The organism is Bacteroidota bacterium, from assembly GCA_020161395.1.
Lineage (GTDB): Bacteria > Bacteroidota > Ignavibacteria > Ignavibacteriales > Ignavibacteriaceae > UTCHB3.
Map to the genome: position 1 here is coordinate 57,672 of JAIUOE010000007.1, position 115,343 is coordinate 173,014.

The window sequence follows — 115,343 nt, forward strand, 5'->3', positions numbered from 1 at the left end:
TTGGTTACAAGGTGGAAGCAAGAGAAAAAAACCTTCTTCTGTCACTCGGATATTCACATCCTATTTACTTCATCCCTCCAGATGACATCACTTTGCAGGTGACCACACCTACACAGATAATCATCAGCGGTATAAACAAAGAAGCCGTCGGACTTGTAGCGGCAAAAATAAGATCGTTTAGGAAGCCTGAACCTTACAAAGGAAAAGGTATTAAATACTCCAATGAAACAATCAGAAGAAAAGCCGGAAAAACAGCCGGTAAAAAATAAGCGGAGCTGAAGTAATGAGTAAAAAGAATTCAAGATTAAAAATAAAAACCAAAATCAGAGCGAAAGTTTCGGGAACTCCTGAAAGTCCAAGACTGACAGTAACCCGCAGCCTCAATCAGATTTATGCACAACTGATAGACGACAGTGCCAGTGCAACAGTGCTTGCTGCTTCCTCTCTTACTAAAGAGTTGCAGGAAGACATCAAGAACGCTAAAGGAAAAACCGCAAAATCGAAAGTGGTTGGCCTCTTCCTTGCTAAAAAAGCACAGGAACAGAACATCACTTCGATAGTCTTCGACAGGAATGGCTACAGATATCACGGCCGTGTGAAAGCCCTTGCCGACGGACTTAGAGAAGGCGGATTACAATTCTAAACGATTGCCGAGTCGTCTAACGGCAGGACAGCGGCCTTTGGAGCCGTATGTGGAGGTTCGAATCCTCCCTCGGCAGCAGAGATAATTAGAGAAACGGAGTTAAAAATTTGAAGAGCAATAGAAATCAGAGCAACGACGGCTTTAAAGAAAAAGTTGTTCATATAAACCGTGTTGCCAAGGTTGTTAAAGGCGGTAGAAGATTTGGTTTTAACGCCATTGTTGTTGTTGGAAACGGAAACGGGCTTGTTGGTATCGGACTTGGTAAAGCCAATGAAGTTACTGATGCCATCCAAAAAGGAATTGATGATGCAAGAAAGAACCTGAAACAGGTACTTATTGGGTCTCACACATTACCACATGAAATCATCGGCAAATTCGGCGCAGGAAAAGTTATGCTTAAACCTGCAACTCCCGGAACCGGTCTTATCGCAGGTGGTGGAGTTCGTGCTGTTCTTGAAGCAGCCGGTGTTCAGGATGTCCTTACCAAATCACTTGGTTCAAGTAATCCCCATAATCAGGTAAAAGCTACTTTAGCAGGCTTGTTGGAACTTAGAAGCGCAAAAGACATTGCAGCTCTCAGAGGTCTGTCTGTTAAAGAGATGTTTACCTTATAGATCGGAGAGAAAAATGAAATTAAAAATAACTCAAACGAAAAGTGTTATCGACAGACCCAAAGATCAGAAAGCTACTATTGAGGCTCTTGGGCTGAGCAGACCTAACAGGTTTGTTGAACACAACGATACGCCTCAGATCAGAGGAATGATAAGAAAAGTAGCACATCTTGTTAAAGTGGAAGAAATTCAGGACTAAAGAAAAATGAGTTATCTTAGCAATTTGAAGCCTGCAAAAGGCGCAGTAAAGAAAAGAAAAAGAGTCGCCCGCGGAGCGGGATCGGGACATGGTAAAACAGCAACCAGAGGATCGAACGGTCAGATGTCGAGATCTGGTGCAAATCACAGAGCATGGTTCGAGGGTGGTCAGATGCCAATCCAGCGCCGTGTTCCTAAATTCGGTTTTACACCTCCGTTCAAAATCTATTATCAGGCAGTAAATTTGTATGATATTCAGAAGCTCGCTGATGCCGGCAGGCTTGTTGAAAACACCGTTACAATCGAGATTCTTCTTCAGACAGGAATTATTTCCACCCCCAACCGCCCCATAAAGGTTTTGGGAACAGGAGATCTTAGTGCAGCAGTTACAGTAAACGGACATCAATTCAGTAAATCGGCAATCGAAAAAATCGAAGCAGCCGGTGGCAAAACAGTAACAATCTAGACTGAGTATCAATGCAGCGTTTTATCGAAGTTATCACAAATATATTTAAGATCGAAGAACTCAGGAAGAGAGTTTTATACACTCTTCTTATTCTTTTGATCGTAAGAGTGGGTGCACACATAGCACTTCCCGGGGTTGACAGCAATCTCCTCAAGGAAGCTATGCAAAGACAAAACAGTGATTCACTCTTTGGTCTCTACGATCTTTTTGTTGGCGGCGCTTTTAAGAACGCAGCCATCTTTGCATTGGGTATCATGCCCTACATCTCCGCTTCAATTATTTTACAGTTGGCAGCGGCTGTTCTTCCTTCAATCGCCAAACTTCAACAGGAAGGTGAAGAAGGAAGGAAAAAAATTAATCAGATGACGAGAGTCGGAACTGTTCTCATCGCAGGACTTCAAGCCTGGGGAACAGCCTTTACTCTTAACAGCACAGCCAGTGGTGGCGGTATTGTGGCTCCCGGAATCGATCATACAATGTGGCTGATCCAGTCAGTTCTCATCCTCACCGCCGGAACCATCTTTATGATGTGGATGGGTGAACAGATTACTGAACGCGGTATCGGAAACGGTATATCTCTTATTATCTTTATCGGAATTATCGACAGATTGCCTTATGCCTTTCTTGCTGAATATCAGTCAGTACAGGCGGGTGGCAACCTTATCATTTCATTGATCCTGATAATCTTCCTCGTTTTCGTGATCGCAGGTGTAATACTTGTAACACAGGGAACAAGAAGAATACCTGTGGAATATGCTAAAAGAGTGGTTGGAAGAAAAGTTTACGGCGGCGTAACGCAGTATATCCCTCTCAGGGTTAACACTGCAGGTGTAATGCCGATCATCTTCGCTCAGGCGATCATGTTCATTCCAAACACACTGCTTTCATTTTTCCCTGACAGTGAGTTCATACAGTCGATTGCCGGATATTTCAACTATACATCATTTGTATATTCATTTTTCTATGCAATTGTTATTATCTTCTTTACCTACTTCTATACAGCAATCGCATTCAATCCGAAGGAAGTTGCCGACAATATGAAGAGGCAGGGTGGATTTATTCCGGGTATCAGACCTGGGAAACAGACTGCTGAATTTATTGACAATATTCTTACAAAGATCACCCTCCCGGGTTCAATCTTCCTTGCTGCGGTTGCCATATTGCCTGCATTTATTTCCAGGTTCAATATTGCTCCAACATTCGCACAGTTTTACGGAGGAACAAGTTTGCTCATCGTTGTTGGTGTGGCACTTGACACAATGAATCAGATTAACTCCATGATGGTCATGAGACATTATGACGGATTCATGAAGGGCGGGAAGCTGGTAAGAAAAAGATCGTACTGATAAAGTGATCCATATTAAAAATGCCAGAGAGATCGATGCCATCCGCGAGAGTTGCCGGATAGTGGCAGAGACACTGAATCTGGTGAAGAAAAATGTAAAGGTCGGGGTTACCACTGAAGAGCTGGACAAAATGGCTGAAGATCACATCTTGAGCCGTGGAGGCACTCCGGCATTCAAAGGGTATCGCCAGACAGGGACCCCCCCGTTTCCGGGTACTTTATGTATCTCAATTAACGATGTTGTTGTCCACGGTATACCGGGCAGCAGAAAAGTTACGGAAGGGGATCTGGTTTCGATCGATGTGGGTGTAAAGAAAAACGGTTTCTACGGAGATGCCGCACTTAGTGTTCTCGTTGGTGAGGATACCAAAAAGCAAAATCTCATGGATGTAACTGAAAAATCTTTATATCTGGGGATTGAGCAGGCCGTGGAAGGCAATCGTGTTCACGATATTTCTTACGCAGTTCAGCAGTATGTCGAAGCCAACGGCTATTCTGTTGTAAGAGCATTGTGCGGGCATGGTGTCGGCAGGTATCTTCACGAAGACCCTTCAATTCCGAACTACGGAATAAAGGGAACCGGGAAGAAACTGAAAAGCGGCATGACACTGGCTATAGAGCCAATGGTTAACACAGGTAAATATGAGGTATACGAATTGAGTGATGGCTGGACAATAAAAACAATTGATGGATTGCCATCTGCTCATTTTGAGCATACCATTTTGGTAAACGGAACAAAACCGGAAATCTTAACCATAGAGTAAATGGCAAAACAAGGACCAATAAAAGTTGACGGAGTAATAACCGAGACTCTACCTAACGCAAGTTTTAAGGTAAAGTTAGAGAACGGGCACGAAATCCTGGCTCACATCTCTGGTAAGATGCGTATGCATTTTATCAAGATTCTGGTAGGCGATCGTGTGTCGATAGAGTTATCCCCGTATGATTTGACTAAAGGAAGAATAACTTACCGGTATAAATAACGGAGTATTAGATGAAAGTAAGAGCTTCAGTAAAAAAAATATGCGAGCATTGCAAAATAATCAAGAGAAAAGGGACTCTCAGGGTTATTTGCAAGAACCCAAAGCATAAACAACGACAAGGATAGAAATTTTTTTAAGGAGAAATTTAATTGGCACGTATAGCTGGTGTAGATTTACCAAAGAATAAGAAGATTTATTACGGCCTGCAGTACATTTTTGGTATAGGTCCGTCAATAGCTGACGAGATACTGCAAAAAGCAGAAATCGACCCTGACAGAAAAGTCGGTTCACTTACAGAAGATGAAGTAGGTAACATTAGATCCGTTATTCAGGCAGATTTTAAGGTTGAAGGTGCGCTGCGCTCTGAAGTTCAGCTCAACATCAAACGCTTAATAGATATCGGTACTTACAGAGGTTTGAGGCACAGAAGAGGTCTTCCTGCAAGAGGACAAAGAACCAGAACCAATTCCCGTACGAGAAAAGGCAAGAGAAAAACGGTTGCAGGCAAGAAAAAAGCTGCTGCTAAGAAGTAATTGAAAATCGGAGGATTATTAATTGGCTAAAACTACCAAAAAAGTTAAGAAAAAACATGTAGTCGATGCGAACGGCATCGCTCATATAAAAGCATCCTTCAATAATGTGTTGGTCACTCTGACTGATATATACGGGAACACCATTTCATGGTCGACCGCAGGAAGGAACAGTTTCAAAGGTTCGCGCAAGAATACACCATTCGCCGCGCAGGTTACCAGTGAAGCTGCAGCCAAAGAAGCCTATGACATGGGCTTGAGAAGAGTAGAAGTAAGAGTAAAGGGCCCCGGTGCAGGTAGAGAATCTGCTATAAGAGCTTTAGTAAATGTTGGTTTCGAGATCACATCGATTAAAGATATTACACCGATACCACACAACGGTTGCAGGCCACCCAAAAGACGAAGAGTTTAATTTTATTATTGGAGAGTTATTAAATGGCAAGATACACCGGTTCGGTTTGTAAATTGTGTAGAAGGGAGAAGCAAAAGCTTTTCTTGAAAGGGAGCAAATGCTTCTCTGAAAAGTGTCCGTTGGAAAAGAAAAACTACCCTCCGGGTCAGCACGGCACCTCAAGAAAATCCAAAGTTTCCGAGTATGGTATTCAGTTAAGAGAAAAACAGAAAATCAAAAGAATTTATGGTGTCCTCGAAACCCAGTTTAGAAACCTTTTCGAAAAGGCTTCGAGACAAAAAGGTATTACAGGTACCAACATGCTTCAGCTTCTTGAAAGAAGGCTGGATAATGTGGTTTTCAGATTGGGTTTTGCTCCTTCGCGTAAGGCTGCCCGTCAGCTCGTTCGCCACAGACACATCCTTATAAACGGATTTATCGTTGATATTCCTTCTTATACCCTGATGCCGGGTGATGTGATCAAGGTAAAAGACAAGAGCAAACAGTTGGACATCGTCCACAATTCTCTAAAGAGAGTAAAAGACAATGTGCATCCATGGTTAACAGTGGACAAAGCAACCCTGAGCGGTACTTTTGTTAATGTTCCCGAAAGAGAAGACATACAACTTAATGTGAACGAACAGTTCGTTGTAGAGTTGTACTCTAAATAACAAAAAAGAAATTTTTAGAGGTTTAAATGAGTGGATCATATCTAAAAATACCGGAAGCTGTAATTTGCGAAGAGTCATCGTACAGCAATACTTTTGGCAGGTTTTTCCTGCAGCCGCTTGAGAGAGGCTACGGTGTAACCGTTGGAAACTCTCTTAGAAGAATATTGATTTCTTCACTGCCGGGTGCAGCGTTTACAGCAGTAAAGTTTGGTGGAGTACTTCATGAATTCAGTACAATCCCCGGTGTTGTAGAAGATGTAACTGAAATTATCCTTAATCTGAAGCAGGTCAGATTAAAGTTATTGAATAAAAAACCGGCAAAGATCGAGTTTACGGTTCAGGGACCGAAAGTGATAACAGCCGCAGACATTCAAAAATATACCGCAGATCTGGAAGTGTTAAATCCTGAATTGCACATTGCAACGCTGCAGGAAAATGCAAAGTTCGAGATTGAACTTCGTGTTGGCAAAGGTAAAGGATATGTTCCGGCTGTGGAAAACAAGTCAGCCGAATATCCCCTTGGCACTATTGCAATCGACTCAATTTATTCGCCAATCGTTAATGCCACATACGAGATTGAAAATGTCCGTATCGGTGACAGAAACGATTATGAAAAATTGATCATGAATGTTGCAACCGATGGATCGATAACACCGGATGACGCTTTAACACAAGCAGCTAAAATAATGAGAGATCACTTGCAGCTCTTTATCAACTTTGATATTGAACAGGAAGAGAGCCATGAAGAAGTGAAGAAGGATTCCGAAAGAGAAAGAATCAAGAAAATACTTCTTACCAATGTGGATGATCTTGAATTAAGTGTGCGCGCTCATAATTGCCTTAAAGCTGCGAACATCAAAACCATCTCTGATCTTGTGGCAAAAGACGAAGCTGAAATGTTGAAATTCAGAAATTTCGGCAGAAAGTCACTCGCAGAATTGATGGAAATCGTTGAAACTCTGGGCTTGGAGTTCGGAATGAATATCGACGATTATATTAAAGAAGACAGCAGTTCAAACTAATCCGGATGAAGGTTTAAGAAATGAGACATCAAGTTAAAGGCAGAAAATTAAAAAGAACTCACAGCCATAGAAATGCGTTGTTGAAAAATCTTGCAGCATCCCTCTTCTTGCACAAGAGGATCGAGACCACTATCGCTAAAGCAAAGGAATTAAGATCTTTTGCTGAACCTCTTATCACAAGAGCCCGCAAGGGAACCCTTCACGATATGAGAATAGTGATGAGCGCTCTCAGACATAAAGAAGCTGCCAAGGAGCTTTTCAATAATGTGGTTCCTGCCGTGGGCGATAGAAAAGGTGGTTATACCCGCATCGTTAGAACTGCAGTAAGACTTGGTGATGCCGCACAGATGGCTATCATCGAGCTGGTTGACTATAACGAAGCAGCAAACCAGATGGCTCAGCAGAGACAGGAAGCCCGTGAAGCTGCTGCTGCCACCAAAAAAGAAAAGGAAGCTGAAAAAGCATCAGCGGAGTCTTGATCTTTTTCCTAAATTATTTTACAAGAGTAATCCGGGTTCGGATTACTCTTTTTTTATATGTTTGAATCAGTACAATTTACCGGATCATACAACGATATCTCAAGCCTTAAAGAGAGGCTGCCCGAGATAGTTATAGCCGGAAGGTCAAATGCAGGAAAGTCTTCCTTCATTAACCATCTGACCGGTAAACCGGGACTTGCACGAGTCAGTTCGACTCCGGGGAAGACCCAGACGCTGAACTATATCAAAATAGATAATTCCTTCTATTTTGTCGATCTCCCCGGCTACGGATATGCAAAGGTGAGTAAAAAAGAGCGGGATGCGTGGGGAAGGTTCATTCTAAAGTTTTTCAATGAATCCGACATGATCAAACTTGTAATCCATCTGGTCGACAGCAGGGTCACAAAAAGTGAGCATGATATCGATTTTCACAATTTCTGCAAGAGCCTGAATGCAGCTTATGTCATACTTTTGACCAAGACCGACAAACTGAATCAGAGCGAACTGAGCCGGTCGATGAAGCAGGTATCAGAGACTTTCCCCGGACTAAAAATGGGAGAGAGCATTTTCCCCTACACAATTAAGTCGGGAAAATTCAAAAAAAATATTATTTCAGCAATAAAAGATCATCTGAACAGATAAAAATAATCTAAAATTTGATTATCTCATCGATCAGGATTATTTTTGAAGGTCAAAGAGTTTTATAATTTCGATGAATAAAAAACCGCTCATAAAAATAGCCTTGATCGCACTCGCTCCGGTGCTTTTTTTGTTACTGTTCATTATTGGTGATACAGTTACCAGAATAGTAATGGGCGTAATACTGGTTGTAAACCTTCTCCTTCTTTTTGCCGTGTTAAAAAAGGAAAAGGAACAGAAAACCTTTGATCAGATTCTTAACGACACTCCTAAACAGGAGCCTGAAATCGATGATTTTGACGGTGGAGCGGTAAAAGTCACGGGCGTTTATAAACCCGATGCACCCAAAAAAGAATCGGCTTTCAAGCAAAATACTGCTACCGTAAAAGACCCCCCAAAAAGATCCAATATCATTACACTCAGTGATGAAGAACCAACGGATATCAGCGAAAAATATTTTGAAATAACCAATGAAGCTGCTCCGGGGGTGGAGAACAACAAGGCAACGATCAGCTTTTTTCTTGATAAAACGATTAAACTGATTCGTGAGAATCTTCTTTCACACTCTGCCGTCTTCTTCTGGCTGAATCCTGCCACCCGAAAACTGAATCCTGCTGCTTATGTAGTCGGAGTCAACGATTTCAGGGCGATGTCGATCCCGGTGGAGAGCGATCTTTTAAGTCAGGTGGTTAGCTACGAAAAGCCTGTTTATCTCAACGGAATAAAAGATGAAGATGAGCAGAACCTCATAAAATACTACAATTCGAAACATGGCATCAGGAGTTTTGCAGCGGTGCCTGTGTTTTTCGACCGTAAAATTATTGCTGTTCTGGCAATAGATTCGAAGGACCCCGAAGCTTTTGGAACTGAAACACTGTTCGCACTTGGAAGGTATGTCAGAATAATTACTCACATGCTCTCAATTGTTCAAACAGGATTTCTCGAAGGTCTCGCTGAAAAAAGACTGAAAGTGTTAAATGCCATAATCGACCAGTTGCTGGTATCCACTTCTGTGGATGATATTCTTGCGGTATTCGAGCAAAGGTTGCGTGAACTAATACCGGCAAAGGTGATTTACTTCCTCGATTTTTCCGGTTACTCGAAAACCCTGAAAATATCGCGGGTGTTCAGTACCGATGGAGTTCCCCATTTTGTTGAAGGAACTGAAGTTGAAATTTCAAATACCCTGGCGGGAATACAACTCTCGAATCAGGGACCTTTGTACTATAAAAACCTTGGTGAAGAAGAGATTCCCCGCTTTTCAATAAACGAGGAAAAGGCTGAACAAGGGTCTTTTTTTACGGTTCCTTTGAATGTGAACGGGCAGTTACTCGGTATCCTTTGTTTGGAATCTCCCGAGAATAATGCCTTTACATCTGCCGAGACACGATTTGTAGCCAGGATCAACTCTTTGCTATCTTATGTGTTCTATAACCATTCCCTGCAGATGATGTTACGGAATGATGTGTTGTATGACGCCGAAACTAAAACTCTCAATAAAAAATTCTTTATGGAGAGAGTGGATCAAGACCTCTACAGAATTCAGCAGTTCAAGCTTCCGGGGTCACTCGCGCTCATTGCTGTGGATAAATTTCCGGAGCAAATGGAGCTTTTCGGAGGCGATATTTCCTCCAAACCATTGATAAGGCTCTCTGAATTCATCAAACTTGATGTGAATCAAACATCAGTAATAGGTAAACTTGACAAAGATGTCTTTGGAGTTTTCTTTTTTGGAAAAGACGCCAAGACATCATTTATGTGGGCTGAAAGGCTTAAAACAAAAGTTGCAAAGCAGTCTGCATCAACACCGGGAGCATCCGGCGGATTTACAATTTCTATCGGGATAGCACCGGCAGACAACAAAAACAGTTTCGAGGAAATTTTCCAGCCTGCTCTTCTGGCTCTCCAAAAGGCACAGGATGGGAATGGCGGAAAAGTTTGCTCTTCAATTTAGGAGACAGAGATCAGAAATTTTATCTTTATAGTGCTTGATGGAGTTGGTATCGGTGAATTACCCGATGCTCCCAACTACAATGACCAGGGGAGCAACACCCTGATAAATACAGCTTTAAAAAACGGCGGATTGAACATCCCGAATCTCCGCTCACTCGGACTGGGCAATATTGCTCCGGTACCCGGTGGTGCTCCCGCCGGTGCTCCCGTGGGAGCATTTGGAAAGATGCTTGAAGTCTCTAAAGGGAAGGACTCCACATCGGGACACTGGGAACTCGCCGGGATCATCTGTCCGAAGGATTTCGATTATTTCCATGGTGGATTTCCGCCTGAGATAGTGAATCATTTCCTTGATGCCACAGGATGCAAGGGAATCCTTGGTAATAAAGCTGCATCCGGTACCGAAATTATAAAAGAGCTGGGTGAGGAGCACATTAGAACCGGATACCCGATTGTCTATACTTCAGCCGATTCGGTATTTCAAATTGCTGCTCATGAGGAGCATTTCGGATTGCAGAGATTGTATGAAATATGTGAGATATCACGAAATGAAGTGCTGAAAGACTATTTTGTTGGCAGGGTTATTGCCCGCCCGTTTGTCGGAGAATCTGCGGAAACATTCAAAAGGACAACCAACAGAAGAGATTATTCCCTCGATCCTCCGGCAGAGACAATGCTGGATCATCTGATGAAAAATGGAATAAAAACCACAGGAATCGGAAAAATCGGAGACCTTTACAACGAGAGAGGTCTGGCTGAAATAATACACACGAAATCCAACGATGAAGGATGTGCTGCAACTCTTAGAGCCATGAAAGAAAACAACAACAGTTTTATAATGACCAATCTCGTGGATTTTGATGTCTATTATGGTCACAGACTCGATCCTGCAGGTTTTGCAAAAGCGCTTGAAGATTTCGACCGGTTTCTTCCTGAAATTTTGACAAACATGGATGAATCGGATATTTTGCTTTTGACTGCCGATCACGGAAACGACCCGACAGTTACATCGACCGATCATACAAGGGAATATGTTCCTGTGATCATTACCGGAAAAGGAGTGATACCCGGTGAGCTGGGTGTCAGAACTACTTTCGCAGATGCAGGGAAGACTGTTTTGGACTGGTTCGGAATCGATGCTCCGATAGCCGGTACGAGTTTTTTACCCGGCAGAGGAACGAACGGTTAGTCGTTTCGTCTAAACTGTTTGAACCGGTTGCGGGCAGGAATTAAAATCCCGCAAAAATTGTTACATAAGACAACCTGTAAAACCCGAAATTCGAGGTTAAATTGATTATTGGAAGAGTAATTGGAACGATCTGGTCAACGAAAAAAGATGAGAACCTCGTTGGAGCAAAATTTTTGATCGTCCGTGAGCTTGATTTGGAATTAAAAGACAAAACGAATTTTGTAATAGCCGTTGACAGCGTAGGAGCCGGAGAAGGTGAAGTGGTGCTTGTGGCAACCGGAAGCAGTGCCCGACAGACCAATATAACAAAGAACAAACCGGTTGATGCTGTAATAATGGCAATAATCGACAAACTCGATAAGACGGATTAGATGTTCCTCGCAAAAGTGATCGGAAATTTGTGGGCTACCAGAAAGTATGAGAGTCTTGAAGGCTCCTCTTTTAGAATTATTCAGCCGATTAATGCAGATCACCAAAAAACAGGAAGCCCGATTATTGCAGTTGATACTGTTGGTGCAGGTCCCGGTGAAGTTGTGGTATATATTACCGCTTCTGAGGCAGTAATACCTCTTCCGGTTGACATGGCACCTGTGGATGCGTCAATTGTGGCAATAGTTGACTCATTATACACGAATAAGAATTTATAACTTTTGATTAACCTTTAAAAAAGAGAGGTGGTATCGGTGAGAATTACGAAGCAATATACGAACCGTGAGAGCCAGTCGCTTGATAAATATTTACAAGAGATAGGCAAAGTAGATTTGCTTACTCCTGATCAGGAAATAGAACTTGCCATCCGTATCAAAAACGGAGACCAGAACGCATTGGAAACCCTTACAAAAGCCAACTTAAGGTTCGTTGTATCGGTTGCTAAACAATATCAAAACCAGGGATTGTCGTTAGGTGATCTTATCAACGAGGGAAACCTTGGCTTGATAAAGGCAGCAAGAAGATTCGATGAGACCCGAGGATTCAAGTTTATTTCGTATGCTGTGTGGTGGATTCGTCAGTCGATCCTTCAGGCACTCGCTGAGCAGTCGAGAATCGTGAGACTTCCTCTGAACAGAGTGGGAGCCCTTAACAAAATCACAAAGGCATACAGCCAGCTCGAGCAGGAGTACGAGAGAGAGCCAAGAGCTTCCGAGATTGCCATAGAAGTGGACATGGATGTCAATGAAGTGGCAGATACGCTTAAAATTTCCGGAAGACATGTCTCTGTAGATGCACCTTTTGCACAGGGTGAAGACAACAGACTCCTTGATGTATTGCAGAACGACCAGCATCCGCAGCCTGACTATACTCTGATGTCTGAATCTCTCAAAAAAGAGATCAGCAGGGCGCTTTCTGCACTCACCGAAAGAGAAGCGGAAGTTATCAGGCTCTATTTTGGCTTGAACAAAGAACACTCTCTCACTCTTGAAGAGATCGGAGAGAAATTCAGTCTGACTCGTGAGCGGGTAAGGCAGATCAAAGAAAAAGCCATCAGGCGTTTACAAAGGAACCCGAAAACAAAAAATTTAAAGGCTTATCTTGGTGCGTAGCTTGCGCTTATTCCTCTTATTATTAACAGCCGGCGGGGTACTCTTCCTGACCGGCTGTTCTGGTTTATCTTCTGCTCCCGGAAGGGGGAAAGATGTCGAAGTGAACAAACCTTCCGGCAATCCGGTACAGGATGCCTCAAAAAGAAATGCTGATACAATTGTCACCAGCCCTCTTCCCGATAACAATGAAAATAAACGGGTCCCCGATAAAACTGACCCGCAATCCGACGACACATACTATTATCTTCCTGAGAATGAAAATATCTCCATGGAAGAAATTATTATGCACAATGTGGAAAACCTGTCGGAGAAACAGAAGCAGAACAGCGACAAGCTGATAATGAATATTATCAAATATTTCGGCACTCCGTATGTTTGGGGTGGAAATACCCGTAACGGGCTCGACTGTTCTGGTTTTACGAAACTGGTGTTTCAGGAGGCATTTGGTCTTTCCCTTTTCCGGGTTGCCCGCGATCAGTTCACTCAGGGAGAAGCCATCCCGGCTCTCGAAGACTTACAGCTTGGTGACCTCGTGTTTTTCGATACCCGTCCCTCTTCCAGGCCCGGACATGTAGGCATCTACCTCGGCAACCGTCTTTTTGCCCACGCCAGCACAAAGCAGGGCGTTATAGTCTCTTCATTTGATACCAAGTACTACAATGACAAGTTCATGGGAGGAAGAAGATTTAAAGAGTTGTTTGAGTCGGAGTAAAAATCTTTCTTGGAATAAACATATTACAATCATCTATATCGCAATGTGGACTCATCCTTGAACCGCTAAAGAAATAATTAACCTCACTTTCCCATCTCTCCTTTATTTCCGGCTTTTATTGATCTAAAGCACAGGAACAACATTTGTGCTGACAAATACACCTCCCGAGGCTCCTGCATTTTATATTAAACCATGAAATTAAATTTTTTGTCATAAAAATGAACTTAAAAAAATGTTAAAAATAATGGAGAATAAAATGTTAAAATCATTCACTAAAAGAGTGTTGTTCCTTTTCACACTCATCGTGATTGCGGGAATGACAGGTTGCAAGAGCAGCGACAACCCGGTTCAACCGACAGATGTAAATGTTGAGGCAATGCAGAGTATCGCTTCAGAGGACAGTACAGTACTGAATTTTGAAGCCAACTGGCAGGATGATATTTCCGGCGAAGTGGCAAAAACGGCTTCGGGCTGGGTCACTTTGGATGTAAAGAGAAAAATCAATTCTGTTACAAGAAGTTTTCAGATTCGTGTAGTTGGGGATTCCGCTCTGGGTATTGCGACCTTTACCTTTAACAACACTCTTGTTATCAGAGCAAAGAAAGACAGTAACAGCACCACGGACACAACTCTTCGGAAAAATTACACTGCTGTAGTGAAGAGAAACCTGGTGTTCGAGAAGGTTAACAGCTCCAACAATCCAAGAAACAACTGGAAGCTCGTTGCATGGTCTGCGGTACAGGGCGGAACAGCAGCCAGCATCTCAAAAATTCAGTCGCTTCAGATTACAGCCCCCGGGATTGTCCCGATCGATGTAACCTCACCGAACAATCTTTATCTTGCCCGCGGAATTGCCAGATTCAAACAGTTGCCCGTTTTCGACAAAAATTCGGAGGTCACCCTGACGCTTAAGGTGCTCTCGACCACAGATGACCCGGACTATGTGATTCTGAACTACGGGGCAGACAACAGAGGAATCAACAAAAACAAACAGGTTTTTCAGTTGGTCTCAACTGTTTCAAGCGGCACAAGCTACATCAAAACCTATCGTGCAGTAATGAACACAACCAACTATGCAGGTTATTTCCACATGGTGATGGATGTGCTCACAAAGAAAGCTGTTGCGGATGATTCCACACCTGTCGAGAGTGATGTATGGTCACTGCCATATGGTGTGAAGAACCTTTAAATATCCTGCTCAACACAACTTCGAAAAGAGAATAATGTAGATAAAAAAGGCTGCTCAAACCGGGCAGCCTTTTTTTTGTTTGAGATACTAATCTATTTCGCCATTTCAATCATCATATCGAGCTCTTTGAGCAACAATTCCTCATTGTCTTCAAAGCCGATCGATTCAAATTTTACTCTGCCGGTTTTGCTGATTATGAATTTTGTGGGTATTCCCGACACTTCGAAATCGGTGATTACTTTATCTTTTTCGTCCATCACGACATGGAAGGGGTAGTTGTTCTTTGTGATAAAATCGGAGGCATTTTTCTTTTTGTCCTTCACATTTTCCCATGCATTCACAAAGAGGAAAACGACATCAGGATTTGAAGCGTATTTTTCAACCGCTTTTTTCATTACCGGGAATGAGGCGAGACAGGGACCGCACCATGTAGCCCAAAAATCGAGAATGACGGTCTTGCCTTTTAGTTTTGAGAGTGTCACTTCCTGACCGTTCAAATCAAGCAGGGTGAAATCGGAAGCAGGGTAGTCGAGCAACTCTTTTTTGAGCTTACCGGAAATAACTTCGTCAGCCTTTTTGTTTAGTGTTGTCATCAAATCTTTTAGTCCGTTCTCTCCACCATTCTCAGCAATATAAAATGCAGTCAGCAGGCTGTCGAGTTTTGGATTCGATTTAGCTTCCGCTTTCAGATTTTTCGCGATTTCAAGGGCATCTTTCCTTTTTCCTGAGCCGGCAAGAGCATCCAGATATTCGGGGATAACCGACATATCCTCCATTTTTGATGCTTCTACTGCAAGTTTAAACATCTCAAGAGCATCGGCACTTTTACCGAGTTTTTTGAACGCCAGACCTCTGGTGTATGCAATCATCGCCAGAGTGGAATTTAGTCCATCCCTGTAGGATGATTCGGATGTTGAGAGAGGTTTGTTTTTAAACTCTTGTTGCTCCTTAACCGTCTTGTCAAAAGCCACTTTGCTGATAGCCAGCGACAGATCAGGTTTTGCATCCTTTTCATTCAGATATTTTTTTGCAAATTTGTTGTAGAAAAACGCAGAAGGCTCAAAACCTGATGAAACAATCTCTTTTTCCACTTTCGCCCATTCGAGGTCTTTGGAGAAAGCATTAAGGTATGCATCGGTAACAGCAGTTGCAAACTTGCTTTCAGGCATCTCTTTCAGAAACTGTAATACAAGCTGTTTTTGGGTTTTTAAGTCAGCTTCCTTCCTTATTTTCTGCACTCTTGCCTGAACAACGAGGTCATTTTTGGGAAATTTCGAAGAGAGAATCTCCCTGTATTTTGTGGCGGTTTCTGCATCCTTTAATATTTCATGACCTCTGACAAGGGCGACAAGGTGCAGTTCATCGAGGTCTTTTTGTGTCGAGAATTCTGCCATGTCCATTCTTACCAGACTGTCGGAAATGTCGGCTTTAACCCTTCTCAGGAGACTGACATAAACAGGATAGTATTGAACTTTCAAACCGGGATTTAAAACAAAATCGTTGTTTATGAGTTTGAAAAGCTCATTGTTTTTCAGACTCATTTCAGCCAGATCCCCGAAATTCCTCATAAAATCCACATACGCTGCATCGGAACCCTTCACTTCATCGCCGTTCTTTTCGTAGAGTGGAATCCGGAATCCTCTTTTTTCATTGTTTTCGAGTGATTTAGATCCTTTAAAGACGACAACAAGTGATTTGGTACCCGACTCGGATTTGAATTTTCCTCTGTATGAACTGCCGTCTTTGGTCATCACCACTTCCTTGGCTACGGGTTCCTTTGATGAGTGTTCGAAAATGAGGAGTGTAATGGAGGCCTCTTTTTCGACATGACTTCCGCTCGCATCAAATGTTACGGTTACTTCTCCACCTGCGACAGGTTTCGATGGTTCGTATGAGAAATTGGTTGAGACCGGTCTGTTTGTTGTGCATGACAATGTAAGAACAAAACTTAACAAAGCCGGTAACAGGATAAATTTGAATTTCATTGAATCTCCAAAAAATGATCTTTAAAATTAATACTTAATGATGGAAAAATCGTGGTATAAATTGGTTGTTAAACCGCAAAGGACGCAAAGAACGCAAAGAGGGGTAATAGTTATTAATTTTGATTTATTAGTTATAAATTCTGTAAACTTAGTTCAGGACGAGACAAATAATACCTAATCCCTGATACCTAAGAATGAGCCCTTGTGGCGACATGTGGGTAGAAGTATGAGATCAGAGGTTTGATGTATGAGCCCTTCGGGCGACATATGGGTAGAAGTATGAAGTCAGAAGTTTGAAGCCCTTCGGGCGAAATGTGGGTAGAGGAAGGAGATAATTAATCAGTAAAACGGTAAATTGAACCGCTGATTTTTATTTTTTGTAACAACCGGAATCACCCCCAAATTGAACTTCGAAATCCTATATCATCTTGATGCCGATCAGGTAGCATATACTGTGCTGGATGTGGAGACTACTGGGCTTGACCCGCGGCAGGAGAAGATTATCGAATTTGCCGGGTACAGGGTTGAGAAGGGGGAGATTGTCGACAGTTTTTCGACTTTTTTGAATCCGCAGCGGAGGCTTGACCCTTACATAACCATGTTCACTGGTATCAGGGATGAAGATCTGGCGGGTGCACCTTTGTTTGAAAATATTGCATCGAAGTTGATGGAGTTTCTGTCGGAGTCGGTGATAGTGGGACATAACATTCAGTTTGATGTGAAGTTTTTGGAGGTGGAATTTCTGAATGCAGGGTATGAGAAATTTAATCCCGTAACTTTTTGTACTCTAAGGGCTGCCAGAAGGCTGTTTCCTCAATTAAAATCGAAAAAGCTGGAATCGGTGAGAGATCATCTGCACATTCCTCCGGGGGTAACTCACAGGGCGTATTCCGACGCAATAGCAACTGCAGGCATCTTTATAGAGGTAAAGAAAAAACTTGAGCGACAATTTCAACTCTCCACTTTAAAAGATATCCTTGGCTTTCAGTATATACCTCCACGGGACATTGCCAGAAAATTTCCTCAGACGCTTTCCGAAACAGAATTTGACATCCCGGCGATTCCGGATCTTCCGGGAAATTACTGGTTTGTTGATTCCTCTGAAACGGTAATTTATATCGGTAAATCAAAGTCACTTCGTAAAAGGCTGTCCTCCCACCTGATGGACAATGCTGCGGGAAAGAGCAAACTCATTTTGGGAAGTGCGACCATATTGCGGTATGAAACCACTTCAACCGAGGTGATGGCTCTGGTAAAAGAGGCTCAACTCATCAAAAAGACAAAGCCGAAACACAACATCCAGCTTACGAACTACGGGAATAAATATTTTATTCGTGTTTCTCTGAGGCACCCCTATCCAAGACTTGAGCTTGTGAACAAGTTTGAACTTGACGGAAATGACTACTTCGGTTTGTTTGGTACGAGGAAAAAAGCAGAAGAAGTGATGGAAATTGCAGAGAAATCTTTTCGGTTGCGTACATGTGACCAGAAGGAGTTTTCCAAATCGAGAGCCTGTTTTATGGCGACAATTGACCGGTGTGTTGTTCCCTGCGAAAAGGATAATTATGGTGAATACAGAGAAGAACTTCAGAAATTTTATGATTTTATGTCGGGCAGGAAGAGTGATCTGCTTTCAGAGTTGATACAAAGGATGTCCGCATTTTCTGCAGAGCTGAAGTTCGAACAGGCAGCAGAGGTAAAGAAAATTGTGGATTTGCTTCTGCAGCAGGTTCATAAATCATCTTTGTTGCGGGAGCCGGTAAATAAAGCCAATGTGTGGATATCTGTTTCGGGAGACGGGGGAGTAATGGATCACTTCCTTTTGCTTCAGGGGAAAGTATATATCCGGAATTTTTCTTCAGGCGGTTATGATAATTTCGAAAATGCCCTTGATGACTGGTTTGAAGGAAATGAAAGACTTGATTTGCAACCAACCGATGAAGACTATGAAAGAATGAGAATTATTCTTAACTGGGCAGCACAAAACCGTGACCGGGTAAAGATTTACTATCTTACTGAATATCAAACAAAGATTCAGCTTTTCAAAAAAATGTCAACTGTCGCATTGAGGCAACCGGAATACCGGGAAATATCGGGAGAGATTGACATTACGAGGTTAAATCTTAATATATGATTTACAGATCAGGAGATAACTGTTTTCAGATTTTTGAAACCGGTACGGCTGACAGGGAGCTCACTGCCATTCTTCAAAATTACCCTGTAGTTCTCATTTCCGTCGTTTAAAACTTTTTCGAGAAATGACAGATTGAGAATAATCGATCTGTGAATTCTCGAAAAAACCTTCCCGTCGAGTTTCTCCTCCAGATTTCTAAGTGTCCCCTTTTTCAGGAATTTTTTATTTTTGGTGTGGATGGCGACATAATCATCCATCGCCTCGAAAAACAGGATGTCCTCAACCTTAATAATCACGAAATCGCCTTTGTCTTTCACCGAAATGGTGGAAATGAATGGAGCGGTATCCTTCCTGAGATTTTCAAGTGATGCAGCGTAGTCGGAATTTATGTTTTTGACGGCGATTCGTGAAATCAGTTTATTGACAGCATCGATAAACCTCTCGTATTCAACAGGTTTCATGAGGTAATCGACGGCATTTTTCTCGAATGCTTTTACGGCAAATTCATCGTATGCGGTTACAAAGATGATAAAAGGGGGGTTATCGAGCAGTTCGAGCAGACCGAGTCCTGATATGCCGGGCATCTGGATGTCGAGAAAAACAACATCCGGCTGCAATTCATTAATCAGAGACAGGGCTTCCATACCATTACGAGCCTCACCGGTAACTTCCACAATCCCCGAGTCGATGCAATATTTTTTGACAAGCGACCTTGCGAGGGATTCATCATCGACAACAAGAGCTTTTAATTTCATCTGTTCTCCACGGGAATCAGAATTGTAGCTGTATATGAATTTTCTTTTTTCAAGACTGTGAATGAGCCGTTATCCCGGAAGTGGAGTCTGATTCTGTCCCGTACATTTTGCAGCCCTACACCCAATCCGGTTTTTTTTGCAGCCTGGACACCGTCAAGTCCGTTTCGGATCTCAATTTTTAACATTTCATCGATTAATTCAGCATTTATATCTATCTCAACCGGAACAGTTGAAGGTTGAACACCATGTTTGATGGCGTTTTCAAGAACCGGCACGAGAATATAAGAGGGGACCGGCACCATTTCAGAATCTTTTGAAGTCGATATTTTAACTATCATTTTATCATCAAACCTGACCTGTTCGATGTCGAGGTAGCGCTTAATATTTTCGATTTCCTCATGAAGTGGTATCAGTTCCCTGTCGTGTGATGCGAGAGCAAGTCTGATAAATCCGGCGAGTTTTTCCGTCATCACCACCGAAAGTTTGGGATCGATGTGTGTCAGAGCCGAGATCGAGTTCAGGCTGTTGAAAATGAAGTGGGGGTTGATCTGGAGCTTCATCATGTTCAATTCGGATTCGAGAAGTTTAGTTTTCAGTGCTTCCTGATTTTTGATGTTTTCAATATTTTTGAAGTAAGCCTGAATAAGATAGATGAAAGCAGTGAAAGTAAAGTAGAGGATCAGTCCAATAAAGAAGCGGGTGATAAAATTCTTCTGGAAGAAAGACTGATAAGCGGCATCACTGATCAGAAGGTTGAAAATAATCAGTTTGGAAGCAATCACCCAGAAAACGGAGACGATTATACCGGCAATCAGGTGAATCACGATAAATTTTATAAGCCCGTCGAGTTCAAATTTCACGAATCGACAGAGTTGCAGCAGTCCGCCTGAAAAACCGGTCAGAAGCATTGTCGAGATAACGGAATCGGTTATTGCCTGAAGGACAGTAATTCCGGTTGTATAATGGAGGTAAAGGGTGGAGACTGCAGCGAGTGTGATCAGCAGTATTATAATATTCAGGGCTTTTTTTGTCAAATTCTTTCAGCCGGATTAAATAAATTGAACTCGTGAAATATAACTAAAAACGGGAGTTTTTCTGAAAAACAAAAAGAGGCTGCCTTTACGGGACAACCTCTTCTGCAATCAAACAACAATTCAAACCAACAATTTAGAAAACTTTCATTTCTCCACCACCGAAAAGGACAAGTCCCTTGATGATGAGGGTTTTGTTCTCATCAACATCGTCCATTTTCGAATAGTTATATTTTTTGCTGGAGAAACCACCAAAAAGTGAAACGACATCAATTTTTACATTCCAGTTACTTGGCACTGTAAGGTCGCATCCGCCAAATATGACAAAGAGATCGAGGACATTTTCGCCGTCGGAGAGTTCACAGTCACGCATAAATAACTCGGAGCCGCCAAAAATAATTGTTATATTTCCGCCCCGGAAGTTTTTGCTGTTGATTATCCTTTTGCTTCCGCCGAAGACCGATACCTCCTCTATAACATCATATTCCGAGGTATACTGTTTTTTGTAGTCATCAGTGCCGCCACCGAGTTCAGCTTCCCTTTGTTTCTCGACATGCCGGTAGATTATGTAGAAGCCGAGAGCGAGCAGCATGACCGGGACGATAAAATCCGAGTAGTCAAGATTGAAACTTTTGATCACTATACCTGCGGAACCGAGACCCATCAGGAGCCATGAAAGTGATTTTCTGCGTGAGTTCACGAAGAGAATAATTCCGATGACCAGAACGATGGTCGGAAGTGAAAAGAGGATATCGTTGATTCGGTAGCTTATGATATCCACCTCTTTGAGGAAGTAGAGGATACCGAGCACTATGAGCCCGACACCGATAAAAACCCGGGCTGTTTGTGATTGAACTTTAGCCATGACAGTTCTCCTTCTGTTGTTCGTTTGGATAATTCTCAAAATTTTCTATGGGATATTAGGGATAAATTGAAAGAGGACAAAAGGAAAATCGGTGAAGCGGTGGAAGAAGTCGGTGAAAGGGGATTCACAAAAAAAATATCTTTCGATTTTGCATCAAAATCAAAAGTGGGAAAAATTTAATTTGTTTAAGTCCCCGAAGAGGGTTAATTTTCGATACCAAAATCTGCCGGCTGACAGATAAATGATTCCCTGCCGCCCGAGTCGCAAAGTGACAGAGGCACCAATTCATAACGATTTTTTAAAGATTAGCATTCACTAACCTCGCGGGAATTTTTTTAAACTTTTTTATACGATTAGTTCAACTAATTAACAGGATTTATTTTTATTTATGAAGATTTCACGACTGTTTACCAAAAATGAAACAGATGTACAAAATTTAATTGAATATGTACCACGCAATTCGGAAATACGCAATCCTGACGGGAAAATGATATTTTCGATGCAGAACATACTGGTGCCTTCAACCTGGTCGCAGGTTGCTGTTGACATTCTCGCACAGAAGTATTTTAGAAAAGCCGGAGTGCCGAAACTGCTCAGGAAAGTTGAGGATGCCGGGGTTCCTGAATGGTTGTTGCCATCAGAACCTGATACTGATAATCTTGCGAAATTGCCCCAAAATGAAAGATTTACATCTGAATCAGACAGTCGTCAGGTATTTCACAGACTTGCAGGAAACTGGACTTACTGGGCATGGAAAGCCGGCTACTTTAAGACAGAAGAGGACGCAAAGACCTACTACGACGAGATGTTCTACATGCTCGCAACCCAGATGGCTGCACCCAATTCACCACAATGGTTCAATACCGGATTAAACTGGGCTTACGGAATTACAGGACCCTCACAGGGACACTTCTATGTGGATTATCAGACCGGTCAGCTTGTTTCCTCCGATGATGCATATACTCATCCGCAACCGCACGCATGCTTCATACAGTCCATCAGTGACGATCTTGTAAACGATGGCGGAATCATGGACTTATGGGTTCGTGAAGCCCGTCTGTTCAAATACGGATCGGGAACCGGCACAAATTTCAGTCAGATTCGCGGATCAGAAGAACCACTCAGCGGAGGCGGCAGGTCTTCAGGTCTGATGTCGTTTCTGAAGATAGGTGACAGGTCGGCGGGAGCGATAAAATCAGGCGGTACCACCCGCAGAGCTGCCAAGATGGTGTGTCTCGATCTCGATCACCCTGACATCGAAGAATTTGTAAACTGGAAGGTTATCGAAGAGCAAAAAGTTGCATCGCTGGTTACCGGTTCAAAGCTGAACAACCTTCACCTCAACAACATAATGAAAGCCTGCTACGCAGAGCATCCTGAGAATGACAGATTTAATCCGAAATTAAACATTAAGTTGCAGAGAGCTGTAATTGAGGCTAAAAAGGCTCTTATTCCGAATAATTATATTGAGAGAGTGATACAACTCGCTAAGCTCGGTTACAAATCGATAGAATTCCCGATTTACGATACCGACTGGAATTCGGAAGCCTACACAACCGTTTCAGGACAGAATTCGAACAACTCAATCAGAGTAACCAACGAATTCATGACTTCCGTTCTTGAAGACGGTCCATGGAACCTCTACTGGAGAGTTGAGAAAAAGAAAGCCAAAAAGGAAAACAGGAAACCAAAGCCGTCAAAAGTGCTTAAAGCCAGAGAGCTGTGGGAAGACATTTCGTTTGCTGCATGGAACTGTGCCGATCCGGGTTTGCAATTCCACACAACAATTAACGAATGGCACACCTGTCCCGAGGATGGAGAGATAAACGCTTCCAATCCCTGCAGTGAGTATATGTTTCTCGATGACACAGCATGTAACCTGGCGTCATTGAACCTGTTGAGATTTTACAATCCTGAAACAAATAAATTTAACATAAAAGCATACAGACATGCTGCCCGTTTGTGGACAATCACGCTTGAAACAAGTGTGTTGATGGCGCAATTTCCGAGCAAGGAAATAGCTCAGCTTAGTTACGAGTTTAGAACACTGGGACTTGGTTACGCCAATCTCGGAGCGCTGTTAATGCAGCAGGGTATCCCTTACGACAGTGAGGAAGCTGTCGCCATTACTGGTGCCTTGACTGCAATTATGCATTTCAGCGCCTATGCCACCAGTGCTGAAATGGCAAAGGGATTTGGTCCATTTGTAAAATATGAGAAGAACAAGGATCACATGCTCCGGGTGATGAGAAATCATCGCCGTGCCGCCTACAATGTACCTGTCGAGGAATATGAAGGATTGACAATAAAACCGATGGGAATCGACCCGACGAAGTGCCCTTCCGATCTTCTTGAAGCTGCTAGAGAGGATGCTGACCGTGCCCTTGACCTCGGTACAAAACATGGTTTCAGAAATGCTCAGGTTACAGTAATAGCTCCAACAGGTACTATCGGAATGTTGATGGACTGTGATACAACGGGCGTTGAACCTGATTTTGCATTAGTGAAATTCAAAAAACTCGCCGGCGGCGGATACTTTAAGATTATCAACCAGTCGGTACCCCCGGCACTCAAGAAACTTGGCTACAACGAGCATCAAATCGATGAGATCATCAAGTATGCAGTCGGTGCAGGATCTCTGACAGGATGTCCTTATATCAATGCAGAATCGCTGAAATCGAAAGGATTCACCGATGAGACCATCTCGATTATCGAGAAACAGATGCCGTCGGTCTTTGACATTTCCTTTGCATTCAACAAATACACCCTGGGTGTTGATTTCCTGAAGAAGCTTGGAGTGACCGAAGAGGAGATGGATTCTATGGATTTCAATCTTCTGCGGAAACTTGGTTTTTCAAGACAGGAAATCTCATCCGCAAACGATTACATCTGCGGTACGATGACCGTTGAGGGTGCTCCCTATCTGAAATTCGAACACTATCCCGTTTTCGACACCGCGAACAAATGCGGCAAAAAAGGAACGAGATTCCTGAAAGCGATGGCACACATCAAAATGATGGCTGCGGCTCAACCGTTCATCTCGGGTGCCATTTCAAAAACCATCAATCTGCCTTACCACTCGACAGTTGATGATGTGAAAGATGCCTATATGCAATCGTGGAACCTCTGTTTGAAGGCAAATGCTCTCTACAGAGACGGATCGAAGCTTTCACAGCCGCTCAATTCACTTATTGACGATGACTTCCAGGAAATTTACGAATCTCACGAAGAAAACAACATCGTAAAGGTCGCTGAACGAATTATTCACCGTTACATCGCAAAAAGAAGAAGACTTCCCGATCGCAGAAAAGGATACACCCAAAAGGCAAAGATTAACGGGCAATCGCTCTATATCAGAACGGGTGAGTATGACAACGGACAGATTGGAGAGATATTTATAGATATGCACCGTGAGGGAGCCACTGTAAGAAGCCTCCTGAACAGTTTCGCCATAGCAATTTCACTTGGCTTGCAACATGGTGTACCCCTCGAAGAGTTTGTGGATGCCTTTGTTTTCACAAGATTCGAACCATCAGGAGTTGTCACAGGAAACCAGAGGATCAAGTTCTCAACCTCGGTGATTGATTACATCTTCCGTGAACTGGCAGTTACTTATCTGAACAGATATGATCTTGCACATGTCAGTGCAGATGATCTCCTTTCATCAACCAAGGTAAGCAAGGCTAACGAGGATTTTGAGAGTGAGGAACTTGTCAGCGAGAGCATTTATGAGCTCGAACCAAGGGATTCCCCCGGCTACAGTTCAAAACTTGCAACCTCAGAAACGAAGGACACTACTTCAAAATTTCTGAACAAACAGTCGACAGCCATTAAGCATCAGGTTCAAAGAGCCATTGAAAAAGGTTATACCGGGGACATTTGCACCGAATGTAACAGCATGACTATGGTAAGAAACGGAACCTGTCTGAAGTGCATGACCTGCGGATCAACAAGCGGATGCAGCTAATGCAATAATGCAATAATGCAGTAATCCAATAATGCAGTAATATTTGGCTCCGGAGATTTTGTTTTCGGAGCCTTTTTTTAATGCAGCAATGCAATAATCCAATAATTCAGTAGTGGGGGCCGATCAGGTTTTACGGGACAAATTTATAGCCGGCGGAGTGGATCGTAACAAAGTGTTTTGGATTTGAGGGGTCGTCCTCGAACTTTTTTCTTAGGGAAAGAATAAAATTGTCAATTGTCCGGGTGGTCGGAAAACTGTCGTAACCCCAAACTTCATCCAGCAGTTTGTTGCGGGAGAAAATCTCGTTAGGGTGTTCGAAGAAGAATTTTATAAGTTTATACTCGATGGGTGAGAGGGGGAAAACCGCACCGTGTTTGCTCAAAGTCATCTCTTTGTCATTCAATATCAGGTCGTCTGAATGATTGGATTGGATTTGCGGGGATCTGTTTCCTGTCCTTCTTAAAACTGCTTTAATTCTTGCAAGAAGATCATTGATACTAAAAGGTTTGGTGATGTAGTCATCGGCTCCAATATCGAATGCCAGTACTTTGGTGACCTCGTCATTTTTACTGGTGAGCATTATAACGGGGATGTCGGAATTTTTCGCACGGAGCTCTCTGCAAACTTCGATACCGTTCATTGTCGGGAGCATCTGATCGAGCAGAATCAGATCACAGTCTCTTTTAATCGCCATACTCAAACCTTCTTTGCCATCTCTTGCCGTTGAAATTTCATAATGTTCAGATTCAAGTATGTCGGTCAGGCTAAGGCTGATCGCGGGGTCATCTTCAATCAGGAGAATTTTCTTCATAACATTCCTTAAAAAACAGTTTAATAATTGTTCCTTCGCCGGGCTTGCTTGTCACTTCGATTTTTCCCTGATGAGCATCGACGATATTTTTCACGATTGTTAGTCCAAGCCCTGTCCCGGGGATTTTTTTTGCTGTTGAGACGCCCGTCCGGTAAAAAGGATTAAAAATTTCTTTTATTTCACCTTCTTCCATCCCGATGCCGAAATCCCTGACAGTTATACAAGCTTCGCTGCCTGATGAAACCAGTGATACATCAATCAAATTATTGGGTTTCCCAAACTTCAATGCATTCGAAAATAGATTAATCAGACACTCCACCAGGGCATCATGGTTTCCGTTAATCCTGATTTTCCTTTCGGAAATCGAAGTATTTAACTTAAACCCTTCACTTTTTATCTGATACTTCATCAAGTCGAGAGAGTTTTGTAATGAATCATTAAGTATCAGAGGTGCCATTACAAACTGTTTAACACCCCTTTCCATTTGAGAAAAATGGAGCACATTGTCAATCAGTCTGGTAAGCCGTTCGGTTTCTCCGGTAATAACATCGAGATAATGGTTTACCTTATCCTCAGGGATGTTTTTCTTCCTTCTCATTTGTTGGGCAAGGAGATTGATGGAGGTCAGAGGGGTCTTCAGATCATGGGAGACAGAGGAGACAAAAAGGGATTTTTGTTCGTTAAGTTCGGCGAGTTTCTCGGCTTCAAGCTCTTTTCTGATCAAAGATTCCTTCAGGGATGCAGCTTCGATGGCATCGATTGCTGACTTTGCGAGTGTTTCTATAAAATCGATGTCATCCCTCGAAGTTTTAAATTCCGATTTTTTCTCCCCGAGCAACACGACAGCATGAAAGTTTGCAGTGTGCGCATTTTCATTAATGATCACTTTTACTTCATCACCAAACGGCAGCGGACTTATATCTTCGAAGTTAATGCCCTGTTCCAAAGCATCCCTGCGGGCATAGATTTTTTCTTCAAGTCGCACATTTTCGGGAAATGTGAATTGGGAGTCACTATTTTGATAGAGCAGGCGCGGGGAGGAGTTTTCCTGCAGCAACGAAATCGCAAAAAATTTATAAGGGATGTTCTTCACGATAAAATCCCCAAGACAAATTCCGATCTCCTTGACCGTGATTGCCGATTCCAGGAGATTACGGAATTGCACCACCATTTCCTTGAAGTTATAGTGCACCATGAAAAAATTTTTATTCACCACCACTTGCACCCTGGTCTTAAGCGGCTGAAAGAAGAATGCCAGTATAAGGGTTGTGACAGTGGCAAATTCGAGTTCAAAATCCCTGGTGATATAGGTGGAAACCAGGAAGAGTAATACAAAATAAATCGCTGAGAGAATTGAAACAACTGAAGTGTAGACTATACTTCTATTTAAAATAAGCTGAATATCCAGGAAATGGTATTTAACTATTGAGATGGTAAAGCAGACAGGAATTGAGAGCATCAGCATTGAAACGACCGACTCGGGGATAATTCCACTCCCGGTTAACCCCTGAGGGATTACCCAAAGCAATACAAAAGCGAAAGGACCGATAAAATATCCGGTAATCAGCCAGAGAAGCCGCTGTTTATCTTCCCGGGTAGTCGATTTCCTGTAAGAATTTATAAAAATCGATGTTGAGGCGATCACGAGCACCACAGTCGCAGTTCTGCTGATGTTAAACCAGTCGATGTAGGCGGAAAGGGTTTCCTGGGTCAGGGAAGTTTTAACCGAGAGATATGAAATAAAATTGCCGAAAGAAACCGCAAAAGCGAAGAAATAGAGCAGAAAAAGGAGATATCCCGGGTCCTTCATTCTGTTCGCCGGATAAACCAGTGCGAAGTGAATAAAAAATACCGGAGTAACGACATAAGAGAGGTGGAAAATTGCTCTTGTTACATCAGCCAAAAGGGGAATGTCAACCTTCGCAGATCCCCATGTTGTAATCACAATTGCTGCAACTCCGAAACAGCATAAAAAGAAGAGTTGAGCGTGCAGGTTTCCGGGCTTTTTAATCACCACGAAATTGCCGATAAGAATGAAGATGAGTGCGATAATTACCTGAACGACAACATGAAACAGAGAATAGAACGGCACCAGAATATAGTTTTTAGTGGTGATTTTATCTCCGGTGAGAAGAAAAAGAGAAATGTGGTCACCCGGTTTGAAAAAGTCGCAAATAATTTCAACTTCCTCTCTCTCGTGAACAGAGATACTGTTAACAGCAAGAACTGTGGTTGTCTTTTCGAAAGCCGGGTCTGCAATGACCAATTTCTCTGTTTCGTTTACAAGGGAAACGGGAAGATCAGCCTTTGAAAGCATTTGCTTTGTTGCCGGTATAAAGAAAGAAAGGACGAGCAGTTGGGCAAAGATACCTGCCACGAAGAGAGTCCTGTTACCAGTCATTAAAGTCTCGATTAAGTCATTCCCAAATTATATTTTTTTCCTTTAAAAGTCAATTCCTGCCGAAAATATATTTTTGGTTCCCGATCCCTGCACCGGGAATCAAAAAGACTCAAAGGACCTACTTCACCAAAATCATTTTTTTAGATTGGACAAAAGATCCCGCAGACAATCTGTAGATGTAAATTCCACTCGGAAGGTTTTTGGCGTCAAAGGTGACCTTGTGCTCACCTGCACCCTGTAACTCGTTTACCAGTTCCGTTACCTCTTCTCCGATAGAGTTAAATACTTTCAGGTTCACAGTTGAGGTTACAGGGAGCATATATGTAATAGTGGTCGAGGGATTGAAAGGGTTCGGGTAGTTTTGCAGGAGTCTAAATTTCTCAGGGAGGAAACTGTCACCCGTTGATTCCTCGCTCATCGCGTTACCCGACACGGGATTAATTACCCCCTGGGATATTACATATTCGGTCAAAGCCTGAAATTCTGTCAGTTCAGAATAAAGTGTATCAACATCAAAAGGTATCATGAATAAATTCTGCATTGCCATTAAGAGGAACTCATTCATGACCAGGTTATATGACTGAGATGGATCGATTGGTTGTCCGTTAACCGTAATCGATGTAATTCTGGATCCCGGAGGATTTTGTACATTCATTCCGAACGACAGTCCTGCGGTTTGAGGTACAAACTCATCGTCGGTTGCTATCATGCTGACAACATTCTCCATCGCGTACCAAAGATTCGCACCTGAGATATTGATTTTTGCAAGCCTGAACCCAAGATTATTGACGGGGTTGGCGCCGTATCCTATGCATCTGAAAAGGTCTGCGGGAACGATGGGTCCTGCCTGAATCGGTTGCGAAGTGGAACCACCAACAGTAATTGCGATATCAGCTCCTGTTTTCCATTTAAAGGCAGTGGTCACAAGATTACCGACGGCTGTATTATGGTGGGTTGAAGTATCGGTCAGATTAGTATCAATTTCACTAAAATATCCGGAAGCCACACCAACCTGGGTTCTGAACATGGGCCCGTAAACCTGTTCCAGTTGAGAAATAAGAGTATCGATTACTGCCTTGGTTACCGGTTCTTCCGGTATATTCTCATCCAGTGGAATCAACTGAAAAAGTGGAGGTTGAACCGATCCCTGACTGACAACCACATTGATTTTTCCAACATAACGCAGGAAGGCATCTGCCTGGAATGCGTAGGTCTTGCCGCCGGTAAAAAGATTCACAATCTCCACTGGTGCATCAAGTTTAAGGTGGTCGTGACTCGAGATAACAATATCGACACCGGGTACCATCGCAAACAGTTGTTTGTCGATATTAAGTCCAAGATGTGAGAGGCAGATGATAATTTCGCAGCCCGCATCTTTTAATGCCGTAATCTGAGTCATCGCACAGGCAGCCAGCGCCGAGTCGGATTCAATAATTTTGACATAACCGGGTTGAGAAAAGTAGTTTGCACTTGGCGTAGTCAGTCCGAAGATCCCGACTCTTAATCCGCCATATTCCTTTATGGCATAGCCTTTTATATAGTTATCCAATCCTGTGTTGGTCTCATGGGGGAATTGAACATTACTTGAGATGATTGAAAATGGTGCCCCCTGTGGAAAAGCAGTTGCAAAAATATTAAACAGGTTATCGGGACCGAGATCGAATTCGTGGTTACCAACCACCATTGCATCCAACCCTAAAGCTCCCATTAGCTGAAGTTCCGGTACACCAAAAAACAGTGAAAAGAAAGGGTCACCTATAAAGGCATCGCCACCATGCAGCGTAAGAACATTTGTTTCGGTCATTTTTGTCATCCCGATAACAGAGGCAGCTCTGGCGATCCCGCCAATTTTGCCTGACAAGTCAGGATTTCTTGGTGCCTGCGGGGCGAGGTTCGTATGGGTATCATTAACAAACAGAATTGTAAGGCTGTCTGTAGCGAATGAGAAATTAAAAAGTCCTCCAAGGAGGGCAACTACTAAAAATGTGCGTGCTTTCATTGGGATAATCTCCGTTTTTGTTTGGGTCAAAATTAATTTGTACCGCAAAAGGAGATGTCACCGGAGAGTAAAGAGATTGTAAAAACTGAATGGCAATCTCTTTACATCTTTTTGACAAGTTTGTGACAACAATTCAGAGGACATCACTTAATTTGCCATTGTCAATTGTGGAGTTTTTATGAAATCATCGCAAATAATCCCGGACCGGCAATATCTTCTGGAAATCATCAGGATGTATGCCGGTATGTTGATAAAGCGGGATTCTTCGAGTATCCGGAATGCAGTGGGAAAATCGCTGTCGATAAGGGTAATAAGTGCGAACTACAAACTCAGAAAAAAACTCCACTTCAGTAAAATGATCCTGCACAACGGCAAATTTTATTCATCACTTGCCGTTCCCGGTATTCCTTCTGAAGCGTATGCAAATTCGGTGAGAAACGGAGTTTTTAATCTCCTTGATGAACGAATAAACAAACCGCGTCAGATTGATACTGCCCTCCTTGCGATAACCTCGAACTGCCCTTTGAACTGCAGTCATTGCTATGAAAAGGCGAACATAAACAGCTACATTTCGCTTACTAATGATGACTGGGTGAGAACTGTCAGGTTGCTTCAGGAACACGGTTGTGGAGTAATCGTGCTAACCGGTGGAGAACCGCTGAGTGATTTTGAGCGATTGCTCACAATTCTCAAGAGTGGTGATAAAAATCTCTCCGATTTTCACATCCATACCTCCGGAATGACCGTGACAGAAGAGAAAGTTGTTCAGTTAAAGGAGGCGGGACTGACAGCGGCAGGAGTTGGAATTGATCATTATGATGAATCAAAAAATGACAGGCTTCGGGGAAAGGGTTCCTGGAAAAGTGCTCTGAAAGCGATTGATCTTTTTGTAAGGCATGACATCCTCACCTATGTGAATTTTTGCGCTCTGAAGGAGATTGCAAACGAGTCCGGATTGATGAAATATGCAGAATTTGTCAGGGACAGGGGAGTTGCTCTGATTGAACTATTGGAACCAAGAGAATGTGGAGGTTTCAAGGGGGATCCTTCTGTGCTGTTGGGGAGTGGTGAGAAATCCGCACTTCTGGATTTTATGAAAAAAATTAATCTCGATAAAGATTATCTGGATTATCCCGTTATCTACTATCTTGCCCACCTTGAAGGGAAGGAAGGGCTGGGTTGCCTCATGGGAGGCATTTCACATTTCTATATTGATTCCGCCGGGAATATCAACCCTTGTGTTTTTATGCCCGTGACCTTCGGTAATATTCTAAAGGAGGATATTCGCGTCATCCTGTCGAGGATGAGAGAGAATATCCCTTACCCGCTAAAGACCGATTGCCCTGCGATTGCGATTTCAAAAGAGGTTGCAGCAGACGAATCCCACCCTGTTCCATTCGAAAGAGTTGCCGGTAAATTCAAGGAGCTCTTCCGTTAGCATCGAAAGGTGCAAAATGAATAATAAGACGATCACAACTGCAATCCTTATAGTTATTTATGCATTCCAGCTCACCGGATGTTCCATCTATTCCACATCTGTTATCTCAGATTACAAAAAAATCAAAGGGAATGGTCTGCTGATTTACAGCGTGAAAACCAAATCGGGGAAGGAGCTAAAATTTGACAAGGCAGGCGGAAGATTGGTTGATTCACTTTGTATAATAAAAGGGGTGACAGAAAATAAAGACACAGTTAATATAGCTGCTGACAGCACAGCCACACTCCTTGTAAAAGAGTATGACCAGGTTGCTTCATATCTGGTAAATATAGCAGGGGCAGGCGCATTGGTTGTGATAGCAATTTTGATAATAAATCCCCCTGTTTCGATGCCTTCTGTGTTCAAGTAGTTCCAATTATTAAAGTGAGGCTTAAAATGTTTCGGAAAATTTTTATTTCATTACTGATGGTCACTACCACACATTATTTTCTTGGATGTGCTGTGTATAACCCCGGGAAGGAATTTGATGTCGTAAAACTTGAGGGGAAAGATACAAAAATCACCAAAGTTGTGATGCCCGATGGTTTTACATACTCGTTCAAAAAAAATGGTGCAACGGTGGTTTTAAAGGGTGCCGGTGTTTCCGGAGTAAACATGGAAGGGAAACCTGTGTTTTTCCTTGCTGAACAAATAAAAGAGGTTTACCGGACAGACCCTCCTGCTACCTTCACGATTGAACAAATCAAGGCGGATACAAGCATTTTATTGTCGGGCCTTCAGTTGAAAAACGGTTCAAAGATGATTTTCGGTAAAGGGTTTGGGCAATACAGGAATGCAAACCTTTTAATAAAGGGTTTTAGTGATGCCGACAGTCTGGTAGAGATACAGGCTCTTGATGCTTTGTATGTGACGGTCGAAAAATTTGACGGACTTATGTCGCTGGTGGCCACTGTGGGACTTATTGCCGCAACCGGACTTGTCATAATATTGATTGCCCTGGCGGCGAAAAAGTCGTGTCCATTTATCTACTCGTTTGACGGAGAAAAATATGTATTCGATGCCGAACCTTTGGGAGGAGCAATTTCGAAGGCGTTCGAGAGAACGGACTATACAAAACTCGAAAATCTCAAAGAGGTGGATGGCAAATATAAACTTAAGATAACCAATGAAGTTTATGAGACGGAATACATCGATGAGATGAGCCTTGTTGCGGTGGATCACCCTGAGCACACCATCGCGGTAATGAATAATGACGGTGAGGTTTTCGCGCTTCAGGAGGGAGAAAAAATCAGCTATGCGAATGATGAAAAAGGGAATGATCTGAAACCGTTTTTGATCGAGGATGACATGATCACATGGCAGACCAAAATGCCTTTCAAAGACAACACTGTGACGAAGCACAAGATAAAATTTGGGTTTAAGAAGAGACCAGGTGCCCGAAAAGCGTGGCTGGTCTATAATGTAGGAACTACGCACTGGGGTTCGACGATGATTTCCGAGATGCTTGAACTTCAGGGAAAGAATCTTGATGAGCATTACCGGAATCTTGACAAAAAAGGAGAGTACTTAAAAACCACAATGAGTTTTCTTCAGCGGGAGGAACTGTATGAGATGAATTTGCTGATGAAGGAAAACGGTGAGTGGGCAAGCAAAGGCATTTTACAGGGTGGGGGTCCGTTCAGGACAGAGAATAGAGTCCTTGAACTTGATTTGTCGAAGGTGAGCGGAGAGATGGTTGAGTTTGAAGTAAATCCACCCATTGGATTCTGGACACTTGATAATTTCTCACTCTGTTTCGATGAGCCGGGATCAACAAAAGCCACAGAATTGAAGGTGGCAAAGACTGTCACTCATGATGGAAAGGATGTTTCATCCATTGTCAGTAAGAGTGATGAGACATATCATCAAATGCCGACTACGGGTGACTGGTTTGCCGCAGAGTATGATGCACCGAAGTTAAAATCCGGAATGGCAAGATCGGTGTTTATGAAAACAAAAGGCTGGTATAAGATCGACATGCCGGCATTGGATAAAGATCCTGATTTGTTGACACTCTTTAAGTTGGTGAGCAAACCGGGTGAAGTAATAAAATTCTCAAATGAAAGGTACCAGAAATGGATACTCTCAGTAGAAAAACAGACAGAGCAGGTTACTCAGTAATAAACCGGACGGTGTTCTTTTTCGTTTTACTGACTTTGCTCATTCCGGCACAGGAGGTGAAGGATTATTCAAGTTATCAGAACAATTTCGCTTTCGATCCCGTGATAATGGTTGACAGGAATGGTGTCCTTTCAAGAGGTCTCTTTCTCGATCTCGAAGGGGATTCTCTGAAACTGCTGCTCAACTCAAAGATTCAGAAAGTTGCAATCAGTTCGATAAAATTACTCAAGATTGACTCGAAACAGACAAACAGGGATAACATGCTGAGTCTTGGCATAGCGGGTGCGTTTGCATGTCAACTTTTGTTGAAGAAACCGGACTGGCAGTCCGACAGGTTTATTCAATCTGACGGGTTGTGGGCTCACATGCTGGTAGGGGCTCTTGGAGCTGTTGCCGGCGGGCTTGTTGGAATCGGGATAGACATGGCGAACAGTGACAAGGAACTTGAGTACGATTTGGAGAATCCAAAGGATGTACAGAAGATGAGACACGATATTCTCAGAGCTTCTGAAGAAACGAGTCTCAACTTCCACTATGAAATTGCCAAGGTGTATGCGAGATCCGATCCGGCCCAAAGGCAGGGGACAGGGAATTACTACAGTTATGATGATATAACCCTGAATGTTTTCAGAAGTGTGAGGCTGACATACGATATTAATGAGAAAATAGATGCAGGAGTGGCAATTTATTCAGCAGCAGAACCAAATCTTAAATACTCGTATGGTTCGCAAAACACATATGGAAATGAAGAGATGTCTAATCGTGTTTACGGATACTATGCAACAGCATTCTACAATCCATTTCCCGATGAGCCAAAAAAGAGAATAAAGGTGAAAGCGGGAGCTGGGGCAGGCTTTGCAGCAATCGACTATACAATTGCAAGAAGCAAAAGCGTCTATGATCCAGTAAAATATACCACTACTGTAACAAGTGAGTCGGCATCCCTGAATAAAACCGTCTTCAGCGGATTTCTTGCTGTTGATCTCAGGGCTTATCCATCATCAAAAGTATCAATCGCTTTGACAGGCGACTATATCTGGATCCCTGAAAAAACCATCCCGTCGAATTTACCGGGTGAAAGCGGCAAGTCATTCAGTAATTTCAGTCTTGGTCTAAGTTTGGGATTACATTTTTAGATCCGGTAAAGTTGACGAAATTAAACTAATTGTTTATAAATTGCATTTATCTTTAAGTCAATTATAAACGAACGGAAAAATGTTTTCAATTTTGTTGTCAATCCTGCTGGTATTTTTGATTGGAGCAGTAGTAACTCTTGCCGAGGCTGTACTTCTTGCAAATCCGGGTGAAGACTGGGTTACAGAAGATGATGAAAATGCGGGGATGGTGGAAAGATTCAAGGGATCTGCCGAAAATATCTACGAAACCGCCGAGATAGTGAGATATGCAGTCTTTGCTGTGGGTTTGATAATTATAGAAAGTTTCCTTATCGACTGGCTTCACGATGTAGGCATCGATTTGAAAGGCTATGGCTGGTGGGTTCCTGTGCTTTTTTCTGCGGTTCCTGTGGCATCACTTTTTTGGCTTTTTTCAGTTTACATTCCGCGGGGTTTTGGTGAAAAATTCGCCGGAAAGTTGTCCCCTCTGGTTTATTATGTACTAATCATTCTCGATATCACCGGAAAAGTATTTACTAAAACTTTGAAATATATAGCAGGGCTTTTTCTGAAACCCTTCAATGCCATTCCCAACTATTCTGTAACACTTGTCTCGGAAGAACATATAAAAAGGCTTCTTGATGCCGGACTGAAGAAGGGGGAGCTTGATGAAGAGGAACATGAAATCCTGGAAAATGTGCTGGAATTTAACGATTTGACAGCATACGATGTTATGATTCCGAGGACTGAAATGGCAGCCGTGGAGCTGACAGGCGACCCTGAGACAGATTTTAAGGAAATAATAAGAACCGGCTACAATTCAGTCCCCATTTTTGAAGATTCGCTCGATAATATTACCGGCATCGTGAATGTAAAAGACCTTATGCGATATTACATTGTGAACAACGACTATGAGATAAAAAGGGCAATCCGTCCACCCCATTTTGTTCCCGAGACCAAATTTATTTCCGAGATTTTAAAAGAGATGCAATTAAAGGGTATCAGGGCTGCGATAGTTGCAGACGAGTATGGCGGTACTGAGGGGATAATAAAACTTGAGGATATTCTCGGTGAGATTGTCGGCGATATAACCTATACAACCGAAGGGGAGCCAGCCGAGATAACATCCTTGCCGGACGAATCATTTCTGGTACTTGGTAACATGAGCATTACCGATTTGAACGATCACCTCGAAACGGAATTTCCGGAGTCGGATGAATACAGTACATTTGCCGGATTCGTTTCTGACATTACCGGAAAAATACTTAACCCCGGTGACAAGGTTGAGTATAATGAATACACCATCGAACTGACCAAACGGGTCAAAAATAAAATGGCAGAATTCAGGTTGGTCAGAAACCGTTAGGAAACACTGACTTTATAAGATTAAGCAGTTCATCCTTCCTGAATGGTTTTGCAAGATAATGGCTGCAACCCTCTTCAAGGAAAGTCTCCTTGTCGCCGGCAAGGGCAAGGGCGGTAAGAGCTACTACTGGAGCCTCTTTATATTCACTCATCTCCCTTAATCGTCTTGTCACCTCTATTCCCGAGATTCCGGGTCCCAGATTGATATCCATCAAAAAGCCGTCATATTGCTTTTCCTGAGCCATTTTAAGGGCAATTTCGCCCGATGATGCACAATCGATGTCGCAACGATTACGGAGGAAAAGAGTAATCAGGTCCTGATTCATCGGTTCATCCTCCACATAAAGCAGGCGTGGAAGTGCCGTTCTTATTACATTATCTCCGGGTACCGGAGTTGATTTACCGGGTGACGATTCATGGGGGAGATTCTGATCGACTGATTCTTCCGATACCGGGAATTTTAATGTAAAGACAGAACCGCTTCCGAAGGTGCTGGAAACGGATATTTTACCGTTCATTATTTCAGTAAACTTTTTCGAGATAGTGAGCCCGAGTCCGAGGCCCTGGAACCCCCTGTTCAGCCCTTCGCTTGCCTGACGGAACTCGTCCCAAATTATCTCAAGTTCCTCCTCTTTTATGCCAATCCCGGTATCGATGACACTTACAGAAACCCATGAGGAATCGTCCATTTTTTCATTCTCAATTTTTATGGAGATCTCGCCTTTGTTCGTAAATTTGAAGGCATTGTCGAGGAGGTGGAGAAGAATTTCCTCGAACAGGTGATCATCAATAAGAACCGATGTGTCGCCCGCGTTACAGATCAGAGTAAACCGCAGGGATTTTTCAGTCGCAACACTTTTATTGGATGTAAAAACTCTCTCTGCGAGCAATTTCAGGTCGCATTTCTTTAGTTCCAGTTTCTGAATGCTGTTCTCGATCTTGGAGAGATCGAGAATGGAATTGAGAGTGTTTCCCAGTCTTTTTCCCGAGGAGTAGATTTTATCGATCAGCGTCTGCTGGTAGTCGGATAATCTCTCCTGTTTCAACAGTTCTGCATAACCTACAATACCTGTGAGGGGAGTTCTGATTTCGTGGCTCATATTCGCAAGAAATGAGGATTTTATTTTGCTGATCTCTTCAGCTTTAAGTTTTGCTGCAAGAATTGCCTCCTCGTATCGTTTTCTATCAGTAATATCAAAAGCAACGAGGACGAAACCTTTAAGTCTGTTGCCGTTTTCGAACAGAGGTGAACCCGAGATCACCACAGGCAATTTTTCCCCGTTTTTCTTCACCATTTCCATTTCAGTTTTCGGGAAAAACGGCTTGCCGTCTTCCACAAGGTGATTTTTCCAACCGGCAAAGAAATCGAAATCGAACAGCCGGTTGAGCTTCATCGATTTAAGTTCAGTTTCGGAATATCCCAGAATTTGTACTGCAGAAGTATTCACATTTGTAATGGCGGAATCCATATCGATGACTATCAAAGAATCGTTTATCGAGCTGAGGACACTCTCGAGGTAATTCTTCGATTTCTCGAGTTCAATCTTTTCGAGAAGTTCATATCTCTTTTTGTCGAGATCGAGGAAAATTCTCACTTTGGTTGTGAGGAAGAACGGGTTAAAGGGTTTTGTAACAAAATCCACCGCACCCGACTCATATCCCTTAAATACATGATACTCATCAGAATAGACGGCAGAGAGAAAAATTACAGGCAGACTTGCTGTTTTCTCTTCACCTCTGATATACTCAACGAGTTCATATCCGTCCATTCCCGGCATTTGAACATCCACTATCGCGAGTGCAAATTCGTGATTTAAAATTGCGATGAGAGCATCATTTCCGCTTCTGGCTCTTATTATTGTAACATCCAGCTCATGGAGCACCTTTTCGAGTGAAATTAAATTGGACTCGATATCATCAACAATAAGGATTTTTTGTTTATACATGTTTCTGCCTGAACAATTTTTTTAGTTTTCTGATTTATTTTTTTCCATAATAAATAGTGCGATTTCATCGATTGTGAGGATAAAATCGACTGCTCCGGTCTCAATAGCAGCCTGTGGCATCAGGGCAAACTCTGCGGTTTCGGGGTTTTGTGCCAGTGTGATCCCGCCCGCTTCCTTAATCTCCTTAATGCCTTTTGCACCATCATCATTCGCACCTGAAAGGATAATCCCCAGGGAATTCTCTCCATAAACCCAGGCGGCACTCTCGAATAGTACATCAATCGAGGGCCTGGAGTACTTCACTTTTTCGTCGGTTGAGAGTGATACTGTTGCATCGCTCTCCAAGAGCATATGATAATTTGGAGGCGCCACGATCACCAGACCGGGTGAAATTATCATTTTATCTTCAGCTTCAACCACCGGTAACACAGATCTTTTCCCAAGAATATCGGAAAGGAGACTCTCCTGATACGGGCTTGTATGTTGCACAATCAGCATCGGAATGTTGAATTTCGCAGGCAGTTTAGACAGGAGCGAAATCAGTGCATTAAGCCCTCCTGCTGAAGCGCCAATCACGATTATACTTGAAAAAGTCCGAATTTTCAAAGGTTGTCTCTTTAAGTGATATATCGTTTTTGAAAAATTCTTTCCTTGTCCTGCACGACAACGAACTGATTCGCCACCGAGCTGAAAGTGATTGACTCCTTTGTGCCGAGGCAGAGAAAACCACCAGGAATGAGGCTTTCCGCCAGGAGCTCGAGTGCCCTGTCCTGCAAATCCTTGTTGAAGTAAATCAGCACATTGCGACAAAAAATCAGGTGCATTTCACCAAAACTTCTGTCAAGAACGAGATTGTGATTCGCGAAAGTAATATTCTTTTTAAGTTCTTTAGTAAAAGTGATCGAATCATATTTAGCGGAGTAATATTCCGAAAATGAATGAGCGCCTCCGGCATCCTGATACGATTTGATGCACTGTTTCATGTTATCAATTTTGTAAATACCGTTTTTTGCCGTTTCAAGTGCGGAATCGTTGAAGTCTGTTGCAAAAACAGTGCAACGGTCGTAGATTCCTGCTTCTTTCAAAAGTATGGCGGTGGAATAAACCTCTTCCCCTGTTGCACAACCTGCGTGCCATATTTTGACATACGGGTGAGTTTCCAAAAACGGGAACACCTTCTCGATCAGTTTGGCATAGACAAAGGGGTCTCGAAACATTTCCGTAACAGTAATTGAAAAATGATGTACAAGATCTAAAAAAAGATCCGGCTGGTGGAGAATTTTTGGAATCACCTCCGAGATATTCTGGAGACCAAGATGGGACATAAACAGCCTTGCCCTTCTGAGGAGGGATGAGCGTGCATAGTCTCTGAAGTCATAACCATATCTTCGGTATATCGCCTCGAGAAGGAGGTTTAATTCGATGTTTTCCAGTTCTGATTTATTGAACATCAATGCTTTCCACGGAAAATTTATCTGTATAACCAGACTCTCATTATTGAAAAGAGTCTTTCTATATCAACGGGTTTGGGAAGATAGTCGCTTGCACCGGCAGCAATGCAGTCCTGATAATCTTTTTTCATGGCTTTAGCCGTAACTGCAATAATCGGGATGTCGTAGAATTCTTCCTTTTCCCTGATCCTTCTGATTGTTTCGTATCCGTCCATCTCGGGCATCATTATATCCATAATTACGAGATCAATATCCGGTTCGGAGGAGATAATCTCGATGGCTTTTCTGCCATTTTCAGCCTTCAGAATATTCATGCCTTTGTCGGAGAGAAGTTTTGACAGAGCAAAAACATTCCTCATGTCGTCGTCCACTATCAATACTTTTTTTCCTCTGAAGAGCTGGTCGGTTTCATGCAGGTCGAGGATCATTCTCTTTTTGTTTTCGGGCATTTTGTTTACAAGTCTGTGCAGAAAGAGAGAAGTTTCATCGAGCAGTCTTTCTTCGGAACGGACTCCTTTGATGATAATGGAATCAGCATAATTTCGAAGTTCGGCATCCTCTTCCTTGGAGAGGTCCCTTCCCGTATAAACAATTACCGGAGGAAGATTAGATTCGAACTGTTCCAGTGACTGGAGGAGCTCGAAGCCTGTCATGTCGGGCAACCCAAGGTCGAGAATCATCAAATCAAAGTGACCGTCGGCGAGCAGTTCGATTGCCTCACTCCCGGTTTCCACCGTTGAAATCTTTACATCCGAGTCGCCGATAAGTCTGGAGATGCTTCTTTGAAGATTTATGTCATCTTCAATAAGAAGGATGTCCTTCACTTTTTTATTGGAGAATTCCTCTAGCCGTGTAATCGCATCATCAATATCTTCTTTTGCAACCGGTTTGGCGAGATAACCAATGGCTCCCTTGTTCAGAGCTTCCCTTACGGTATTGGCACCGCTTACTATATGTACAGGGATGTGCCGGGTTTTCGAGGATTCTTTCAGCCGGGTCAGAATATCGATACCATTGATATCGGGGAGACCCAGGTCGAGGAGGATAGCCATGGGCAGAAATCTCAGTGCCAGTTCCAGACCTTCATAACCCGTAAGTGCAACTATTGCCTTAAGATTTTTCTCTTTACATTCCTTAAGCAAAAGTTTAGCGAAGTCCGGGTCATCCTCAATAATTAAAACGACCTTGTCCTTTTCCGTGATATCTTTTCTGTCGTCGTTTACCGAAATTTTATGCGGTTTTTCAACTTTAACCGGGGGAATAACAACTTCTTCGGGCTCCTTCGGCTTCGGCAAAGTCACTGGCTCGGCGGCAATTTTGGGAGTATTCAGTCCCGGGAACTTGAGAGGAAGGAAGAGTGTGAAAGAGGAGCCGGTGCCGGGGATACTCTCGACCTGGATTTCGCCACCGAGGATATGTGAAAGCTCTCTGGAAATCGAGAGACCGAGTCCGGTGCCGCCAAACTCGCGTGATGTTCCGCCATCAGCCTGCTGGAATGCCTCAAATATTACTTTTTGCTTTTCGAGCGGGATGCCGATACCGGTGTCGGCAACAGTGATGGCAACACATTCATTTCTGTTCAATCCGCTTCGGAAGAGATTATCTGAAGCCTTTGGCATGTCGATTCTGACAGTGACCTTCCCGGTTTTGGTGAATTTTATCGCATTCGAGATCAGGTTCTTTAGAATTTGTTCCAGTCGTTGCTTGTCAGTTTCGATTGAATCGGGTATGTGCTCGCCGATGGAGAGATCAAATTCCAGTCCTTTATGAGCCGCAGAATGTTTGAAAGTTGACTCAACATTTCTTCGTATAATTTCAACCGGGACCTTCTCAATATGGAGTTCCATCTTGCCGGCTTCAATTTTTGAAAGGTCGAGGATCTCATTAATGAGATTGAGGAGGTCAGAACCGCTTCTGTAAATCACTTCAGCCGATTCCACCTCATCTTCAGTGAGGTTGCCCTTTTTATTGTCACCGAGCATTTTTGACAGTATAAGAAGACTGTTGAGGGGGGTTCTCAGTTCGTGGGACATATTTGCCAGGAATTCTGATTTGTATTTACTGGCGATCGCGAGTTCCTCGGCTTTTATTTCAAGTTCCTCTCTTGCTAATTGAATATCTGCTTTCTGTTTCTGCAGGGATTCGTTTTTCTCTTCGAGTTCTTCATTTATTACTTCGAGTTCTTCCTGTTGCGATTTCAGTCTTTCCTCGGAAAATTTCAGGGCGGTTGTCTGCTCTTCTAGTTCCTCATTGGCAGCACGGAGTTCTTCCTGCTGCACTTCGAGTTTCTCGTTCGAGCTTCTTAATTCCTCCTGTTGCACCTGAAGTTCCTCTGCGAGTTGTTGAGTCTTCATAAGGAGATCCGTCAGCGATTCTCTCGATTTGGAGGAATTGACAGCGGCTCCTATAATGGCAGAAGTACTTAACAGGAACTCGATCTCCCGGGTGGAAAATATTCCATATTTCCCAAGTTCGACTATGCCGTAAAGTTTTTCTGCATAAACAAGGGGGAAGAGGAAAATTTCACTCGGCAGCGATTTTCCCGTGGCAGATGAGATAAAGAAATGGCTGTCTTTAACATTCCTGACATGAAGATGGCGGCGTGAAGCGGCACATTCCCCGGTGAGACCTTCTTTGAATTTAACCGTATTATTAGCCCGTTCGACATCGCTGATAGCGAAACCTCCTGCCAGCGTAAGGTATTCCTCATCGCTGTCAGTCACATAGAAAGCACAGATAAATGCACCGGTGTATTCACTAAGAAAAGCAGAAACCTTGTCGGCAAGTTCCGTAACTTTTGGTTCACCTCTTAAAGTATCGTTGAGACTGTTTATTCCGGATTTTTGCCAGTTCTGAATTTCAGCTTTGGCAGTATAGTCACCAAGCGAGTCGGACACCTGATTAATTATCCTGGCAAGCGATCCCAGTTCATCCTTCGAATCGTAGTCGATTTTGGAGTAAAATTCCCCCTGCTCAATCAGTTTGACTTTTTTACTTATCAGATCGACCGGTTTCCTGATCCCTCTTGTTATCAGGTACCCCGTGATACCGCTTGCAAGCATAAGGAGAAGAAGAAAAAAATAAGTCAATACCTTGGTATCCTCTTTCACCACCTCCGAATTTTCGTAGAAGGCTTTTGCTTTGTTGTTTGCAAAATTCAGGACATCCTTCAACTCGATTTCAAATAATTTTACCAGTTCTTCCCGTGCGACGAGCAGTTTTTTCGCACGGGCGACATCATCGGATTCAATGGCGGTTATGAGTTGAAAACGGCTTTCAGCAAGTTTTGAATATGCATACTCAAGATCATCCAGGTCTTGTTTGTCACCGAGGTATCTCTCTTTTAAAACCGGAAAATATGAAAGAATACGGTGATTGGATGAATCAATTTCGGCAATCAGGGAGTCGTGACTTTCCGGGAAAATTACCATTTTATTCAGGATCCTTCGCATTCTCTCTGATTCAATGTTTATCATCTTGATTGTATTTGTAACTGTAAAAGGGTGTCTGTAGAGGAGAGTTGTCTGGTCTGAGAGAATATTAATGTTGTAAATGGAAACAACAAGTGAACAGAGGATCAGAGAGATTACTATAGAGAATCCAGTTGCCAGGCGGGCACCGATTTTAAAGTCACGGAACTTCATGTTTTTGTCCTGTGTGTAGATTGGAAAGTGACCAACAATAATAATTAATAATTTTCACAAATGCAACAGAAATATGATTTTAGATATCATTACCGGATGGTTTTTTGCAGAATCATCTGCATACGGTGAAATGCTTTTTAACCTGCGAAAATTAATGCTGGAGAAAGATAGTATATTTGTTAAAATCCTTTAAAATTGCTATATTTGTAATCTGATTATTCGCCCTACGGACACAGGGCGTTTTTTTTTAGAAAGCAATTATGATTGACGCAATCAACAGAATAAAAGAGATATGCCTTCAGACAGTTGAAGAGCACGGGATGCTTTTCATAGATTTTGTAATGAAGGGTGAAGGCAAGGTAAAAGTTGTCGAATTGTACATCGACGGGGAAGAGGGTGTGACTGCTGACATTTGTGCAGCCGTCAGCCGGGACATCAGCAAGATAATCGATGAGGAAGACCTTTTTGAGGGACCTGTCAGGTTTGATGTTTCATCACCGGGGGTCAACAGACCACTGGTGCATTTGAAACAGTATAAAAAGCACACCGGCAGGGAATTCGAGGTAACCTACTCGGAAGGTGAAGAGAAAAAGAAAATAAAAGGGAAACTGCTTCAGGTTGAAGATGACCTTTTAACATTTGAATTAAACAAAGAATCACGAATTATTGGTTTTCAGAATGTTCTGAGTGCCAAGGTTAAAGTAAGTTTTTAGTGGAGGAAGAGAAATGAACGCAGACATAGTTGAATCGTTTGCGGCGATGGTGAGAGAAAAAGGAGTGGACAAGGATGTGCTTCATGGAATAATTGAAGACATCTTCGGATTGCTTGTTCGTAAAAAATATGGTGAAGAAGCAAACTACTCCGTAGTTGTTAACATGGACAGAGGCGACATCGAAATATTTCTTGTGAGAGAAATAGTCGAAGAAGTCGAGAATCCTGAAAAACAGATCAGTCTCGAAGAAGTGAACAGACTTGGTAATGAGGATGAGCTTGATGTAGGTGATGAGTATGTGGAGCAGTTAAAGCTGGCAACCTTCGGGCGCAGACTCATAAATCTTGCCAAGCAGAATCTTAACCAAAGGATTCGTGAAATCGAGAAAGAGATCATCCTGAACGAGTACAAAAGACTCGTGGGTGAGATCGTCATCGGCGACATTTATCAAATCCGCAAGAATGATGTTCTTGTAAACCACAACAAAAATGAACTTATGCTTCCCCGTGAAGAACAGATTCCTCACGAGAGATATTACAAAGGCAACACAATCAGAGCGATTGTGAAAGAGGTCAGAAGAGGGAAGAGCGGACCTGAAATTATCATTTCCCGTGCCGATACTGAACTCCTCAGAAGACTTATTGAACTTGAAGTGCCTGAAGTTTACGATGGAATAATCGAATTGAGAAGAATCGCCCGTCAGGCGGGTGAGAGAGCTAAAGTGGCTGTTGAATCGATGGACAAGAGGGTTGACCCTGTCGGTGCGTGTGTCGGTATGAAGGGTGTAAGAATTCATTCGATCATAAAAGAGCTTGCCGGCGAGAATATCGATGTTTTTGCATATTCTGATGATCCTGTTATCATGATCCAGAGAGCACTGGCACCCGGGAAACTGAAATCGATTGAGCTCGATGAAGTAAACAAAAACGCTGTGATTTTTGCTGAAGCATCACAGGCGGCGATGATAGTTGGAAGAAATGGAGTGAATATCAGACTTGCTATGCAGGTGACCGGATACAACATCGACTTCCACCGGATTGAAAAAGACATTGAAGATTATGAAGATGGAGTGGAACTTATTGAGTGCAAGCGTGAGCTTGGTGCCGAAGTTTACGAAACTCTTATAAACAACCGGCTTGATACTGTAAAAGATGCAATAAAAGCCGGAAAAGAAAAACTGCTTGAGATTTTTGAGGATGATGAGGAACAAGTTGACAGAATTTTGGACATCCTCAAAAACAGAATGCAGGATTAGAAAGATAGGATCACAGATAGATGTCTGAACCAAAAGAGCAAAAGATTAGAATTCACAATTTTGCGTCGCAGTTCAATGTATCTGCACAGGCTATTGTTGAGTATCTCAAGAAAAAAGGATACGATGTAAAGACCATCAACACTCCTCTGACTCCCGTGATGCTCGAGGATGTGAAGGTGCAGTTTAAAAAAGATATTGAACGGGCTGAAAAACATTACACAAAACTGGAAGAGTTCAACAGAAAACTCTCCGGCGTAAGCGATAAACCTCCGGTAAAAGAAGAGGTGCCTGCCCCTGTTGAGGAAGTTGTCAAAACAGAAACAGTCGAAGTGCCTCCTGTGAAAGAGGAAGTTGTGGTCCCCGAACCTGTTGTCGTTGAATCTGTGACACCTGCTCCCGTGGTAACGGTTGCGCAGGAAGCTGAAGTGAAGGAGGAGGAAAAACCACCTGTTGCACCTCCTGCAACAGTAACTGAACCTGTTCAGGTGAAACCTGTTGAGGAAGTTGTAGTTGAAGAACGGGTATCTCCTGAAATAGAAGCTCTGATAAAACCCGATGAGCCTGAAGAAACGGAGCCAACACCCGAAAAACCAGCCGAAGACAAGGGAATCCCCCCCAGAAAATACAGTTTCGATCCCCGTACCGGAAAGCAGATGGGTCTTAAAATTCTCGGAAGATTCGAGGCTGAGACACCTAAACCGAAGAAGGAAGAACCAAAGCCCGAATCGATCGTAAGGACGGAAGAAAAACCGGCTGTCGAGTCGTCAGAGGATGCGGAAAAGAAAAAAGCCAAGAAGAAAAAGAAAAACAAATCTAAAAAGAGGGAACAGGTTATAGAAGAAACCGAAACGGTTAAGAAAAAAGCCAAAGTAAAGAAATTGGAGATCGATCAGAAAGAAGTTCTGGAATCGATCAGAAAAACCATGCTTACCACAGAAGACTCTGTAATTTCCAACAGAGCCTCGATGCGTAAAAGAAAACGCAAAGAGAGAATGGAAGCACAGGAAAGACTCGATGAGCAGCGCAGGATAGATGAACAAATTATCAGAGTAAATCAGTTTATGTCTGTCTCTGAACTTGCAAATGTTATGGGTGTAAGTGTCGGAGAGGTAATCTCGAAGTGTATCGCACTTGGTCTTATGGTTTCGATAAATCAGAGGATTGAGCTTGACACCATCACACTTGTTGCCGATGAGTTCGGGTTCGAAGTTGAGGTGGAACAGGAATATACAAACGATGTTCTTGAGGATATCGGAGACAGTGAAGAAGAACTTGAACCAAGATCCCCCGTGGTAACGATCATGGGACATGTGGATCACGGTAAAACCTCCCTTCTCGATTATATAAGAAGTTCGAATGTGGTAGCCGGCGAGTCGGGTGGTATCACCCAGCACATCGGTGCCTACAAAGTTGAAGTTAACGAAGGCCAGTATATAACATTTCTGGATACACCCGGTCACGAAGCGTTCACCGCGATGCGTGCCCGTGGAGCTCAGGTAACTGACATTGTAATTCTGATTGTAGCCGCAGATGATGCGGTAATGCCCCAAACAGTGGAAGCTATTTCGCATGCTCAGGCTGCAAATGTTCCGATAATCGTTGCTATCAACAAGATTGACAAGCCGGGTGCAAATATTGAAAAGATAAAGCAACAGCTTGCCGACCGTAATGTGCTCGTTGAAGAATGGGGCGGAAGATATCAAAGTGTTGAAATTTCTGCCAAACAAGGTTTGCATATCGATGCACTTCTTGAAAAAGTACTCCTTGAAGCTGAAGTGCTCGACCTTAAAGCCAATCCGAACCGCGAGGCAAGAGGCGTTGTAATCGAGTCGCAGCTTGACAAAGGCCGAGGTGTCACCGCAACAGTTCTTATTCAAAAAGGAACACTGAGACAGGGAGATATCTTTGTCTGCGGTAACCAGCACGGTCGCGTAAGAGCGATGTTTGATGAGAGAAACAAGAAAATGAATGAAGCCCCGCCTTCTTCACCCGTACTCGTACTCGGATTTGAAGGTGCTCCACAGGCAGGTGATCAGTTTATTGTAGTGGATACTGAAAGAACAGCCCGTGAGATCGCTATAAGAAGACAGCAGTTGAAGAGAGAACTCGACAGCAAGCAGGTTCATCATATCACTCTGGATGAGATCTCGAGACAGATTTCAATCGGTGGTGTAAGTGAACTCCCAATCATCGTAAAAGGTGATGTGGATGGATCAGTGGAAGCTGTTTCCGACTCGCTTATGAAACTTTCCACAGAAGAAGTAAAAGTAAGAGTTATTCACAAAGGTGTCGGTGCGATTTCTGAAAGCGATGTTCTTCTTGCAAATGCATCAAATGCCATCATTATCGGTTTCCATGTGAGACCTCATATGAACGCAAGAAAGCTTGCGGAGACTCAAAAAGTCGATATAAGAATTTATAACATCATCTACGACGCCATCAACGAAGTGAAACAGGCTCTCGAAGGAATGCTCTCACCAATACTTTCCGAAGAAATTACCTCTTCAGTGGAAGTAAGGGATACATTCAAGGTGCCGAAAATCGGAACTGTTGCAGGTTGCTATGTCATCGAAGGTAAAATTACCCGAAACGACAGAATCCGTGTGATCAGAGACGGACTTGTGATCTTTACTGGCGAGATTTCCTCACTCAAGAGATTCAAGGATGATGTAAAAGAAGTGGATACCAACTATGAGTGCGGTATCAGTGTTCAGAATTTCAATGACATAAAGACCGGCGACATAATCGAAGGCTTCAAAGTTGTTGAAACCAAGAAAAAACTCGAATAATTTATTGATCTGTAAGACGGAATCGAGGTACTGAGATGGGACACAGAGTTGCACGACTTGAGAGTCAGATAAAAGATGAATTGAGCATGATTATGCTCCTCAGGTATCATGACAGGGAATTTGGACTGATAACCATTACGGCTGTAAAGCTTAGTCCCGATCTCAAGGTGGCAAAGGTATATTTTTCGGTGTTCGATAAAGAACAGAGGAAGAATGCCCTCGAAAAGATAACCGCGGAGATACCTTCAATAAGACATGAACTTGCTTCTAAAATAAGAGTGAGATTCATGCCTGAATTAAGGTTTTTCGTGGACGATACTTCCGACTATGTTGAAAAGATCGAGGGACTTCTAAAACAGATACACAAGAATGATAACCAGACCGGTAACGAGTTACAAGGAAATTGATTTCTCTGCCGGTCAGACTATACTGATTGATAAACCGTTGGGGATCACATCATTCGATGTGATCTACAGACTGAGGCGGGTGCTTCATCTTAAAAAGATTGGACATGCCGGCACTCTCGACCCAAAGGCTACAGGTCTTCTGATAATATGTACAGGGAAATCGACCCGTAAAATTGAGAGTTACATGGGTCTTGTGAAGGAATATACCGGAACAATTGTGCTGGGTGAACAGACTCCTTCGATGGACACCGAAACCGAGGTGCACATCAGAAATGAAAGCTCGCACATCAAGATCGATGACATACTCAGGGTTGCTGCCGGGCTTACCGGTGAGATTGATCAACTGCCTCCAATGTATTCCGCAGTAAGCAAAAACGGGCAACGGCTCTATACTCTCGCCAGAAAAGGTGAAACAATAGAGAGGGAAACCCGCCGGGTAACGGTTGAGGAATTTGAGATAACTTCCTGGGAGCATCCTGTGGTCTCTTTTCGTGTGGTTTGCTCAAAAGGTACATATATCAGGGTTTTGGCACATGACATGGGTGAAAAACTCGGTTGTGGGGCTTACCTGTCGTCCTTAAGAAGGACAGCGATCGGTGAATTCAGAGTGGAAGATGCGGTTACTATTGAATCGTTCAGAGAGATATTCAATGCAGATACAAGAGATGTGAGCTGATGAAAATTTATCGTGACCTCAGCGAAGTTCCAAAGTCAGACAAGACAGTGCTGACCATAGGCACTTTTGATGGCGTTCACAAGGGTCATCAACTGCTTCTCGATATTTTAATGACGAATGCCAAAAAGTCAGGCTGCAGGTCGCTTCTGATTACCTTCGACCCGCACCCGAGGCAGGTGGTTTTCAAAGGTGGTGACATTAAATTGCTCACAACCACAAGTGAAAAATTGCGTATTTTTGAGAACCTCGGAATTGATGAAGTTTTTATCATCAATTTTACACTCGATTTTTCGGAGCTGGACGCAGATTCCTTCTTCACAAAGTTTATATTAAATGGCACCGGAATAGAAGAAATAATTGTCGGATACGATCACCGTTTCGGAAAAGGGAGAAGCGGTGACGAAAATTTCATTAGAAAGTTAGCAGATAAAACCGGATTTAAAGTAACATATGTTGAGGCTGTAATGCAAAATCAGACCAATATCAGCAGCACGCAAGTAAGAAAACTCCTCGCCGAAGGCAATGTAAAAGGAGCTGCGGAACTGCTGGGACGCGAATATGAGATATTTGGAGAGGTTGTTCACGGTGACAAAAGAGGCAGAGAGCTCGGATATCCGACGGCTAATCTTGAGTGCGACTCCGAGAACAAGTTGCTTCCCGCCAACGGCGTTTACGCTGTAATGGTGGAAGTGGAAGAAAAAATTTACAAAGGCGTTTTGAATGTTGGAAGAAGACCGACATTCAACCTGAAGGACCTTGCTGTTGAAGTTCATCTGATTGAATTTCCGGGCCACGACCTATACGGAAAGACACTTCGCGTGAAATTCATCGACCGTATCAGAGGAGAGATGAGGTTTATTACAAAACAGGACCTCGCAAACCAGATAGACAAGGACAAAAATTCCGCTGTCGAAGTTTTAAAAAGTTTATAAACATTTAATTAATTGGCTCCGGTTGTTTCTGGGGTCGAATCGAACAAACAAAAACAGGAAAACACAATGACTAATCAAGAAAAACTTGAGATAATCAAAAAGTATGGTGAAAACGAAAAAGATTCAGGGAAGACCGAAGTGCAGATAGCACTTTTGACAAAGAGAATCAATGACCTGACCGCTCATTTTCAGGCACATGCAAAGGATCACCACTCGAGAAGAGGGCTTCTTATGCTGGTAGGCAAGAGAAGAAGATTGCTCGACTATCTTATCGCAAAAGACATCAACAGATACAGAGCAATCATAAAAGAATTGAATATTAGAAAGTAAGGCTTAAATAATGATATACACAAAAGAAGTTGAAATAGGCGGAAAAGTACTAAGCTTTGAAACCGGAAGATTTGCCCGTCAGGCAGCCGGTTCAGTGATGGTCAGATATGGCGATACGATGGTATTGGTCGCCGCCGTGGCTTCTCCCAAAGCACCTGAAGGGATCGATTTTTTCCCTCTTCAGGTTGAATACAGGGAAAAACTTGCCTCAGTAGGAAAATTCCCGGGTGGATTTTTCAAGAGAGAAGGAAAGCCATCGGAAAAAGAGGTACTGACATCAAGACTTATCGACCGTCCTATCAGACCTCTGTTTGATGACAGCTACAGAAATGAGACACAGATCGTAGCAACCACACATTCGTTTGATAAAGAAAACGATCCCGATGTAATTGCTATCGTTGGTGCTTCAGCCGCCCTTGCAGTATCGAATATTCCTTTTCTTGGTCCTATCGCAGGAGTAAGAGTCGGAAGAGTAAACGGCGAGTTTGTGGTTAATCCAACATTCGAACAGGTTGAACAGAGTGACATCGAGCTGATTGTAGCAGGAACAGACGACTCGATTATGATGGTGGAAGGCGAAGCTTCGGAAGTATCTGAAGAAGTGATGCTCGAAGCATTGAAATTTGCTCAGGAGCAGATCAGGAAAATTGTAACTGCCATCTCCGAACTTGCTGCCGAGTGCGGCAAACCAAAGATGGTCGTAACACCAAAGGAAATTGATCAGACACTTCTTGAAGAAGTAAAAGCCCTTGCATATGACAAACTTAAATCTGCAATCTACACTGTCATGGCAAAACAGGAAAGAAGTGATGCTTTCGATGCAATTTTTGCAGAGACAAACGAAGCGCTCGCTGAAAAATATCCAGAGCAGGAAAAAACAATAAATACATTTCTGCACGATTTCCAGTATGAACTGATTCGCAAATGTATTCTTGATGAGAATCTTCGCCTTGACGGCAGAAAAACACACGAGATCAGACCAATCACTGTCGATCTCGGCATACTTCCCCGCACTCACGCTTCTGCACTCTTCACAAGAGGAGAAACACAGAGTCTTACAACACTTACCCTTGGATCAAAAAATGATCAGCAGACCATCGACGGTTTGCTGGATGAGACTGTGAAGAGATTTAATCTTCACTACAATTTCCCTCCATTTTCAGTTGGTGAAGTTGGAAGATACTCAGGCGTTGGCAGAAGAGAAGTGGGACATGGAAACCTTGCTGAAAGATCACTCAAAAGAATGATCCCTGCTGAAAAGGATTTCCCGTATGCACTCCGTCTCGTAAGTGATATTCTTGAGTCAAACGGTTCATCATCCATGGCAACAGTTTGTGCCGGATCGCTCGCCCTCATGGATGGCGGTGTTCCTGTAAAAAAAGCGGTTGCAGGAATTGCGATGGGCTTGATAAAAGAAGGTGATCAGTTTGCCGTCCTTTCCGACATTCTCGGTAACGAGGATCATTTTGGCGATATGGATTTCAAAGTTGCAGGTACTGATGAAGGTATCACCGGATTTCAGATGGACATCAAGATAAAGGGTGTTTCGTTTGAAGTAATGGAGATAGCTCTTAGACAGGCAAAACAGGGAAGACTTCATATCCTCGGAATAATGAACAGTGCAATATCAGCACCAAGACCGGAACTTTGTTCCTTTGCCCCAACTCTTGCCACACTTCAGATTCCTACTGAACTTATCGGTTCGATCATAGGACCCGGTGGAAAGACAATTCAGGGCATGCAGAAAGAATTCGGAGTTGATATTTCGATAGATGATGACGGAACAATCCAGATTGCAGGTCCAAATGCAGAGTCAGCCAACGGTGCAGCTACAAGAATAAGACTGATGACCACTCAACCGGTTGTAGGCGAAGTTTACGACGGTGTCGTAACCAAACTCATGGAATTCGGTGCGCTGGTGGAAATTCTCCCCGGTAAGTCAGGACTCGTGCACATATCCGAAATAGATATGAAAAAAGTGCATAAAGTTACCGACTACTTCAAAGAAGGCGATAAAGTTAAGGTAAAACTTCTTCGCATTGAGGGCGGGAAATACAGTCTGAGCCGCAAAGCTCTTCTTAAGGAAGCAGCCGCAACTGCAGAAGTTAAACATAACGAAGAATAAATTTATTGGATGTCCCCTGAAGAAGGGGACATCCTCATCAATCACCAAGTTTTGAAAAGAATGATCGAGTTTCTCGGAAACTTCATCTTAATGTTTTATTACCTTGAACCCGAACCCAAAAGGCTCGCGGGTGGCGTACATCTAAGTGGAATTGGAATATTTGCAGTAGTTCAAAACCTGTTAAATACAAAGAGTTTAACTACCTATGTTAAAAGAAATTATTATAAATTCATCGAACACACAGACCCGTGTGGCGATAACGGAAGACGGGAAATTAGTAGATTTCTTCGTCGATTACTCCGAAAACCGGAGGATGGTTGGAGATGTGTATCTTGGCAAAGTAGCCAGGGTACTTCCCGGCATTAAAGCAGCATTCATTGACATCGGCATGAAGCACGATGGTTTTCTCCACTTTTCAGATATTGGAGAGAAAACCAAGGAACTTCAGGCAATGATTGATGAAGAGGATGATGAAGACGATAATGTGGCACGGGTTGCCGCAGACGAAGAGAATGCCATCGTCCAGACAAAATTCATAAATGGTGTCCCCATCTTGCAGAAGGGGGAACCAATCCTTGTGCAAATCACAAAAGAGCCCGTAGTCAATAAAGGCGTGCGGGTGAGTTCGGCTATTTCAATACCGGGCAGATTTTGTGTTCTCCTCCCTTACGACAACAAGATCGGTGTTTCGAAAAAGATTACGGACTTCCGCGAAAGAAAGCGCCTTCGTATTATTGCGAAGAGTCTTCTTCCCCAGAATTACGGTTTGATCATCAGAACTGTTGCCCGCGGTCAGGCGGAAGAGCAGATTAAAGATGACTTGAGAAGCCTCTTGAAACTTTGGAAAAAGATTCAGGAAAAGGCGAGAAGTGGAACCCCCCCTGCCATTATTTATCAGGATGTCTCGACCACTTCAAGTGTCATCAGGGATCTTTTCACCTCTGACATCTCAAAAGTGTACATCGACAACAAAAAAGTATTCAAAGAGATTAAAGATTACATTGCAGTCTCGCAGCCTGAGTTACTCGACAAAGTTGAACAGGTCCGATCAGAGGAACCGATCTTCGAAGCTTTCAAGGTTGAGGAGCAGATAAAAGAACTTTTCGCTAGAAAAGTGGCAATGAAGAGTGGCGGACATATCGTAATCGAGCATACGGAAGCGATGGTTGTAATCGATGTAAACAGCGGAAAATATGCAGCCAGCAAGGATCAGGAGTTGAACTCCCTGAAAACCGATCTGGAAGCAGCCCGCGAAATTGCGCATCAGTTGCGTTTAAGGGATATAGGCGGTTTGATCGTTATCGACTTTATCGATCTCGAGGATGAAAAGAACAGAAAGAAAGTTTACGATGAGCTCAAGAAAGAGTTCAGAAGAGACCGCGCGAAGGTATCCATTCTCCCTATGTCCGACTTTGGCCTTGTTCAGATAACCAGACAGAGGGTAAGACAGAACATCATGCAGGCTCTAACCGAGACTTGTCCCGTTTGCATGGGAACAGGCTTGCTGACGAAGAAGTCGCACCTCATTCATGAAATTGATGAATGGCTCGGTAAATACAGAACCGAGGCACCACATCGTTCGATTATTATTAAATGCCATCCATTCGTAGCGCAGAAACTCAAGGAAGGGTTCCCGAGTACACTCGCAAAGATGCAGATGAGATACATGCTTAGAATCAGAATTGAAGAGGATAATGCATTCAATTCAGATCAGTTCAAAGTTATTGCCCGTAAAACCAAACAGGATTTAACAGGGATTATAACAGATTTGTGATTTCCGGTTCCTCAATTTAGTATGAATTGAGAGAAAGAAATTTTATATTTATAGATTTGAAAAACGAAATTATAAGTACAGGTAAATCGTGAAAAAGACCAGACTTTATTCAGAACATGTGAAACATGGTGCCAAATTGGTTGAATTCGCCGGCTACAGCATGCCGATTCAGTATGAATCGATAATTGCCGAGCACAAGGCGGTAAGAAACAGCGTGGGGCTCTTTGATGTGAGTCACATGGGCGAAGTAATTATCGAAGGTGATGCTGCATTTGAATATGTACAGAACCTTACGATAAATGATGTATCCACACTCTTCCCGGGCAGAGTTCAGTATTCTGCAATGTGTTATGAGGATGGCGGTATCGTGGATGACCTGCTTGTTTACAAGCTTGATCAGAAAAAGTTCATGCTTGTTATCAATGCATCAAACATTGAAAAAGATATTGAATGGATGCACAGGAACAATACTCATGGAGTGAGCATTAAAGATGTAAGCGATGAGTTTACTCTTATTGCTGTTCAAGGTCCATATTCCAAAAAAGTGGTTGAAGCGGTATTTGGCATCAAAATCGATATCGAGTATTACCACTTCACTTATGGTGAGTTTGCGGGAGAGAAAGTTTTGATTTCGAGAACCGGTTATACGGGTGAACTTGGATACGAACTTTACTTCACAGGGGATGAAGAGATGGCATGCAAGTTGTGGGATGCTTTGATGAAACACGGCAATGATTATTTTATCAAACCGTGCGGACTTGGATCCCGCGATTCTCTCAGACTTGAGATGGGTTTTTGTCTTTACGGTAACGATATTGATGCGACTACAAATCCACTCGAAGCGGGTTTGGGCTGGATCACCAAACTGAAAAAAGAGAAGTTTACCGGTAAAGATTCTCTTCTGAAAATAAAAGAAGACGGTCTAAAGAGAAAACTTACACCCCTTGTTTGTCTCACAAAATCATTTCCGAGACACGGTTATGAAGTAATGGCAGGCGATACAGTTGTTGGTAATCTGACAAGCGGGACAGTAAGTCCTGTGCTCGATCAAGGAATTGCTCTTGCGTACATAGATGTAAATTACTTAAATTCTGACAGCAGACTTGAGATGATGGTTAGAGGGAACAGAATCCCTGTAAGCGTTACAAAGCTGCCCTTCATAAAGAAATAGACAGGGTTAAGATGCGAATTAATACTATATTGACTCCGTTAATGGTGGAAGAGCTGTATTTTGCCGGAAGGATAGCTGTCGTGATTGATGTACTGAGAGCGACAACAACAATCACCACGGCTATCATGAATGGTGCGAAAGAGATTGTGCCGGTGGGCTCACTTGATTTCAGTAAGATAGCATCCGCAAGTTCTTTTGGCGGAAGGACCATGAGGGGTGGTGAAAAGAATTCGAAGAAGATCGAGGGATTTGACCTCGGGAACTCACCATTTGAATATGTCGAAACCGTCGTAAAAGGGAAATCAATTGTCTTTTTTACAACGAACGGTTCCAAAGCCATCGTAAAAACCAAGTATGGAAGTGGTACCCTGATCTGTTCATTCCTTAATGTTTCAAAAGTTGCGGAAGTGCTTGTGAACCTTGGGAAAGAGTATGACATAGTTTGCTCGGGCAGACATGGAGATTTCAGTCTGGAAGATACTGTTTGTGCCGGAATGCTGATAAGTGAATTGCTCAAATTAAAAAATGATCTAACACTTTCAGATGCTTCAAAAGTCGCATTGGATCTTTACGAGAAGTACGGTTCCGATCTGCGGTCTCTCTTTGGAGTAAGCGAGCACGGCAAAATTCTTGAGACAGAAGGGTTTATTGAAGACCTTGAATACTGTGCACAGACCAACATTACCGACATCGTTCCTGTATTTGAGAATTCTTCGATTAAACTTTATGACCCTGCACATCATTTAACAAATAACTGATCCGGCACAGGATGAGCGGAAAAACGAAAAAAGACAGCGGCAGAACTTATTTTGAGTTATCGCAGGAGAAGAAGAAAAGGCTGTTGGGTCTTTTCATCATTTCGTTTTCCGTTCTCCTTTTTCTGAGCATCCTTTCATTTTCTCCCGCGGATGATCCGCAGGTCAGAAATGCATCGGTGAAGGCACTCCCCACAAAAAACTGGCTGGGAATAGCCGGAGCCTACATTGCCCTTTTCTTTGTCAAATCAGCATTCGGATATTTCTCCCTCGTCATCCCTGTAATCACCGGGATGTGGGGCTTTGTGCTGTTTAAAAAAGTTGATATTCGCAGACTGATTTACATTACCAATTTTCTTTTAAGTTCGGCTTTTATTCTCGCATCATTCTGGGGAACGGTTTATGCACTCGGTGGTATTGTCGAGGATACTGCGGTTATTCTTGCAGGCGGGCTTGGGAAGACCATGGGCGGACTCGCATATCAGTTTCTCGGAGGCATCGGGTCGGTCACACTTTTTGTAGTTCTTATGGTCACGGTACTGGTCATTACTTTTGATTTAAAGATTGACAGGTTTTTTGTATTTCTTGCCGACAAGGGAAAAGATGCATTCGAATCGGGTGTGAATAAAGTGAAGGAAAAATCGGAGAAGGTTTCTTCACAGAGAGAGGAGAGGAAATCGTCTCTCGAAAAAAGTCAGGATAAAATCAGCAAAGTGATCAAAGGGGAGAAATCGGAAAAACCACCCGTTTTTGCCGATGAACTTGAATTCGAACAGATTATCCCCGAACCGGTTCAACCGGTCAGACCGAAGCCTGTTTTTACCACTTCCGTCAAAACAAATCCCGATATTGTACCTCCACCCCCAAAAGTTGAGAGAGCTGTTCCTGAAGCAAGATTTTCGACAGATGATTATAGCATCCCTGACGGTGATTTTCTCATTAAGGCTGATGACTCGGGTCATTATGCCGAGGAGGCGGAGCTCGAGAGTAAAAAAATAAGATTAAAAGAAAAGCTCGCACTCTTTGACATTGAGATTGAAAAAATAGATACCACTGCAGGACCTGTGGTTACGCTGTTTGAAATTGTCCCTGCTCCCGGGGTGAAGATCAGCAAAATTCTGTCATTGGAAAATGATATCGCTTTGGCGCTTGCGGCAAAAGGAATAAGAATTATTGCTCCGATGCCGGGCAGGGGTACCATTGGTGTTGAAATTCCTAACGATAATCCATCTATTGTGCTCGCCGGTTCGGTTTTACCAGATCTTAAGAACAGCAAATGTTCCTTGCCGATAGCCCTTGGAAAGTCGATTTCGGGACAGACTTTTGTGGATGACCTTGCACGGGTGCCCCACCTTTTGATTGCAGGAGCCACGGGATCGGGAAAATCGGTTGGTGTAAATATGATTATTGCATCGCTCCTTTTTTCAAAGTATCCATCCGAAGTGAAGTTTGCTATTATTGATCCAAAGAAGGTTGAGCTTTCTGTCTATGAGACATTAAAGCACCACTTCCTCGTAAAATCTCCCGATATCAGTGAGTATATAGTTTCATCGCCTCAGAGTGCGGTAATTTTGCTTAAATCTGTTGTGCTTGAAATGGAGCTCCGTTACGACAAGCTTTCGAATATCGGAGTGAGGAATATAGTTGACTATAACAACAAGATAAAGACAGGCACTATCAAACCAAAAGGGGATGATGATGCCTTGCTCCACAGGTTTATGCCTTACATAGTGGTTGTGATTGACGAGTTGGCGGACCTTATGATTACAGCAGGCAAGGATGTGGAAGAACCGATTGCCAGACTTGCTCAGATGGCAAGAGCGGTTGGAATCCACCTTGTAGTTGCAACTCAGAGGCCTTCTGTTGATGTAATCACAGGTGTTATTAAAGCGAATTTCCCCGCAAGAATTGCATATCAGACCGCCCAAAGAACCGATTCGCGTACCATTCTTGATATGAACGGTGCCGAACAGTTGCTCGGAAGAGGTGACATGCTTTATTTGCCTCCCGGCACTCCAAAACCGATAAGAATCCAGAACGCCTACATCACCACTGATGAAATAGAAAAACTGATCGAAGTGGTTTCAGAGCAGCCGTATCCTGATGAAATTTATGAATTGCCTTCGCTTATCGACAAAAAGGGAACTGATGCCGGAGCGTTGAATGATCTGGATCCGCTCTTTACCGAGGCTGCACAATCTGTGGTTCGAAGTCAGCAGGGTTCTGTCTCTTTCCTTCAGCGGAAATTGAAGGTTGGATATGCAAGAGCTGCAAGAATAGTTGATCAGCTCGAAGCTGCAGGTATCGTTGGAGCAGGAGAGGGAAGCAAGGCAAGGGAAATACTGGTTGAATCAGATGATGAACTTGAAACAATATTGCGGAATCTGTAGTAAACCATGAAAAAGGATATTTTTATGAAAAGCAAAATTTTTATTCTTGGCTGGGTGATTGCGGGCATGTTCATGCCTCTTGTTGCTCAGAATGCTACAATTCAGGCAATTCAAAAGAAATTCAACAGTCTTACCGACATTTCAGCATCATATCAGCAATACAGCGGTAAAACGCTTGTTGCCAAAGGTACCTTCTCCTATAAAAAAGAGAACAAGGTCAGACTGACATTTGGAAACAACCTGATAGTCAGTGACGGTAAAACGAACTGGAATCATGACAAAAAGCAGAACAAAGTGATCGTCACAAAAGTAGATAACAAAGCGGTTTCTCTTCTGAGTGTCAATAAATTGATTAACAACACTCCAGGTGACTGCGATCTGTCGGGATCGGGAAATACCGTTAAGATGACTCCCAAAAAAGGGAAGCAGCTTGGATTCAAATCGGTTGAGATAACAAAAGACGGGCAGGATCTGATTTCATCTATAACTATTGAAGACAATTCAAAAGTTTTGATGAAAATAAATTTTTCAGGATATTCACTGAACAAAGGAATACCTGACAGTGATTTTACTTTCAAACCATCCGGAGATATTAAAGTAGTTGACCTCCGCTAAGAAGAAATTCTTCTCACCCCGCGACATAATTGTATATGTGTTATCATTAGGGCTTGCTGCTCTCTTTTTATATTGGGCATTCAAAGGTGTTGATACCTCGCAATTATGGGGTTTTATAGAGGGAGCATCAATCTGGTGGATTGTGGCTCTTGTTGCTTTTCAGATGGCGGCTCACTGGTTCAGAGCTCTCAGATGGAAAGCCATTATGGAATCCCTGAAGCCTGATGTAAATTCGTTTAATCTTTTCGGAGCCGTTCTCATCGGATACGGTCTGAATAATATAGTCCCAAGACTCGGAGAATTAGGCAGGGCAGTAGCTGCAGGAAAATCAGAGAATATGTCGAAAACCTCCATTCTCGGAACTGTAATTGTGGAAAGAATAATCGATATTCTTCTTTTCGCATTTGCGGTTATTTTGAGCGGATGGATATACGAGGGAGATATTTACTCCGGTGAATTGAGCTGGCTTAAGTTGACCATTACACTTGGTACAGGTGGATTTCTTGCACTTATTGTGTTTGTTGTTCTCCTTATCAGGTACAAAGAGAGATTTTCAGAGTTTATCACTTCGTGGATCGGTAAATTTTCACCCAAAGTTTCCTTGAAACTCGAAGAGATTTTTCATAAGATGATAATCGGCTTTTCCTCTCTTAAGACCACAAAAAGCTACATCAAGACGATAATCTACAGTGTTCTGATTATGCTCGGGTATGCCGCAACAAGCTGGGCAGGATTTCATGCACTTGGACTTGATACAAGTTATTCACTAGGGCTATCTGCTGCATGGATTATCATGAGTATCAGTTCGATAGGGGTAATAATTCCTACTCCTGGCGGCATAGGAAGCTATCACACCATAACTAAAACAGCAATGCTTATGCTCTACGGTTGCCCTGAGGCACTGGGTCTCGCCTATGCTACATTTCTGCATGGAGTTACATATATTCTCCATTTGCTGGCTGCAGTCATATTTCTCATTTATTTCAAGTTTCGGCTTCCGGGCGTTCACACAGAGGATATAATAGATATTGAAGATGATTAAATTTCCAATAAAACCGTTTGTTTTCTTTTTTCTTCTTACGACTGGTCTGTTTGCACAGTGGGAAGGAAGAGTCAGCATGGGGTTGAACATGACAAGTTCCGCCAACCTTCGTGATTATGTAAATGAAAATTTCGCCTCACCCGGTGATTACATGGCAGACATAAACTCCATGATCGAATTCTCAGGCGAAGCAGGATACAGTGCCGGGGATAAACTTCAACTTGCTGTCGAAGGGGCATACGCCTTCAATTCGTTTACGAATATTACCATGAACGGGAAATATGAATTGAATTACAAATTTATTTCTCCGACTGCCATGGCATACTACATGATCAAGGGTGACGGATACAGCTTCAAACTGGGCGGTGGAGTCGGACCAAGATTCCTGGTCGTAAACGAGATAAAACCTTTTGTAGTGACCGGTCTGGACTATACTTCCACCGGATTCGGAGTGGTATTAAAAGGCTCGGGATCGACGGCTTTGTCAAAAACAGTTTTTGCATATATAGGTGCGGATGTAAGATATGATGCCGGCGGAACTCCAAAAAACAACGGTAACAGTCTGAAACACCGCGGGAGCGATCTTTCGATCAATTCCCTATCGTTCGGGCTTAAATTAGGAATTTCTTTTACTTTTTAAGGAATTAAATGTCAATTCTCGAAGCAATAATCCTTGGCATAGTACAGGGAATCACCGAATTTTTACCAATATCCTCAACTGCGCACCTTACCATCACGGGTAAGATGCTCGGGTTGATAAACAATAATAAACCTGAAGAATGGACAGCGATCATTGCCATAATCCAGCTTGGAACACTCGCTTCAATTCTGATATATTTTGCGAAAGATATATATAACATTGTCATAGAGTTCTTCAGGGATAACCTGGTACAGAGGAAAAGCTTCAAAGTGCAGTCGTTGAATGCAAGGCTTGGATGGCTCGTAATAATCGGAACACTTCCGGTCGTAATAATTGGTTTGGGCTTTAAGGATATTATTGAAGGAGCCCTCACCAAGAATCTTTATGTTATTGCTACTTCCCTGATTGTTTTGGCGATTGTACTCTTTATTGCAGAGAAAACTGCGAAATTCAAAAAAGGGATTGAAGATGTCGGGATAAAAGAAGCCATCGTGGTTGGAATTGCACAGGCTTTGGCACTTATTCCGGGGTCATCCCGATCCGGCACAACAATAACCGCCGGACTTTTTATGGGTATGAACCGTGAAGCAGCAGCCCGTTTCTCTTTTCTGCTAAGCATTCCTGCCATACTGGCGAGTGGATTGCTCCAGCTAAAGGAAGGTCTGAAATTCCTGAACAACGATCATTTATTTACCATAGGCGTGGCAACGGTGGTTTCGGGAATCAGCGGTTATCTTGCAATCGATTTCCTGCTAAAATTCCTGAAGAAAAACTCAACGAACCTTTTTATTGTTTACAGAATTGTAGCCGGTCTGATAATACTGGCACTTTTAGCTTCAAAAACAATTACACCATAACGGAGAAGTGAATGCGTAACCTTTTATTGGCAACTCTTTTTGTGCTTATCAGTTTTACGGGCTGTGCCCAAAAGAAAGAAAACACGGCTTCAGACAGACCTGTTTTTAATTATGACACCCTGACTGTTGCGGTAATGAAAACCAACATGGGTGTTATCGAGATACAACTGTATCCAAAAGAAGCTCCAAAAACAGTTGAAAACTTTACCACTCTGGCAACTCAGGGATACTATAACGGTATCATTTTTCACCGTGTGATCGAGAATTTTATGATTCAGGGGGGTGATTCCACCGGTACCGGGATGGGCGGAAGATCGATATATGGCGGCGATTTCGGTGATGAGTTTGTAATGGGACTCGTTTTCGACAAACCCGGATTTCTCGCAATGGCGAACAGGGGTCCGAATACCAACACTTCACAGTTTTTCATTACAACAGGCAAGACCGACTGGTTGAATTATAAACACACCATATTTGGTGAGGTAATCACCGGATACGATGTGGCTGAAAAAATCAGCAAAGTCAAGAAGGGCCCACAGGACAAACCCGTTGAGCCGGTTGTAATTCAAGAGATTAAAATAGAGAAAAGGAAGAAAAAATGAGTAAAGTAACTGCAACCTTCAATACGAGCATGGGTTCTTTCGAAGTGGAATTGTATGCAGACAAGACACCAAAAACCGTGGAGAACTTCACCAGTCTGGCAAAAAAGGGATATTATGATGGTGTTATATTCCACAGAGTAATAGCAAATTTCATGATTCAGGGTGGTGACCCTACCGGTACAGGTCGTGGTGGTGAGAGCATCTGGGGACCGAAGTTCAAGGATGAAATTGTAAAAGACCTCAGGCACACAGGACCCGGAATCCTCTCGATGGCGAATGCCGGTCCTAATACCAACGGCAGTCAGTTTTTTATAACACTTGTTCCGACACCATGGCTCGATGGTAAACATACAGTTTTTGGTAAAGTGATCTCAGGAATGGATGTGGTTGAGGAAATTGGAAATACCGAAACATTCAAGCCTTTCGACCGTCCCGTTACAGATGTGGTAATTAATTCGGTTACTGTCGTTGAGTAAAAAATTTCAGGCACCGTTAATTTCACTTGTTGCCCAGGATATCCGGGCAAAGAAATTAAAACCTGTTTATTTTTTTTACGGCAAAGACAGTTATGAAATTGAAAAAAGGACTCAGGCAATACGGAAATTCGTGGAGCCTGAGATTCCTTTTGAATTCGACATACAGATGTTTCAAGGGTCGTCAACCAGTGTAGACGAACTGCTTGACTTTTGTCAGTCATTCCCTCTTGCCGGCGACAGACGACTGGCGATAGTGAAGAACTTCAATTCGCTGAAGTTTGACGGGCGGAAGTATAACTCACATCTGACAGGTTACTTTAAAAATCCGTCTCCTCACACAACACTTGTTATGTTGTATGATGACGCTGCATTCCCCGATAAAGAGCCCTACAAGACTCTTGCTGAACTGAACTATGTGTTCGTGGCAAGGACACCCGATTTTGATGATCTTGTTGAATGGGTATCTGCAACTGCAAAGCTCTCTGGTAAACGGCTGGAGAAACACGATGCGGAATTGCTTGTCAGTCTGACCGGCGATGACAAACTGATGATCGAGATGCAGCTCGAAAAACTGATCGAGTTTTCAGGAGAGTTCGATGAGATATCTGCAGATATGATAAAACGCTCGGTCGCCCCGACCAAGCAGTTCACCATTTTCGATTTTATCGACAAGGTTTTGATAAAAGACAAACCTGCGGCACTCAGGCTTCTCGGCAAGATCCTGAATCAGGGGGAGCCAGCACTTCTTATCCTGTTTCACCTGAACCGTCAGTTTTCCACAATTCTTGCAATGAGGGAGTCACTCTCTGCGGGCAGGAACGATTTTGAGGCTGCGTCAGAGGCAGGCATTCAAAAATGGCAACTCGACAAGTTGAAACCGGCACTTAAAAAATTTTCGTTTAAGGATTTAAGCCTTGTCTATGCAGCACTTCTAAGGGCTGACATAGCCTTAAAAAGCAGTGATACTGATGAAAAAACGGTCCTCTTTACTGCACTAAACGAAATTTTAATTTAAAAATCTTTATCTTAATTCCGAAATATTCAAAATTTCTCCTCTGAAACATTTTCCTAACAAGTTGAGTATAAGATACATTGAGCGACAAAAGGTTAAGAGATCAAACTGATGAAGAGTTGATTCTCGAATTCCAGAAGACAGGCGATACAGATATTTTTGAAGTGCTGGTTCAGCGCTACAAAAATCCGCTGTTCAACTTTGTGTTCCGTTTTTTAGGTGACAGAGATTCCACCGCAGATGTGGTTCAGGAGACTTTTATAAAGGTTTACAAGAACAAGGATTCTTACAAAACCTTTGCAAAATTCTCCACATGGATTTACACAATTGCCGGTAATCTCGCCAAGACAGAGCTTCAAAGGAGAAAGAGGAAGAATCAGGTTTCCATCAACTCATGGGGAGAGGATGAGGAAACAATGGAGCTTCCGGACGGCGGACCCCTGCCTGACAAGCTGGTCGATATGGGAATAAAGAACAAAATGATTCAGGAAGCTCTCTTAAAATTGCCCGAAGTCTATCGTGAGATGATAATTTTACGGGATATTCAGGAGTTGTCTTATGAAGAAATAGCCGAGGTGATGGATATCTCCATCGGAACGGTTAAATCGAGGATAAACAGAGGTCGTTCTCAGTTACAAGAGTTATTGAAAGATATTTTTAAGGAATGAGTTTTTATGGAGAACAACAACTTACTTAATGATGATGAGCAGTTCAAGGAACTGAGGCATCTTCTGAAGGAGATGCCGAAGCTTGATGCTCCTCCCGGATTTGAAGCGGATTTGATGCGAAAGATCAATTCCGAGAAATTCGCAGCGGCAAAACCCGGTTTGTGGGAAAGAATAACAGCTTTTATAAAACCTGTACCATCTGCAGTGGCTGTCGGTGCAGTGGCAATAGTGGCAGTGGTTCTGCTCGTTAACCGGCCCGGTGATGAGATAATGCCGAAAACTGATGCACCGGTTCCTCAGAATCAAACTGCAGCGACTGATTTTTCGAAGTCGGGGAGTAATCAGGATAAAAGTCCCGAATTTGAGAGCAAGGAGCAAAGAAAACCGGTTGAAAAGGCTACACCTCCACCACAGAAAGCCTATGCCTCCAACGATTACAAAAGCAACGAAACCAAAGATGGTGTGACTGCTGAAAGAGGCGGGGCATCCGATCAGCCCGCGATGACCAGTGCAGCGGTTCCAAACGGTGCAGTTGCCGTTGAAGCTAAACCGGAGAGCCTTAAAGCAAAATCGAAATCCTTCCCCAAATCAGGAAATGTTACAGCGCTGCAGAGTGCAAATCAGATACAGAAGAAGCTTGATTCGCTGAAGAATCAAAACAGAGATACAAATATCAAAAATTGATGGAGTTAGAGACCTAAAATTTTTACATATTGTGACAGAAATCGCTTCATTTCAGTTTTTAAACCTGAAAGAAGCGTTTTTTGTTTTAAAGGTTTGTTTTAATAATATATTGGTATTATATTGCTCCTCAATTTAATCGGAGATTTTAATGAAAAATGTAATATCACTCGGTGTGGTATTTTTAATAGCGGGTGCAATATTCTTTGAACTGGATTCACGCAGTTTCAGAGTTACTCAAATTCCCAACGGTTCCAAGTTTTCATGTGCAAACTGTCATGTTTCAGCTGCTGGCGGCGGAACCCGTAATCAGTTCGGTCAGACAATAGAGAATGCATTTTTAGTGAATGACAATGTAATGTGGGATGCCACACTCGCAAGTCTCGACAGTGACGGAGACGGTTTCAGTAACGGCGTTGAGTTACAAGACCCGAACGGCTCGTGGAGAACAGGTCAGGGTGATCCGGGTGTTTTTGCGAATGTTACCAATCCGGGCGACCCTAACAGCAAACCGGCACCAAATGCCATAAAAGAACTGAACGGTACACCTGAAGGATTTGCACTTTTCAATAATTATCCGAATCCGTTCAATCCTTCCACAAGGATCAGATACTCGGTGCCGGTTGCCGGAAATGTCAGTTTGAAGGTCTACTCTCTCAACGGCGAGACAGTCTTCTCGCTGGTTGATCAATTTCAAGAGGCAGGCACATATGAAGTTGATTTTACAGCGGTTTCAGTTGCGAGCGGAGTTTATTTTTATAAGCTTGAATCAGCAGGAAATGTTCAGGTAAAAAAAATGAACCTGATGAAATAACTGCTTTTTTTAGAAATTTAAACAGGATGAGCAAAATTTGTTTTACTCATCCTGTTTTTTTTGTTATTTCCTGTCGAGAAAAAGCCAGTAGATGTAGTCGGTCATTTCAGGTGTTCCACCAAGCTGGCGAAAACGGGATGCGTTCTGTCCTCTGTGGTAGTGGGAGTGCATGGCAACCTGATTAATTGCCTCAAAAAATGAAAAGCCGTCACCTGCATCCTTGAACCATGGAATACGAACGACATTATTCATTTGTTCATCAGTCAGATTTGAGACAAAAGAAAGAAGCTCCTTCCCGGTATTTTCACCGAGTTTTTTAAGGTCCTCCAATGTAAAGTCAGTTGATCTTTTCCTTTCAAGCGGTTTGCCCGTGAGAATTTTAAGAAAAGCAAACTGAACAAAATGTATATGGAAAAGTCTTTCAGAAATTTCCTTGTCTTCGAATGACTCTGGTTTTCCTTCCATCATTTTCCAGTGTATAGCGTCAGCCCAGGCCATGTGTTTCATTAAATTTATGAGGTGTTGTTTCATCTTGTTTTTCATTAATGTGATAAAATGCCGGGACTAATTTAAGAAGAAATCAGGAATCTGTAAAGTAATACCGGAAAAGTATTAATTGTGTGTTGATTTTCCTGTAAGTAATTTGTACATCATTAATTAAAAGATTTCTTCGATGAAAAATCTGTACAAATTTTTACTTCTCTTCTCGTTCTCCTCTCTCTTTTTCTCATTTGAGTCTGAAGCTCAGGCAGTTCGCAATCCCGTTCTTGAATACTGCACGGGGACATGGTGTCAGTATTGTCCCTGCGGTCATACAGTGATACATGATGTGATAATGCTGTACAATCCGAATACTGTGGTTTTGGCATATCACGGACCAACAAATTCCAGTGATCCTTTCAGGGTGTTTGCGGGAAACACGATCATTTCAGCCATGGGTTTTTCGAGCTATCCGACAGGAATTGTGGACAGGCTAACGGCTCCACAGAGTAGAGGTGCCTGGGCAGGACAGGTATCGAACCGCTCTTATGCCCCTCCAAAGGTAAGCATAGATGGATTCATCGGCTTCGAAAAGGACAGCAATAAAATCCATGTGAGAATAGTGGTTAAGGCACTCGCAGCTATTGCTGAAATCCCTGTAATCAACTTTATTCTGACCGAGGACAAACTTGTTGCCACACAAACAGGAAGTGTGAGCGCCGGTTGTATAGGCGGGGCAGACTATATCCACGATAATGTTGTCCGCTCAATGTTGAATGGAGCACTCGGAAATGAACTTGCGAAAAGCGGCTGGCAGATTGGCGATTCATCTGTAGTCGACACTTTTTATTATGTTCCTTCCAATGTCGCATCTGTGAACAATCTTTCGCTTAATGCTTTTGTTTATTCCAAGAAATCACCGTTGAATCAAAGTGAAATTCACCAGGCAAGGAAGTGGAAACTCTCCGACTACCCCGTGGATGTGAAGGATATTTCAAATCTGCCGGTTCCCAGTGAATACACCCTTGGACAGAACTATCCCAACCCGTTTAACCCCGGTACAAAGATATCGTTTTCCATTCCGAAGTCAGGATTTGTTTCGCTGAAGGTTTACGATCTGACGGGGAAAGAAGTGGCAAACATTCTATCAGGTGAACTAAACAGCGGGAATTATTCCGTTTCTTATGATGCTTCAGCTCTTCCTTCCGGTGTATATTTTTATCAGTTGCAGGCAGAAGGAGTGAAGATTAGTCGGAAAATGAGTCTTGTGAAGTAGTAGAATTTTCAGAAAAGATAATTCAAGCAGCAGCGGGATGAAACCGTTGCTGCTTTTTTGCTTACTTACCCCAAAATCAACAGACCGGTAAAGGTTACGGCGAATCCACTTTAATAACTATCCTTAAATCCGTAGATTGCGGAGTTAAATTTTAAGGATTTCTAATGACTAAACTTAATCTCGGTTGCGGGAAGGATATTCGTCCGGGTTATGTCAATCTCGATGTGGTTGACTACGGCGGTAACGATATTCATGACATAAACACTTTTCCCTATCCCTTTCCCGAAAATTATTTCGACGAGATATATTGCTCACATATTCTGGAGCATATCGACAATTTTTACAAGGTAATAAATGAATTGTATCGTATCGCAAAACCGGATGCGACAATGATAGTTTATGCCCCCTTCTTTCTGAATACCAAATATTTCGGAGATCCCGACCATAAAATTCCGTTTTCAATCAGGACATTCGATAACTATGAGTACATCGGAAACAGAAAACTGAAGTTCTATGAGAAGTGGAAGTTGAATCACCGCACGAACTATGAGGGGCAGGCACAGTTTGAGGTGATAGAGAAGAAATTCATAACATCCCATTTTGCAGCATTAAAATGGATGGATTTCTTTGTCAATATTGAACCCGTGATGTATGAAAGATTTTTCGGAGGGATTTTCTCTCCCGAGGAAGTATATTTCAAGCTCAGGGTTGTAAAAGGAAAATAATCGCAATTCAGTCTCAGGGTTGCAGGTTCAAAGCAATCCTTTATACAAAATCCATCAATCAAAAACCAAGCACCAATAAATGCGACAAGCACCATTCAGACCATTTGATCTTCAGGCTCATTATGAACCTGCAGGAGATCAGCCAAACGCCATAAAGGAACTCACTGAGGGAATCGGGAGGGGTGAGCAATACCAGACACTTCTCGGAGTGACGGGGAGTGGCAAGACCTTTACAATGGCAAATGTGATTGCCAAACACAATAAACCAACTTTGGTGATATCCCATAACAAAACCCTGGCAGCACAGCTTTATGGTGAATTGAAATCGTTTTTCCCGAATAATCCGGTGGAATTTTTCATCAGTTACTACGATTACTACCAGCCCGAAGCTTATGTTGTCAGCAGCGATACATTCATCGAAAAGGACTTCTCCATCAACGAAGAGATCGACCGGCTCAGACTGAAAGCCACCACTTCACTTATCGAGGGGAGGAACGATGTAATTATTGTGGCATCTGTTAGTTGCATCTATGGAATTGGTGCTCCTCACGAGTATGCAGAGCAGACCATTTTCCTGCACAAAGGGGATGTTGTAACGAAAAAAGCTCTGATGCGGAATCTTGTGAACATCTACTACTCGAGAAACGACATGGAGTTTATGCGGGGCACTTTCAGGATGCGGGGTGATGTTCTCGAGATTATACCCGCTTACGAGATTGAAGAAGCTCTTCGCATTGAATTTTGGGATGACGAGATCGAGAGAATCTCCGTTATCGAACCGATTACAGGGGATGTACTAAGGGAGATAAAAGAGACTGCCATCTATCCGGCAAAATATTTTGTTACTAATCCCGAAAAACAAAAACTCTCCCTCGTACTAATCGAAGCGGAACTTGAGGAGAGGCTCGCCGATTTCAGGGAGCAGGAGCGATATCTCGAAGCACAGAGGCTTGAACAGCGGACACGATTCGATCTTGAAATGATAAAAGAGGTTGGCTACTGTGCCGGAATTGAAAACTATTCAAGGCATATGGACCTCAGGGAAAAGGGAACCAGACCCTACTGTCTGCTCGACTATTTCCCCGATGACTTCCTCATGATAATTGATGAGTCCCATGTTACGGTTTCACAGATAAGAGGGATGTACAACGGCGACAGATCACGAAAGGAAACTCTCGTACATCACGGTTTTCGTCTCCCGTCAGCGCTTGACAACAGGCCCATGCGATTCGAGGAATTTGAAACCAAGATGAGAAAGGTGATTTTTGTTTCTGCTACCCCGGGTGATTTTGAACTGGAAAAGACGAACGGAAAGTATGTCGAACAGATCATTAGACCGACCGGGTTGCTTGATCCTGAAATACAAATCAGACCTGTAAAAACACAAATTGATGACCTGATCTCAGAGATCAGGGTCAGAGTACAGAAAGGGGAGCGGACTCTCGTAACCACTCTGACGAAGAAAATGGCGGAAGACCTTTCCGATTATCTCTCAAAAATTGGAATTGCTGTGAGGTTTATTCACAGTGACATCGATGCACTTGAGAGGGTTGAGATACTTCGGGATCTTCGTCTAGGTGATTTTGATGTTCTCGTTGGTGTCAACCTTCTGAGGGAAGGACTCGACATGCCGGAAGTGTCTCTTGTTGCAATTATTGATGCCGACAAGGAAGGATTCCTGCGGAGTGCGAGATCCCTTATGCAGACTGCGGGCAGAACTGCAAGAAATGCAAACGGGCTCGTTATTATGTATGCAGACAAGATAACCGATTCGATGAGACTTGTAATTGAGGAGACTGAACGGCGCCGCAAAATACAGACGGAATACAATAAAAAACACGGAATCACTCCAAAAACGATGTTTAAGAGCATCGAGGAGATTATGAGTTCCACTGCAATTGCTGACATGCGCAAAAAAGATTATGACCATTCGAGTTCACAATCACAGTTTTCCAAAGTTGCTGAGCCAGTCCTCAAGTTTATGAGCATTGATGAACGAAAAGCGATGATAGAAGAACTGACGGTTGAGATGAGAAAAGCAGCAAAGGATCTCGAGTTTGAAAGAGCGGCTTTCCTGAGAGATGAGATCGAGAAACTGAAAAAATCGATTCCGGAGAGAATAGATATTTAGTTATGAGTTATGAGTTTTTAGTTATGAGTGTTTGCGGGTTGACTGATAATAGTTTTTAATCAATTAGAAAAATGAGTTTATGAAGATAATGAAATTTGGAGGCTCTTCGGTAGGGAGCCCTGAAAGAATAAAAAATGTAATTGAAATTGTGAGAGCCAGAAGGGAAGAGAATATCGCAGGAGTGGTCTTTTCGGCTTATTCGGGCGTTACAGACAGTCTTATAAAAATTGCGAATCTGGCACTTTCGCGCGATAAAAGCTATGTTTCGCTTTTTGAGGAACTGCAACAGAAACATATTGATTTTGCGAAAGAGCTCGTTTCTGTAGGGAAGGAACAGGACCTGTTGATTGCGGGGCTGTCATTGAGGCTTACCGAGCTGAAGGAGATTCTCGATGGAATTTTTCTGATCAAGGAACTGACACCGAAAACACTCGATTATGTCCAAAGTTTTGGTGAACTTCTCTCCTCCTACACGATTACGATAGCCTTCAAAACTTCAGGTATTGATGCTGAATTCCTTGATGCGAGAAAGGTGATCAAGACCGACAATAATTTTACAGGTGCACAGGTTTTGAAGACCGAAACATATTACTACATCAAAGAGGAGTTTTCGAGGAACAACAAACTCAGGGTGATTACCGGTTTCATAGCTTCGACACATGAAAATGAAACCACGACCCTCGGAAGGGGTGGTTCCGACTACACAGTCGCAATATTCGGAGCAGCTTTGGAGGTGGATGAGATCGAGATTTGGACTGATGTTGACGGAGTTCTTACTGCAGATCCGAGAAAAGTTACTGATTCGTTTATCGTAAATGAATTATCGTACGAAGAAGCAATGGAGCTTTCTTATTTTGGTGCAAAAGTGATATATGCACCCACAATTCAGCCTGCGATGGATCTGGAGATTCCGGTTAGAATTAAAAACTCATTCAATCCTGACCACCCCGGCTCGATAATAAAGAAGACCCCCGGTAAAAACACAAATGAGATTACCGGACTTGCAAGCATCGATAATATCGCCCTGCTTCGAGTTGAAGGAGGTGGCATGGTGGGTGTTACAGGAATTGCCGGCAGACTTTTCAGAACACTCGCCCTCAACAGAATTAATGTGGTACTGATTACCCAGGCATCTTCAGAGCATTCCATTTGTGTGGCTGTTGAGCCTAAATCAGCATCGATTGCAGTAAAACATCTCGCAAAAGAGTTCGAGGAGGAGATCAGATCAAGGAAAATCTCCACGGTTGAGAAAGAGGAAGGTTTATCGGTAATTGCAGTCGTTGGTGGTAACATGCGTCACCGTCACGGGGTCAGCGGAAGAGTTTTCAAAACCCTTGGCAACCATAAAATAAATGTTCACGCCATTGCACAGGGGTCTTCGGAACTGAATATATCGTTTGTAATTTCAACGACCGAGCTGAAGGAGGCAATGAACGCCCTTCACAACGAGTTCTTCTTCAAGGGGAGAAAGGTTTGGAGCATATATGTAGCCGGTCCGGGAAATGTCGGATCAAAATTTATCAGTTTCCTCGGGCAAAAGAAGGACCTGAATGACCATATCGAGTTGAAAGGGATTATAAACTCAAAAAAGATGATCTTTGCGGATAACCTGTTGGCTTCTGACGATATTCCCGGTTCATTGAACAACTCATCCGCACAGGCGAACCGAAAGGAATTTTTAAATGCTGTCATCGGTGACAGAAATCCATTCAAGATATTTGTGGACTGCTCAGCGAGTGAGAAGGTTATCGATTTTTACGCACCGTTTCTGAAAGAAGGTGTGAATATTGTGGCAGCCAACAAGATTGCAAATTCGTCATCCCTTGAAGACTGGTTTGAACTCAAAAATCTTGCAAAGGAGAGCAAGGCGAGGTTTTTATACGAAACGAATGTGGGAGCGGCACTTCCCGTAATTCGCACGATGAAAGACCTGCTTGGTACGGGTGATGAGTTGATAAAAATCGAGGGCATCATGTCCGGATCTGTCAACTACATTTTGACAGCCGTGTGGAACGGGAAGGATTTTTCCACCGCACTTGGTGAAGCAAAGGAGATGGGATTGACCGAACCTGATCCTGTGATAGATCTTTCAGGTATGGATATTGCCAGAAAACTTTTGATACTTGTCAGGGATGCCGGATTCAGATATGAGTTGTCTGATATCGAAATCACCCCTCTCGCAAAACGGAATGTGGAGAATGAAGTTGAGTATCTTGATATCGATAAAATGGTCGGTGAAGCCCGTGCTGACGGGAACAAAATAAAATTTATAGCATCATTTTCAGAAGGAGAACTCAAGGTTTATCCGAAAGTCTGTACGCCCGATGACCCGCTTTTCGCAGTAGACGATGTGAAAAATGTTTTCATATTTTATACAAAGAGATACAACAAATATCCATTGGTAATCATGGGACCCGGTGCAGGGGTTGACATTACCGCTTCGGGTGTTCTGGATGATGTACTGAAAGTGATAGGACTTTAAGATGACTAATTCGACTCCCCACAGGCTGGTAAGGAAATTTGCAAGGGCATTCGCACCTGCTACCGTGTCAAATGTGGGTCCCGGTTTCGACCTGACGGGATTCCCTGTTTTTGGAATTGGAGACGAAGTTGAAGTGAAACCGAACGGGACCGCGGTCTCCCGGATAGTTTCAATTATTGGAAACGACAGCCTGAGCTTGGTTCTTGAAGAAAATACTGCGGGTATGGCGATTAAAAGTTTTCTGGCTGAAAATGCCCCCGGGGAGGGGGTGGATATCACGCTGCACAAGAACATGCCAATCGGGAGTGGCATGGGGTCGAGTGCTGCGAGTGCTGCCGCGGGAGTTGCTGCTGTAAATGCGTTGCTTGAGGCACCACTTCCTGCTGAAAAACTGATAAAGTATGCTCTTGATGGTGAGATGGTTGCATCGGGGACGCGGCATGGTGACAATATCATTCCGTGCATTACAGGTGGATTCATTTTAATTACCGGTCTGGAGAATTTTGAATTTATTAAAATTGACCCCCCTCCCGGGCTTGTGGTAATGCTGATTCATCCGCAGGTCGAGATTAAAACCAGTCATGCAAGATCGATTCTTCCTGAAATGATACCGGCAACGGATGCGATCAGGCAGACATCTGCGGCTATGATGCTTGTTACGGGGCTCTTAAAAGGTGATTATGCGCTTATAGCCGCGGCTTCACAGGATTTCATTGCGGAACCATACAGATCAGATTTGATACCCGGTTATCACGGGTTGAAGCGGGAAATTTTATCGCACGGAGCCTGTGCCTTCAACATATCAGGATCAGGTCCCACCTCGTTTGCTTTTTTTGATAATGAGAATAAAGCCGGGAAATTAATACCGTGGATCAAAGATTATTATGAAAAACTTAAAATTGAGGTGGATATTTTCATCTCAAAAGTAAATAACAATGGCGTCAAAGTTTTGGAGGTTCGATGAGATATATCAGTACCCGAAATCCGCAAACTCAATACAAATTCAAGGATGCACTCTATCTTGGGATGGCTCCCGATGGCGGACTTTTCCTTCCTGAGAGTATTCCGCACCTTCTTGAAGAACCGGACGAATTAAAAGAACTTTCGCTGACGGAACTTGCTAACCATTTCCTGAATCCATTTGTTACTGGAATAAGCGAGAGGGAGTTTACGCGTATTGTTGAGCGTACATTCAATTTTGATATTGAAATTAAACATGTCTCCGGGAAGATTTGGGTTGCGGAGCTTTTCCATGGTCCCACCCTCGCTTTCAAAGATTTTGGTGCAAGATTCCTTGCAAATGTGATGTCATATTTCCTTCACGAAGAGGGGAAAAGATGCAAGATTCTGGTAGCCACTTCGGGTGATACCGGAAGTGCTGTCGCCAACGGTTTTCTTGGTATGGACTGTGTTGATGTGGTGCTTTTATATCCTTCGGGTAAAGTCAGTTGGACTCAGGAACAACAACTGACCACTCTCGGGAAGAATGTTACAGCGCTGGAAGTGAAGGGAAATTTTGATGACTGTCAGAGACTGGTAAAAATGGCATTTGCGGATGAGGAGTTGAGGAGCAGGGTCAATCTGTCGTCTGCAAACTCGATCAGTATTGCGAGACTATTGCCTCAGGCAGTTTACTATATTTACACATACCTCAATCTTTATGAAAAACTTGACAATATAAACTTCGTTGTACCGAGCGGGAATCTTGGTAACATTACTGCCGGATTGATGACGAAATTCGCGGGCTTGCCCGTGAAGAAATTTTACGCTGCTCTGAATAACAATGATGTTTTTGCAAAGTATCTCGAAACTGGAGAATTCGTTCCTCAGCCGACAATTCAGACCCTTTCGAATGCCATGGATGTGGGAAACCCAAGCAATCTTGAAAGAATAACTTCGCTATACCATGGTGATCTTAACGCTATGCGAAGAGATATTTCCGCACGGAGTTATTCAAATGATGAAACATACTTCATGATTGGGGCAACATGGAATGAGTGCGGATATCTGGCAGATCCCCATACCAGTGTAGGTTTGTTGTATGCGCGAGACATGGGGGTTAAATTACCCAAGGAAAATTTTGTTGTTATGTCCACTGCTCATCCTGCAAAGTTTTACGATCATGTCAGTTCTGCTACCGGTATCAATTTTGCTGTTCCCGAAAGACTCGAAGCCTCTCTAAAAAAGAAGAAAGAAAGTGTATTAATGGGAACTGAATATGATGAGTTTAAGGAGATACTCTTGGGAGGTGCGGGGTGATATCTACATTCTCTACAAAGTCAAAAATTTAAGTTGTCGCAATCTCCAATCAGGAAGCTTTAATCTATTAAATCCGTGGTCAAATATCGGTTAATCCACGGACTTATTTCGTAATTCAAGATAATATAAACTGGTGTAGTCATTCTCGATAATCTGAAATAACATTATTTCGTACTTCTGATTTTGAAACTTCTCAATAACATTTCCCGTACGCTGTTCGGCAACACCCGTTAACTCATAGCCATTGTTTATAAGTTCTGCTTTATAATGCTCCAGAAACTTTTTATCCTTTGAGGTTAATGAAAGATAGGAGTAACCATCCGGAGAGACAAATATCGAGATGTCTTGGGATTTAATCTGTTTACTTTTTGCTTTCTTGTATTTATACTCGACACTGTTTTCGTTTTTTGTTGAATTTTGGTATTTGAATCCCTCCTTAATCAATAAGGAGTCCATATTTTTTTTGTTCGCACAATTATCAAAAACAATCTCCATTTTTACACATGGAATATACTGAGCGTAAGTTGGACTGATGCCCAGAAGTAACAATATGATAAATAAAAAGTTCTTCATATCATCCTGCTGAATTGTTTGGTTAAGAAAATAGTTAAAATCTTTGCGTTCACGAAAGAAATCAAAAAAGAGAGACTTTTCATCTATTATTTGAAATACTTCACCTTTGTCGTGGTATAAAATCCATGCCGCTCACAAAATTACACATATTAACTGTGTCTAACAAATTGTTCTGGTAAATAAAACCAAGTTTTCTTTTTTATCTATGTACTTCTTCTGAACCAAGGAGCCTTAAAGGTTCACAAGAGAGCTGATTTATCAAAAATTAAAAAAACCGAGGAGCATTTTGATTCAATCGTTCTCCCCAAAGAGATGATTTCAACGAAGATGTAGTTACCAAGTTAATTGAATGTTTTAAATGAAGGCTGTCTTAAAATTGGGGCAGCCTTTTTTTGATCAAAGTGAAAAGATAGATATTGGAAAAAATATTAATAGATCAGGTACCGCTTTCGGTTTAATCTTACTTTATCCGAATAAACTTATATTTTGCCACAAATGTATCTGGGATGGCTAATTTATAATTATCTCTTTTAAAGTTGTATGTCAATTTAAATGAGTCAACCCTCCAAGTATCCGGAAATTTTGGATAAACATCACCTGAAATAGTGTTACCATCAAGGTCATGAGTGTAAGAGTTCATAACAGTAGTTACCCATTCATTTTCCTGCCACTCTTGTAAAGTTAAAGTCAACATATTCCCGTTTTTGTCATAAGTATTTGAGGTTCTGTTAACCTTGAACCACCCGTTATTTCCCCAAAATTCCTCTAAAGAGATTAATAAGTTTCCCTTTTTATCAAAAGTGTTGGATCGTCTGCTTTTATTTACCCACCTGTTATTTTCCCAAAATTCCTCCAAACAAATTAATAAATTTCCCTTTGTATCAAAAGTGTTGGATCGTCTGCTCGAATTGACCCACCTGTTATTTTCCCAAAATTCCTCTAAAAAGATTAATAAATTTCCCTTTGTATCAAAAGTGTTAAATGATCTGCTGGAATTGACCCATTTGTTTCCTTTCCAGTTTTCTATTAAACTGATTAGCAAGTTTCCTTTTGTATCATAAGTGTTAGATGATCTGCTGGAATTGACCCATGTATTGTTTTCCCAGATTTCTTCCAAATAGATTAATTGATTACCATTTTTATCATAAGTGGATGAGGCTTTTTCCAAATTTGTCCAACTATTTTCATCTAAATATTTATTCGAATTCGTTAATCGATTTCCATCTTTGCCATAGGTATAATATTGATCATCAGTATTAAAATGACTGTTATCACCCCACTGTTTCCACAATTGTGTCAACATTTTCCCGTGACTGTCATATGTATAATAAACTTTTGTTGCTTCATACACCCTGATAGAATCTTCGGGGATACCCGGGAGAATACCTGTGGTGTCATAAAATCCTTCTGCCGGAAATCTAACAAAATATGTTCTGGTTTGTTTACTAGATTCTTGCAACTCTGTTAACTTTTTCCCATTCTCATTATAAGTGAATGACTCCCTCCATGAAAAAATCCATTTATTGTTAGCCTCTCCTCCCCACTCTTCCCAAAGTTCAGACAAAATGTTTCCCGATGTGTCATAGGTATAGGATACTCGACTGGGGAATGCTTGTCCGATCACCTGTTTTGTCATCCTTCCTTCATCATCGTAGGTGAAGTTGTAAATCTCTACCGGAGTGGTGACAGATAAAAGAATATATCTTCCTGAATCAGGTGGTATGTTTGATGATTGGTGTAGCAAATTCTTTGATCTTTCAAGTGTTTCACCATTACAACGGTTTTGAAATAAAAACAAGAAAGAGAAACATAGAAAAACGAATAAATATATTGAACGCATATTTGTCTCCTGTGAAATAATTCGTCCAAATAAAGTAGATTGTTGACTTTAACTTATGAATAAAGAATGGATTTGCAAAAAGTTAATAAAAAATTTTCAATACCAGCAGTAATGATTTATTTGCTAGTGCGATGATTTTAAAATTGGCATACTCAGCCTTTAAAGCCTTCCCGGCATAGGTCCACCGGAATGGTTTCGCCTGAGTTAGGTTATATGTTTCTAATATATTCAACAATCTGATTCATAAGTTCTTGCTTCGATTACCATAACCCTCCCTTCAATACATCCTTAGTTAACATGTTAAACCATAATTCTATTTTGTTCAGCATGGATGAATTTGTCAGTGTCTCACGGGTATATACATTTTTGGAGTTGCTCAACCAGGACTTAATGACTTTGTGCTTGTGAACCTTTTTAACACATTAATCATACCATTTGCCATTTAAGTATTGTACATTTTGACAAGAAATGATTACTTTCGACTGAAAGAATATCGATTGCTCTCAAATTTAAATATTTTTTGAGGCGACTTTATGAGAAGTCTGATGACGAAATTCGCCGGTCTTCCCGTGAAGAAATTTTACGCAGCGCTGAACAATAATGATGTTTTTGCAAAGTATCTCGAAACCGGAGAGTTTGTTCCACAGCCGACAATTCAGACCCTGTCGAATGCCATGGATGTGGGAAACCCCAGCAATCTTGAAAGAATAACTTCGCTTTACCATGGTGATCTGAACGCGATGCGAAGAGACATTTCCGCAAGGAGCTACTCAAACGATGAGACATTTTTCATGATTGGAGCAACCTGGAATGAGTGCGGATATCTGGCAGATCCCCATACCAGTGTGGGACTGCTTTATGCAAGTGACATGGAGGTTAAATTGCCCAAAGACAATTTTGTGGTTATGTCCACAGCTCATCCTGCAAAATTTTATGGCGATGTCAGTAGTGCAACCGGTATCAATTTTGATATTCCCGAAAGACTCGAAACATGTCTAAAAAAGAAGAAAGAAAGTGTTGTAATGGGAACTGAATATGACGAGTTTAAGGGGCTATTACTGAAGTAGCTTCGCAGTCCGGTGGCAATTTGATCTCGTTTACGCATATTCTGAAGAAAAAATTTGTGATTTTTCGGAATTGAGTATTTTTTTTCTATTTTAAACAATTGACTTTTTATTTAACGGGAAGAAAAATAATTTTGAGGAGTTATGTCACAGTCAGGCCAAACACCGGTTCGAAAGAAAAAAAACAACCAGATGCAGATGATGGGAATCCTCATCGCAATCATAGTTGTGTTGACAGCAACAGTGCTCATCATCGTGTTGAGCAACTCACCCAATCAAAACAAACCGGGCACGGAAAATCAGTCAGCCAGGGACACTGCCGGCAACAAACCAGGTACTCAGGCACCCGAAACAGTCTATGTTGAAAAAACGGAGAAGAAGAATGGAGACGGGGATACTTATGCCGGTACTCTGCCCGGTAAATACCCTGAAGTAAGTTTAAGAGAATTGACATTTGATGATATCAGAGGGAAGCATGTTTGGGAAGTGATATTAATGAGAAATGAAGTGTATGCACGATACGGTTACAAATTTAAATTGAGCTGGGAATTGAAAGATCATTTCAACTCGCAGCCATGGTACACACCAAGATATGATAATGTGGATCAGATGCTTACCCCCCTTGAAAAGAAGAATGTCAATTTTCTCGTTCTTCATACACCGAAATATGACATCAACAATATAAAGGGCAGCAACACTTATGTTCGTTAGAGGACATAAGAAGTTACCGAAGTGGAGTCCGTTAAGGATTCTGATATTTTCACTGGTGATCATTTTTTCGATTTGCGGTTGTTCGGAAAGCAAGAATCAGCAACAGATTTCCGATGTCAAATCAACGCCTGACAGCGTACACCCGGAAACCGTTGAACCTGAAAAAGCAGAGCAATTTGATTCAGCGCTTGTAGCATCTCTCACTAAACTGGTGGATTCAGCCTCATTTTCAGGTGTTGTAAATATCACTTCGAAAGACGGGAAAGTGTTTGAAAGAACATACGGTTACTCAAACTTTGAAGAGGGAATAAAAAACAGTGATTCCACATTTTTTCAAATTGCTTCCCTCACAAAAATATTCACAGCAATTGGTGTGTACGACCTTGTGAACAAAGGGAAAATGAAATTCACCGACCCCTTCACAAAACATTTGAAGACAAAACTGCCTTACAACAATGTTCAAATAAAGCACCTTCTTAATCACACCAGCGGAATCCCTGATTATTTTAGTCTCGCAGAAAAGTACTTTAAAGGTCCGGCGGGACCTGACAACCGTGAGATTTTTGGTTTGTACTCAGCCAACTCTGTGAAACTGAAATTCACTCCCGGAAGCAATTTTGAATACTCAAACATCAATTATATTATTCTTTCTTCAATAATCGAAGATGTCTCGGGAATGCCGTTTGAGCGGTATCTGAGGGAATCGGTTTCTGTCGTTCCTGATCACCCGTCTGTCTATTCCAAAAATGAATTGAAGGATTCTTTCAAACAGGTGGCAATTGCTTATGCTTCAACCGGGAAGAAATATCAAAAAGTTTCTGCCGGTGCGACAAGGATCCTTGACAACAGGAAAGGGTCAGGAGGATTATATATCAGAGCCGGACAACTTCATGACTGGCTATGCCGCCTTTTCTTCAAAAATGACTATTATTCCGGGGCATTGCACAATGCCGGACTGAATAAATCGCTGGATTCGAGAAACTACATTTTTGGATTTTACAAAGGGAAGATTGCAGGGAATGAATATCTCTACTGTTACGGAAAAAATCCGGGGATGAACTCTTTTTGTGCGTATCTGCCAAAACAGGAAATTATAATAACAATATCAGGCAATCATGAATTTAACAGCCAGAATACAGGTGAAAAGTTTGTTTCAACGATTATTTCAGCAAAGAAGAAGTAAAAATTTGTTTAAGTGGTTGGTCGTATTCGGGTTATTATCGCTGTGTTGTCAGTCGGAAGTCAAGACCGAAACAAAACATGCCTCACCCAAACCGGAAGTTGAGACCGGACAGAAGAAGCCACACCCTTTCGTGATCGCGTATCCTGATTTTATCGATTCAGTCTCCTCAAATATTATCTATTGGAAAGACGGTACGAAAATGCCATTGAAAACCACATCAAAAAAAGAGATCGATCTTAAGAAAATAAGTGACAAGGAATTTGAAAGGCTGCTCTCCACTTCCGATCCTTTCATGATGCTGTCACCCGAATATCCATACTTGAAAGAAATTAAGGCACCCGGTAAAAATGAAGATCCTGGTCGATTCAGGAACATTGAATTTTTAAAGAAAATTTATGGCGCCAATCAAGGCAAAGTCGGGAAAAATCTTGTTACAGTGAAGTGGCTCAGGAAGAATGTGAACAAGTCGTTTCAGGTCAACAAGATGAACGGTGCTGCTGCATCGCTTCAAAAAATTTCGGATGAGCTTGATAAACTCCCGAAAAAATTCATGAAGTATCTTGACAATCCTGCCGGCACATTCATGTGGAGAAACATTGCAGGCACCGACAACCTGAGTGTGCACAGTTTTGCCATCGCAATTGACATCAATGTGAATCAGAGTCACTATTGGCGGGGATACAAAAAGGAGAAAGACGGGTTACTGAAGTTCAGGAATAATATCCCGATGGAGATAGTGGAAATTTTCGAAAAGCACGGATGGATATGGGGCGGCAGGTGGTACCATTTTGATACGATGCACTTTGAATACCGCCCCGAAATAATAGAGTCCGCTAAGAGAAGGTGATGTTCCTTTCCTTCAGGTGGTTCAGAACATAGTCGAAGCAGGTATCTGACATACCGATGATTTCGGGCGGAAAACAACCTTTTTCGGTGAAGAGTCCATTGAGAAGCAAACCCGCACCAGCTGTACATGTGTAACCTGTGGTTCGGGACATTGATGAAACTCCCGATTCGGGGTCATACCTGTCGAGAAGTGTCTGTATAACCTCAATTTCCTCACCCGCAACGGTTCTTTGGGACCTGAGCCGCATCACCGTGAACTCATGTTCTGCTGCACCAAGTTTCCAGTCCTTGAAAAGTAACTTCGAAGTAAAATCTCTTGGTTTTACCATTTTTCCTTGAAATTCAATTTCATCTTCGGAGAGGAATCCGACATGTCTGAGGGCTTTTATCAAGTCGATATGTCCCGGATAACGGAGTGTCATTTCCCGCATGTCATCAACGGGGATGGTCTCGAGGATTGATCTAAGTCCATCGGTGTAGAAAGCCTCCAGAGTGCCGATTCCGTCAAAATCCACCATTTCACTTCCGGAAAGAGCTTCACGGGTTACAATTCTGCCACCTTCCTTCACACGGGCGGGACGGGTATATTCTTCAAGCACATCCACGGGTGAAAATGGTGCCTTATACTGGAAGGGATATCTTCTTTCCGCCGGCAAACCGCCAACCATGCACTCGAGGAATTTCACCCCTCCTTTCGCATACTGGTTTCCGAACCAAAGATTGCTCAGTCCCGGCGCCACTCCAAAATCAACTATCGCGGTTACTCCTTTTTCTTTTGCGAGTTTATTCAATGGGGAATAATCCTCAGGAAAGAAGGAGATGTCGACGATATTTTTCCCGGCGTTTATAACCGTTTCCACGGTTTTATAACCCATAAAGCCGGGAACGGCACCGACAACAATATCTGCATCTTTTATCAGTACACCTGTGTTTTTCGCATCCGACAGGTCGGCAGAAACAGTGTTTATACCATATTGTGCGAGAAGAGAGAGATTGCCTTCATCGAGATCGACAGAGGTGACCGCATATGATTTTGCGAGGTCACGGGCAATTGCGCGACCGACCATACCGGCTCCCAGAACTGTTACTTGCTTCATAATCATCCGGAGTTTATGAGTAAAAAATAATCAATATTACAAAAATATAAGAAAGACGGGTAGCTTTTTTTTAATAAATGCTTATATTTGAATAATATTTTTACCAAAGTTTGTTGACTTGTTCTTCCCCTGACAAGTCAACCTTAATGACGATCCCCGGCTACCCCCCATTGCCGGGGTTTTTTTATGCCCTGTCATAATTTCCTGACCTGACTGTTCCGCCTGTTTTGTCTATTTTACTTATGTAAAAAAAATCTTTTATTTAAAGGAAACATATAGTGAGATCAATTACAGTTATGCTTCTTTTGTTTTTTGCGGTTTCAGTGACAGAAGCCCAGAGAACAGAGAAAGTAGTGTCAATGACGAACAAAATTCTTGTTGCTCCGCAGGAATCACCCGATGGTAAAACCATTGCATTTACGCAGGAAGGTTACAACGGGATATTTCTGATGAACAGCAACAGGGAAATCAAAGAATTAACAGCAGACAATGCTTCCGGTTTTGGATTCCGGTGGCTCAACGATAATTCAGGAATTGTAGCGCGCAGTGCCAGATTTATCGACATACGCCGCGAAAACAGCGTGGTAATCTACAGTCTGAATGGCGAAAACACACTTCAATTGAGCGAGTTTTCGGGAAGGATGACCATAATGCCTTCTGTTTCCACCAGCGGAGATATCTGTTTTGTGGAAAACGGCACTCTGAAAAGCTACGATCCGCTCACGAAAAACTCTTCTCTTTCATCACCGAAAGGCATTGCCGCATTTATTGAGAATGATAAAATATCGGTCGTTTCAGCGGGTTCTGCAAAAAGAGTGATTGAACCGGTAAAAGGTCAAAGGTGTATTAATGCAACACTGTCACCCGACGGGAGCAGGATTGCATTTGAAATTCTCGGCGGGAATCTTTATCTGATAAATTCTGATGGTTCAGGACTTGTCGATCTTGGTAGGGGCTACCGTGCTGCATGGTCTCCCGACTCAAAATATATTTCGTATATGCTCACCGAAGATGACGGACACTTCATAACAGGATCGGAATTGTATATCGTAAAAACTGACGGTTCCGGTAAGAAGATGATCACAAATTCCACCGATAAAATAGAGATGAACCCTTCATTCAGTGCCGATGGTAAATCAATTTATTTTGACAATGCCACTGACGGAGCGATCTATAAAATGGAAGTGGAGGCATTCAAATGAAAAAGACGATTTTAATTTTTACAATTCTCCTTTCATCGATGGCATGGTCACAGATTACAGGACTTTCCGGTTGGAACATTGTGCTCGATCCCGGACACAGTCAGCAGGAAAACATGGGGATTTATAATTATCCTGAAGCGATGAAAAATCTCTATGTTGCAAAACATCTTAGGGCTTTTCTATTGGATTCAACCGATATTGATACCGTTTACATGACCAGAACAGACAGCCTGCAAATCGTTGGTTTGTCACAAAGATCCGATTATGCAAATTCAATCGGGGCTGCCTGGTTTCATTCAATCCATAGTGACGCGGGTGCTGCAAGCAGTAACACCACTTTGTTACTGTGGGGACAGTATGCCAACGGTTTGGAGAAAGTTCCTAACGGTGGCAAGGCGATGAGTGACATAATGATAGGCAATCTGACCAAAGGAATGAGGACGGGCACAAGCAGAGGGTCAATCGGTGACTGCTCATTCTATGGCTGCACCAGTGGAGGACCGTATCTTTCCGTCAACAGACTGACCAACATGCCATCAGAATTGAGTGAGGCGGGATTCCATACGAATCCGATGCAAAACACACTCAATATGAATTATGAATGGAAAAGGCTTGAGGCAAAAACATTCTGGTGGTCGATTATTAAATTCAAAGGTGCAAACCGTCCCTATCCGGGCATCATGGCAGGTAAAATCCTGGATCAGGAAAGCGGACTGCCGATTAACGGTGCGACAGTAACCGTCGATGGAAGAACCTACAAAACCGACAGTTATCAGTCACTTTTCTACAAGTATACAACCGATTCCACACTTCTTCGGAACGGGTTTTACTATTTCGAAAGGGTTCCCGGTGGAAATCAGCAGATTACTGTGAGTGCTCCAGGATACGAAACATATGTCGGAACCGTAGCCATGTCTGATACTTTCTTTACTTTCAAGGATGTGCAGCTTGGCAACACGACCCCTCCATATATTGCAGAAAACATCCCTGCACAGGGGGATTCCATCTACCCAGGTCTGAAGAACATTCAGATTACCTTTAGCAGACCGATGGATGTTGCTTCCGTGAATGCAGCCATATCATTCAATCCGCCGGTTGCCGGAACTACAAACACTTGGAGTAACTCCGACAGAACGATAAGCATTACGACTACCGGAATGGCTTACAACACACAGTATACCATGACGATTCAGCCAACTGCGATGGACAAGTTTAACCATCCTCTCGATGGTGATGGAAACGGCACAGGCGGCGATCCGTATGTATTGACATTCAAGACCAGAGTGCTTGATCAGATTCCGCCGGTTATTCTTAACCATTATCCCGCCGCAAGTACCGAAGTGAAAGAGTTGCGACCTGTAATAAATATTTCCTTTAATGAGCCGTTAAAAACTTCGTCACTCGGCGGTAAAATATCGTTTGTAAATACCGCAACGAATGCAAATGTCCAAACATACACCAGGTATTATCCCGGAAGTGATGTCTCGGCAATTAATATCTTCACAAGAGAGGACCTGGTCGCGAATCAACAGTACAAGCTGAGAATTGAAGCCGGTGTGGAAGACATGAGTGGAAACCCTACAACTCAGGCTTATGAGTTCCTTTTTACGCGCGGTAATTATGCCACTCCGACTTATACCACCATTGATGCTTTCGAATCGGGAATTGCCAACTGGTGGGTACCACAGCAGTCTGGAACCACGACGGGAATACTTACAGATACCACCAACATATATTCTGATGGTGTGATAATCAATCACGGTTCATCCAGCGCAAAATCGATGAAGCTTACTTATGGCTGGGATGTAACTGCAAATGAGTGGCTGATCAGAGAATATTTTGGAGCCACTTCGCCAACTTTTGGTGTCAATGATTACTATCTCGAAACTTATATTTTCGGAGACGGAAGTGGAAACAAATTCCGATTCTGTGTGAATGATGCCGGAACGGGCGGCCACGAAGTCGGGAAATGGATTACGGTTGACTGGTTCGGCTGGAAACTCGTACAGTGGGATCTTCAAAGAGACACAATCGGAAGCTGGATTGGTAACGGTCAGCTTGAAGCACCTCTTGGTTTCGACAGTTATCAGATTACAAGAACACCGGGTGGCAAGATACTTGGAACTTTATATTTCGATGACCTGCAGTATGCCAGATATATCCCGGTAGGAATTGAGCCCGAATCAAGCGGACTGCCTGCAGAATACGGACTTGCACAAAATTATCCGAATCCCTTCAATCCCGGAACTGTCATAAAGTTTAGCCTCCCCTCAAAAAGTACTGTTACACTTGATGTATATTCCGTACTCGGTGAAAAGGTCGCTTCGTTGATTAATAGTGAAATGGATGGTGGAACCTACAACTACAGATTTGATGCAACAGATTTACCCGGCGGGGTCTACATCTACAGGCTTTCCACCGGTTTCGGTGTGATCAGCAGGAAAATGCTTCTACTTAAATAGAACTCCGGAACTTCAGAGAACGAGAACCTCAGTAAAGATAGCTTACTGAGGTTCTGTTGTTCTGAATCTCTGAGGTTCTTATTTTATTTCGATGGTCTTTGGTTTTATTCTCTCGTGTTTTGCGAGGCGGAGAACCAGTTGCCCGTCCTGGAATGAGGCATCAACACTTTCGGTATCGATTGAGTCAGCTACCTTGAACTTGCGGTAGAAGTTGCCGGTGTTGATCTCCTTCAGCAATATTTTCTTGCCCTCCTGTTTACTTCTGTCGATTCTTCCCATCAGAACGAGATTTCCGTTTTCAAGTTTGATGCGGACATCATCTTTTTTCACGCCGGGCATTGAAGCATATACGAAGAAAGCTTCATCATCTTCGAGGAGATTGACCTCGGGGAGTACCCAGTTTTCCTTATCGAAGGCTTCTTTCCAGGTATCCTCGGTCAGGCTTACCATTGCCTCGTTGTTATCTGTCTTTTTAATTTCGTTTGACATGACAATTCTCCTTTCTCTTTATTTTATTTCAATGCTTTTGTTTGTATCGGGTTCTTTATCTGCTTTTTTAAGGGAGATAGAAAGAATACCATCTTTGAAGGAAGCTTCGATGCTGTTTCTGTCGACTTCGAACGGCATCTTGAAACTGCGTTTGAACGATCCTGCAATTCTTTCGCTGATATAGTAGCGTGTATTCTCATCCGCAGTCAAGTTTTTCTCACCCTCGACAGTAATTGTATTCTCTACAACCGAAAGCTTAATATCCTCTTTTTTCAATCCCGGCAATTCAAGGTGAATGGTGACAACACCATCTTTTTCAATTATGTCTGCTCTGGGACTGAAAACAGCCGGCATCGAAAATGATGACTTGAATTCCCTCTCGAGTGAATCAGCAATCTCGTTGCTCATTCTTAACATTTCTTTTACCGGATTATAAACTAAAGTTCTCATTGTTTTTGCTCCTTTGTTTAATTTCTGAATGATTGTTGAACTCTTTGGCTGTTATTATACAAATAGCGTGCCAAACTGAAAATCAATCGAATTTCACTGTTTTGTATTTGGAATATTAAATTGTCTTGACAAAATGACAGACAAAATGACATTAACTGTCTGAAAAAATGGCACACAATGACAAAATGACAGATAAAATGACAAAACAAAAAAATATTTTTGGAAAACTTGATAAATTCCCAATAATTGCGCATCTTTGAGAAGTTACTTCAGCACATTTGAAAGGCGTCAAGTTGCGATTCAGAAGCAGATATTCGATAAAAACCATTTTAACTGCAGGATTGATTGTCATACTTCTTCAGGTTATCACTCAACTGTTGTTTAATGTAAGCGGGAATTCCTATGACCACAAGGCAACCGATGTAATCTACTCGTTCGCATATAAAAATGGAGCAACGCCTGCTGCAAGCAACAGGGTGGTATTCCTGACTATAAATGATCAGACCTATGACTGGTTGAAATCCAATCAGCTTGACAGAAAATTTCTGGCAAAGGCAATCGATGATCTGTCGTCGTACTCACCTGAAGCTGTAATGTTTGATATACTGTTTGCGAGACCATCCTCTCCGGTTGCCGATTCCATTTTTGCTGAATCATTAAGAAGTGCGGGTAATATCTGTCTTCCCGCAGGACTCTCTGTATCGTTCGAGAATAAGGGAGGGATGGACAAGGAAGGTGTTTACTATAACCGGCTTGTAAATGAGTTTTTGATCCATCCAAGGGAATCGGGGGAAGGACAGCCTTTCATAGCAGGAAGAGGCCTTTATCAGGCGGATATTTTCGCAGGAGTTACCTCCACTTCCGGTCATATCACAGCAGTCTCGGAATCGGACGGGGTATACAGATTTTATCCCATGCTCATAAAAGTTGACAGCGGTTATTTACCGACTTCAACCCTGGCGATGTTTCTTAAGATGTATGATATAACCCCTGACAGCATCTATGTGAAATGGGGGGAGAGCATCACCATTCCGGCGCTAAAGGAGAGCAAACTTGAAAAAGATGTGGTTATACCGATTGATAAGCATGGTCAGACTTTTATTCCCTACCCTTCGAAATGGCAGGATGATAAAAGGAAGATGGAGATAAAGAATTTCACCGGGAGAGCAGAGAACCCCGAATTGACGGATGAACTGACTGCCTTTTTTGAAGGAAATGTCGTCTTTGTGGGAGATGTATCGACGGGAATTTCAGATACGGGACCCACCACTCTCGATATTGCTGCACCACTGGTTGTGATCCATGCCGCGATCATGAACGCACTTATGACAGACAGTTTTTTCAGGTCGTTTGGAATTTTTACTTTTCTTCTCGTGATAACTGGTGTTACTGTTTTGATGACAGTTATGAGTACTCTAAAAAACGGTATATTCCTCCACTTCTTTTTTATCGCTGCATTGCTTCTCTCCTTGCCTTTTGCCTATTTAATGATAGCCGAGCGGATCCTCTTCCCGGTTGTTACATTTCAGGCATTTACAGTGCTGGGGTATCTGTCGTTGCTGCTGACAATCCAATATACATCAGCAAAGGAGCAGTCGTTCATTAAATCGGCGTTTTCCAGGTATCTTTCTCCCTCGGTCGTGGACAGGTTGATCGAAAACAGGGAGAGTCTTGCTCTTGGTGGTGAGGAAAGGGAATTGACGGTACTTTTTTCCGACATCGCAGGTTTTACGACAATTTCCGAGACGATTAAACCTCAGGAGCTGGTAAAACTGCTGAACGAGTATTTTACAGAGATGACCTCTATTGTGACGACCAACGGAGGGATAATAGACAAGTATATTGGTGATGCTATAATGGCTGAATTTGGAGCTCCACTTGCATTTGACGGGCATGCCCTGGCGGCTGTGAACTCGGCTCTTCAAATGCAAAGACGGTGTGATGATCTCAACAGAATCTGGAAAGAAAAAGGACATCCTGAGATACGAATGAGAGTCGGGATTAACACCGGTGGCGTGATTCTCGGGAACATGGGTTCGCAGCAGGTTTTTGATTATACTGTCGTTGGGGATACGGTGAACCTTGCTTCCAGACTGGAAGGTGCGGGAAAAGTTTACGGTTGCAACATTATGATCTCTGAGACGGTTTATGATCAGATTAAAACAGCGGGAATAAAAACCAGGGCTCTCGATTTCATAAAAGTGAAAGGGAAAAACAAAGCAGTGAAAGTTTTTGAAGTAATTTCCGATGAAGTTTACGAAAAAGAGAGTGTTTATTTTCTAAAATTTGAGGAAGCGCTGGGGAACTACTTTGCACAACAGTTTGAAAGTGCTGCAGCTCTGTTTAGAGAGTGTCTTGATTTGAAACCCGGTGATGCTGCATCAAAAGAGTTTCTGAAAAGAATAAAGTATTTCACTGAAAATGAAGTTCCTTCTGACTGGGACGGCTCTTTCCAAATGAAGGAAAAATAAGAGGTGTAACGGTTGACGCATAAGTATTAAATTTAGGGTCAGTTTTTTTATTTTTTTGTAAACAATGGTACCAATGAGACGATCAATTTTCCTGTTTTTTCTTCTTTTTTCATTCGCAGTTTATTCACAGACCTACAAAGAACTCGCAATAAAAGTGCAAAATTTCTTCTCACAAGGAAATTATGGCATAGCCCTCGTGTTTGCCGAACAGGCAGCAGTGCAGGCTGAAAAGGAATTCGGGAACAGCGACACCTCATATGCAAAGGCGTTAAACAATCTGGCGATGGTCTATCAAAAGAGACTGCGTTACCTTGATGCGGAGCGGACATTCCAAAAGACCCTGAAAATAAAAGAAAAAGCTGTGGGGACTTCCAACTTTTCATACTCAACAACCTTGATCAATCTGGCAGATCTCTATAAAACCAGAAAAGACTATGTGAAGGCTTTTGAATACTATCAGCTTGCAGCAAATATTGACAAGGGGATTGTCGGGGAAAACAGTGAAATTTATGCCTCAAATCTAGCAAATCTTGGCAGAATCAGCTACTTCCTTCAGGATATCGGCAAGGCATTCAATTACCTTGGGAGTGCTTTGAAGATTAGAGAGAAAACCCTCGGAAAAGACAATGCACAATATGCAGTAAATCAGGTTTATCTTGCCGATGTTTATCAGCTTACGGGTGATTATCATACCGCTGACTCACTTTACAAGCTGGGACTTTCGATTCTCACATACAAGATTGGTACAATTCATCCTCTCTTTCTCGGTGCTCTCCGACAACTTGCCAACCTTTATATACAAAAAGGGGAGCTCAGAATCGCAGACTCTCTTTTGTTTAATGCTTTAAGTATAATTGAACCAAGATATACGAAAAAGAGTCTGGTTTTTTTCGATTTCCTCGGAGATTATGCAACCCTCAAATTGAAACAGGGTGATCTGATCAAGGCTGAGGAGCTCGGAATTGAAGTATATAACGGTCGCAAGGAGTTGCTCGACAGTCTACACCCTGACATCAACAAATCAGCTCTCCATCTCGCTAAAGTTTTTTTCAAACAGGATCGATTTGAAGAATCTTCGATAATGCTGGCTGAGATTTTCGGCAGATGTCTGGATATCCGGCAAGTACTTTACCCGGCACTTCCGATACCCGACATTCAGCTCGTTGAGAAAGATGCTGAGGAGGCGTTTGGTCTCTACAATTCAATTTTTATGAAAAAAATGGCTTCAAATGACGAAATCCGTCATCTGGCTTTTAATAATTATCTTATACTCTCAATGCTGAATCCGGGAAAGTACTGGTTCTCAAAAAAACAGCTTGATGGAAAGTATCTTACAGAAGAGGAGAGCGATTATGTTTTTTGGCTTCGTCATGCCGAGTACTACTGCAATCTAAAACTCCTTCCGAAGAAGGATCTTGCAGCGTGGAACGAAAATCTGGAAACGGTTTATAATGCAGTAACCTCGACTGCCTCGCGACTTGCTTCAGATTCAGTGTTCGCAAAGTCGTATCTCAAATTTTCATTTGAATGGAAAGAGTACCTGAAGACTCTTGCAAAGGATGAGGTCACGATAGTTATACTTAGAGGTGAGACAAACAGCGGCGAATATCCGGGTGAAAACAGCTACGGAGCACTCATTCTTGATGGTGAAAAAGATTCAGACCCCCGGTTTATGGAAATAAAGGAGGGTAACAAACTTGAAGAGGAAGTGCTCGCAGACTATAAAAAAGCTGATTCCGACAAGAGGGGTACCAAATTTTATAAAGAGCTCTGGGGTGACATTTCAGCCGTCCTTACAAATAAAAAGAAGCTCCACATCAAACTGTCCGGTATTTACAAACAGGTGGCTATAGAGCTTCTTTTTGACCAGGCACAAGGGAAAACCCTTGGCGAGTTGTATCAGATAGAATCGGAGTAGGAAGTCTCGTAGAGGTGTTCTGCCATACCCATTCCCAGGTATGTTTTTTCACCAAATCCTGCAATAAATCCGGTCTTAATAAGATTTGGATCACCTATGATGGTGCATGGTGAGAGGATGCCGATCAAATCCATCGGTTTTGCTTTCGGATTCTCAACAGAAATCTTTTTGGTTATCCGCTCATGCTTGCTGGCGTATTCCTGATCCCAAAAAATGTGAAGAGGTCCTGCCTGGTAACCGTAGTTTTTCGAGATAGCCTTATATTTGTCGATAAGATTATCCCTGAGCAGGGCATCGAGTTCATGCTTGTCTTCAGGTCTCAGGAAATAAATTCTTTCTTTCTGGTTAATAAATCTGAATGTTGATTGAACCAGTGGAGAAAGAAAAATGAACCTCATCTCGGAAGAGAAGGAGGATTCAGGAATAAAATCGAGTTTTGCTCCCCTCACTTCCACATCCTCACCTGCGATTTTGATTTTCAACTCGTGTTTAACCGACTGGTCGAGCTGGTCGAAATCGAGGAATTCGTGAAGAATGGGGAAAGAGACATGAATGTAGGCTTTAGGAGAAAGCAACTGTATCATTGGACCCGACATCTTCATTTTCTCGAATCTTAGGGAGAAAGTGAAAAGGTCAAATTTCTTTGGATCGATTTTGTAATCGTTATCCTTCAAAAATTCGGCAAATTTGGGCGTACCTATCCTTAGCAACCGCCTTATGGCAGTTGAAATTCCGTAGTTATAATTTACAGACAATTTTTTTGGTTCAAAATGAACCGATATTCTTATTCGCATAGATCCCGTATTACGATTGAATATAAAAATGATTAAAATGCGTCTTAACGCAAAATTACAAATGTAATGCTTAAAGATACTAAAAAATCGATTAAAAGCCGACCATTGATGCGGTTTTAATACTCAATAGTGAATTTAAAGTTTATCCATGTGACTTCCGTTGTATTACCAGTGGAAACCTGTTTCGCTGAATTGTGTTTCAGTGAGAGATAAAAGGTAAGATCACGAAAGGCTTCCCATGAAACACCCACCTCAAAATTGTTATAGTTGTACAAATCACCTGACAGGAATTTAACATGATCGGAGTCGAATTCCGGTCTGTGAGGTTCGAAAAGATTCCCCCCGGCATTATAAGCCAGATTGCCGTTTTCGTCATAAATGTTCCAGCCTTTGCGGGTGTAACTGTAGGAGGCATAGATGTTCGTAATGAAGTTGAGGGCATAATCTGCTTTGAAGAGAATTTGATCAGCATTGGGTCCGATAGGATGCCCGAGAGGGGAATCCCACGAAGTGTAGGTGTTTTTTGGATTTGCATGAGTGTAGACATAAGGTCTTATTCTGGTATATTCAGCAATCAGCACAAGGTCGGGGACAGGGGTATACCAATAGGCACCGAGTTGATAAGCAGTTTTGTTTGAAAACCTTTCGAGATCGGCAAGCTGCATGAGAATGTTTTCATCGAGGAAGAAGGATGCCTGCAGTTCAAGATTGGGGATAAAATCGGACTGAAAATCGAAGAAAAGTGTTCCGTTATCCCTGTCCTGCAACGACATCTCAGCAAATTTATAAAATATCAAAGGATTCAGGTAGGTAAGATCGACACCCCTGCCCGAATAAACTATTGCCTCACCGATTGAAAGATCGAAGAGATTGGGGAGGTGGAGTTGAAATTTATTGGCTGCGATATACTTTGTATAGTTGTCGTCTCTGATAATCTGGAATCTGCCGACAGTGGAAGCCTGGTAGGAAGTGTATCTTACAGGTCCATACTTAAATTGAAATTTGAAGAAGTCCAGATTTGCATGATCTCCGGAGAGAACAAGATTGCTGCCGTATCCAAAAGCGAATCTGGTTTTTTCCCTCCCGATCTGAGCCAGCATTTCCATCCCCTTTACCGGGTTGGTGCTCCATTTCAAGTAGCCGTCTGTATAATCATAACTGGGGGCAAACTCGATATTTTCGACGAACTTGAAATTATACGCGAGTCGTGGGTCCACTTCAAGGGCGAATTCCCTGTTGCCGGTTGCGAGTCCTTTCACCACATAAAGCATGTATCCGAAATTTTTTGCTACGGTTCCCTGAACACGAAAACCCATGTCGTAGATGGCAGCGTTGTTCACATTCGGTTTTAGACGGTGCCCGTACTGCAACGATCCGATTCCCTCTGCGTAAGCCGTAACAAAACTGTCAGCATAGGCGTAAAGATATTTAACTTTTTGCGATACGATGTTTTCAATATTTTGACCGAAACTCTCACCCCCAAGCAGATTGGTAACATTTTCCCCTTTTGTAATGCCGGAGACATTCTCGAGGTAGCGTTCGAGTTTCTTTCTCTCAGTGCGGGTAAGTTTGTCTTCCTGCCTTTTTATTTCTTCAAGATAGCCTGTAACTTCTGCATACGACATATTTGGAACATCATCATGTATGCTTTCGATAATTCCTTTTACTTTCATTTTTTTCAAAAAGGCATATACGCCGTCATCAATATTGATGTTTTCAATTTGTGAAAAAACGGGTACGGTAAATAATAAAAAGATAAAAAGTAAAACTGTTTTTTTCATATTAAATAACATCCAACAGGTCTAAGGCAATGAGAAAACTGGAAATTAGAAGGACAATTTTGACGACTTTTTCACCAAGTTTGAGGACTGTTTTTGCTGAGAACCACGCTCCGAAAATGGAACCAATACCCAGAATGAAGCCCGCAATCCAGTCAATCTGTCCGTGATAAACAAAGATAAAAAAAGCGGGAATGGTAAAAATAAAAGCTATAAAAACCTTGTGAACATTTACCTTAACGAGGTCTATTTTTAGAAAACTCCTTAGAATAAACATTATAAATATTCCCGTTCCCGCCTGAATAAAACCTCCGTAAAAGCCAATCGCAAACAGGAGGGGGTAGAGCAAGGCTTTTGTTTTTACAGGGTTTGCATCCTCGCCGGTTTTTACCGGTATAAACATTAACAACGAAAGAACAATGGTGACAATACCGAGTATTTTTACAAATACATCCCCCTCTATCCTTACTGCAGCCAAGGCACCTATTACTGCACCCGGTATGGTGAAAATCGCCAGTCTGAACGATTCCTTGAAGTAACTCATCTTCTCATTGGAGAAGGCAACCACTGCCGTCAGATTCTGCATAAGGATGAAGATGCGGTTTGTTCCATTTGCAAGATTCGGATCCAGTCCAATGTAAATCAATGCGGGTAGAGTTAGAATCGATCCCCCTCCTGCCATAATGTTCAAAATCCCGGTAAAAAATCCGGTTACAAGAAGAAGAGAATATTTGAGAAGGTCGTCCAAGTGCTGTTCGTAAAGATTGAGAAGTAAAGATCAAAATTAAATAAATATTTCTGAACTTTAAACATTTCCGGAACTTGTAATTAATAATAACAGTTTGTAATAATAAATCCCGGAGGTTAAAATGAGATTGTTCGTATATGCATCGTTTGTTGCGGCTTTTATGTTTGGATTTTCCTGGAGTGGACACACGACACTTGCAGGCAATAATGGTGATCCAAAAAAAGAGCTGAAGAAGCAGGAGTGTCCTTACCTTAACGGTGAAAAAACTGCGGTTTGTCCATACACCGGAAAAAAGGGGGCACAAACAGGGGAGAAAAAGGATTCGGGAAAATCCGAATGCCCTTACACGGGTATGAAGGGTGAATGTCCCTATTCCGGAGAAAAATCCGAATGTCCTGTAACAGGTGAAAAAGGAAAAACCTCTTCGGAGAAAGAATCCCGTCCGGTAAAGAAGATAGAAGTGAAAAAAGTTTAGTTCCAAACTAATTAATTGGTCGCATTGAGGCTGCCCGGCAAAGGCAGCCTCTTTTATTTATGCCTCAATTTACAAACCTGTATTTCTCCTTTTTTCTGTAATAGATACCATGTATTGACTCGGGGGAAAGGGCAAATTCATCCGCCAGAATCTCTTTTATTATGCTGGTCTTCAGCCCCTGATTTTTGAGTTCATCGAACTTTCGTTTTATCAGGAAATTTCTGTACCCTGACTCGTCGATCAGTCCGTGATTTCTCAATTCCTCAAAATTCATTTCAGGCAAAGCTTCCATTTTATCCTCTCTTTCATCAATTTGTTTTTTGATATATTAAGAAAATGTTGTACATTTAAGATGTTAATCTTACAAAAAATAAAATTATTAACTTATAGCAGCACCAAACTAAGATAAATAGCTTATACAAGTCAAGTTTAAATTGAAAAAATGAGAGAAAAATCTTTAATAGCATCAAGATTAAGAGAATTCGCTTATTCGAAAACCGACAGGTTAACAGAGTTTGCAAAGTCGCTTGATATGTTGCCCCAAACGCTAAATTCATACCTCTCCGGGAAGATCACTCCCGGATCAGAGCTTTTGATAAAGCTTTCAGAGATGGGGTGCGACATCGAATGGCTCCTTACCGGCAGACCCGAAGGTGAAACAAGAGCCCGAAAGAATACGGGTGACAGAAAAGAGCGGGTGTATCCGGTGATGGGAACTGTACCGGCAGGGAAAGCCGAAATTCAGGACTGGAGCGATCTGAATGAGTTCCGTGATCTTGAGTATGATCCCGACACACACTTCTACCTTAAAGTTGATGAAGAGTTTGGTTACAGTATGATGCCTCTGGTAAATCCGGGTGATTATGTTCTTGTGAGCATGTACGGAAAAGTGAAGCCGGGGGATCTGGTAGTTGCCCTGTATGATAAAACAAAGGGGGCATTAAAGATATACAATGAAAATGAAAATCTGCCCGGGATTGCCATGTTGAGTTCTTATAATCAGTCAATTCAACCCATGGTTTTCAAGATAGATGAAATTAAAATTTATAAAGTAGTACTGATAGAAAAGAAGGGTTGACCATCAAACCGAAAAGTTATGCAGAACGCTCTTCCGATAAAGGAATGAAGACAACCTTCATCGGGATTTCCGTTTCCTTTGTGCTCGTAATTACCAAAGGAGCAGCCGGAATTCTGGGAAATTCCTACGCACTCGTTGCTGATGCAATAGAATCGTTATCGGATATTTTTACATCCACAATAGTGCTCGCCGGTCTGAAATACGCATCCCGTCCCAAAGATGAGGATCATCCCTACGGTCACGGGAAAGCCGAGCCGTTAGCTGGGATGTTTGTTTCACTGATGCTTGTTGCGGCTGCGGTTGTGATTATAGTGCAAAGTCTCCATGAAATAATTACCCCGCATCACGCCCCTGAGTCATATACACTTTTGGTATTAATCGGGGTTATATTTGTGAAGGAGGTTCTGTTTCGAAAAATTATTGTAGTCGGTGAGGGACTTGGCAGCACCGCAGTGAAGAATGATGCATGGCATCACAGAAGTGACGCGATTACTTCGGCTGCGGCATTTATCGGAATAGCGATCGCCCTTATAGGTGGGGAGGGTTATGAGGAAGCTGATGACTATGCAGCCCTTTTTGCATCATTTATCATCATTTATAATGCCATCTCCCTTTTTATGCCGGCACTTCGCGAAATTCTTGATACTGCACCACCTGCAGAGTTCAAGGAAAAGATTAAAATTTGTGCTATGGAAGTGGAGGGGGTTGAAGATATCGAGAAATGCCATATTAGAAAGATGGGTTTCGAATATTACATTGACATGCATGTTATCGTGAACGGTAATCTGTCAGTACACGAGGGGCATAAGATTGCACATCAGGTAAAAGACCGGATAAAGGAAGTGTTTCCGAGCGTTTCAGATGTGCTCTGCCACATCGAACCTTTCGATCCGGACTCCTATGTTTCCAAGAACAAGGATGGGAACCTGTTTTTGTAATCCAATAATCCAATAATGCAATAATCCAATAATCCAATAATCCAATAATGCAATAATCCAATAATGCAATAATATTGAATAGCGGATGAATTAAAAACACTTTAAATTAATCGTATGATCCCGGGGAAAGCCGCGACAAGAGCGAGGGCAACCAATTGAATAATGATATAGGGGATTACTCCCTTGTAAATATCCAGGGTTCTTACCTCCTTTGGAGCCACACCTTTAAGATAGAAAAGTGAGAAGCCAAACGGAGGAGTCAGAAACGAAGTTTGGAGATTCAGAGCAATCAGAATTGAGATCCACAGCATATCCATTCCAAAATGTCTGAAAATTGGATCGACTATCGGGACGACTATAAAAATAATTTCGATGAAATCGATCAGGAACCCCGCCAGAAAGATTATCAGCATCACCAAAAGCAGGAAAATCTGAGGCGAAATTTCAGACGCCATTATCATCTCGGTAAGCACCACATCACCTTCCAGTTCCCTGAAAACAAGACTGAATGCAGTTGCACCCACGAGAATTATAAGTGCCATTGTAGTAATTGTCACAGTTTTTTTTGCAACATAAAGAACATTTTCTTTATTCAGTTTCTTTCGAAGTGCTGCCAGAACGGTGGCACCGATGGCACCCACACCCGCTGCTTCTGTAGGTGATGCAATTCCAAAAAATATTGAACCGAGAACGAGAAGAATCAGTATCCCCGGAAGAAAGATGGCAGAGAGGAATTTTTTAATCCTGCCCTGTCTGAAATCGGCAAGTTCCTCATCGGACATTGGGGGAAAAGCAGACGGTTTGAAAAAATTGAGTGAGAGAATCCAGATAAAATACAACCCTGTGAGCAAAAGTCCCGGAATTACCGCAGCCATAAAGAGATTCCCGACAGGTACATTGGTTACACTCCCCAAAAGAATAAGGATGATACTCGGTGGAATGATCTGCCCGAGAGTGCCTGAAGCTGCTATAATTCCGGCAGAGTCGGAAACAGAACAGTTCCTTTTTATCATTACGGGGAGGGAGAGTATTCCCATGGTTACTACCGTTGCACCGACAATTCCCGTTGAAGCTCCGAGGAGGGCGCCAACCAGGAGGACACCGATTGCAAGTCCGCCTCTCAATTTCCCGAATACCAGAGCCATCGTTTCGAGCAACTCCTCGGCAATTCCCGATCTCTCAAACATTACCCCCATGAAAATAAATAGAGGGACTGCCAAAAGGACAAAGTTTGACATTATTCCATAAACTCTGAGAGGGAGAATCGAAAGAAATTCAGGTCCGAGCATTAATGTACCGAACAAAACCGAGACGCCTCCGAGTGTGAACGCTACCGGAAACCCCATCAACAGGGAAACAATGATTACAGCAAAAAATATAAACGGTACGAGCTCTTCCATTATTTATCCCCGGAGTTTTGTTTGTATTCAATAACAGATGCATGCAAAAACGAGATACCCTGCATCAGGAGAAGGACAAATCCGATCGGGATAAAAAGTTTTAGAATATAACGGGCGGGAAGTCCACCCGGATCAGAAGAAGCTTCATTGATTTCAACTGAGACGAGGAAAAAGTCGATTGAAAACCAGATGACAAAAAGACAGAACGGAATCAGAAGGAATATGACACCGAGGATATTAACGAGAGCCTGCTTTTTTGGAGAAAATCGGGAGTATAGTACATCGATTTTAACATGCTCATCATGTTTCAGAGTGTAGCCGGCGGCGAGGATAAATATGAGCGCAAAAATATGCCACTCAAGTTCCTGTGCAGCAACACTTCCTGAATTAAACAGATATCTTGCAATCACATCAATTGAGACGAGGAGGACAAGCAAAACGGAGAGAAATGCAGAGATTCCTCCTGCAGCCTCCTGAATTTTATCATTAAACCGTAAAAATTTTTCCATCAAGATTCCAGAATTGAAAGGGCGTAATTTAAGGAAAAATGAGCTTACAAAAATCTATTTGGCTTCCCAACTGCACACATACTGGAGCATATTTCCAACTTTCATCAAAATGCGAACGGGGAATCCTGCCACTTTTACTTTGCCGGCAAAGTTACCCGAAGAGTTTTTTGTGAGCATGGTCAGTTCCTCACCGCTTTCAACTCCGGCTTCATCACCCGGGACAAAAAACTCAAAATTAACCATTCCATCCGCTCCCGCCCCAAAAGGACTTGTCAGTGGTGTCACCAGACGACAACCGTTTTCCACAAATTTTTTAAATAGAATGGGGAACTCACCCGTTTTACCTGCTGATGCGTTGAAGGCGAATTCAGCGACGCCAAAATAGTTTCCTTTTTCCCCTTTATGTTTTGCAAAAAGTGTTAATTTGTATTTGCCGGGTTTTGGGAAAATCATTTGAATTGTCCCTTTTTCTCCTGTTCTTTGTGCGAGGGTGGAACGATCGATACTGTTTCCCTCGGAGTCATACAACGATGCCATAAAAAGGGCGTCTTCGGCAGCAATGAAATCGAGTTTAAAACTTTCCCCGCAATCGTACCTTCTTGCCGGCTTGGTGACAAGATCGAATCCCAGTGCAAAAAATCTTTCTGTAAGATATGGCATGTCAATAAACTGTTCAAACGAAACCGGTTTTGAGATGAGTTGCCATTCGGGCGTTTCGGGAAAGTGAGTATGGATGAATTTTTCGGGAGATAAAAGGTAGTAACCGAGTGTGTAATGGGGAACAAAATTTATGCCGTCTATGAACCCGGAGTTCCAGGTCACATCGATAAGCTGCCATTTCCCGTTGAGTTTTACAGCCGTCCAGGAGTGATTGTTCTCAAATTTCTCACCTTCTGCGAAAAGATTGAAGCCGTAACCTCTGGCATAGCCGGGGATCTTTTTATTCTCAACTCCCGCAGTGGTAAGGAGCAACTCGAGGACATTGCAGTATCCCTCACAGACAGATTGCCCCGTTTTAATCACATCGTATGTATCATAGACAATCTTGCCATTACCGAAATATCCTTCCACATCATATCTGATGTTCAAAGCTGTCCAGTCGTGGAGGACTCGTATTTTTTCTTCATCGGAGGTGATGCCCGAGGTGACATGTTTTACAAATTCAGGGATGATTTGTTTCGGGTCTGTTTTCATTTTTGCTGCAAGGTCTGACGGGATGTCTATCGCTTTTGGGTGGGGTGTTTGTGCCGACAGGGAACCGCACAGCAGAAATAAAATAACAATGGTAAAAAAGAGATGCTGCAACATTTCTGGAGCCTTAATTTTTCGTAAATGTTATTCGTAACATACGAATTTAGGGGTTCAATTGATTAAATTTGAAAAAGAATTTTTGAATTTTTACGGGTTAATCACTTTTGATCGACCTCTGCAACGGAAGGAATAAAATTTAATATGGATTTGATTTTAATAATTGCCGCCGTGTTCATTGGACTTTTTGTCTTGAAGAGTCTGGCGGGAATGGTAAAGCTGGTGGTAAAAATTGCAATATACGCACTAATTGGTCTGGCAGTGTACAGGGTACTGGTACACTTGGGAGTAAATTTTGGATAAAGATTTAATCACATAACTAAACTGACATTATCCATCGGGACGCTTTCCAAATAAAAAGTGTCAGGACAAAGGTCTTGTTCGTTATTCCACTGAACCGTACCGAGAACCACTTTTGCTGTTCGGAAGTTTGAAATTTCTTTTAGTTCTCTGAAAATTCCAATCTCCAGATAGGGAGTCATATCGAATATCCGTTGTTCACCATTTGTGAATGTCAGGAGGAGCTTGTAACCCTCCAAAGTCTTTACTGACGCAACTCTTGGATTCATATTGTATCAATTCTATTTAAGCGGTTCGATTTTAAATACAGACTCACCACAACTTGCTAATTGCCAATTTGCAAGCAGTTCATCTCTGTGTATTTCAATCCATGCAATAACCAATTTGAGTTTGTTAGGTGGAATCGATCCGCCAAGTATTTCTCCGTTGGGGATTCCTAACACAACTTCATCACCTTGAAAAGTGACATGAATGTGCGGCATGTGATGTTGTTTGTTGTCCATGTAATACATCGAAATGATGATTCCGTAAAACATTGAAATAATTGCCCAACTAAATTTCTTTCTAAAATTTGCAACATACTCATTCCGAAATTTAAAAAAGAAATCTATTATAAAAAAGAGCATGTTAAGTCGGGAGATTCCTTTAGCAAAACATGGCTGAATTTCACTTCCAATAGATCAATTCCACTTTTGCGGGAAGGGACTTAATTACCACTTCACCATCGAGGCCGGGTTCGATGTGTTTATCGTTCAGTTCGATTCTTTCTTTCCGGAATTTCGGAGGAATCACATATCTGATGCCCCCTTCGGGAATTTTGATGTCACCTGTAATATTTATTGTGGCTTCAAGTCCTTTTTTTACAATTTCAAAGTTTAATTCCCCGTAATAGGTGGGGAGATTTTCAAATCTAAAACCCTCTTCAAATTCATACCAGGCGTTCGGGAAACCGGGAGCAACAAGAAGTGAGTTATCAGATTCTCTTTCGTGGACTACCATTGCCCTGATTGCATTGATAAAATCTGAACCGCACCAGGTGTGTGGCATATCTCCGACGAATCTGGCATATCTGTAATCATTCGTAACCACTTCAGCCCAGTGATTCCAGCCCTGTGGTCTTTGATCTTTCATAAAGAATTGAATCAGTTCCCAAACGATGTCGGTTTGCCCCGAAAAATTAAAAGTGCCGATTGTCCTCATCTCATACGGAGTATACTCATTCCACTTTAACTTTCCGTCGCGCCTGTCTGTGAAAAATTTGTAGTATTTCTTGAAGGTGTTATCGAGATACGGTTGTGGCAGGTTGTGGATTTCCCCTCCCGGATAGACGGCGATGGTAGTGGAAGTTGCATCGAAGTCACCTTTTTCGGCACATCCGGGGATGTAATCAATACCCGTTCTTTTGATGGCAAGCTTTATTGAATTGTAGAGATTTGTCTCGAAAGAGTCTCTTGTAGCTGACCAGGAAGCGGCGAGGTCGTTCCTTCCAATCAGTATTGCCATCGTGACTGCGTCTTTAAGTCCAAGAAGTATGAAGAAGTTATCCCAGTATGAATGCATTGGTTTATCGGAGTAGCCTTCGTGACTGATCGATTCAGGAACCAGTCCGTACAGCGACCTGATTGAGTCGTTCGGATTGTTTTTGAAGTGATCCGTACTTCTTTGGGCTATCATGTGACGGATGAAACCAACCGCATTTTCAACCTTAGGGAAGAGGTTTTTTATAAAATCCTTGTCGCCTGTGTACCTGTAATATTGATAGATCAGATAAATAAATTCGCCGTTACTGTCGTTCTCGGGTACAGGGTCAGGACCTCTTTTATCTACTACGCAGGGTACCATTCCGTTGGGATAGAGATATTTTGAATACCACTCGGCGAACTGTTTAACTTCCATCTTTAATCCCATCCTCAGAAGTGCAGCCGAAGTCAGGGCTCCGTCCCTTATCCATGATCTTTCGTATGAGCGGGAACCGGGCTGGATACCGACATTATCCCGGTTAATAAGGATGTAGCCGATGTTGGTTTTAACTGTGTTGAAAACAGTTTCAAGCTCTTTCGGAACCTTCCATGAGATATGTCCGAGTTTCTTTTGCCAGAATTCCTTTGTATTCAAAAACTCGGTTTTGAAGATGTCATTTTTTGAAGAGAGTTTAACCAGAGTTTCAGGACTCGTTTTTTTATACTGAGGTATGGCGAATGTAAACCGCCGGGTCTCTCCGGGTTTCAGCTTCAGATTAAACGACCAGGCACCTGAACCAAGTCCCGTTTTATCGGTAACTCTTTTTGAATCGGGGAGTTTGTTCTCCGAGATGAAGTCCGAAATGTCTCCTTCGTCAAAAGTGAGGGCTCCAAAATTCCCGGTTATGCCCAAAGGAATCACGGCTGTTTTACCATTCACAAGGGTATATCCCTTTTTCAGGTCAATGGACTCAATTTTGGCGGTACCGCCGTAGAAATTAAGGTCCTGCCATGGAGGATTAACCTGAAAAGGTCGAAGTGCGAGGAAGAATGAGCCGCTGATTTCCTTCCCGGTTTTGTTTGTTACTGAATATTCAGAGTAGAGTACAGAATTTTCAACCTCACCCGAGGCAAAGGAAGTTATTTTCAAATCAAAATTATCTCCCTCCCAGATCACCGAAGGAACCGGTATATAGTTATCCACGAGCGAATGGGAAATTTTGACATCATACCATGAATAGAATTTGCCATCGAGGTAAAGGAACGGCTCCACTGAGAAAGCCTGTTTATCGGTCTCGAGCATTCCGTCTTCGCTGAGGAGTCCCTCCTTCACATCTCCCGAGACACCTGTAACGGTGAAGTAATTTTGTTGTTTCAGGGTATACCGCGGGAACCGGCCCTTTGGACTTGATGCAGCGATCGAGTAGTAAAGATTATTGTTGTTGTCAGCAAAGCTCAGGTCTTTAAATTCCACCTCTTTCAGATATGATTCATATTTCTTCTTGTTATCCACAACAATTTTGATGTACCTGTATTGGGCTTCGGGAGTTACAATGTATGTTCTGCCCCCTTTCCCTTTGTTTTTGGAAAGTGTATTCCACTGTTTAAGGTCGTTTGATGCCAGAATCGAGAAACCGTGCGGATACATTTCCTTGTCCCACTCGAGCACGATACCGCCGAACTCCTTCTGTACAGTCAGGTCGATATCGATGGTGAACTCCTTAATTTTGGTACCCCCACTAAGTCCCGTCTCCTGTTTTCCGTCAAAAAGGGAATTGGGCACATCCTCTTCACCGTAGAAATTATTTGTAACCGCGGGGGGAAGTGTCGGCACGGTTGGCGGATCCAGTTTTTCAATTTTCAGTTCGTCGATATAAACAGACCCCTTTCCACCGTTTATTGATGCAACAATCAGCTCTATTCGTCCGAGTTTTTTAATGTCTCCTCCTCCCTGCGGACCCCATGCAAAACCGAGATTCCGTTTTCGCACGGTGATTTTAGTCCATTCAGAGGGGAAGTCGAACCCTTTTCTGTTCACCCACCATACATTATCGCCCGAAGGATCAACCAGTTTGAACTCAAAATTGTTTGGGGGAAGACCTTTTGCCTTCACAAAAAAGGTTATCTGGTAGTTATCTGGGAGGTCGAGGGATAAGAGGTCATAGATTCCACCGTATCCGCTTCCGAATTTAAAATCGATATCAAATCTGACACATTTACCTGTGAAGCCCTTGTCAGATTGTTTATTTACCGAAACACCCTCGGATGAGTTGATTTTCCATGCAGCCACGGATTCAAATTTTTCTTCAAAAAGTATCTGCCCATGAACTTGCAGAGCCAGAAGGACAGTAAACAGAGCAGATGTCACCAAAATTTTAATTTTCATCGGGAGACCTGATAATAAATTGGGGAAAAGAATATTCACTTATGTAAATCCCGCCCGGGAAATGTAAAATTTACAAAAATGTAAACATTTACATTTTTACAACGATCAGGCGTAAAAAACCTGACGGGTGGAAAAGTTGGAAAAATTATCACCAAAAATATAAAAAAAGGGTATTAAAGGAGAAAAATTATCTGAAAAGTTGAAAAAAAAGGAAAAAATATTTTTAAAATGAAAGATTTAACTTGACATTCTGAAAAATTTGCCGTAATTTAACGGTGTGTAACCGTTTACATTTTTTGATACAAACAAACAAACAGGAGATGCCGTGAAAAGCAATATCTACAAGCTCTTCGCAGTGATATTTGTACTGGCAGCAGTTCAAACAATCGTTGCACAACCGTATAACGATCCAAGTACCCGCGAGGCATATCTCGCAGCAGGACCAATCGTGGTCGATGGCAATATGAATGAAGCAGCATGGAACAGTGTCCAGGAATATCTGGTATTCGGACCAAAACCTGCTACGACAATTCAGATGCAAGGCGTTACAGCCGGTGTTTATGTAAAAACAGATGTTCCTTATCTTGACACCACATGGACAAAGATGAAATTCCTGAAGGTTGGCATGAAACTGTATATCGGTTTCTCCAGCGATGACAAATCGGTTTGTAAATTTGGTGACAGTTGGGAAGGTGACGGACTCTTTATGAAGATAAAGACATCCGGTGGTCAGGAAAAAGAGTATAAACTCTATTTTAATGACGGAACTGCAAACTCAAACATGGTATTCGAGAATCAGGCTCCCGGTATGGGTGCAGGACTTAAGGGTTCCAACACCATAGTTAACGATACTACACAAGTTGACAATGGCTACAGTGCTGAACTGCTTATCTATCTTGATTCACTCGGATACAGTGAGAATGTTACTTCAGTTCCTGTAACCATAAACATTTTTGATCCAGACGGTTATCATGTTGGAATGACGGCATGGGGACCAAAAGGAACCTTCTACAAGACCTGGTGGGGCAGTGAATGGGGCGGAGTCTGGAGAGACATCGCATTCTATAACGACCCTGCTTCAATCAATGTTTACCAGTCTGCAAATCCGATAGTTTTGGATGGCCTTTTAACAGAGCCTGACTGGGCATATCCATCCCAGTATCTCGTTTTTGGACCGAAACCACCGCTCACCGGAACCGGAAGTTCTGTTACCTCGACTGTACTGGTAAAAGGTGTGTATAAGGATACAACTTGGACACCCCTTAAGGTTCTCAGAATTCAGAACAAACTCTACATCGGCTTCACTTCCAAAGATAAGCAGGTTTGCCGTTTTGGTGACAGTTGGGAAGGCGACGGTCTTTTCATGAAGATTAAAGATGCCACGAATGCTGACAAGGAATTCAAACTTTATTTCAATGCCGGCGGTGTAAATCCTGACATGGTATTTGAAGCACAGGTTGCAAACTCGGGTGCCGGTATCGGAAGAAAAGCAGTCGGAACCCTGGTAAATGACACCACGCAGACAGACAACGGATACTCGGCAGAAATGATGATCGATCTCGCAGCTCTTGGTTATACATCAGTTCCACAGTCAGTTCAGGTAATGATGAACATTTTCGATCCTGACTTCTACCATAACGGTATGGGAGCCTGGGGAGAAAAAGGCACAATGCACAAAACATTCTGGGGCAGTGAATGGGGTCCGGGAATGAGAACCCTTAACCTGACCAACAACACAACACCCGTTGAGCTTACTTCGTTTACTGCACAGGCAGTAAATGGAAATGTTAACCTTGAGTGGTCAACGGCTTCAGAGAGAAACAATGCCGGATTCCAGATTGAAAGAAGTGTCGACGGACTCGTTTTCGCAGCAGTCGGATTTGTAAATGGCAAAGGAACTTCAACTGATGTAAACCGTTACTCTTTTGTTGACAGAGAAGTTTCAGGTAAACTCTTCTACAGACTGAAACAAATCGATTTCAACGGTGAATTTGGTTATTCTGATGTAATTGAACTCGGCTCGATAGTAGCTGATTTCGCTTTGGATCAGAATTATCCTAACCCGTTCAATCCTTCAACAACCATTTCTTTTGCAATTCCTGCCAAATCATTTGTAACCTTGAAAGTTTACAATGTGCTCGGAAAAGAAGTTGCAAATCTTGTAAATGGAGAATTTGAATCGGGCAGACATTCAGTGGATTTCAACGCAAGTGACCTCGCAAGCGGTGTATATTATTATACCGTGAGTGCAGGCAGCTACACTTCCACCAAAAAAATGATCCTGATGAAGTAAATTATTCAAACCGCAAAGGACGCAGAGAACGCAGAGAATACAACTTTGCGTACTTTGCGTTCTTAGCGGTTTATTTTTTTCTTATACACAAAAAACATGGAAAGAGACCTTGGAAAGATTATTTGAAACCAAATACGGATATTTTACAGAAGACGGAAGCGAATATGTTATAAAAAGACATGACACCCCAAAGCCATGGGTTAATGTGATCTCGAATGGAGATTACGGTCTGGTTATTTCGCAGACGGGTGGTGGTTTCAGTTGGCTGACACATTCCGAGTTTAACCGGGTCAACAGATGGCACCAGGACCTGATTCAGGATAACTGGGGCAAATATCTTTATGTAAAAAACAATGAGACAGGTGAAGTGTGGAGCCCCACATTTATGCCTGTAAAGACTCCACTCGACAGCTACGAGTGCAGATACGGATTTGGTTATACCGTCTTCACTTCGGAGTACAAAGGAATTAAAATTGAGATGACTGTCTTTGTCCCGTTAAACGATACACTCGAGATTTGGAATGTCCGGTTTATAAACAATTCCGGTAAAAAAGTATCTCTTTCTCTGTTTACTTATTTTGAATGGTGTCTCGGTTCCTCTGCAGATTTCCACAGGGAATTTCACAAGACATTTATTGAAACATATTTTAATGCCGCCGGCAACTATATGCACGGCACAAAAAGGCTTTGGGAGATTCCTCTCGGGGACAGGGGACACTGGAATATTGATTACCAGTATCACGGATTTTTTGGAGTTAATAAAAAAGTAGTCTCTTACGAATCCGAAAAAGAGAATTTTATCGGGCAGTATGGCGATTTGAAAAATCCTGCCGCACTTGATGGCGCACCTTTGAAATGCCAGACCGGTTCGTGGAATGACCCGATTGCCTGTCTGCAAAACGAAATTGAACTGGAAGCCGGAGCAGAAGATACAGTTATATATCATCTGGGTCTGGTCAGTGAACTTAATGAAATTGACGCTAAAAGAGGAAAATATGACACTCCCTCCAAAGTGGCTGAAAAGTTGGCTGAAGTAAAGAAGATGTGGGAGGAAATGCTTTCTCCTCTCGAGATAGATACTCCCGATGTTGCCATGAATTTAATGGTTAACAAATGGTTGAGGTATCAGGCAATTGCCGGAAGACTGTGGGGAAGAACAGCCTATTATCAGCAGAGTGGTGCATTTGGTTTTAGAGACCAGCTTCAGGATTCACTCGTCTGGTTGCCGATTGATCCTTCGAGGACAGAGGAACAACTGAAACTTCACGCTGCACATCAGTTTGTTGAGGGGACGGTACTGCACTGGTGGCATCCCATTACAGAAACGGGACTTCCGACCAAAATGGTGGATGACCTGCTCTGGTTACCGTTTATTTTATCGATGTATGTGAAGGAGACGGGAAATCTTGATTTCGTAGAGACAAAAGCTGAATACTATGATAATAAAGAGTTAAAAGAAACGCTTTACGAACATTCCCTTCGAGCAATAGATGTGGTTTTCTCCCGACTGAGCGACAGGGGAATTCCCCTGATTGGTGCAGGTGACTGGAATGACGGTCTTAGTGCGGTCGGTCTTGAAATGAAGGGGGAATCAATCTGGATGGCAGAATTCTTCTATTTTGTGCTTCAGGAATTTGGAAAGATTGCAGAACAGAAGCAGGATTACAAGACTCTTGCAAAACTGATGCAGGGTGCTGAAAAAATTAAAACAGCATTCAACAAATATGCCTGGGATGGTGAGTACTATTACCGGGGAACCAAGGACACAGGTGAAAAATTTGGTTCTGCGGAAAACTCCCAGGGCAAGATATTCCTGAATCCCCAGACATGGGCAGTAATGAGCGATATTGCTCCCTTCGAGAAGCAGGATGCGGCACTAAAGGCAGTAGAGAAATATTTGCTTAAGAATAACGGTACCTTGCTGCTTCAACCTGCATACAGTGTACCCGACAAATATATCGGCTACCTTTCCCGCTATGCACCGGGAAGAAGAGAAAACGGTGGAGTTTACATGCATGCTGCCACTTGGGCTATCTGGGCGTTTGCAAAATTTGGGAAACCTGAGGAGGCATACAGAGTCGTTGAGGGAATTTCACCCGTACTGAATGGAATGAATCCCGATCTTTGGAGTGCAGAGCCTTATGTAACCCCCGGAAACATTGACGGACCTGATTCACCCAACTACGGCAGAGCAGGCTGGACCTGGTATACAGGTTCCGCTTCCTGGTATCAAAAGGTGTTTGTCGACTGGATCCTCGGTGTTCGCGCTGAAGATGAGGGACTTATCATTGATCCCGTGATTCCCGCAATATGGGATGGTTTCAAGATAAAAAGGCTTTACAGAGGAACCACATACAATATCGAAGTCTTCAACCCTGAGCATGTTTCTTTTGGAGTTGCGAAGGTTGAGGTCGATGGAATCGAAGCAGATGACAATATCCTGAAACCCCGAACTGAGAAGGAAGTATCGGTTAAGGTATATCTCGGGGATGTAGATGGATCGCTGTTGGATTTTGAGTCGAATGGAATCAGCGGATACAAATTCTGATGAAGAATTTACTATTCAAACTGATAACTTTTTTCGTTTTTACATGGTCGCTGACCTTCGGGCAGGATTTTGTCTTTTTCACAAACAGTGCGGTCAATACATACTGGGATCCCAGTCTTGGTTCATTTACTGCACCCTCTTTTGTGGAATTGATATTCGACAGTAAATTTCCTGTTTCCACACAATACGCATTCTCGGGGGCAAACAGCCTTAAATTGAGGTGGCGCTCGATGGATTCCGGTAACTGGCGTCTGGGTGTCGCAGGTTCAGGCAATCCTTTGTTTAATGTAAACAACAAAGACACCCTCAGTTTTTATATCTATTCCGCAACAGATATTCCCGGTTCAAATCTGCCTCTGCTTTATCTTCAGGATAATGCAGGAGCCAGGACGGGATCTGTACAAACGGGTAATTATCTTTCACATCTTCCTGCTCACACCTGGAGGAGAGTTCTTGTGCCCCTCTCCCTGTTCAGAAATGCCGCTGACACCACAGATTTGACAAAGATAAGGTATGTCTTTTTCTCCCGCGGGGTTGCAGATACAACAGAGCGAATCTGTTTTATTGATGAAGTCAGGATGGTAACCAAAGGAACGATTGACCCGACACCCCCTTCGATTCCCGCCGAACCCGTTGCAAAAGGATATGAAAAGCATTTTGATCTGAGGTGGATGAAGAGTCCCGAACCTGATGTAATGGGGTATAACATCTATAAAAAAGAAGGTGACAATTACATCCGCATTGGAACGACAAATGCCAATGACAACTACTATTTTGAGTGGACAGGAACAACAGGAGTATCGAAAACCTTTGCGATATCCGCATTTGATACATCATACAACGAATCGGAAAGGACACCCGATTTAGCCGTTACCACCTCACCAATGACCGATGAAGATTTCCTCGACATGGTGCAGGCAGCCACATTCAGATACTTCTGGCATTATGCTCATCCTGTTTCCGGACTTGCAAGAGAGCGCCTCGGAAGTGGTGAAACAGTGACAACAGGCGGTTCCGGCTTTGGGATGATGGGGATACCTGTCGGAATTGAAAGAGGTTTTATCACCCGCACAGAAGGTGCCGAGAGGACATTGAAAATTGTAAATTTCCTTTTGACCAAAGCGGACAGATTTCACGGAGCCTGGTCTCACTGGCTAAACGGAACCACAGGAGCAGTGATTCCTTTCAGTACCTATGACAATGGCGGTGACCTTGTGGAAACCGCATTTCTGGTACAGGGACTTTTGACATTAAGACAATATTTTGACGGTCAGAATCCCCTTGAGACTGAAATCCGGCAGAAGATAACACAGGCATGGGAAACAGTCGAATGGAACTGGTACAGGAGATACTCAAACACATATAAACTCTACTGGCACTGGTCGCCAAACTATGCATGGCAGATGAACATGCCCGTCACGGGTTACATGGAAGCCATGATTATGTATATGCTTGCCATTGCATCTCCTACCTATCCGATGCCGGCTCAGGCATACTGGCTCGGCTGGACGGTGGGAACGGGTTATCAGAATACAGGAACATATTACGGGTACCGGCTTTGGGTAGGCCAAAACACAGGCGGACCTCTTTTCTTCGCACACTACTCGTATCTTGGTTTTGATCCCAGACACAAAAAAGATCAGTTTGCCAATTACTTTGAACACAATAAAAACCAGACCCTTGTAAACAGGGCATACTGCATTGCAAATCCAAAAGGTTACGCAGGATACAATGCCAATACATGGGGTTTGACAGCATCAGACAACCCGTGGGGATATTCAGCTCATGAACCGACGAGCTGGGGAGACAACGGAACCATTGCTCCTACAGCCGCAATTTCATCCATGCCTTACACTCCAGTGGAATCGATTGCAGCACTTAAAAACATGTACAGAACCTATGGTGCTAACCTGTGGGGAGTTTATGGATTTAAGGATGCTTTCAATCCTCAGCAGAACTGGTTTGCCTCGAGTTATCTTGCAATAGATCAAGGTCCCATTCTTGCAATGATCGAGAATTACAGAACGGGTTTACTATGGAACAGGTTTATGAAAAATCCCGAGATTGCTCCCATGCTTACAGCGGTGGGATTCACGCCTGATACAACCACATCGGTTGAAGAAGAGGTCGCTCCGTCAGTTCCGGGTGAGTTTAGACTTGAAGGAAATTATCCCAATCCCTTTAATCCCACCACAAAAATATCTTTTTCGATTCCTGAGAACGGATTTGTTGAGCTGAAAATATTTGACGCACTTGGAAATATTGTATCGGAGAAAAAGGGTGAGTGGTTTGAAGCAGGGAAAAATGAATTTTATTGGAATGGTCAGAATAAGAGCGGATCGTCAGTCAATTCGGGAATTTATTTGTATCAGGTTACCGCGGGGAGCAAAACTCTCACCGGTAAGATGGTGTTGATGAAATGAATGGTTGGTGGAAGCAAGAGTGCCTTAATTTTCGATTGGTTTTACCGGGAGGATTCTTCTTGCTTCCATTTTTATTTTTGCTTACCGGTTGTGGCAGCAAAGATGCAACCACAACAGAAATCACATTTTGGGGGATGGGCACCGAAGGGGAAAAGATACAAAAGGTTATTCCGGAGTTTGAAAAAAGAAATCCGGGCATAAAAGTAAAAGTACAGATGGTTCCCTGGACGGCAGCTCAGGAGAAATTGATTTCCTCTTTTGCCGCTGACAACACACCCGACCTTTGTCAGCTTGGCAATACATGGGTGCCTCAGTTTGTAATGATAGAAGCACTTGAACCTCTGGATGGATACATTTCAAAAAGCAAAAGTTTAAAAGCAGCGAATTACTTCCCGGGTATTTGGAATACAAATGAAGTAACGGGAAAAATATTCGGCGTTCCATGGTACATCGATACACGAATAATCTACTATCGGAAAGACATTTTCAAAAAAGCAGGTTATGATCATCCTCCGCGAACATGGGAAGAGTTGCTCGATCTTTCACGCAAAATCGTCAAAATGCAGAATGATCCAAATAAATATGCGATCTATCTTCCGACAAACGAGTGGGCACCATTTGTAATATTTGGACTGCAGAACGGTTCCAATTTGATAAAAGATAACTGGACCTATGGGAATTTCAGCGGCAGGGATTTTCTCGATGCCTTCAAATTCCTCATTCAGTTTCACAAGGAAAAACTAACCCCAATGGGGGTTTCCCAGGTAACAAATGTGTATCAGGCATTTCAACAGGAATTTTTTGCGATGTACATTTCGGGTCCGTGGAACATTCCCGAATTCAAAAAATGGATGAAGGATTCAACAGGTGAGAAGTGGGGAACAACACCACTTCCCGGGAAAAACGGATTTCCAGGTGTAAGTCTTGCGGGCGGATCGAGTCTTGTCATGTTTAAGAATTCCAAAAACAAGGAAGCCGCGTGGAAGTTCATTGAGTTCCTGTCAGAAAAAGAGACACAGCTCGCTTTCTACAGGGAAACAAACAACCTTCCCGCTGTGATATCAGCCTGGGATGAACCATACTTCAAAAACGATCCGTTTATTAAAGCATTTTATGATCAGTTTCAGCATGTGGTTCCAACTCCAAAAATACCCGAGTGGGAACAAATCGTATTCTCAAAGCTGCAACAATTCGCAGAATATGCCGCCCGCGGCACCATGACTGAAGCAGAAGCCATGAAGGCAATGGACAAGGAAGTTGATATAATTTTGGAAAAGAGGCGATGGATTGTCAGTTATTAGTTTTGACTTATTAATTATAAATTATAATTAAATAAACTCAAGTACTCAAGTCACTCGAGTTTCTCAAGTTTCTCAGGTCACTCGAGTTTCTCAAGTTTCTCAAGTTTCTCAAAAAAACGACAAATGAAAAAAGCTGCATATTTCTTTTTGGCACCAGCACTCACAGCGATATTTGTATTCTTTTTTATCCCTGTGATAAGTGCATTCATAATCAGTTTTACTGATTTTGATATCTATGCCATTGGTAATTACAGCAAATTCAGATTCACGGCATTCGATAACTATATCAAACTTTTTGATAATGCACTATTTTGGACTGCCCTGAAAAATACCCTCTTTTTTGTTGTTATTTCGGGACCCCTCTCGATTGCTGTTTCTCTCGGCGCAGCAATGATGCTGAACTCGAAGTTAGTCAAGTTCAAAGGGATATTCCGGCTTATATATTTTATGCCTGTCGTTACCACTCTTGTGGCTGTTTCCATTGTGTGGCGGTTTATTTATCATCCTGAATTTGGATTGCTGAATTACGGATTAAGTTTTCTGGGAATCGGTAAGATCGACTGGCTGGGCGATCCGGCATGGTCGATGCCATCCATCATACTTCTCTCGATCTGGAAAAATTTCGGATACAACATGATAATATTCATCGCCGGTTTACAGAATATACCCGAGGAATTGTACGAAGCCGCTGAGATTGAAGGGGCAAACGGCTGGCAGAGGTTTATAAAAATTACTCTCCCGATGCTCGCACCAACCACTGTGTTTATTACCATTATCACAATGATTGGCTATTTCCAGTTATTCGCAGAGCCCTACATTATGACACAGGGTGGACCTTTGGACAGCACACTGAGTATTGTACTTTACATGTATCAGGAGGGATTCCGCTGGTGGAATATGGGTTATTCGTCGGCAATTGCGTTTGTGCTGTTTGTGATCATTCTGATTGGTACGATGATTCAGATGTGGGTTCAGAAAAGAAGGGATGCCTGAGGTGAAGAAATATCTGATTTATGCATTTTTGATTTTTACCGGATTGCTCACGCTCGCTCCCTTTATTTGGATGGTATCGGCGTCTTTTATGCTGGATGGACATGCATCCGTTTTTCCGCCGAGGTTTATTCCCGACATTTTTTCGCTGACACAGTATGAGACATTGTTCTCGAGGCTCGATGTTTCGAGGAATCTCCTGAACAGTCTGGTTATTTCGACGATGGTTACTGTTGTTTCACTGGTGTTTAATTCGATGGCGGGATTTGCTTTTGCAAAGTACAGATTTGCAGGTAGAGATACGATTTTCAAAATACTGCTCAGTTCCATGGTTATTCCTTCACAGGTTACGATGCTGCCGCTATTCCTGATGCTCAAGGAGCTCGGATTTCTGAACACTTATATGGCGATTTTGATTCCTGGACTTGCTAATGTATTTGGGATATTTCTTATCAGACAGTATGTGATGGCGATTCCTGACAGTCTGCTTGAGTCAGCACGAATTGATGGAGCCACAGATTTTCAGATATACTATAAAATAATTGTTCCTCTTGCTGCGCCGGTAATGGTTACTCTTGCGATATTTACATTTATGGGAACCT

Annotated in this window: 103 protein-coding genes and 1 tRNA gene (2 of these 104 cut by a window edge); 77 read left to right on the top strand and 27 right to left on the bottom strand. The window is 42.6% G+C overall.

Going from position 1 to position 115,343, the window contains the following annotated elements; all coding sequences use genetic code 11:
• From rplF to LCH52_12145, 23 genes are all read left to right on the top strand, one after another.
• On the top strand, window positions 1-269 hold the 3' portion of the coding sequence (gene rplF, locus LCH52_12035; protein ID MCA0389209.1) for a 50S ribosomal protein L6. The gene continues 274 nt to the left of window position 1, outside the view; only the last 269 of its 543 coding nucleotides appear in the window; the start codon falls outside the window, past its left edge; its stop codon occupies window positions 267-269.
• Between the two features lie 14 nt (window positions 270-283).
• Window positions 284-643, top strand: a complete 360-nt coding sequence (rplR, locus tag LCH52_12040) for a 50S ribosomal protein L18 (GenBank protein ID MCA0389210.1) — start codon at window positions 284-286, stop codon at window positions 641-643.
• A 5-nt stretch (window positions 644-648) separates the two neighbouring features.
• Window positions 649-719, top strand: a tRNA-Gln gene (locus LCH52_12045).
• Window positions 720-750: 31 nt separating this feature from the next.
• Window positions 751-1,257, top strand: a complete 507-nt coding sequence (gene rpsE / locus LCH52_12050; protein MCA0389211.1) for a 30S ribosomal protein S5 — start codon at window positions 751-753, stop codon at window positions 1,255-1,257.
• A 13-nt stretch (window positions 1,258-1,270) separates the two neighbouring features.
• Entirely contained in the window at window positions 1,271-1,453 is a 183-nt protein-coding gene (rpmD, locus tag LCH52_12055; GenBank protein ID MCA0389212.1) for a 50S ribosomal protein L30, read from the top strand.
• A 6-nt stretch (window positions 1,454-1,459) separates the two neighbouring features.
• Window positions 1,460-1,918 (top strand): 50S ribosomal protein L15, encoded by a 459-nt coding sequence (gene rplO, locus LCH52_12060; protein ID MCA0389213.1) that lies wholly within the window; start codon window positions 1,460-1,462, stop codon window positions 1,916-1,918.
• 11 nt (window positions 1,919-1,929) lie between these two features.
• Window positions 1,930-3,264: a preprotein translocase subunit SecY gene (gene secY / locus LCH52_12065; protein ID MCA0389214.1), complete on the top strand. Its 1,335-nt coding sequence runs from the start codon at window positions 1,930-1,932 to the stop codon at window positions 3,262-3,264.
• Window positions 3,265-3,268: 4 nt separating this feature from the next.
• Window positions 3,269-4,027 carry a type I methionyl aminopeptidase gene (map, locus tag LCH52_12070; protein ID MCA0389215.1) on the top strand — a complete coding sequence of 253 codons (759 nt, stop codon included), beginning with the start codon at window positions 3,269-3,271 and terminating at the stop codon, window positions 4,025-4,027.
• The gene (infA, locus tag LCH52_12075; protein MCA0389216.1) at window positions 4,028-4,246 is read left to right on the top strand and encodes a translation initiation factor IF-1; all 219 of its coding nucleotides are present in this window, start codon (window positions 4,028-4,030) and stop codon (window positions 4,244-4,246) included.
• Window positions 4,247-4,257: 11 nt separating this feature from the next.
• Window positions 4,258-4,371: a 50S ribosomal protein L36 gene (gene rpmJ / locus LCH52_12080; GenBank protein MCA0389217.1), complete on the top strand. Its 114-nt coding sequence runs from the start codon at window positions 4,258-4,260 to the stop codon at window positions 4,369-4,371.
• Window positions 4,372-4,395: 24 nt separating this feature from the next.
• Window positions 4,396-4,779 carry a 30S ribosomal protein S13 gene (gene rpsM / locus LCH52_12085; protein ID MCA0389218.1) on the top strand — a complete coding sequence of 128 codons (384 nt, stop codon included), beginning with the start codon at window positions 4,396-4,398 and terminating at the stop codon, window positions 4,777-4,779.
• 22 nt (window positions 4,780-4,801) lie between these two features.
• On the top strand, window positions 4,802-5,188 hold the full coding sequence (gene rpsK / locus LCH52_12090; protein MCA0389219.1) for a 30S ribosomal protein S11: 387 nt from the start codon (window positions 4,802-4,804) through the stop codon (window positions 5,186-5,188).
• A gap of 23 nt (window positions 5,189-5,211) precedes the next feature.
• Window positions 5,212-5,838, top strand: coding sequence for a 30S ribosomal protein S4 (rpsD, locus tag LCH52_12095; protein MCA0389220.1), 627 nt, complete (start codon window positions 5,212-5,214; stop codon window positions 5,836-5,838).
• 26 nt (window positions 5,839-5,864) lie between these two features.
• A complete protein-coding gene (locus tag LCH52_12100; protein ID MCA0389221.1) occupies window positions 5,865-6,860 on the top strand; it encodes a DNA-directed RNA polymerase subunit alpha in 996 nt (331 codons plus the stop codon).
• Window positions 6,861-6,880: 20 nt separating this feature from the next.
• Window positions 6,881-7,339 (top strand): 50S ribosomal protein L17, encoded by a 459-nt coding sequence (rplQ, locus tag LCH52_12105; protein MCA0389222.1) that lies wholly within the window; start codon window positions 6,881-6,883, stop codon window positions 7,337-7,339.
• 57 nt (window positions 7,340-7,396) lie between these two features.
• On the top strand, window positions 7,397-7,981 hold the full coding sequence (gene yihA, locus LCH52_12110; GenBank protein MCA0389223.1) for a ribosome biogenesis GTP-binding protein YihA/YsxC: 585 nt from the start codon (window positions 7,397-7,399) through the stop codon (window positions 7,979-7,981).
• Window positions 7,982-8,051: 70 nt separating this feature from the next.
• Window positions 8,052-9,932 (top strand): GAF domain-containing protein, encoded by a 1,881-nt coding sequence (locus tag LCH52_12115; GenBank protein ID MCA0389224.1) that lies wholly within the window; start codon window positions 8,052-8,054, stop codon window positions 9,930-9,932.
• 9 nt (window positions 9,933-9,941) lie between these two features.
• The gene (locus LCH52_12120) at window positions 9,942-11,120 is read left to right on the top strand and encodes a phosphopentomutase (GenBank protein ID MCA0389225.1); all 1,179 of its coding nucleotides are present in this window, start codon (window positions 9,942-9,944) and stop codon (window positions 11,118-11,120) included.
• Window positions 11,121-11,221: 101 nt separating this feature from the next.
• A complete protein-coding gene (locus LCH52_12125; protein ID MCA0389226.1) occupies window positions 11,222-11,491 on the top strand; it encodes a EutN/CcmL family microcompartment protein in 270 nt (89 codons plus the stop codon).
• On the top strand, window positions 11,492-11,767 hold the full coding sequence (locus tag LCH52_12130; protein MCA0389227.1) for a EutN/CcmL family microcompartment protein: 276 nt from the start codon (window positions 11,492-11,494) through the stop codon (window positions 11,765-11,767).
• Window positions 11,768-11,794: 27 nt separating this feature from the next.
• Complete coding sequence (locus LCH52_12135) at window positions 11,795-12,661, top strand: RNA polymerase sigma factor RpoD/SigA (protein ID MCA0389228.1); 867 nt, start codon at window positions 11,795-11,797, stop codon at window positions 12,659-12,661.
• 1 nt (window position 12,662) lies between these two features.
• On the top strand, window positions 12,663-13,373 hold the full coding sequence (locus LCH52_12140; GenBank protein MCA0389229.1) for an NlpC/P60 family protein: 711 nt from the start codon (window positions 12,663-12,665) through the stop codon (window positions 13,371-13,373).
• Window positions 13,374-13,629: 256 nt separating this feature from the next.
• The gene (locus LCH52_12145; GenBank protein ID MCA0389230.1) at window positions 13,630-14,562 is read left to right on the top strand and encodes a hypothetical protein; all 933 of its coding nucleotides are present in this window, start codon (window positions 13,630-13,632) and stop codon (window positions 14,560-14,562) included.
• Window positions 14,563-14,654: 92 nt separating this feature from the next.
• Here LCH52_12145 and LCH52_12150 read toward each other — a convergent pair whose 3' ends face one another.
• A complete protein-coding gene (locus LCH52_12150) occupies window positions 14,655-16,547 on the bottom strand; it encodes a TlpA family protein disulfide reductase (GenBank protein MCA0389231.1) in 1,893 nt (630 codons plus the stop codon).
• A gap of 403 nt (window positions 16,548-16,950) precedes the next feature.
• Between LCH52_12150 and LCH52_12155 the strand changes: the two genes are divergently transcribed.
• Window positions 16,951-18,681 (top strand): GIY-YIG nuclease family protein, encoded by a 1,731-nt coding sequence (locus LCH52_12155; GenBank protein ID MCA0389232.1) that lies wholly within the window; start codon window positions 16,951-16,953, stop codon window positions 18,679-18,681.
• Between the two features lie 8 nt (window positions 18,682-18,689).
• On the opposite strand, the gene LCH52_12160 is transcribed toward LCH52_12155, so the two are convergent.
• The 3 genes from LCH52_12160 to LCH52_12170 form a co-directional block, all read right to left on the bottom strand.
• On the bottom strand, window positions 18,690-19,436 hold the full coding sequence (locus LCH52_12160; GenBank protein ID MCA0389233.1) for a LytTR family DNA-binding domain-containing protein: 747 nt from the start codon (window positions 19,434-19,436) through the stop codon (window positions 18,690-18,692).
• Window positions 19,433-20,470 carry a histidine kinase gene (locus LCH52_12165; GenBank protein MCA0389234.1) on the bottom strand — a complete coding sequence of 346 codons (1,038 nt, stop codon included), beginning with the start codon at window positions 20,468-20,470 and terminating at the stop codon, window positions 19,433-19,435. Before LCH52_12165 ends, LCH52_12160 begins: the two co-directional genes overlap by 4 nt.
• A 133-nt stretch (window positions 20,471-20,603) precedes the next feature.
• The gene (locus LCH52_12170) at window positions 20,604-21,332 is read right to left on the bottom strand and encodes a cell wall-active antibiotics response protein (protein MCA0389235.1); all 729 of its coding nucleotides are present in this window, start codon (window positions 21,330-21,332) and stop codon (window positions 20,604-20,606) included.
• A gap of 388 nt (window positions 21,333-21,720) precedes the next feature.
• Between LCH52_12170 and LCH52_12175 the strand changes: the two genes are divergently transcribed.
• On the top strand, window positions 21,721-25,299 hold the full coding sequence (locus tag LCH52_12175; protein MCA0389236.1) for a vitamin B12-dependent ribonucleotide reductase: 3,579 nt from the start codon (window positions 21,721-21,723) through the stop codon (window positions 25,297-25,299).
• 130 nt (window positions 25,300-25,429) lie between these two features.
• On the opposite strand, the gene LCH52_12180 is transcribed toward LCH52_12175, so the two are convergent.
• Together LCH52_12180 and LCH52_12185 are read right to left on the bottom strand one after the other, a co-directional pair.
• On the bottom strand, window positions 25,430-26,110 hold the full coding sequence (locus LCH52_12180) for a response regulator transcription factor (protein MCA0389237.1): 681 nt from the start codon (window positions 26,108-26,110) through the stop codon (window positions 25,430-25,432).
• Window positions 26,088-27,281 (bottom strand): HAMP domain-containing histidine kinase, encoded by a 1,194-nt coding sequence (locus tag LCH52_12185; GenBank protein MCA0389238.1) that lies wholly within the window; start codon window positions 27,279-27,281, stop codon window positions 26,088-26,090. Before LCH52_12185 ends, LCH52_12180 begins: the two co-directional genes overlap by 23 nt.
• A gap of 22 nt (window positions 27,282-27,303) precedes the next feature.
• Here LCH52_12185 and LCH52_12190 point away from each other — a divergent pair, with 22 nt between their 5' ends.
• A complete protein-coding gene (locus LCH52_12190) occupies window positions 27,304-27,354 on the top strand; it encodes a lipoprotein (GenBank protein MCA0389239.1) in 51 nt (16 codons plus the stop codon).
• 1,275 nt (window positions 27,355-28,629) lie between these two features.
• On the opposite strand, the gene LCH52_12195 is transcribed toward LCH52_12190, so the two are convergent.
• Entirely contained in the window at window positions 28,630-30,510 is a 1,881-nt protein-coding gene (locus LCH52_12195) for a 5'-nucleotidase C-terminal domain-containing protein (GenBank protein MCA0389240.1), read from the bottom strand.
• Between the two features lie 178 nt (window positions 30,511-30,688).
• Between LCH52_12195 and LCH52_12200 the strand changes: the two genes are divergently transcribed.
• From LCH52_12200 to LCH52_12220, 5 genes are all read left to right on the top strand, one after another.
• A complete protein-coding gene (locus LCH52_12200; GenBank protein MCA0389241.1) occupies window positions 30,689-31,948 on the top strand; it encodes a radical SAM protein in 1,260 nt (419 codons plus the stop codon).
• A 16-nt stretch (window positions 31,949-31,964) separates the two neighbouring features.
• Window positions 31,965-32,357, top strand: coding sequence for a hypothetical protein (locus LCH52_12205; GenBank protein ID MCA0389242.1), 393 nt, complete (start codon window positions 31,965-31,967; stop codon window positions 32,355-32,357).
• Window positions 32,358-32,383: 26 nt separating this feature from the next.
• A complete protein-coding gene (locus LCH52_12210; protein ID MCA0389243.1) occupies window positions 32,384-34,108 on the top strand; it encodes a hypothetical protein in 1,725 nt (574 codons plus the stop codon).
• A complete protein-coding gene (locus LCH52_12215; GenBank protein ID MCA0389244.1) occupies window positions 34,063-35,244 on the top strand; it encodes a hypothetical protein in 1,182 nt (393 codons plus the stop codon). Before LCH52_12210 ends, LCH52_12215 begins: the two co-directional genes overlap by 46 nt.
• A 79-nt stretch (window positions 35,245-35,323) precedes the next feature.
• Window positions 35,324-36,589, top strand: a complete 1,266-nt coding sequence (locus tag LCH52_12220; GenBank protein ID MCA0389245.1) for a hemolysin family protein — start codon at window positions 35,324-35,326, stop codon at window positions 36,587-36,589.
• Here the strand turns inward: LCH52_12220 and LCH52_12225 are convergent.
• From LCH52_12225 to LCH52_12240, 4 genes are read right to left on the bottom strand one after another with little or no spacing between them, the layout of a single operon-like run.
• The gene (locus LCH52_12225; protein ID MCA0389246.1) at window positions 36,576-38,534 is read right to left on the bottom strand and encodes a response regulator; all 1,959 of its coding nucleotides are present in this window, start codon (window positions 38,532-38,534) and stop codon (window positions 36,576-36,578) included. The genes LCH52_12220 and LCH52_12225 overlap by 14 nt on opposite strands.
• 21 nt (window positions 38,535-38,555) lie before the next feature.
• Entirely contained in the window at window positions 38,556-39,140 is a 585-nt protein-coding gene (locus tag LCH52_12230) for a chemotaxis protein CheB (GenBank protein MCA0389247.1), read from the bottom strand.
• A gap of 11 nt (window positions 39,141-39,151) precedes the next feature.
• Window positions 39,152-39,985 (bottom strand): protein-glutamate O-methyltransferase CheR, encoded by an 834-nt coding sequence (locus tag LCH52_12235; protein MCA0389248.1) that lies wholly within the window; start codon window positions 39,983-39,985, stop codon window positions 39,152-39,154.
• Between the two features lie 20 nt (window positions 39,986-40,005).
• Window positions 40,006-43,629, bottom strand: coding sequence for a response regulator (locus LCH52_12240; GenBank protein MCA0389249.1), 3,624 nt, complete (start codon window positions 43,627-43,629; stop codon window positions 40,006-40,008).
• A 260-nt stretch (window positions 43,630-43,889) separates the two neighbouring features.
• Here LCH52_12240 and LCH52_12245 point away from each other — a divergent pair, with 260 nt between their 5' ends.
• The 22 genes from LCH52_12245 to LCH52_12350 all read left to right on the top strand — a co-directional run bounded on the left by LCH52_12245 (window position 43,890) and on the right by LCH52_12350 (window position 66,353).
• Entirely contained in the window at window positions 43,890-44,342 is a 453-nt protein-coding gene (locus LCH52_12245) for a hypothetical protein (GenBank protein ID MCA0389250.1), read from the top strand.
• A 13-nt stretch (window positions 44,343-44,355) separates the two neighbouring features.
• Window positions 44,356-45,597 carry a transcription termination factor NusA gene (gene nusA, locus LCH52_12250; protein MCA0389251.1) on the top strand — a complete coding sequence of 414 codons (1,242 nt, stop codon included), beginning with the start codon at window positions 44,356-44,358 and terminating at the stop codon, window positions 45,595-45,597.
• 20 nt (window positions 45,598-45,617) lie between these two features.
• Window positions 45,618-48,386 (top strand): translation initiation factor IF-2, encoded by a 2,769-nt coding sequence (gene infB, locus LCH52_12255; protein ID MCA0389252.1) that lies wholly within the window; start codon window positions 45,618-45,620, stop codon window positions 48,384-48,386.
• A gap of 35 nt (window positions 48,387-48,421) precedes the next feature.
• Complete coding sequence (gene rbfA, locus LCH52_12260) at window positions 48,422-48,793, top strand: 30S ribosome-binding factor RbfA (GenBank protein MCA0389253.1); 372 nt, start codon at window positions 48,422-48,424, stop codon at window positions 48,791-48,793.
• Window positions 48,756-49,469 (top strand): tRNA pseudouridine(55) synthase TruB, encoded by a 714-nt coding sequence (truB, locus tag LCH52_12265; GenBank protein ID MCA0389254.1) that lies wholly within the window; start codon window positions 48,756-48,758, stop codon window positions 49,467-49,469. The genes rbfA and truB overlap by 38 nt, the downstream gene beginning before the upstream one ends.
• Entirely contained in the window at window positions 49,469-50,401 is a 933-nt protein-coding gene (locus tag LCH52_12270) for a bifunctional riboflavin kinase/FAD synthetase (protein MCA0389255.1), read from the top strand. Before truB ends, LCH52_12270 begins: the two co-directional genes overlap by 1 nt.
• Window positions 50,402-50,467: 66 nt before the next feature.
• Window positions 50,468-50,731, top strand: a complete 264-nt coding sequence (gene rpsO / locus LCH52_12275) for a 30S ribosomal protein S15 (protein MCA0389256.1) — start codon at window positions 50,468-50,470, stop codon at window positions 50,729-50,731.
• A gap of 10 nt (window positions 50,732-50,741) precedes the next feature.
• Window positions 50,742-52,856 (top strand): polyribonucleotide nucleotidyltransferase, encoded by a 2,115-nt coding sequence (gene pnp / locus LCH52_12280; protein MCA0389257.1) that lies wholly within the window; start codon window positions 50,742-50,744, stop codon window positions 52,854-52,856.
• A gap of 205 nt (window positions 52,857-53,061) precedes the next feature.
• Window positions 53,062-54,630, top strand: a complete 1,569-nt coding sequence (locus LCH52_12285; GenBank protein ID MCA0389258.1) for an Rne/Rng family ribonuclease — start codon at window positions 53,062-53,064, stop codon at window positions 54,628-54,630.
• A gap of 88 nt (window positions 54,631-54,718) precedes the next feature.
• On the top strand, window positions 54,719-55,801 hold the full coding sequence (gene gcvT, locus LCH52_12290) for a glycine cleavage system aminomethyltransferase GcvT (GenBank protein MCA0389259.1): 1,083 nt from the start codon (window positions 54,719-54,721) through the stop codon (window positions 55,799-55,801).
• Between the two features lie 11 nt (window positions 55,802-55,812).
• The gene (locus LCH52_12295; GenBank protein MCA0389260.1) at window positions 55,813-56,559 is read left to right on the top strand and encodes a 2-phosphosulfolactate phosphatase; all 747 of its coding nucleotides are present in this window, start codon (window positions 55,813-55,815) and stop codon (window positions 56,557-56,559) included.
• 11 nt (window positions 56,560-56,570) lie between these two features.
• On the top strand, window positions 56,571-58,946 hold the full coding sequence (locus LCH52_12300; GenBank protein MCA0389261.1) for a DNA translocase FtsK: 2,376 nt from the start codon (window positions 56,571-56,573) through the stop codon (window positions 58,944-58,946).
• A gap of 24 nt (window positions 58,947-58,970) precedes the next feature.
• Window positions 58,971-59,561 (top strand): outer-membrane lipoprotein carrier protein LolA, encoded by a 591-nt coding sequence (locus tag LCH52_12305; GenBank protein ID MCA0389262.1) that lies wholly within the window; start codon window positions 58,971-58,973, stop codon window positions 59,559-59,561.
• Window positions 59,548-60,603, top strand: a complete 1,056-nt coding sequence (locus LCH52_12310; protein MCA0389263.1) for a flippase-like domain-containing protein — start codon at window positions 59,548-59,550, stop codon at window positions 60,601-60,603. Before LCH52_12305 ends, LCH52_12310 begins: the two co-directional genes overlap by 14 nt.
• Window positions 60,596-61,243, top strand: coding sequence for a hypothetical protein (locus LCH52_12315; protein ID MCA0389264.1), 648 nt, complete (start codon window positions 60,596-60,598; stop codon window positions 61,241-61,243). Before LCH52_12310 ends, LCH52_12315 begins: the two co-directional genes overlap by 8 nt.
• Before the next feature lie 8 nt (window positions 61,244-61,251).
• A complete protein-coding gene (gene uppP / locus LCH52_12320; GenBank protein ID MCA0389265.1) occupies window positions 61,252-62,100 on the top strand; it encodes an undecaprenyl-diphosphatase UppP in 849 nt (282 codons plus the stop codon).
• A gap of 134 nt (window positions 62,101-62,234) precedes the next feature.
• A complete protein-coding gene (locus LCH52_12325) occupies window positions 62,235-62,702 on the top strand; it encodes a peptidylprolyl isomerase (GenBank protein MCA0389266.1) in 468 nt (155 codons plus the stop codon).
• Entirely contained in the window at window positions 62,699-63,178 is a 480-nt protein-coding gene (locus tag LCH52_12330; GenBank protein MCA0389267.1) for a peptidylprolyl isomerase, read from the top strand. Before LCH52_12325 ends, LCH52_12330 begins: the two co-directional genes overlap by 4 nt.
• Window positions 63,171-64,193 carry a DNA polymerase III subunit delta gene (gene holA, locus LCH52_12335; GenBank protein MCA0389268.1) on the top strand — a complete coding sequence of 341 codons (1,023 nt, stop codon included), beginning with the start codon at window positions 63,171-63,173 and terminating at the stop codon, window positions 64,191-64,193. The genes LCH52_12330 and holA overlap by 8 nt, the downstream gene beginning before the upstream one ends.
• A 77-nt stretch (window positions 64,194-64,270) precedes the next feature.
• Window positions 64,271-64,858, top strand: coding sequence for a sigma-70 family RNA polymerase sigma factor (locus LCH52_12340; GenBank protein MCA0389269.1), 588 nt, complete (start codon window positions 64,271-64,273; stop codon window positions 64,856-64,858).
• A 6-nt stretch (window positions 64,859-64,864) separates the two neighbouring features.
• Window positions 64,865-65,542 (top strand): hypothetical protein, encoded by a 678-nt coding sequence (locus LCH52_12345; GenBank protein MCA0389270.1) that lies wholly within the window; start codon window positions 64,865-64,867, stop codon window positions 65,540-65,542.
• A gap of 148 nt (window positions 65,543-65,690) precedes the next feature.
• Entirely contained in the window at window positions 65,691-66,353 is a 663-nt protein-coding gene (locus LCH52_12350) for a T9SS type A sorting domain-containing protein (protein ID MCA0389271.1), read from the top strand.
• Window positions 66,354-66,416: 63 nt separating this feature from the next.
• On the opposite strand, the gene LCH52_12355 is transcribed toward LCH52_12350, so the two are convergent.
• Window positions 66,417-66,896, bottom strand: coding sequence for a DinB family protein (locus LCH52_12355; GenBank protein MCA0389272.1), 480 nt, complete (start codon window positions 66,894-66,896; stop codon window positions 66,417-66,419).
• Between the two features lie 130 nt (window positions 66,897-67,026).
• Between LCH52_12355 and LCH52_12360 the strand changes: the two genes are divergently transcribed.
• The 6 genes from LCH52_12360 to thrC all read left to right on the top strand — a co-directional run bounded on the left by LCH52_12360 (window position 67,027) and on the right by thrC (window position 75,706).
• Window positions 67,027-68,109 (top strand): Omp28-related outer membrane protein, encoded by a 1,083-nt coding sequence (locus tag LCH52_12360; GenBank protein MCA0389273.1) that lies wholly within the window; start codon window positions 67,027-67,029, stop codon window positions 68,107-68,109.
• Window positions 68,110-68,273: 164 nt separating this feature from the next.
• On the top strand, window positions 68,274-68,834 hold the full coding sequence (locus tag LCH52_12365; protein ID MCA0389274.1) for a class I SAM-dependent methyltransferase: 561 nt from the start codon (window positions 68,274-68,276) through the stop codon (window positions 68,832-68,834).
• A gap of 79 nt (window positions 68,835-68,913) precedes the next feature.
• Window positions 68,914-70,965, top strand: coding sequence for an excinuclease ABC subunit UvrB (gene uvrB, locus LCH52_12370; GenBank protein MCA0389275.1), 2,052 nt, complete (start codon window positions 68,914-68,916; stop codon window positions 70,963-70,965).
• Window positions 70,966-71,044: 79 nt separating this feature from the next.
• Window positions 71,045-73,447, top strand: coding sequence for a bifunctional aspartate kinase/homoserine dehydrogenase I (gene thrA, locus LCH52_12375; GenBank protein MCA0389276.1), 2,403 nt, complete (start codon window positions 71,045-71,047; stop codon window positions 73,445-73,447).
• 1 nt (window position 73,448) lies between these two features.
• Window positions 73,449-74,411, top strand: coding sequence for a homoserine kinase (locus tag LCH52_12380; GenBank protein ID MCA0389277.1), 963 nt, complete (start codon window positions 73,449-73,451; stop codon window positions 74,409-74,411).
• On the top strand, window positions 74,408-75,706 hold the full coding sequence (gene thrC, locus LCH52_12385; protein MCA0389278.1) for a threonine synthase: 1,299 nt from the start codon (window positions 74,408-74,410) through the stop codon (window positions 75,704-75,706). Before LCH52_12380 ends, thrC begins: the two co-directional genes overlap by 4 nt.
• A 90-nt stretch (window positions 75,707-75,796) precedes the next feature.
• Here the strand turns inward: thrC and LCH52_12390 are convergent, their stop codons facing one another.
• Window positions 75,797-76,279 (bottom strand): hypothetical protein, encoded by a 483-nt coding sequence (locus LCH52_12390; protein ID MCA0389279.1) that lies wholly within the window; start codon window positions 76,277-76,279, stop codon window positions 75,797-75,799.
• Window positions 76,280-76,739: 460 nt separating this feature from the next.
• The gene (locus LCH52_12395; protein ID MCA0389280.1) at window positions 76,740-78,119 is read right to left on the bottom strand and encodes a hypothetical protein; all 1,380 of its coding nucleotides are present in this window, start codon (window positions 78,117-78,119) and stop codon (window positions 76,740-76,742) included.
• A 533-nt stretch (window positions 78,120-78,652) separates the two neighbouring features.
• Here LCH52_12395 and LCH52_12400 point away from each other — a divergent pair.
• The 4 genes from LCH52_12400 to LCH52_12415 all read left to right on the top strand — a co-directional run bounded on the left by LCH52_12400 (window position 78,653) and on the right by LCH52_12415 (window position 81,924).
• Complete coding sequence (locus tag LCH52_12400; GenBank protein ID MCA0389281.1) at window positions 78,653-79,186, top strand: hypothetical protein; 534 nt, start codon at window positions 78,653-78,655, stop codon at window positions 79,184-79,186.
• Between the two features lie 141 nt (window positions 79,187-79,327).
• A complete protein-coding gene (locus LCH52_12405; protein MCA0389282.1) occupies window positions 79,328-79,894 on the top strand; it encodes a YARHG domain-containing protein in 567 nt (188 codons plus the stop codon).
• Entirely contained in the window at window positions 79,884-81,077 is a 1,194-nt protein-coding gene (locus LCH52_12410; GenBank protein ID MCA0389283.1) for a beta-lactamase family protein, read from the top strand. The genes LCH52_12405 and LCH52_12410 overlap by 11 nt, the downstream gene beginning before the upstream one ends.
• A 4-nt stretch (window positions 81,078-81,081) precedes the next feature.
• Window positions 81,082-81,924 (top strand): M15 family metallopeptidase, encoded by an 843-nt coding sequence (locus tag LCH52_12415; GenBank protein MCA0389284.1) that lies wholly within the window; start codon window positions 81,082-81,084, stop codon window positions 81,922-81,924.
• On the opposite strand, the gene LCH52_12420 is transcribed toward LCH52_12415, so the two are convergent.
• Window positions 81,911-83,020, bottom strand: coding sequence for a saccharopine dehydrogenase NADP-binding domain-containing protein (locus tag LCH52_12420; protein ID MCA0389285.1), 1,110 nt, complete (start codon window positions 83,018-83,020; stop codon window positions 81,911-81,913). The genes LCH52_12415 and LCH52_12420 overlap by 14 nt on opposite strands.
• Before the next feature lie 278 nt (window positions 83,021-83,298).
• Between LCH52_12420 and LCH52_12425 the strand changes: the two genes are divergently transcribed.
• Together LCH52_12425 and LCH52_12430 are read left to right on the top strand one after the other, a co-directional pair.
• Entirely contained in the window at window positions 83,299-84,222 is a 924-nt protein-coding gene (locus LCH52_12425) for a hypothetical protein (GenBank protein MCA0389286.1), read from the top strand.
• Window positions 84,219-86,684: an Ig-like domain-containing protein gene (locus LCH52_12430; protein ID MCA0389287.1), complete on the top strand. Its 2,466-nt coding sequence runs from the start codon at window positions 84,219-84,221 to the stop codon at window positions 86,682-86,684. The genes LCH52_12425 and LCH52_12430 overlap by 4 nt, the downstream gene beginning before the upstream one ends.
• A gap of 78 nt (window positions 86,685-86,762) precedes the next feature.
• Here the strand turns inward: LCH52_12430 and LCH52_12435 are convergent, their stop codons facing one another.
• Together LCH52_12435 and LCH52_12440 are read right to left on the bottom strand one after the other, a co-directional pair.
• Window positions 86,763-87,173 carry an Hsp20/alpha crystallin family protein gene (locus tag LCH52_12435; protein MCA0389288.1) on the bottom strand — a complete coding sequence of 137 codons (411 nt, stop codon included), beginning with the start codon at window positions 87,171-87,173 and terminating at the stop codon, window positions 86,763-86,765.
• Between the two features lie 18 nt (window positions 87,174-87,191).
• Entirely contained in the window at window positions 87,192-87,623 is a 432-nt protein-coding gene (locus LCH52_12440) for an Hsp20/alpha crystallin family protein (GenBank protein ID MCA0389289.1), read from the bottom strand.
• A gap of 293 nt (window positions 87,624-87,916) precedes the next feature.
• Here LCH52_12440 and LCH52_12445 point away from each other — a divergent pair, with 293 nt between their 5' ends.
• Together LCH52_12445 and LCH52_12450 are read left to right on the top strand one after the other, a co-directional pair.
• Window positions 87,917-90,094, top strand: coding sequence for an adenylate/guanylate cyclase domain-containing protein (locus LCH52_12445; protein ID MCA0389290.1), 2,178 nt, complete (start codon window positions 87,917-87,919; stop codon window positions 90,092-90,094).
• A 73-nt stretch (window positions 90,095-90,167) separates the two neighbouring features.
• Window positions 90,168-92,012: a tetratricopeptide repeat protein gene (locus LCH52_12450; GenBank protein ID MCA0389291.1), complete on the top strand. Its 1,845-nt coding sequence runs from the start codon at window positions 90,168-90,170 to the stop codon at window positions 92,010-92,012.
• On the opposite strand, the gene cas6 is transcribed toward LCH52_12450, so the two are convergent.
• The 3 genes from cas6 to LCH52_12465 all read right to left on the bottom strand — a co-directional run bounded on the left by cas6 (window position 91,994) and on the right by LCH52_12465 (window position 95,332).
• The gene (gene cas6, locus LCH52_12455; GenBank protein MCA0389292.1) at window positions 91,994-92,806 is read right to left on the bottom strand and encodes a CRISPR-associated endoribonuclease Cas6; all 813 of its coding nucleotides are present in this window, start codon (window positions 92,804-92,806) and stop codon (window positions 91,994-91,996) included. The genes LCH52_12450 and cas6 overlap by 19 nt on opposite strands.
• A 116-nt stretch (window positions 92,807-92,922) precedes the next feature.
• The gene (locus LCH52_12460) at window positions 92,923-94,587 is read right to left on the bottom strand and encodes a hypothetical protein (GenBank protein MCA0389293.1); all 1,665 of its coding nucleotides are present in this window, start codon (window positions 94,585-94,587) and stop codon (window positions 92,923-92,925) included.
• Window position 94,588: 1 nt separating this feature from the next.
• Window positions 94,589-95,332 carry a sulfite exporter TauE/SafE family protein gene (locus tag LCH52_12465; GenBank protein MCA0389294.1) on the bottom strand — a complete coding sequence of 248 codons (744 nt, stop codon included), beginning with the start codon at window positions 95,330-95,332 and terminating at the stop codon, window positions 94,589-94,591.
• 121 nt (window positions 95,333-95,453) lie between these two features.
• Here LCH52_12465 and LCH52_12470 point away from each other — a divergent pair, with 121 nt between their 5' ends.
• Window positions 95,454-95,807, top strand: a complete 354-nt coding sequence (locus LCH52_12470; protein MCA0389295.1) for a hypothetical protein — start codon at window positions 95,454-95,456, stop codon at window positions 95,805-95,807.
• A 64-nt stretch (window positions 95,808-95,871) separates the two neighbouring features.
• On the opposite strand, the gene LCH52_12475 is transcribed toward LCH52_12470, so the two are convergent.
• Window positions 95,872-96,099 (bottom strand): hypothetical protein, encoded by a 228-nt coding sequence (locus tag LCH52_12475; protein ID MCA0389296.1) that lies wholly within the window; start codon window positions 96,097-96,099, stop codon window positions 95,872-95,874.
• A gap of 150 nt (window positions 96,100-96,249) precedes the next feature.
• Between LCH52_12475 and LCH52_12480 the strand changes: the two genes are divergently transcribed.
• Window positions 96,250-96,885 carry a LexA family transcriptional regulator gene (locus LCH52_12480; GenBank protein ID MCA0389297.1) on the top strand — a complete coding sequence of 212 codons (636 nt, stop codon included), beginning with the start codon at window positions 96,250-96,252 and terminating at the stop codon, window positions 96,883-96,885.
• A 44-nt stretch (window positions 96,886-96,929) separates the two neighbouring features.
• The gene (locus tag LCH52_12485; protein ID MCA0389298.1) at window positions 96,930-97,823 is read left to right on the top strand and encodes a cation diffusion facilitator family transporter; all 894 of its coding nucleotides are present in this window, start codon (window positions 96,930-96,932) and stop codon (window positions 97,821-97,823) included.
• Window positions 97,824-97,924: 101 nt separating this feature from the next.
• Here the strand turns inward: LCH52_12485 and LCH52_12490 are convergent, their stop codons facing one another.
• From LCH52_12490 to LCH52_12500, 3 genes are read right to left on the bottom strand one after another with little or no spacing between them, the layout of a single operon-like run.
• Entirely contained in the window at window positions 97,925-99,223 is a 1,299-nt protein-coding gene (locus tag LCH52_12490) for a TRAP transporter large permease subunit (GenBank protein ID MCA0389299.1), read from the bottom strand.
• On the bottom strand, window positions 99,223-99,732 hold the full coding sequence (locus LCH52_12495) for a TRAP transporter small permease subunit (protein ID MCA0389300.1): 510 nt from the start codon (window positions 99,730-99,732) through the stop codon (window positions 99,223-99,225). The genes LCH52_12490 and LCH52_12495 overlap by 1 nt, the downstream gene beginning before the upstream one ends.
• A gap of 54 nt (window positions 99,733-99,786) precedes the next feature.
• The gene (locus LCH52_12500) at window positions 99,787-101,040 is read right to left on the bottom strand and encodes a hypothetical protein (GenBank protein MCA0389301.1); all 1,254 of its coding nucleotides are present in this window, start codon (window positions 101,038-101,040) and stop codon (window positions 99,787-99,789) included.
• Between the two features lie 144 nt (window positions 101,041-101,184).
• Between LCH52_12500 and LCH52_12505 the strand changes: the two genes are divergently transcribed.
• Window positions 101,185-101,343 carry a hypothetical protein gene (locus LCH52_12505; protein ID MCA0389302.1) on the top strand — a complete coding sequence of 53 codons (159 nt, stop codon included), beginning with the start codon at window positions 101,185-101,187 and terminating at the stop codon, window positions 101,341-101,343.
• Window positions 101,344-101,351: 8 nt separating this feature from the next.
• On the opposite strand, the gene LCH52_12510 is transcribed toward LCH52_12505, so the two are convergent.
• The 3 genes from LCH52_12510 to LCH52_12520 all read right to left on the bottom strand — a co-directional run bounded on the left by LCH52_12510 (window position 101,352) and on the right by LCH52_12520 (window position 105,186).
• Window positions 101,352-101,609 carry a DUF2442 domain-containing protein gene (locus tag LCH52_12510; GenBank protein ID MCA0389303.1) on the bottom strand — a complete coding sequence of 86 codons (258 nt, stop codon included), beginning with the start codon at window positions 101,607-101,609 and terminating at the stop codon, window positions 101,352-101,354.
• A gap of 12 nt (window positions 101,610-101,621) precedes the next feature.
• The gene (locus LCH52_12515; protein ID MCA0389304.1) at window positions 101,622-101,876 is read right to left on the bottom strand and encodes a DUF4160 domain-containing protein; all 255 of its coding nucleotides are present in this window, start codon (window positions 101,874-101,876) and stop codon (window positions 101,622-101,624) included.
• 130 nt (window positions 101,877-102,006) lie between these two features.
• Entirely contained in the window at window positions 102,007-105,186 is a 3,180-nt protein-coding gene (locus LCH52_12520; GenBank protein MCA0389305.1) for a discoidin domain-containing protein, read from the bottom strand.
• A gap of 325 nt (window positions 105,187-105,511) precedes the next feature.
• Between LCH52_12520 and LCH52_12525 the strand changes: the two genes are divergently transcribed.
• From LCH52_12525 to LCH52_12550, 6 genes are all read left to right on the top strand, one after another.
• Window positions 105,512-107,479, top strand: coding sequence for a T9SS type A sorting domain-containing protein (locus LCH52_12525; GenBank protein MCA0389306.1), 1,968 nt, complete (start codon window positions 105,512-105,514; stop codon window positions 107,477-107,479).
• 109 nt (window positions 107,480-107,588) lie between these two features.
• Window positions 107,589-110,027: a glycosyl transferase family 36 gene (locus tag LCH52_12530; protein MCA0389307.1), complete on the top strand. Its 2,439-nt coding sequence runs from the start codon at window positions 107,589-107,591 to the stop codon at window positions 110,025-110,027.
• Window positions 110,027-112,450, top strand: coding sequence for a T9SS type A sorting domain-containing protein (locus LCH52_12535; GenBank protein ID MCA0389308.1), 2,424 nt, complete (start codon window positions 110,027-110,029; stop codon window positions 112,448-112,450). The genes LCH52_12530 and LCH52_12535 overlap by 1 nt, the downstream gene beginning before the upstream one ends.
• A gap of 59 nt (window positions 112,451-112,509) precedes the next feature.
• Window positions 112,510-113,751, top strand: a complete 1,242-nt coding sequence (locus LCH52_12540) for a sugar ABC transporter substrate-binding protein (GenBank protein ID MCA0389309.1) — start codon at window positions 112,510-112,512, stop codon at window positions 113,749-113,751.
• 123 nt (window positions 113,752-113,874) lie between these two features.
• Window positions 113,875-114,744 carry a sugar ABC transporter permease gene (locus tag LCH52_12545; protein ID MCA0389310.1) on the top strand — a complete coding sequence of 290 codons (870 nt, stop codon included), beginning with the start codon at window positions 113,875-113,877 and terminating at the stop codon, window positions 114,742-114,744.
• Window positions 114,737-115,343, top strand: the 5' portion of a protein-coding gene (locus tag LCH52_12550) for a carbohydrate ABC transporter permease (protein MCA0389311.1). It continues 212 nt past the right edge of the window; only the first 607 of its 819 coding nucleotides appear in the window; it begins with the start codon at window positions 114,737-114,739; its stop codon lies beyond the right edge, outside the window. Before LCH52_12545 ends, LCH52_12550 begins: the two co-directional genes overlap by 8 nt.

Excerpts from the sequence above, each read along its gene's own strand:
- LCH52_12150 (MCA0389231.1), bottom strand. The coding sequence starts at position 16,547 with ATGAAATTCAAATTTATCCTGTTACCGGCTTTGTTAAGTTTTGTTCTT.
- truB (MCA0389254.1), top strand. The coding sequence starts at position 48,756 with ATGATAACCAGACCGGTAACGAGTTACAAGGAAATTGATTTCTCTGCC.
- LCH52_12195 (MCA0389240.1), bottom strand. The coding sequence starts at position 30,510 with ATGAAAGCACGCACATTTTTAGTAGTTGCCCTCCTTGGAGGACTTTTT.
- LCH52_12355 (MCA0389272.1), bottom strand. The coding sequence starts at position 66,896 with ATGAAAAACAAGATGAAACAACACCTCATAAATTTAATGAAACACATG.
- LCH52_12485 (MCA0389298.1), top strand. The coding sequence starts at position 96,930 with ATGAAGACAACCTTCATCGGGATTTCCGTTTCCTTTGTGCTCGTAATT.
- cas6 (MCA0389292.1), bottom strand. The coding sequence starts at position 92,806 with ATGCGAATAAGAATATCGGTTCATTTTGAACCAAAAAAATTGTCTGTA.
- LCH52_12175 (MCA0389236.1), top strand. The coding sequence starts at position 21,721 with ATGAAGATTTCACGACTGTTTACCAAAAATGAAACAGATGTACAAAAT.
- LCH52_12450 (MCA0389291.1), top strand. The coding sequence starts at position 90,168 with ATGAGACGATCAATTTTCCTGTTTTTTCTTCTTTTTTCATTCGCAGTT.
- LCH52_12305 (MCA0389262.1), top strand. The coding sequence starts at position 58,971 with ATGAAAAGCAAAATTTTTATTCTTGGCTGGGTGATTGCGGGCATGTTC.
- yihA (MCA0389223.1), top strand. The coding sequence starts at position 7,397 with ATGTTTGAATCAGTACAATTTACCGGATCATACAACGATATCTCAAGC.
- LCH52_12365 (MCA0389274.1), top strand. The coding sequence starts at position 68,274 with ATGACTAAACTTAATCTCGGTTGCGGGAAGGATATTCGTCCGGGTTAT.
- LCH52_12500 (MCA0389301.1), bottom strand. The coding sequence starts at position 101,040 with ATGTTGCAGCATCTCTTTTTTACCATTGTTATTTTATTTCTGCTGTGC.
- LCH52_12435 (MCA0389288.1), bottom strand. The coding sequence starts at position 87,173 with ATGTCAAACGAAATTAAAAAGACAGATAACAACGAGGCAATGGTAAGC.
- LCH52_12180 (MCA0389237.1), bottom strand. The coding sequence starts at position 26,110 with ATGAAGAAAATTCTCCTGATTGAAGATGACCCCGCGATCAGCCTTAGC.
- rbfA (MCA0389253.1), top strand. The coding sequence starts at position 48,422 with ATGGGACACAGAGTTGCACGACTTGAGAGTCAGATAAAAGATGAATTG.
- uvrB (MCA0389275.1), top strand. The coding sequence starts at position 68,914 with ATGCGACAAGCACCATTCAGACCATTTGATCTTCAGGCTCATTATGAA.
- LCH52_12240 (MCA0389249.1), bottom strand. The coding sequence starts at position 43,629 with ATGAAGTTCCGTGACTTTAAAATCGGTGCCCGCCTGGCAACTGGATTC.
- rpmJ (MCA0389217.1), top strand. The coding sequence starts at position 4,258 with ATGAAAGTAAGAGCTTCAGTAAAAAAAATATGCGAGCATTGCAAAATA.
- LCH52_12330 (MCA0389267.1), top strand. The coding sequence starts at position 62,699 with ATGAGTAAAGTAACTGCAACCTTCAATACGAGCATGGGTTCTTTCGAA.
- LCH52_12395 (MCA0389280.1), bottom strand. The coding sequence starts at position 78,119 with ATGCGTTCAATATATTTATTCGTTTTTCTATGTTTCTCTTTCTTGTTT.
- LCH52_12170 (MCA0389235.1), bottom strand. The coding sequence starts at position 21,332 with ATGGCTAAAGTTCAATCACAAACAGCCCGGGTTTTTATCGGTGTCGGG.
- LCH52_12185 (MCA0389238.1), bottom strand. The coding sequence starts at position 27,281 with ATGGTGGTGCAATTCCGTAATCTCCTGGAATCGGCAATCACGGTCAAG.
- LCH52_12245 (MCA0389250.1), top strand. The coding sequence starts at position 43,890 with ATGATTGACGCAATCAACAGAATAAAAGAGATATGCCTTCAGACAGTT.
- LCH52_12410 (MCA0389283.1), top strand. The coding sequence starts at position 79,884 with ATGTTCGTTAGAGGACATAAGAAGTTACCGAAGTGGAGTCCGTTAAGG.
- LCH52_12440 (MCA0389289.1), bottom strand. The coding sequence starts at position 87,623 with ATGAGAACTTTAGTTTATAATCCGGTAAAAGAAATGTTAAGAATGAGC.
- LCH52_12405 (MCA0389282.1), top strand. The coding sequence starts at position 79,328 with ATGTCACAGTCAGGCCAAACACCGGTTCGAAAGAAAAAAAACAACCAG.
- LCH52_12115 (MCA0389224.1), top strand. The coding sequence starts at position 8,052 with ATGAATAAAAAACCGCTCATAAAAATAGCCTTGATCGCACTCGCTCCG.
- uppP (MCA0389265.1), top strand. The coding sequence starts at position 61,252 with ATGTCAATTCTCGAAGCAATAATCCTTGGCATAGTACAGGGAATCACC.
- LCH52_12495 (MCA0389300.1), bottom strand. The coding sequence starts at position 99,732 with ATGGAAAAATTTTTACGGTTTAATGATAAAATTCAGGAGGCTGCAGGA.
- LCH52_12325 (MCA0389266.1), top strand. The coding sequence starts at position 62,235 with ATGAAAACCAACATGGGTGTTATCGAGATACAACTGTATCCAAAAGAA.
- LCH52_12510 (MCA0389303.1), bottom strand. The coding sequence starts at position 101,609 with ATGAATCCAAGAGTTGCGTCAGTAAAGACTTTGGAGGGTTACAAGCTC.
- LCH52_12160 (MCA0389233.1), bottom strand. The coding sequence starts at position 19,436 with ATGAAATTAAAAGCTCTTGTTGTCGATGATGAATCCCTCGCAAGGTCG.
- rplQ (MCA0389222.1), top strand. The coding sequence starts at position 6,881 with ATGAGACATCAAGTTAAAGGCAGAAAATTAAAAAGAACTCACAGCCAT.
- LCH52_12205 (MCA0389242.1), top strand. The coding sequence starts at position 31,965 with ATGAATAATAAGACGATCACAACTGCAATCCTTATAGTTATTTATGCA.
- rplR (MCA0389210.1), top strand. The coding sequence starts at position 284 with ATGAGTAAAAAGAATTCAAGATTAAAAATAAAAACCAAAATCAGAGCG.
- LCH52_12400 (MCA0389281.1), top strand. The coding sequence starts at position 78,653 with ATGAGAAGTCTGATGACGAAATTCGCCGGTCTTCCCGTGAAGAAATTT.
- LCH52_12345 (MCA0389270.1), top strand. The coding sequence starts at position 64,865 with ATGGAGAACAACAACTTACTTAATGATGATGAGCAGTTCAAGGAACTG.
- LCH52_12520 (MCA0389305.1), bottom strand. The coding sequence starts at position 105,186 with ATGAAAATTAAAATTTTGGTGACATCTGCTCTGTTTACTGTCCTTCTG.
- LCH52_12350 (MCA0389271.1), top strand. The coding sequence starts at position 65,691 with ATGAAAAATGTAATATCACTCGGTGTGGTATTTTTAATAGCGGGTGCA.
- infB (MCA0389252.1), top strand. The coding sequence starts at position 45,618 with ATGTCTGAACCAAAAGAGCAAAAGATTAGAATTCACAATTTTGCGTCG.
- LCH52_12535 (MCA0389308.1), top strand. The coding sequence starts at position 110,027 with ATGAAGAATTTACTATTCAAACTGATAACTTTTTTCGTTTTTACATGG.
- LCH52_12200 (MCA0389241.1), top strand. The coding sequence starts at position 30,689 with ATGAAATCATCGCAAATAATCCCGGACCGGCAATATCTTCTGGAAATC.
- LCH52_12210 (MCA0389243.1), top strand. The coding sequence starts at position 32,384 with ATGTTTCGGAAAATTTTTATTTCATTACTGATGGTCACTACCACACAT.
- LCH52_12470 (MCA0389295.1), top strand. The coding sequence starts at position 95,454 with ATGAGATTGTTCGTATATGCATCGTTTGTTGCGGCTTTTATGTTTGGA.
- LCH52_12100 (MCA0389221.1), top strand. The coding sequence starts at position 5,865 with ATGAGTGGATCATATCTAAAAATACCGGAAGCTGTAATTTGCGAAGAG.
- LCH52_12430 (MCA0389287.1), top strand. The coding sequence starts at position 84,219 with ATGAAAAAGACGATTTTAATTTTTACAATTCTCCTTTCATCGATGGCA.
- secY (MCA0389214.1), top strand. The coding sequence starts at position 1,930 with ATGCAGCGTTTTATCGAAGTTATCACAAATATATTTAAGATCGAAGAA.
- rpsO (MCA0389256.1), top strand. The coding sequence starts at position 50,468 with ATGACTAATCAAGAAAAACTTGAGATAATCAAAAAGTATGGTGAAAAC.
- LCH52_12295 (MCA0389260.1), top strand. The coding sequence starts at position 55,813 with ATGCGAATTAATACTATATTGACTCCGTTAATGGTGGAAGAGCTGTAT.
- LCH52_12145 (MCA0389230.1), top strand. The coding sequence starts at position 13,630 with ATGTTAAAATCATTCACTAAAAGAGTGTTGTTCCTTTTCACACTCATC.
- rpsD (MCA0389220.1), top strand. The coding sequence starts at position 5,212 with ATGGCAAGATACACCGGTTCGGTTTGTAAATTGTGTAGAAGGGAGAAG.
- LCH52_12515 (MCA0389304.1), bottom strand. The coding sequence starts at position 101,876 with ATGTTTTACGGAATCATCATTTCGATGTATTACATGGACAACAAACAA.
- nusA (MCA0389251.1), top strand. The coding sequence starts at position 44,356 with ATGAACGCAGACATAGTTGAATCGTTTGCGGCGATGGTGAGAGAAAAA.
- rplO (MCA0389213.1), top strand. The coding sequence starts at position 1,460 with ATGAGTTATCTTAGCAATTTGAAGCCTGCAAAAGGCGCAGTAAAGAAA.
- LCH52_12220 (MCA0389245.1), top strand. The coding sequence starts at position 35,324 with ATGTTTTCAATTTTGTTGTCAATCCTGCTGGTATTTTTGATTGGAGCA.
- LCH52_12225 (MCA0389246.1), bottom strand. The coding sequence starts at position 38,534 with ATGTATAAACAAAAAATCCTTATTGTTGATGATATCGAGTCCAATTTA.
- LCH52_12285 (MCA0389258.1), top strand. The coding sequence starts at position 53,062 with ATGTTAAAAGAAATTATTATAAATTCATCGAACACACAGACCCGTGTG.
- LCH52_12300 (MCA0389261.1), top strand. The coding sequence starts at position 56,571 with ATGAGCGGAAAAACGAAAAAAGACAGCGGCAGAACTTATTTTGAGTTA.
- LCH52_12380 (MCA0389277.1), top strand. The coding sequence starts at position 73,449 with ATGACTAATTCGACTCCCCACAGGCTGGTAAGGAAATTTGCAAGGGCA.
- LCH52_12130 (MCA0389227.1), top strand. The coding sequence starts at position 11,492 with ATGTTCCTCGCAAAAGTGATCGGAAATTTGTGGGCTACCAGAAAGTAT.
- thrC (MCA0389278.1), top strand. The coding sequence starts at position 74,408 with ATGAGATATATCAGTACCCGAAATCCGCAAACTCAATACAAATTCAAG.
- LCH52_12360 (MCA0389273.1), top strand. The coding sequence starts at position 67,027 with ATGAAAAATCTGTACAAATTTTTACTTCTCTTCTCGTTCTCCTCTCTC.
- LCH52_12480 (MCA0389297.1), top strand. The coding sequence starts at position 96,250 with ATGAGAGAAAAATCTTTAATAGCATCAAGATTAAGAGAATTCGCTTAT.
- LCH52_12315 (MCA0389264.1), top strand. The coding sequence starts at position 60,596 with ATGATTAAATTTCCAATAAAACCGTTTGTTTTCTTTTTTCTTCTTACG.
- pnp (MCA0389257.1), top strand. The coding sequence starts at position 50,742 with ATGATATACACAAAAGAAGTTGAAATAGGCGGAAAAGTACTAAGCTTT.
- LCH52_12505 (MCA0389302.1), top strand. The coding sequence starts at position 101,185 with ATGGATTTGATTTTAATAATTGCCGCCGTGTTCATTGGACTTTTTGTC.
- LCH52_12475 (MCA0389296.1), bottom strand. The coding sequence starts at position 96,099 with ATGGAAGCTTTGCCTGAAATGAATTTTGAGGAATTGAGAAATCACGGA.
- LCH52_12420 (MCA0389285.1), bottom strand. The coding sequence starts at position 83,020 with ATGAAGCAAGTAACAGTTCTGGGAGCCGGTATGGTCGGTCGCGCAATT.
- rpmD (MCA0389212.1), top strand. The coding sequence starts at position 1,271 with ATGAAATTAAAAATAACTCAAACGAAAAGTGTTATCGACAGACCCAAA.
- LCH52_12460 (MCA0389293.1), bottom strand. The coding sequence starts at position 94,587 with ATGAAAAAAACAGTTTTACTTTTTATCTTTTTATTATTTACCGTACCC.
- infA (MCA0389216.1), top strand. The coding sequence starts at position 4,028 with ATGGCAAAACAAGGACCAATAAAAGTTGACGGAGTAATAACCGAGACT.
- LCH52_12545 (MCA0389310.1), top strand. The coding sequence starts at position 113,875 with ATGAAAAAAGCTGCATATTTCTTTTTGGCACCAGCACTCACAGCGATA.
- LCH52_12490 (MCA0389299.1), bottom strand. The coding sequence starts at position 99,223 with ATGGAAGAGCTCGTACCGTTTATATTTTTTGCTGTAATCATTGTTTCC.
- thrA (MCA0389276.1), top strand. The coding sequence starts at position 71,045 with ATGAAGATAATGAAATTTGGAGGCTCTTCGGTAGGGAGCCCTGAAAGA.
- LCH52_12215 (MCA0389244.1), top strand. The coding sequence starts at position 34,063 with ATGGATACTCTCAGTAGAAAAACAGACAGAGCAGGTTACTCAGTAATA.
- LCH52_12270 (MCA0389255.1), top strand. The coding sequence starts at position 49,469 with ATGAAAATTTATCGTGACCTCAGCGAAGTTCCAAAGTCAGACAAGACA.
- LCH52_12390 (MCA0389279.1), bottom strand. The coding sequence starts at position 76,279 with ATGAAGAACTTTTTATTTATCATATTGTTACTTCTGGGCATCAGTCCA.
- LCH52_12235 (MCA0389248.1), bottom strand. The coding sequence starts at position 39,985 with ATGTTCAATAAATCAGAACTGGAAAACATCGAATTAAACCTCCTTCTC.